The organism is Streptomyces sp. NPDC028907 (genome assembly GCF_055564995.1).
On sequence record NZ_JBVHVE010000006.1, the window covers coordinates 534,033 to 645,239 of the forward strand.

General features: G+C 70.4%; 111 protein-coding genes (2 of these 111 running past the window's edge). 46 read left to right on the top strand and 65 right to left on the bottom strand.

Annotated elements, in window-relative coordinates; all coding sequences use genetic code 11:
- On the bottom strand, positions 1-1,415 hold the 5' portion of the coding sequence (locus ACZ4UU_RS21515) for a serine/threonine-protein kinase (RefSeq protein WP_471904965.1). 307 nt of this gene lie to the left of the window's left edge; the window shows 1,415 of its 1,722 coding nt (coding positions 1-1,415); its start codon is at positions 1,413-1,415; its stop codon lies off the left edge, out of view.
- Positions 1,416-1,460: 45 nt separating this feature from the next.
- Positions 1,461-2,309: a menaquinone biosynthetic enzyme MqnA/MqnD family protein gene (locus tag ACZ4UU_RS21520; RefSeq protein WP_471904966.1), complete on the bottom strand. Its 849-nt coding sequence runs from the start codon at positions 2,307-2,309 to the stop codon at positions 1,461-1,463.
- A 347-nt stretch (positions 2,310-2,656) separates the two neighbouring features.
- Here ACZ4UU_RS21520 and ACZ4UU_RS21525 point away from each other — a divergent pair, with 347 nt between their 5' ends.
- Entirely contained in the window at positions 2,657-2,860 is a 204-nt protein-coding gene (locus ACZ4UU_RS21525; RefSeq protein WP_003992177.1) for a cold-shock protein, read from the top strand.
- 112 nt (positions 2,861-2,972) lie between these two features.
- Here ACZ4UU_RS21525 and ACZ4UU_RS21530 read toward each other — a convergent pair whose 3' ends face one another.
- Positions 2,973-3,545, bottom strand: a complete 573-nt coding sequence (locus ACZ4UU_RS21530) for a helix-turn-helix domain-containing protein (protein WP_062724209.1) — start codon at positions 3,543-3,545, stop codon at positions 2,973-2,975.
- Positions 3,546-3,613: 68 nt separating this feature from the next.
- Between ACZ4UU_RS21530 and ACZ4UU_RS21535 the strand changes: the two genes are divergently transcribed.
- Genes ACZ4UU_RS21535 through ACZ4UU_RS21550 form a run of 4 tightly spaced genes read left to right on the top strand, consistent with a single transcriptional unit; the run spans position 3,614 to position 5,591 of the window.
- Positions 3,614-4,312: an AzlC family ABC transporter permease gene (locus ACZ4UU_RS21535; protein WP_471904967.1), complete on the top strand. Its 699-nt coding sequence runs from the start codon at positions 3,614-3,616 to the stop codon at positions 4,310-4,312.
- Positions 4,309-4,623: an AzlD domain-containing protein gene (locus ACZ4UU_RS21540; protein WP_471904968.1), complete on the top strand. Its 315-nt coding sequence runs from the start codon at positions 4,309-4,311 to the stop codon at positions 4,621-4,623. Before ACZ4UU_RS21535 ends, ACZ4UU_RS21540 begins: the two co-directional genes overlap by 4 nt.
- 25 nt (positions 4,624-4,648) lie before the next feature.
- Positions 4,649-4,891 (top strand): glycine zipper domain-containing protein, encoded by a 243-nt coding sequence (locus ACZ4UU_RS21545; protein WP_471904969.1) that lies wholly within the window; start codon positions 4,649-4,651, stop codon positions 4,889-4,891.
- A gap of 28 nt (positions 4,892-4,919) precedes the next feature.
- Complete coding sequence (locus ACZ4UU_RS21550) at positions 4,920-5,591, top strand: class I SAM-dependent methyltransferase (protein ID WP_471904970.1); 672 nt, start codon at positions 4,920-4,922, stop codon at positions 5,589-5,591.
- Here the strand turns inward: ACZ4UU_RS21550 and kstD are convergent.
- Positions 5,588-7,357: a 3-oxosteroid 1-dehydrogenase gene (kstD, locus tag ACZ4UU_RS21555; protein WP_471904971.1), complete on the bottom strand. Its 1,770-nt coding sequence runs from the start codon at positions 7,355-7,357 to the stop codon at positions 5,588-5,590. The genes ACZ4UU_RS21550 and kstD overlap by 4 nt on opposite strands.
- On the bottom strand, positions 7,347-7,970 hold the full coding sequence (locus tag ACZ4UU_RS21560) for a DUF6817 domain-containing protein (RefSeq protein ID WP_471904972.1): 624 nt from the start codon (positions 7,968-7,970) through the stop codon (positions 7,347-7,349). The genes kstD and ACZ4UU_RS21560 overlap by 11 nt, the downstream gene beginning before the upstream one ends.
- Before the next feature lie 195 nt (positions 7,971-8,165).
- Here ACZ4UU_RS21560 and ACZ4UU_RS21565 point away from each other — a divergent pair, with 195 nt between their 5' ends.
- Complete coding sequence (locus tag ACZ4UU_RS21565; protein WP_471904973.1) at positions 8,166-9,125, top strand: LysR family transcriptional regulator; 960 nt, start codon at positions 8,166-8,168, stop codon at positions 9,123-9,125.
- On the opposite strand, the gene ACZ4UU_RS21570 is transcribed toward ACZ4UU_RS21565, so the two are convergent.
- Together ACZ4UU_RS21570 and ACZ4UU_RS21575 are read right to left on the bottom strand one after the other, a co-directional pair.
- A complete protein-coding gene (locus ACZ4UU_RS21570) occupies positions 9,122-10,219 on the bottom strand; it encodes a sugar ABC transporter substrate-binding protein (RefSeq protein WP_471905098.1) in 1,098 nt (365 codons plus the stop codon). The genes ACZ4UU_RS21565 and ACZ4UU_RS21570 overlap by 4 nt on opposite strands.
- Positions 10,220-10,339: 120 nt before the next feature.
- Positions 10,340-10,816, bottom strand: coding sequence for an ATP-binding protein (locus ACZ4UU_RS21575; RefSeq protein WP_471904974.1), 477 nt, complete (start codon positions 10,814-10,816; stop codon positions 10,340-10,342).
- 132 nt (positions 10,817-10,948) lie between these two features.
- Between ACZ4UU_RS21575 and ACZ4UU_RS21580 the strand changes: the two genes are divergently transcribed.
- From ACZ4UU_RS21580 to ACZ4UU_RS21595, 4 genes are all read left to right on the top strand, one after another.
- The gene (locus ACZ4UU_RS21580; RefSeq protein ID WP_471904975.1) at positions 10,949-11,812 is read left to right on the top strand and encodes a helix-turn-helix domain-containing protein; all 864 of its coding nucleotides are present in this window, start codon (positions 10,949-10,951) and stop codon (positions 11,810-11,812) included.
- Positions 11,809-12,063 carry a DUF397 domain-containing protein gene (locus ACZ4UU_RS21585; protein WP_471904976.1) on the top strand — a complete coding sequence of 85 codons (255 nt, stop codon included), beginning with the start codon at positions 11,809-11,811 and terminating at the stop codon, positions 12,061-12,063. Before ACZ4UU_RS21580 ends, ACZ4UU_RS21585 begins: the two co-directional genes overlap by 4 nt.
- Positions 12,064-12,154: 91 nt before the next feature.
- Complete coding sequence (locus ACZ4UU_RS21590; protein WP_471904977.1) at positions 12,155-12,772, top strand: RNA polymerase sigma factor; 618 nt, start codon at positions 12,155-12,157, stop codon at positions 12,770-12,772.
- On the top strand, positions 12,765-13,760 hold the full coding sequence (locus ACZ4UU_RS21595; protein WP_471904978.1) for a CU044_5270 family protein: 996 nt from the start codon (positions 12,765-12,767) through the stop codon (positions 13,758-13,760). The genes ACZ4UU_RS21590 and ACZ4UU_RS21595 overlap by 8 nt, the downstream gene beginning before the upstream one ends.
- Positions 13,761-13,813: 53 nt before the next feature.
- Here ACZ4UU_RS21595 and ACZ4UU_RS21600 read toward each other — a convergent pair whose 3' ends face one another.
- Positions 13,814-15,742, bottom strand: a complete 1,929-nt coding sequence (locus ACZ4UU_RS21600; RefSeq protein ID WP_471904979.1) for an AMP-dependent synthetase/ligase — start codon at positions 15,740-15,742, stop codon at positions 13,814-13,816.
- Between the two features lie 257 nt (positions 15,743-15,999).
- The gene (locus ACZ4UU_RS21605) at positions 16,000-17,286 is read right to left on the bottom strand and encodes an acetyl-CoA C-acetyltransferase (RefSeq protein WP_471904980.1); all 1,287 of its coding nucleotides are present in this window, start codon (positions 17,284-17,286) and stop codon (positions 16,000-16,002) included.
- Positions 17,287-17,371: 85 nt separating this feature from the next.
- Here ACZ4UU_RS21605 and ACZ4UU_RS21610 point away from each other — a divergent pair, with 85 nt between their 5' ends.
- Both ACZ4UU_RS21610 and ACZ4UU_RS21615 read left to right on the top strand, forming a co-directional pair.
- On the top strand, positions 17,372-18,670 hold the full coding sequence (locus tag ACZ4UU_RS21610) for a 3-oxoacyl-ACP reductase (protein WP_471904981.1): 1,299 nt from the start codon (positions 17,372-17,374) through the stop codon (positions 18,668-18,670).
- Positions 18,670-19,533 (top strand): MaoC family dehydratase, encoded by an 864-nt coding sequence (locus ACZ4UU_RS21615; RefSeq protein WP_471904982.1) that lies wholly within the window; start codon positions 18,670-18,672, stop codon positions 19,531-19,533. Before ACZ4UU_RS21610 ends, ACZ4UU_RS21615 begins: the two co-directional genes overlap by 1 nt.
- Here the strand turns inward: ACZ4UU_RS21615 and ACZ4UU_RS21620 are convergent.
- The 9 genes from ACZ4UU_RS21620 to ACZ4UU_RS21660 all read right to left on the bottom strand — a co-directional run bounded on the left by ACZ4UU_RS21620 (position 19,515) and on the right by ACZ4UU_RS21660 (position 27,635).
- On the bottom strand, positions 19,515-20,207 hold the full coding sequence (locus tag ACZ4UU_RS21620; protein WP_471904983.1) for a TetR/AcrR family transcriptional regulator: 693 nt from the start codon (positions 20,205-20,207) through the stop codon (positions 19,515-19,517). The two genes, ACZ4UU_RS21615 and ACZ4UU_RS21620, sit on opposite strands and share 19 nt — an antisense overlap.
- 70 nt (positions 20,208-20,277) lie before the next feature.
- Entirely contained in the window at positions 20,278-21,618 is a 1,341-nt protein-coding gene (locus ACZ4UU_RS21625; protein ID WP_471904984.1) for an SPFH domain-containing protein, read from the bottom strand.
- Complete coding sequence (locus ACZ4UU_RS21630; protein WP_471904985.1) at positions 21,615-23,258, bottom strand: SPFH domain-containing protein; 1,644 nt, start codon at positions 23,256-23,258, stop codon at positions 21,615-21,617. Before ACZ4UU_RS21630 ends, ACZ4UU_RS21625 begins: the two co-directional genes overlap by 4 nt.
- Before the next feature lie 188 nt (positions 23,259-23,446).
- On the bottom strand, positions 23,447-23,752 hold the full coding sequence (locus ACZ4UU_RS21635) for a DUF4229 domain-containing protein (protein WP_471904986.1): 306 nt from the start codon (positions 23,750-23,752) through the stop codon (positions 23,447-23,449).
- Positions 23,753-23,848: 96 nt separating this feature from the next.
- Positions 23,849-24,373 (bottom strand): GNAT family N-acetyltransferase, encoded by a 525-nt coding sequence (locus ACZ4UU_RS21640; protein ID WP_471904987.1) that lies wholly within the window; start codon positions 24,371-24,373, stop codon positions 23,849-23,851.
- Between the two features lie 16 nt (positions 24,374-24,389).
- Positions 24,390-25,052, bottom strand: a complete 663-nt coding sequence (locus ACZ4UU_RS21645) for a UdgX family uracil-DNA binding protein (RefSeq protein ID WP_471905099.1) — start codon at positions 25,050-25,052, stop codon at positions 24,390-24,392.
- Positions 25,053-25,176: 124 nt separating this feature from the next.
- The gene (gene mqnE / locus ACZ4UU_RS21650; RefSeq protein ID WP_471904988.1) at positions 25,177-26,340 is read right to left on the bottom strand and encodes an aminofutalosine synthase MqnE; all 1,164 of its coding nucleotides are present in this window, start codon (positions 26,338-26,340) and stop codon (positions 25,177-25,179) included.
- Positions 26,341-26,422: 82 nt separating this feature from the next.
- Entirely contained in the window at positions 26,423-26,878 is a 456-nt protein-coding gene (locus ACZ4UU_RS21655; RefSeq protein WP_062724142.1) for an Lrp/AsnC family transcriptional regulator, read from the bottom strand.
- 82 nt (positions 26,879-26,960) lie between these two features.
- On the bottom strand, positions 26,961-27,635 hold the full coding sequence (locus tag ACZ4UU_RS21660) for a UbiX family flavin prenyltransferase (RefSeq protein ID WP_471904989.1): 675 nt from the start codon (positions 27,633-27,635) through the stop codon (positions 26,961-26,963).
- Between the two features lie 92 nt (positions 27,636-27,727).
- Here ACZ4UU_RS21660 and ACZ4UU_RS21665 point away from each other — a divergent pair, with 92 nt between their 5' ends.
- Positions 27,728-28,360 (top strand): rhomboid family intramembrane serine protease, encoded by a 633-nt coding sequence (locus ACZ4UU_RS21665; protein WP_471904990.1) that lies wholly within the window; start codon positions 27,728-27,730, stop codon positions 28,358-28,360.
- 37 nt (positions 28,361-28,397) lie between these two features.
- Here ACZ4UU_RS21665 and mqnP read toward each other — a convergent pair whose 3' ends face one another.
- Positions 28,398-29,300, bottom strand: a complete 903-nt coding sequence (mqnP, locus tag ACZ4UU_RS21670) for a menaquinone biosynthesis prenyltransferase MqnP (protein WP_471904991.1) — start codon at positions 29,298-29,300, stop codon at positions 28,398-28,400.
- The gene (locus tag ACZ4UU_RS21675; protein ID WP_471904992.1) at positions 29,297-30,754 is read right to left on the bottom strand and encodes a menaquinone biosynthesis decarboxylase; all 1,458 of its coding nucleotides are present in this window, start codon (positions 30,752-30,754) and stop codon (positions 29,297-29,299) included. Before ACZ4UU_RS21675 ends, mqnP begins: the two co-directional genes overlap by 4 nt.
- An 88-nt stretch (positions 30,755-30,842) precedes the next feature.
- Between ACZ4UU_RS21675 and ACZ4UU_RS21680 the strand changes: the two genes are divergently transcribed.
- The 3 genes from ACZ4UU_RS21680 to ACZ4UU_RS21690 all read left to right on the top strand — a co-directional run bounded on the left by ACZ4UU_RS21680 (position 30,843) and on the right by ACZ4UU_RS21690 (position 32,857).
- Positions 30,843-31,187, top strand: coding sequence for a PLD nuclease N-terminal domain-containing protein (locus ACZ4UU_RS21680; protein WP_471904993.1), 345 nt, complete (start codon positions 30,843-30,845; stop codon positions 31,185-31,187).
- Positions 31,188-31,401: 214 nt separating this feature from the next.
- Positions 31,402-31,860 (top strand): nucleoside deaminase, encoded by a 459-nt coding sequence (locus ACZ4UU_RS21685; RefSeq protein ID WP_471904994.1) that lies wholly within the window; start codon positions 31,402-31,404, stop codon positions 31,858-31,860.
- Positions 31,853-32,857 (top strand): isopenicillin N synthase family dioxygenase, encoded by a 1,005-nt coding sequence (locus ACZ4UU_RS21690; protein ID WP_471904995.1) that lies wholly within the window; start codon positions 31,853-31,855, stop codon positions 32,855-32,857. Before ACZ4UU_RS21685 ends, ACZ4UU_RS21690 begins: the two co-directional genes overlap by 8 nt.
- Positions 32,858-32,918: 61 nt before the next feature.
- On the opposite strand, the gene ACZ4UU_RS21695 is transcribed toward ACZ4UU_RS21690, so the two are convergent.
- The 8 genes from ACZ4UU_RS21695 to hemL form a co-directional block, all read right to left on the bottom strand.
- A complete protein-coding gene (locus ACZ4UU_RS21695) occupies positions 32,919-33,323 on the bottom strand; it encodes an SRPBCC domain-containing protein (protein ID WP_471904996.1) in 405 nt (134 codons plus the stop codon).
- Between the two features lie 57 nt (positions 33,324-33,380).
- Positions 33,381-34,490 (bottom strand): c-type cytochrome biogenesis protein CcsB, encoded by a 1,110-nt coding sequence (gene ccsB, locus ACZ4UU_RS21700; protein ID WP_471904997.1) that lies wholly within the window; start codon positions 34,488-34,490, stop codon positions 33,381-33,383.
- Positions 34,487-36,229, bottom strand: coding sequence for a cytochrome c biogenesis protein ResB (gene resB, locus ACZ4UU_RS21705; RefSeq protein ID WP_471904998.1), 1,743 nt, complete (start codon positions 36,227-36,229; stop codon positions 34,487-34,489). Before resB ends, ccsB begins: the two co-directional genes overlap by 4 nt.
- Positions 36,230-36,232: 3 nt before the next feature.
- The gene (locus ACZ4UU_RS21710) at positions 36,233-36,985 is read right to left on the bottom strand and encodes a cytochrome c biogenesis CcdA family protein (protein WP_471905100.1); all 753 of its coding nucleotides are present in this window, start codon (positions 36,983-36,985) and stop codon (positions 36,233-36,235) included.
- 16 nt (positions 36,986-37,001) lie between these two features.
- Positions 37,002-37,604, bottom strand: a complete 603-nt coding sequence (locus ACZ4UU_RS21715) for a TlpA family protein disulfide reductase (RefSeq protein ID WP_471904999.1) — start codon at positions 37,602-37,604, stop codon at positions 37,002-37,004.
- Between the two features lie 66 nt (positions 37,605-37,670).
- Complete coding sequence (locus ACZ4UU_RS21720; protein WP_471905000.1) at positions 37,671-38,984, bottom strand: polysaccharide deacetylase family protein; 1,314 nt, start codon at positions 38,982-38,984, stop codon at positions 37,671-37,673.
- 218 nt (positions 38,985-39,202) lie between these two features.
- Positions 39,203-39,901, bottom strand: coding sequence for a histidine phosphatase family protein (locus ACZ4UU_RS21725; RefSeq protein WP_217205841.1), 699 nt, complete (start codon positions 39,899-39,901; stop codon positions 39,203-39,205).
- Positions 39,898-41,217: a glutamate-1-semialdehyde 2,1-aminomutase gene (gene hemL, locus ACZ4UU_RS21730; RefSeq protein WP_471905001.1), complete on the bottom strand. Its 1,320-nt coding sequence runs from the start codon at positions 41,215-41,217 to the stop codon at positions 39,898-39,900. Before hemL ends, ACZ4UU_RS21725 begins: the two co-directional genes overlap by 4 nt.
- 349 nt (positions 41,218-41,566) lie before the next feature.
- Here hemL and ACZ4UU_RS21735 point away from each other — a divergent pair, with 349 nt between their 5' ends.
- Positions 41,567-42,208, top strand: coding sequence for a hypothetical protein (locus ACZ4UU_RS21735; protein WP_078504104.1), 642 nt, complete (start codon positions 41,567-41,569; stop codon positions 42,206-42,208).
- 95 nt (positions 42,209-42,303) lie between these two features.
- Here ACZ4UU_RS21735 and tgmC read toward each other — a convergent pair whose 3' ends face one another.
- From tgmC to ACZ4UU_RS21760, 5 genes are all read right to left on the bottom strand, one after another.
- Positions 42,304-43,494, bottom strand: a complete 1,191-nt coding sequence (gene tgmC / locus ACZ4UU_RS21740; protein WP_471905002.1) for an ATP-grasp peptide maturase system methyltransferase — start codon at positions 43,492-43,494, stop codon at positions 42,304-42,306.
- Positions 43,484-44,446, bottom strand: a complete 963-nt coding sequence (gene tgmB, locus ACZ4UU_RS21745) for an ATP-grasp ribosomal peptide maturase (RefSeq protein WP_471905003.1) — start codon at positions 44,444-44,446, stop codon at positions 43,484-43,486. The genes tgmC and tgmB overlap by 11 nt, the downstream gene beginning before the upstream one ends.
- Positions 44,447-44,451: 5 nt before the next feature.
- Positions 44,452-44,754, bottom strand: a complete 303-nt coding sequence (tgmA, locus tag ACZ4UU_RS21750) for a putative ATP-grasp-modified RiPP (protein WP_471905004.1) — start codon at positions 44,752-44,754, stop codon at positions 44,452-44,454.
- A 121-nt stretch (positions 44,755-44,875) separates the two neighbouring features.
- Positions 44,876-45,238, bottom strand: a complete 363-nt coding sequence (locus ACZ4UU_RS21755) for a hypothetical protein (RefSeq protein WP_471905005.1) — start codon at positions 45,236-45,238, stop codon at positions 44,876-44,878.
- Positions 45,232-45,648, bottom strand: coding sequence for an ATP-binding protein (locus tag ACZ4UU_RS21760; RefSeq protein ID WP_471905101.1), 417 nt, complete (start codon positions 45,646-45,648; stop codon positions 45,232-45,234). The genes ACZ4UU_RS21755 and ACZ4UU_RS21760 overlap by 7 nt, the downstream gene beginning before the upstream one ends.
- 163 nt (positions 45,649-45,811) lie before the next feature.
- Between ACZ4UU_RS21760 and ACZ4UU_RS21765 the strand changes: the two genes are divergently transcribed.
- Entirely contained in the window at positions 45,812-47,158 is a 1,347-nt protein-coding gene (locus tag ACZ4UU_RS21765) for a helix-turn-helix domain-containing protein (RefSeq protein ID WP_471905006.1), read from the top strand.
- Entirely contained in the window at positions 47,143-47,673 is a 531-nt protein-coding gene (locus ACZ4UU_RS21770; RefSeq protein ID WP_471905007.1) for a GNAT family N-acetyltransferase, read from the top strand. Before ACZ4UU_RS21765 ends, ACZ4UU_RS21770 begins: the two co-directional genes overlap by 16 nt.
- A gap of 7 nt (positions 47,674-47,680) precedes the next feature.
- Here ACZ4UU_RS21770 and ACZ4UU_RS21775 read toward each other — a convergent pair whose 3' ends face one another.
- From ACZ4UU_RS21775 to ACZ4UU_RS21795, 5 genes are all read right to left on the bottom strand, one after another.
- The gene (locus ACZ4UU_RS21775) at positions 47,681-48,352 is read right to left on the bottom strand and encodes a YdcF family protein (protein WP_471905008.1); all 672 of its coding nucleotides are present in this window, start codon (positions 48,350-48,352) and stop codon (positions 47,681-47,683) included.
- Between the two features lie 291 nt (positions 48,353-48,643).
- Positions 48,644-50,905, bottom strand: coding sequence for a caspase, EACC1-associated type (locus tag ACZ4UU_RS21780; RefSeq protein WP_471905009.1), 2,262 nt, complete (start codon positions 50,903-50,905; stop codon positions 48,644-48,646).
- Positions 50,906-50,915: 10 nt separating this feature from the next.
- A complete protein-coding gene (locus ACZ4UU_RS21785) occupies positions 50,916-51,269 on the bottom strand; it encodes an effector-associated constant component EACC1 (protein ID WP_471905010.1) in 354 nt (117 codons plus the stop codon).
- Positions 51,270-51,870: 601 nt separating this feature from the next.
- Entirely contained in the window at positions 51,871-52,989 is a 1,119-nt protein-coding gene (locus ACZ4UU_RS21790) for a fatty acid desaturase family protein (protein WP_471905011.1), read from the bottom strand.
- 7 nt (positions 52,990-52,996) lie between these two features.
- A complete protein-coding gene (locus ACZ4UU_RS21795; protein ID WP_471905012.1) occupies positions 52,997-54,052 on the bottom strand; it encodes a ferredoxin reductase in 1,056 nt (351 codons plus the stop codon).
- A gap of 86 nt (positions 54,053-54,138) precedes the next feature.
- On the opposite strand from ACZ4UU_RS21795, the gene ACZ4UU_RS21800 reads away from it, so the two are divergent.
- Together ACZ4UU_RS21800 and ACZ4UU_RS21805 are read left to right on the top strand one after the other, a co-directional pair.
- Positions 54,139-55,278, top strand: coding sequence for a PucR family transcriptional regulator (locus ACZ4UU_RS21800; protein ID WP_471905013.1), 1,140 nt, complete (start codon positions 54,139-54,141; stop codon positions 55,276-55,278).
- 241 nt (positions 55,279-55,519) lie between these two features.
- Entirely contained in the window at positions 55,520-56,737 is a 1,218-nt protein-coding gene (locus tag ACZ4UU_RS21805; RefSeq protein WP_471905014.1) for a macrolide family glycosyltransferase, read from the top strand.
- A gap of 45 nt (positions 56,738-56,782) precedes the next feature.
- Here ACZ4UU_RS21805 and ACZ4UU_RS21810 read toward each other — a convergent pair whose 3' ends face one another.
- Entirely contained in the window at positions 56,783-57,454 is a 672-nt protein-coding gene (locus tag ACZ4UU_RS21810; RefSeq protein ID WP_471905015.1) for a DUF4097 family beta strand repeat-containing protein, read from the bottom strand.
- 238 nt (positions 57,455-57,692) lie between these two features.
- Between ACZ4UU_RS21810 and ACZ4UU_RS21815 the strand changes: the two genes are divergently transcribed.
- The gene (locus ACZ4UU_RS21815; RefSeq protein ID WP_471905016.1) at positions 57,693-58,433 is read left to right on the top strand and encodes a GbsR/MarR family transcriptional regulator; all 741 of its coding nucleotides are present in this window, start codon (positions 57,693-57,695) and stop codon (positions 58,431-58,433) included.
- Between the two features lie 22 nt (positions 58,434-58,455).
- On the opposite strand, the gene ACZ4UU_RS21820 is transcribed toward ACZ4UU_RS21815, so the two are convergent.
- The gene (locus tag ACZ4UU_RS21820) at positions 58,456-59,538 is read right to left on the bottom strand and encodes a LacI family DNA-binding transcriptional regulator (RefSeq protein ID WP_471905017.1); all 1,083 of its coding nucleotides are present in this window, start codon (positions 59,536-59,538) and stop codon (positions 58,456-58,458) included.
- Between the two features lie 284 nt (positions 59,539-59,822).
- Between ACZ4UU_RS21820 and ACZ4UU_RS21825 the strand changes: the two genes are divergently transcribed.
- The 5 genes from ACZ4UU_RS21825 to ACZ4UU_RS21845 all read left to right on the top strand — a co-directional run bounded on the left by ACZ4UU_RS21825 (position 59,823) and on the right by ACZ4UU_RS21845 (position 65,709).
- Positions 59,823-61,109: an ABC transporter substrate-binding protein gene (locus ACZ4UU_RS21825; RefSeq protein WP_471905018.1), complete on the top strand. Its 1,287-nt coding sequence runs from the start codon at positions 59,823-59,825 to the stop codon at positions 61,107-61,109.
- A gap of 11 nt (positions 61,110-61,120) precedes the next feature.
- A complete protein-coding gene (locus tag ACZ4UU_RS21830) occupies positions 61,121-62,161 on the top strand; it encodes a carbohydrate ABC transporter permease (RefSeq protein WP_471905019.1) in 1,041 nt (346 codons plus the stop codon).
- Positions 62,158-62,997, top strand: coding sequence for a carbohydrate ABC transporter permease (locus ACZ4UU_RS21835; protein ID WP_471905020.1), 840 nt, complete (start codon positions 62,158-62,160; stop codon positions 62,995-62,997). Before ACZ4UU_RS21830 ends, ACZ4UU_RS21835 begins: the two co-directional genes overlap by 4 nt.
- A 48-nt stretch (positions 62,998-63,045) precedes the next feature.
- Positions 63,046-64,689, top strand: a complete 1,644-nt coding sequence (locus ACZ4UU_RS21840) for a glycoside hydrolase family 13 protein (protein WP_471905021.1) — start codon at positions 63,046-63,048, stop codon at positions 64,687-64,689.
- Positions 64,690-64,890: 201 nt separating this feature from the next.
- Entirely contained in the window at positions 64,891-65,709 is an 819-nt protein-coding gene (locus ACZ4UU_RS21845) for a lipase family protein (protein ID WP_471905022.1), read from the top strand.
- Here ACZ4UU_RS21845 and ACZ4UU_RS21850 read toward each other — a convergent pair.
- A complete protein-coding gene (locus ACZ4UU_RS21850; protein ID WP_471905023.1) occupies positions 65,676-65,978 on the bottom strand; it encodes a hypothetical protein in 303 nt (100 codons plus the stop codon). The two genes, ACZ4UU_RS21845 and ACZ4UU_RS21850, sit on opposite strands and share 34 nt — an antisense overlap.
- A 30-nt stretch (positions 65,979-66,008) precedes the next feature.
- Here ACZ4UU_RS21850 and ACZ4UU_RS21855 point away from each other — a divergent pair, with 30 nt between their 5' ends.
- Complete coding sequence (locus ACZ4UU_RS21855) at positions 66,009-66,593, top strand: TetR/AcrR family transcriptional regulator (protein WP_471905024.1); 585 nt, start codon at positions 66,009-66,011, stop codon at positions 66,591-66,593.
- Positions 66,594-66,694: 101 nt separating this feature from the next.
- Here the strand turns inward: ACZ4UU_RS21855 and ACZ4UU_RS21860 are convergent, their stop codons facing one another.
- The 9 genes from ACZ4UU_RS21860 to ACZ4UU_RS21900 all read right to left on the bottom strand — a co-directional run bounded on the left by ACZ4UU_RS21860 (position 66,695) and on the right by ACZ4UU_RS21900 (position 76,445).
- A complete protein-coding gene (locus ACZ4UU_RS21860) occupies positions 66,695-67,321 on the bottom strand; it encodes an NAD(P)-dependent oxidoreductase (protein WP_471905025.1) in 627 nt (208 codons plus the stop codon).
- 114 nt (positions 67,322-67,435) lie between these two features.
- Positions 67,436-68,017, bottom strand: coding sequence for a TetR/AcrR family transcriptional regulator (locus ACZ4UU_RS21865; protein ID WP_471905026.1), 582 nt, complete (start codon positions 68,015-68,017; stop codon positions 67,436-67,438).
- A 312-nt stretch (positions 68,018-68,329) separates the two neighbouring features.
- Complete coding sequence (locus tag ACZ4UU_RS21870; RefSeq protein ID WP_471905027.1) at positions 68,330-70,270, bottom strand: serine/threonine-protein kinase; 1,941 nt, start codon at positions 70,268-70,270, stop codon at positions 68,330-68,332.
- 98 nt (positions 70,271-70,368) lie between these two features.
- Positions 70,369-71,634 (bottom strand): ArgE/DapE family deacylase, encoded by a 1,266-nt coding sequence (locus ACZ4UU_RS21875; protein ID WP_471905028.1) that lies wholly within the window; start codon positions 71,632-71,634, stop codon positions 70,369-70,371.
- Between the two features lie 143 nt (positions 71,635-71,777).
- The gene (locus tag ACZ4UU_RS21880) at positions 71,778-73,193 is read right to left on the bottom strand and encodes a sensor histidine kinase (RefSeq protein ID WP_471905029.1); all 1,416 of its coding nucleotides are present in this window, start codon (positions 73,191-73,193) and stop codon (positions 71,778-71,780) included.
- Positions 73,194-73,922, bottom strand: coding sequence for a response regulator transcription factor (locus ACZ4UU_RS21885; protein ID WP_471905030.1), 729 nt, complete (start codon positions 73,920-73,922; stop codon positions 73,194-73,196). It lies immediately after the preceding gene.
- Between the two features lie 141 nt (positions 73,923-74,063).
- Positions 74,064-74,663 carry an FMN reductase gene (locus tag ACZ4UU_RS21890; protein ID WP_471905031.1) on the bottom strand — a complete coding sequence of 200 codons (600 nt, stop codon included), beginning with the start codon at positions 74,661-74,663 and terminating at the stop codon, positions 74,064-74,066.
- Positions 74,660-75,748: an LLM class flavin-dependent oxidoreductase gene (locus ACZ4UU_RS21895; RefSeq protein WP_471905032.1), complete on the bottom strand. Its 1,089-nt coding sequence runs from the start codon at positions 75,746-75,748 to the stop codon at positions 74,660-74,662. The genes ACZ4UU_RS21890 and ACZ4UU_RS21895 overlap by 4 nt, the downstream gene beginning before the upstream one ends.
- Before the next feature lie 64 nt (positions 75,749-75,812).
- Positions 75,813-76,445 (bottom strand): TIGR03086 family metal-binding protein, encoded by a 633-nt coding sequence (locus ACZ4UU_RS21900; RefSeq protein WP_471905033.1) that lies wholly within the window; start codon positions 76,443-76,445, stop codon positions 75,813-75,815.
- A 62-nt stretch (positions 76,446-76,507) separates the two neighbouring features.
- On the opposite strand from ACZ4UU_RS21900, the gene ACZ4UU_RS21905 reads away from it, so the two are divergent.
- Positions 76,508-77,359: a DUF6597 domain-containing transcriptional factor gene (locus ACZ4UU_RS21905; protein ID WP_471905034.1), complete on the top strand. Its 852-nt coding sequence runs from the start codon at positions 76,508-76,510 to the stop codon at positions 77,357-77,359.
- Between the two features lie 10 nt (positions 77,360-77,369).
- On the opposite strand, the gene ACZ4UU_RS21910 is transcribed toward ACZ4UU_RS21905, so the two are convergent.
- Entirely contained in the window at positions 77,370-78,260 is an 891-nt protein-coding gene (locus tag ACZ4UU_RS21910; protein ID WP_471905035.1) for an NADP-dependent oxidoreductase, read from the bottom strand.
- Between the two features lie 123 nt (positions 78,261-78,383).
- Between ACZ4UU_RS21910 and ACZ4UU_RS21915 the strand changes: the two genes are divergently transcribed.
- A complete protein-coding gene (locus ACZ4UU_RS21915; RefSeq protein ID WP_471905036.1) occupies positions 78,384-78,791 on the top strand; it encodes a winged helix-turn-helix transcriptional regulator in 408 nt (135 codons plus the stop codon).
- A gap of 21 nt (positions 78,792-78,812) precedes the next feature.
- On the opposite strand, the gene ACZ4UU_RS21920 is transcribed toward ACZ4UU_RS21915, so the two are convergent.
- On the bottom strand, positions 78,813-79,301 hold the full coding sequence (locus ACZ4UU_RS21920) for a hypothetical protein (RefSeq protein WP_471905037.1): 489 nt from the start codon (positions 79,299-79,301) through the stop codon (positions 78,813-78,815).
- 121 nt (positions 79,302-79,422) lie between these two features.
- Here ACZ4UU_RS21920 and ACZ4UU_RS21925 point away from each other — a divergent pair, with 121 nt between their 5' ends.
- Positions 79,423-79,758: a YnfA family protein gene (locus tag ACZ4UU_RS21925; RefSeq protein WP_062151810.1), complete on the top strand. Its 336-nt coding sequence runs from the start codon at positions 79,423-79,425 to the stop codon at positions 79,756-79,758.
- A 19-nt stretch (positions 79,759-79,777) separates the two neighbouring features.
- Here ACZ4UU_RS21925 and ACZ4UU_RS21930 read toward each other — a convergent pair whose 3' ends face one another.
- Positions 79,778-80,206 (bottom strand): ester cyclase, encoded by a 429-nt coding sequence (locus tag ACZ4UU_RS21930; protein WP_471905038.1) that lies wholly within the window; start codon positions 80,204-80,206, stop codon positions 79,778-79,780.
- Between the two features lie 156 nt (positions 80,207-80,362).
- Between ACZ4UU_RS21930 and ACZ4UU_RS21935 the strand changes: the two genes are divergently transcribed.
- Together ACZ4UU_RS21935 and ACZ4UU_RS21940 are read left to right on the top strand one after the other, a co-directional pair.
- Complete coding sequence (locus tag ACZ4UU_RS21935; RefSeq protein WP_471905039.1) at positions 80,363-81,139, top strand: SDR family NAD(P)-dependent oxidoreductase; 777 nt, start codon at positions 80,363-80,365, stop codon at positions 81,137-81,139.
- The gene (locus tag ACZ4UU_RS21940; RefSeq protein WP_471905040.1) at positions 81,139-81,267 is read left to right on the top strand and encodes a hypothetical protein; all 129 of its coding nucleotides are present in this window, start codon (positions 81,139-81,141) and stop codon (positions 81,265-81,267) included. Before ACZ4UU_RS21935 ends, ACZ4UU_RS21940 begins: the two co-directional genes overlap by 1 nt.
- A 267-nt stretch (positions 81,268-81,534) precedes the next feature.
- On the opposite strand, the gene ACZ4UU_RS21945 is transcribed toward ACZ4UU_RS21940, so the two are convergent.
- On the bottom strand, positions 81,535-82,728 hold the full coding sequence (locus ACZ4UU_RS21945) for an RtcB family protein (RefSeq protein ID WP_471905041.1): 1,194 nt from the start codon (positions 82,726-82,728) through the stop codon (positions 81,535-81,537).
- A 214-nt stretch (positions 82,729-82,942) separates the two neighbouring features.
- On the opposite strand from ACZ4UU_RS21945, the gene ACZ4UU_RS21950 reads away from it, so the two are divergent.
- The 3 genes from ACZ4UU_RS21950 to ACZ4UU_RS21960 all read left to right on the top strand — a co-directional run bounded on the left by ACZ4UU_RS21950 (position 82,943) and on the right by ACZ4UU_RS21960 (position 86,287).
- Positions 82,943-83,803 (top strand): DUF3558 domain-containing protein, encoded by an 861-nt coding sequence (locus ACZ4UU_RS21950; protein ID WP_471905042.1) that lies wholly within the window; start codon positions 82,943-82,945, stop codon positions 83,801-83,803.
- Between the two features lie 122 nt (positions 83,804-83,925).
- On the top strand, positions 83,926-84,861 hold the full coding sequence (locus tag ACZ4UU_RS21955) for a DUF3558 family protein (RefSeq protein WP_471905043.1): 936 nt from the start codon (positions 83,926-83,928) through the stop codon (positions 84,859-84,861).
- 166 nt (positions 84,862-85,027) lie between these two features.
- Positions 85,028-86,287: a DUF2637 domain-containing protein gene (locus ACZ4UU_RS21960; protein WP_471905044.1), complete on the top strand. Its 1,260-nt coding sequence runs from the start codon at positions 85,028-85,030 to the stop codon at positions 86,285-86,287.
- A gap of 72 nt (positions 86,288-86,359) precedes the next feature.
- On the opposite strand, the gene lysS is transcribed toward ACZ4UU_RS21960, so the two are convergent.
- A complete protein-coding gene (gene lysS, locus ACZ4UU_RS21965; protein ID WP_471905045.1) occupies positions 86,360-88,102 on the bottom strand; it encodes a lysine--tRNA ligase in 1,743 nt (580 codons plus the stop codon).
- Between the two features lie 270 nt (positions 88,103-88,372).
- On the opposite strand from lysS, the gene ACZ4UU_RS21970 reads away from it, so the two are divergent.
- Together ACZ4UU_RS21970 and argS are read left to right on the top strand one after the other, a co-directional pair.
- Positions 88,373-89,452 (top strand): LPXTG cell wall anchor domain-containing protein, encoded by a 1,080-nt coding sequence (locus ACZ4UU_RS21970; protein WP_471905046.1) that lies wholly within the window; start codon positions 88,373-88,375, stop codon positions 89,450-89,452.
- A gap of 101 nt (positions 89,453-89,553) precedes the next feature.
- Positions 89,554-91,314: an arginine--tRNA ligase gene (argS, locus tag ACZ4UU_RS21975; protein ID WP_471905047.1), complete on the top strand. Its 1,761-nt coding sequence runs from the start codon at positions 89,554-89,556 to the stop codon at positions 91,312-91,314.
- A 78-nt stretch (positions 91,315-91,392) separates the two neighbouring features.
- Here argS and ACZ4UU_RS21980 read toward each other — a convergent pair whose 3' ends face one another.
- On the bottom strand, positions 91,393-91,857 hold the full coding sequence (locus tag ACZ4UU_RS21980) for a peptidoglycan-binding domain-containing protein (RefSeq protein WP_471905048.1): 465 nt from the start codon (positions 91,855-91,857) through the stop codon (positions 91,393-91,395).
- A gap of 313 nt (positions 91,858-92,170) precedes the next feature.
- Between ACZ4UU_RS21980 and ACZ4UU_RS21985 the strand changes: the two genes are divergently transcribed.
- The 3 genes from ACZ4UU_RS21985 to ACZ4UU_RS21995 are packed head-to-tail and all read left to right on the top strand — an operon-like array spanning position 92,171 to position 94,629.
- Positions 92,171-92,965 carry a peptidoglycan-binding protein gene (locus ACZ4UU_RS21985; protein WP_471905049.1) on the top strand — a complete coding sequence of 265 codons (795 nt, stop codon included), beginning with the start codon at positions 92,171-92,173 and terminating at the stop codon, positions 92,963-92,965.
- On the top strand, positions 92,962-93,807 hold the full coding sequence (locus ACZ4UU_RS21990; RefSeq protein ID WP_471905050.1) for a helix-turn-helix domain-containing protein: 846 nt from the start codon (positions 92,962-92,964) through the stop codon (positions 93,805-93,807). The genes ACZ4UU_RS21985 and ACZ4UU_RS21990 overlap by 4 nt, the downstream gene beginning before the upstream one ends.
- Before the next feature lie 36 nt (positions 93,808-93,843).
- Entirely contained in the window at positions 93,844-94,629 is a 786-nt protein-coding gene (locus tag ACZ4UU_RS21995) for a DUF4253 domain-containing protein (RefSeq protein WP_471905051.1), read from the top strand.
- A gap of 51 nt (positions 94,630-94,680) precedes the next feature.
- Here ACZ4UU_RS21995 and ACZ4UU_RS22000 read toward each other — a convergent pair whose 3' ends face one another.
- Complete coding sequence (locus ACZ4UU_RS22000; protein ID WP_471905052.1) at positions 94,681-95,898, bottom strand: aminotransferase-like domain-containing protein; 1,218 nt, start codon at positions 95,896-95,898, stop codon at positions 94,681-94,683.
- 442 nt (positions 95,899-96,340) lie between these two features.
- On the opposite strand from ACZ4UU_RS22000, the gene ACZ4UU_RS22005 reads away from it, so the two are divergent.
- Positions 96,341-96,577 (top strand): hypothetical protein, encoded by a 237-nt coding sequence (locus ACZ4UU_RS22005; RefSeq protein ID WP_471905053.1) that lies wholly within the window; start codon positions 96,341-96,343, stop codon positions 96,575-96,577.
- Between the two features lie 22 nt (positions 96,578-96,599).
- On the opposite strand, the gene hemB is transcribed toward ACZ4UU_RS22005, so the two are convergent.
- Positions 96,600-97,598: a porphobilinogen synthase gene (gene hemB, locus ACZ4UU_RS22010; RefSeq protein ID WP_471905054.1), complete on the bottom strand. Its 999-nt coding sequence runs from the start codon at positions 97,596-97,598 to the stop codon at positions 96,600-96,602.
- A gap of 241 nt (positions 97,599-97,839) precedes the next feature.
- Between hemB and ACZ4UU_RS22015 the strand changes: the two genes are divergently transcribed.
- Positions 97,840-99,255, top strand: coding sequence for an FAD-binding oxidoreductase (locus ACZ4UU_RS22015; protein WP_471905055.1), 1,416 nt, complete (start codon positions 97,840-97,842; stop codon positions 99,253-99,255).
- A 164-nt stretch (positions 99,256-99,419) separates the two neighbouring features.
- On the opposite strand, the gene ACZ4UU_RS22020 is transcribed toward ACZ4UU_RS22015, so the two are convergent.
- The 5 genes from ACZ4UU_RS22020 to ACZ4UU_RS22040 form a co-directional block, all read right to left on the bottom strand.
- The gene (locus ACZ4UU_RS22020; RefSeq protein WP_471905056.1) at positions 99,420-101,126 is read right to left on the bottom strand and encodes a bifunctional uroporphyrinogen-III C-methyltransferase/uroporphyrinogen-III synthase; all 1,707 of its coding nucleotides are present in this window, start codon (positions 101,124-101,126) and stop codon (positions 99,420-99,422) included.
- A complete protein-coding gene (gene hemC / locus ACZ4UU_RS22025) occupies positions 101,123-102,082 on the bottom strand; it encodes a hydroxymethylbilane synthase (RefSeq protein WP_471905057.1) in 960 nt (319 codons plus the stop codon). Before hemC ends, ACZ4UU_RS22020 begins: the two co-directional genes overlap by 4 nt.
- Positions 102,079-103,842 carry a glutamyl-tRNA reductase gene (locus ACZ4UU_RS22030; RefSeq protein ID WP_471905058.1) on the bottom strand — a complete coding sequence of 588 codons (1,764 nt, stop codon included), beginning with the start codon at positions 103,840-103,842 and terminating at the stop codon, positions 102,079-102,081. Before ACZ4UU_RS22030 ends, hemC begins: the two co-directional genes overlap by 4 nt.
- Positions 103,839-104,621, bottom strand: coding sequence for a redox-sensing transcriptional repressor Rex (locus ACZ4UU_RS22035; protein ID WP_471905059.1), 783 nt, complete (start codon positions 104,619-104,621; stop codon positions 103,839-103,841). Before ACZ4UU_RS22035 ends, ACZ4UU_RS22030 begins: the two co-directional genes overlap by 4 nt.
- A 299-nt stretch (positions 104,622-104,920) precedes the next feature.
- A complete protein-coding gene (locus ACZ4UU_RS22040; protein WP_471905060.1) occupies positions 104,921-105,211 on the bottom strand; it encodes a glutaredoxin family protein in 291 nt (96 codons plus the stop codon).
- Positions 105,212-105,342: 131 nt separating this feature from the next.
- Here ACZ4UU_RS22040 and ACZ4UU_RS22045 point away from each other — a divergent pair, with 131 nt between their 5' ends.
- The 3 genes from ACZ4UU_RS22045 to ACZ4UU_RS22055 all read left to right on the top strand — a co-directional run bounded on the left by ACZ4UU_RS22045 (position 105,343) and on the right by ACZ4UU_RS22055 (position 109,112).
- On the top strand, positions 105,343-106,266 hold the full coding sequence (locus ACZ4UU_RS22045; protein WP_471905061.1) for an HAD family hydrolase: 924 nt from the start codon (positions 105,343-105,345) through the stop codon (positions 106,264-106,266).
- Between the two features lie 573 nt (positions 106,267-106,839).
- The gene (locus ACZ4UU_RS22050; RefSeq protein ID WP_471905062.1) at positions 106,840-107,619 is read left to right on the top strand and encodes an ECF subfamily RNA polymerase sigma factor, BldN family; all 780 of its coding nucleotides are present in this window, start codon (positions 106,840-106,842) and stop codon (positions 107,617-107,619) included.
- A gap of 251 nt (positions 107,620-107,870) precedes the next feature.
- The gene (locus tag ACZ4UU_RS22055) at positions 107,871-109,112 is read left to right on the top strand and encodes a DUF5667 domain-containing protein (RefSeq protein ID WP_471905063.1); all 1,242 of its coding nucleotides are present in this window, start codon (positions 107,871-107,873) and stop codon (positions 109,110-109,112) included.
- Between the two features lie 100 nt (positions 109,113-109,212).
- Here ACZ4UU_RS22055 and ACZ4UU_RS22060 read toward each other — a convergent pair whose 3' ends face one another.
- A complete protein-coding gene (locus tag ACZ4UU_RS22060; RefSeq protein WP_471905064.1) occupies positions 109,213-110,265 on the bottom strand; it encodes a lysophospholipid acyltransferase family protein in 1,053 nt (350 codons plus the stop codon).
- A 14-nt stretch (positions 110,266-110,279) separates the two neighbouring features.
- Positions 110,280-111,207, bottom strand: the 3' portion of a protein-coding gene (locus tag ACZ4UU_RS22065; RefSeq protein ID WP_471905065.1) for an NAD-dependent epimerase/dehydratase family protein. It continues 134 nt past the right edge of the window; 928 of the gene's 1,062 nt are visible here — the last part of the coding sequence; the start codon falls outside the window, past its right edge; it ends in the stop codon at positions 110,280-110,282.

Below are 111,207 nucleotides of genomic sequence, written 5' to 3' on the forward strand. Positions count from 1 at the left end.
GCGTTGGCCTTGCCCTCCCAGGTTCCGACATAGCGATCGGGTACGTCGCTTTCGATCGGTGCGCCGGAGACGCCGTCGTCCGGCGCCGCGGGCGCGGGGGCATCGGAACCGGCGTTGGTGTCCTGGCCTCTGCCCGGAAGCAGCTCGAACACGAACACGGTCCCCACCGTCACCGCGGCCAACGCCCCCGCCACCGCGAGCGCCACGGTGCAGCTGAGCCGCCGCCCACGGCCGCCCTCCCCCGGCGTCGAGGCCGCCGCGACCGAGAGGGAGAGTTTCCCGGGCCGGTCGCCTGAGCCGGAGGCGGGGGCCGTGTCCTGCGGCACGGCATCGCGCGGTTCGGGCACGCCCACGGGCGGCACGGTCTCGGGCACAGGCACAGGCACAGGCACAGGCGCACTGCCCAGGGGCACCCCGCCCACGGGCACCCCGGGCATCACCGGCGGCGGCCCGAACTCCCCCACCGTCGCCGGCCGGCTGAACGCCACCGGCCCCGAGACGACCTCCGCCCCGGTGTCGGCGGCGTCCAGGTTCAGCAGCTGGACCGCACTGCGGCTGACCTGCTCGACCAGCCCGCCCGGCAGCCACCCGCCCGCCACCAGCCGGGCCGCCCCGTCCGGGGCCAGCCGTCGCGCCAGCTCGGTCGGGGCGGGCCGCGCCCCCGGCTCCTTGGCCAGACAGGCCGCCACCAGCTCGCGCACCTCGCCGTCCAGCGGACCGAGTTCGGGCTCCTCGTGCACGACCTTGTACAGCAGCGCCGCCGACGAGTCCCCGGGGAACGGCGGCTCCCCTGTCGCCGCGTACGCCAGCACCGCGCCCAGCGAGAAGACGTCGGCCGCTCCCGTGATGCCCTTGCCGAGGATCTGCTCGGGCGACATGTAGCCGGGGGAGCCGATGGAGACGCCGGTGGACGTCAGGGACGCGGTGCCGTCGGTGGCCCGGGCGATGCCGAAGTCGATCAGCAGGGGGCCGTCCAGGGTCAGCAGGACGTTCGACGGCTTCACGTCCCGGTGCACCAGCCCCAGTTCGTGCACGGCCGCCAGCGCCTCGGCCAGCCCGGCGCCCAGCGCCCGTACGGAGTGGGCGGGCAGCGCGCCGGAGTCCGCGACCGCGGCGGCCAGCGAGGGACCCGCCGCGTACCCCGTGGCCACCCACGGCACCGCCGCCTCCGGGTCCGCGTCCAGCACGGGCGCCGTCCAGGCGCCGCCCACCCGCCGCGCGGCGTCCACCTCCCGGCGGAAGCGGGCCCGGAACTCCTCGTCCAGCGCGAAGTGCGGGTGCACGATCTTGACGGCGACCGTACGGCCGCCCGCGCTGCGGCCCAGGTACACCCGGCCCATGCCGCCGGAGCCGAGCCGGCCGAGCAGCCGGTACGGTCCGACGACGGTGGGCTCGTCAACTCCGAGCGGCTGCATCGGCGTCCACCCTTCCCCCGTACGGCTCAATACGCCGGTAAAACTCTACGGCTGGAGCAGATCCACCTTCACGTCCGCCGGGAATCCCGTGGTCGGACCCACCCGGCGTGCGAACTCCGCGACCGCCTCCAGCTGCGGGCCGCCGAAGCGGAAGTCGAGGGTGGTGAAGTACCGCTCCAGGATCCGCTCGTCGAAGGCCTCCCAGCGGGCCGCCTGCTCGGCGACCTTGCCGACCTCCTCCAGGGAGAGGTTGCGGGAGTCGAGGAAGGCCTCGTGGACCTTGCGGGTGATGACCGGCTCGCGCTCCAGGTAGTCCCGGCGCGCCGCCCAGACCGCGAAGACGAACGGCAGCCCGGTCCACTCCTTCCAGAGCGCGCCGAGGTCGTGCACTTCGAGGCCGTAGCGGGGGCCGTCCAGGAGGTTGGCCCGCAGCGCGGCGTCTCCGATGAGTACGGCCGCCTCCGCCTCCTGCATCATCACGCTGAGGTCGGGCGGGCAGGTGTAGTAGTCGGGGCTCACGCCGTAGCGCTCGGCGAGCAGCAGCTGGGCCAGGCGGACCGAGGTGCGCGAGGTGGAGCCGAGAGCGACCCGGGCTCCGTCCAGCTGGTCCAGCGGGACCTGCGAGACGATCACGCAGGACATCACGGGGCCGTCGCAGCCGACCGCGATGTCGGGGAAGGCGACCAGGTCGTCGGCGTTGCGCAGGAACTCGACGAGGGTGATCGGCCCGATGTCGAGGTCGCCGCGCACGAGCTGCTCGCTGAGCTTCTCCGGGGTGTCCTTGGTCAGCTCGAAGTCGAGGAGCGTGCCCGTTCTCGCGAGCCCCCAGTACAGGGGCAGGCAGTTCAGGAACTGGATGTGGCCTACGCGCGGCCGGGTGCGAGAATTGTCCACATCGCGACAGTAGACCCCATGGGGTAGCGTGCAGCCCTCAGGGTCGTGACACCTCCGTCACAACCGCCCTTAACCCCCGGCTCGTCAAGTCGACACGGGATCTTTCCGTCAAGCCGACACTCGATCTTCAAACATCCGGGTGACGTGATCTTGACCTCTATTGCTTTCGGCTGCCCGCGTGCTAGGCTCGCCGCAAGTTGCAGTTTGGTTTCCCTTGCAGTACAGAGCCTGCGGAGCATGTGACCGCGGGCTCTCGTCGTTTTCAGACGTATGCAGTTGTGCGGCATCTTGTTTTCACACTTGCAGGGTTCTGGAGCAGGGCAACCCTTTGGGCCCAAGGAGGGCTTATGGCTACCGGAACCGTGAAGTGGTTCAACGCCGAAAAGGGCTTTGGCTTCATCGCCCAAGAAGGCGGCGGCCCCGACGTCTTCGTTCACTACTCCGCGATCAACGCGAGCGGTTTCCGTTCGCTGGAGGAGAACCAGCAGGTCTCCTTCGACGTGACGCAGGGCCCGAAGGGTCCTCAGGCGGAGAACGTCACCCCGGTCTGAGTCTTCGGTCTCGGAGCCTGGTGCTTTGATCCGGAACAGATAGCAGTACCCAAGGAGCCCCGTGCCGCAAGGCAACGGGGCTCCTGCCTTTCCCGCCCCTGCCTTTCCCACCTCACACGTGCTGCATGATCAGCACGAACGTCGTCCCGGGCAGCAGCGCCTCGTACGCGTGCGGCACATCCCCGCGATACGTCATGTAGTCCCCGGGCCCCAGCTCCACCGCCTCCCCCCGCGGCCCCGCCTTCAGCCGCCCCGTGCTGACGACCAGATGCTCCACGGATCCCGGAATGTGCGGCTCCGACTCCCGGGCCGCTCCCGGTTCGGCTCGCAGGTGGTAGATGTCCCGGCGGGCGCCGGGCGGGCTGGCCGAGAGCAGGGTGGCCACGTAGTCCGCCCGCTCGGAGGCGACGGTGGGCCCCTCGCCGGACCGGATCACCTGGACCGCGGGCGACGGCGGCTCCACCAGCGCGCTGAACGGCACCCCGAGCGCCACCCCGAGTGCCCACAGCGTCTCCACGCTGGGATTTCCGCCGCCCGCCTCCAGCTGGGAGAGCGTGGACTTGGCGATCCCGGCCCGTTTGGCCAGTTCGGAGAGGGACAGCCCGGCCCGGGTGCGCTCGCGCCGCAGGGACGCCGCGATCCAGTCGAGGGGCAGCCGGGAGGGCGGGGGCGCCGCGTCGGACATCGTGTTCGCTCCATCGGTACGATCGTTCGCCTTGACGAACAGGCCTGCTGCTGTCCATTGTAGAAAACATGCGTTCGCTACTCCGAACACCCCCGGGCACCCCACCCGACAGCTCCCTGGTCCGTGACAGCTCACTCGTCTGGCTGGCCAGCGGTGTGGTCGGTGTCTCCTTCGGCGCGATCTCGGTGGCCGGCGGGCTGCCCGTATGGGTGCCGGTGGTGATGTCGCTGGTCGTGTACGCGGGGTCCGCCCAGTTCAGCGCGGTCGGTGTACTGCTCGCCGGGGGCGGGCCGGTGGCCGCCGCGGCGACGGGGCTGCTGCTCAACACCCGCACGGTGGCCTTCAGCCTCGCCGTCGCGGACATCCTCGGCCGGGGCCGCCTCGCCCGCCTCTTCGGCGCGCACCTGGTGACCGACGAGACGGTGGCCTTCGCCCTCGCCCAGTCGGATCCGGCGCGGCGACGGGCGGCGTTCTGGATCTCCGGGCTCGGCCTGTTCACCGTCTGGAACCTCGGCGTCCTGGCCGGCGCGCTGGCCGGCGACGCGCTCGGCGACACCGGCAACTACGGACTGGACGCGGCCTTCCCCGCCGTCCTCGTCGCCCTGGTGCTGCCCGCCCTGCGCGCGAATCCGGCCGTACGGCGGTGCGCGCTGCTCGGCGCCGGGCTGGCGCTGGCGGTGACGCCCGCCGTCCCGGCCGGGGTGCCGGTGCTGGTGGCCCTGGCAGGGCTCGTCGGACACGGGCGCGGCGTGGGGCGTACGGCATGAGCGCGACGGTGGCCATGATCCTGGCGCTGGCGGTCGGGACGTATGCCTTCCGGCTGGTGGGGCCGGTGCTGCACGGCCGGGTGGCGCTGCCCTCGCGGGTGCAGGAGCTGCTGTCGGCGGGCGCGATCGTCCTGCTGGTGGCCCTGTTGGCCACGGGCGCGCTGACCGAGGGCGGGGGTTTCGCGGGGTGGGCGCGGCCGGCCGGGGTGCTGGCGGCCGGCGTACTGGCCTGGCGGCGGGCGCCGTTCCCGGTGGTGGTGCTGGGGGCGGCCGGGGTCACCGCGGTGCTGCGGGCGGTCGGGGTGGCGTGAGGAGGGGCCGTGGGAGAATTGCCGGGTGACCAGCGATGATGAGAACAACCACGGGGAGAGCGGCGGGAGCGCCGCGGGCAACAAGCTGGCGATGGGGATGTCCGTCGGACTCAGCCTCGGCGTGAGCATCGGCCTTGTCCTGGGGGTGACCGTCTTCGACAACCTGGCCCTAGGGCTGTCGCTGGGGATGTGCATGGGCATCGCCGTCGGCACCGGGGTCGGCGTTGGCCGGATGCGGGCCGGGGAGCAGGAAGACGCAGGCGAGTAGCCGCACCTCTTCGCTAAGGTCCCCGGCCATGGCCGACTCCGACTTTCTGACCACCACCCGCACCTTCTACGACGCCGTCGCCGAGGACTACGCGACGCTCTTCCAGGACGAGCTCGCGAACCGCCCGCTGGAGCGGGCGCTGCTGAGCGTGTTCGCCGAACTCGTCGAGGAGAGCGGAGCCGGCGGGGACGGGCTGGTGGCCGACCTGGGGTGCGGTCCGGGCCGCACGACCGGGCGCCTCGCCGCACTGGGGCTGAACGTGTTCGGGCTCGACCTGTCGGAGTCCATGCTCGCGATCGCCCGTCGCGAGAACCCCCAGCTCCGTTTCGAGCAGGGCTCGATGCTGGACCTGGACCTCGCGGACGGCGCGCTGGCCGGTGCCCTGTCCTTCTACTCCTCCATCCACACCCCCGTGGACCGGCTCCCGGCCCTCTTCGCCGAGTTCCACCGCGTGCTGGCGCCGGGCGCGCCCCTGTTCGTCGCCTTCCAGGCCGGCGACGAACACCGGCACTACGACCAGCCCTGGGGCCACCCGGTCGCGCTCACCTTCCAGCGTCGCCGGCCGGAGGACATGGCCGACCTGTTGACGGCGGCCGGCTTCGCCCTGGTCTCCCGCACGGTCCGCGAACCCGACCCCGCGCTCGACGAGACGTCCCCACAGGCCTTCCTGATCACCCGGAAGCCCGCCCGGACTGACTAGAGGCTCCCGGCGATGTCCCGCGCCGCGATGTACCCGAACGTCATCGCCGGGCCGATCGTCGAGCCCGCGCCCGCGTAGCTGTGCCCCATGACGGCTGCGCTCGCGTTTCCGGCGGCGTACAGGCCCCGGATCACCGAGCCGTCCTCGCGCAGCACGCGGGCGCGGGCGTCGGTGACGAGGCCGCCCTTGGTGCCGAGGTCGCCGGGGACGATGCGGAGGGCGTAGTAGGGCGGGAGCCAGAGGGGGGCCAGGCAGGAGTTCGGGAGGACGGACGGGTCCGTGTAGTAGTGGTCGTAGGCGCTGTCGCCCCGGTGGAAGTCGGGGTCCTTGCCGCGCCAGGCCTGGGAGTTGAAGCGGTCCACGGTGGTGCGCAGGGCCGTCGCCGGGACGCCGATGGAGGTGGCGAGCGCGTCCAGGGTCCAGGCCTTGTGCGCGGCACCGGAGTCGTACCAGCCGGCCGGGAAGGGCAGGGTCGGCAGGACGTCCTTGAAGAGGTAGCGGTTCCGGTAGTTCTGGTCGACGATCAGCCAGGACGGGATGGCGGGGTTCGTGTCGTGGACGTCGTACATGGTGTGGACGACGTCGCTGTAGGGGGCGGCCTCGTTGACGAACCGGGACCCGGCCGCGTTGACCAACAGGCCGCCTGGGAGGGTGCGTTCGGACAGGCAGAAGTACGGCCCGCCGGGCAGCGGGATCGCGGGGCCCCACCAGGCGTCGTCCATGAGGCCGAGGGCGGCGCCGAGCCGGTGGCCGGCCCGGATGCCGTCGCCGGTGTTCTCCTTCGCGCCGACCGTCCAGCCCGTGCCGATGGGCTGACGCTGGTAGCGCTCGCGCATCGCCGCGTTGTGCTCGAAGCCGCCCGAGCCGACGATCACGCCCCGCCGGGCGCGGACCAGGCCGGGCGCGCCGTCCCGGGCGACGACCGCCCCGCTCACGGCGCCGCCCTCGACGTACAGGTCGGTGAGCGCAGTGTCGAGCCACACCGGCACACCGGCCGAGCGCAGCCCCAGCCGTAGCCCGGCCGCCAGCGACTGCCCCATGGTCAGCGGCTTCTCCCCGCGCAGTGCCGCGGCCGTGCCCCGCGCCAGACATTCCGCCGCCACCGCGGCCCCCTTGGCGTTCACCGCGGCCAGGGCCAGCCACTTGTAGTCGGCGCTGAAGACGACCATGCCGGCGGGCAGGTCCATGTACGGCGGGTTCAGACGGGCCAGTTCGGCGCCGAGGAGGTTGCCGTCGAGCTGGTCGGGCTCTACGGAGCGACCGTTCGGGAGGCCGCCGGGCAGCTCGGGGTAGTAGTCGCTGTAGCCCTCCATCCAGCGGAAGCGGAGAGGGCTGTGGGCCATGACGAAGGAGAGCGTCGCCGGGCCGTGGGCGAGAAACGCGCGCTGCCGCTCCACCGGGACGTCCGGGCCGACGACCGCGGCGAGGTACTCGGCGGCCTTCGAGGGCGTGTCCGGCACCCCGGCCGCGAGGATCACCGGGTTGTTCGGGATCCAGATCCCGGCGCCGGAACGCGCGGCGGACCCGCCGAAGGTGGGCGCCTTCTCCAGCACCACACAGCTCAGGCCCTGCCGGGCGGCGGTGAGAGCGGCGGTCATGCCGGCGGCCCCCGAGCCGATCACGACGACGTCGTAGGTGCCGAGGAGGGGTAAGTCGGCGCCGCGGGCGGTCTGTTGGGTGGTGCCCACGACGCCGAGTGCCGCGGCGGTGCTCGCGGCTCCCGCGGCCAGTACGTGTCTTCGCGAGGGGTGCGCGTCAGTGGTCATGGGTGCCGCTCCCGCCTGGGGTGTCATCCGACTTTCCTGACGCCATGTCAGAAATGTGAATGTCGCGCGACCGTCCTGTGAAGTCAAGGGTCGGACACTCGCTCCAGGCCTCCCGGCTCAGCAGCGGCCGCCAGCGCTGGAACAGGGCGAGCAGGCCGGCGCCGTACCGCTCACGGAAGGCGGGGTCGTGGTCGGCGAGGTCGAGTTCGTTGGCGGCGGTGAGCTCGGCCAGGTCGCGGCGGAGACGGGTGTCCGGGGTGTGGGAGCGGCCCGTGAAGCGATCACGGAAGCCGGGCGCCTGTTCCACGAGGGTCGGATAGGTGGCCTCGCGGTCGCAGGCGGCGTAGAAGTACACGACCGACTCCGCCTCCGCCCCGATCGCCGCCGCCAGTTCACCGCGGCGGTCGAGAGGGAGCAGGGCCTTCGGGAAGCCGTCGGTGCCGTAGAACGCGTGGCAGAGTCCGGCGAGTCGCAGGGCGGGGCGGGCGTTCCAGCGGGCGAGGCGGGAGTGCACGCGGAGCAGGTGGGCGAGGAGGGTGCCGCCGGGGTGCGGGATGCTCGCGGCGCCGAGTTCCTCCAGCAGGGACTGTGCCTGAGCGGTGGGAGTCGACACGTGCCGTCCTTTCGGCGCCAGGCGCTCTGGGCGGTCGTCTTGGGTCGGCACCCGCTCCCTCCCCGCCTTGGTCCGGACACCGGCGAGGACGGGGAGCGGGTTGCCGCCCGGGCCCGTCGAGAATGGTCGTCCATCGGTCAAAGCCCAGTCAATCCTTGGGATTTGTCGCTGTACCCAAGCATTAACTTAAGGGTCATGACCCTCGACGACCTGCGTGTGTTCGTGGCCGTGTGCCGTGCCGGAAGCCTGAGTTCGGTGGCCCGGGAGCTGGGGTGCACCCAGTCGGCCGTGAGCCAGCATGTGAAGCGGCTGGAGCGGGAGACCGGCGTCGCGCTGCTGGAGCGGCAGCCCAGAGGGGTCGTGCCGACCCAGGCGGGGCGCGTGCTGGAGGCGGCCGCCGCCGAGGGGATATCCGGGCTGGATCTGGCGGTACGGCAGCTGCGGGACCTCGTCGACGGGGAGAGCGGGTACGTGCGGGTGGCGACCGGGGCCACGACCGTACGGCACTTCATGTCGGAGGCGGTCGTGGCGTACCGGCGGCGGCATCCCCAGGTCAACCTGGAGTTCCGCACGGTCAGCTCGGGCCGGGGAAGCTTCGACGCGCTGGCCGACGGCACGCTCGACCTGGCCTGGATCACCCTCGGCCCACCGGTCCGCGGCATCGAACAGCGGCCGGTGGTGGAGCTGCCCTGGGTGCTGGCGGTGCGGGCCGACGATCCGCTCGCGCGGCGGCCGTACGTCGATGTCGCCGCCGACCTGCGTGACGTACGGCTGATCCGGCTGCCGCCGAACTCCGCCTCGGCGGCTCATCTGGACGCCGCCTGCGCGGAGCTGGGCGTCCGTCTCGGGCACGACACGAGCGTCGCCGACTGGGACACGGCGCTGCTGCTGGCCGAGCTGGGGGTCGGCCGGGCGGTGCTGCCCGCGCTGCCGGGGCTGCCCGTCCCCGGCGACGACGGCGACCTGCGTCTGATCCCGCTGCCCGCCCTGCGCCCGCTGCCCGTGGGCTGGGCGGTCCGCCGCTGGGACGCGCTCAGCCCACCTGCCCGGGCGTTCGCGGACCTGGTGGAGAGCCGTCGCAGGGCGGCGGGCGGCTCGGGCGGCTCCCGGAAACCGGGCAGCTCAGGTCGGCATGCTCCGAACGACAGGCCCTAGTTCAGGCCGATCGCCGCGCAGTCGGCCGCGTACTCGGGGGTGCAGATGTCCTTGACGGTGTAGACGCCGTCCTGGATGACCGTCTCCTCGATGTTGCCCTTCGTGAGGGCGACCACCGGCACCAGCTGGGCGGGGATGCCCTCGTCGGTCGGGCTGTCGACCGAGTCCTGGGTCAGCGCGTCGAACTCGATGTCGCGGCCCTGGACCTTGTACACGGCCATCTTCGCGGCGTTGTTCGCCTCCAGCAGGAAGGACTTGTACACGGTCATGAACTGCTCACCCGCGACGATCCGCTGCACCGCTTCCAGGTTCGCGTCCTGCCCGGTCACCGGCGGTATCTTGCTCGCGCCCGCCTCCTTGAGCGCGTCGATGACGGCGCCCGCCATGCCGTCGTTGGCCGAGTAGACCGCGGCGATGTTGTTCAGCCCGACGGAGGCGATCGCCTTCTTCATGTTCGCCTCGGCCACCTCGGGCGACCACTTGTCGGTGTCGTACCGCTTGACGATGTTCACCTCGCCCTCGAGCTCGTCGAGCGCGCCCTTCTTGAACCGGGCCGTGTTCGGGTCGGCGGGGTCGCCGTTCATCATGACGACCTTGCTGGACGCGGCCTTCGGACCGAGCTCCTCGACCAGCGCGCGGCCCTGCACCTCGCCGACGAGCTCGTTGTCGTGGGAGACGTAGGCGTCGATCGGGCCCTCCGCGAGCCGGTCGTAGGCGATGACCGGAATGCCCGCGTCCTTGGCCTTCCGCACGTCCGATGCGATGGCCTTGGCGTCCAGCGCGTCGACCAGGATCACGTCCACCTGGTCCTCGATCATCTTCTGGAACTGCTGGCTCTGTCTGTCCGGGCTCGCTTCGGCGTTGGCGTACTGGACCTTGCCCTTGCCGTCGGTGAGGGCGCCGACCTCCTTCTTGATGAGCGGGTAGTCGAACTTCTCGAAGCGTGCCGTGTCCGTGTCGGGCAGCAGAAGGCCCACCGTGATGTCGTCGCCCTTCTTCGGCGCCGCGGAGCTGTCATCGCTCCCGACACCGTCGAGGACACCGCATGCCGTGAGCGACAGTGCTGAGACGGAGGCGGCGAGAGCTGTGCCCATGCGGCGCCAGACGGCGGGGGTGTGGGCGGTACGGACGTTCACTGGTGGTGCCTTCCGAGCGGAGGAGCGGCGTTTGCAACCCGGGGTTGGCGGTAGCCAACGCGGATACGTCATGTCACGTCAAGGTGTTGCCGTAACGAGACGGCAACCGTTTTCCACGGTCACGGTCAAGGCGTCCTTGAGAGCGACCTCCGCCCACACCGTCTTACCGACGTCCCGATCGGCAACTCCCCAGGTCAGAGCGAGGATAGCGACGAGAAGCAGGCCTCGTCCGCCCTCGGCGTCGGGGTCGGCGACGAAGCGGAGCCGGCGGTCACCGCGAGCGTCGCTGACCTCGATGCGCAGGGTTTGCTCCGTGAGAAGAATCAGCCGCAGCTCGAAGTCACGTCCCGGGACGCGGCCATGGGTGACGGCGTTCGCGGCGAGCTCGGCGACGAGTTGCTGCGCGGTGTGGTTCGCGTCGCTGTCGTACGGGTGGCCCCAGGCGGCGAGTTGATGGGCGGCGAGGCGTCTGGCGAGGCGGGCGCCTCGGGGGGTGGCGCTGAGGCGTTGGGTGAAGGTGGGGGTGGCTGTGGGGGTGGTGATTTCGGCGTTCACGTCACTGAGAGTGGCCGGTTGTATCTACGCTGACCAGGGGAGACTGCGCGACTCTGTGTAGCAGTACGGCTGCGAGGCGTGTGAAGTCGGGCGGTCGGCCGTGACCACAACGACGTGAGGACGGGGACACGGATGAAGGACGAGCGGGAGCGGAGGCCGGAGACCCCGGCGGAGGCCGACGGGACCATCGAGCTGTTCAGCACGATGGGCAAGATGTTGCGGCGGCTGCGCGAGCGGGCGGGGCTGACGCAGAAGGAGTTCGGCGTGATGGTCGGGTACGGGCCCGATCAGATCGGGGCGATGGAGCGGGGCGTGCGGGTGCCGCGGCCCGAGTTCCTGGAGAAGGCGGATGAAGTCCTCGATGCCGGTGGGCTGTTGACGGATGCGATCGAGGACGTCGAGCGGGCGATGTCGAAGCGGCGGACTCGGCATCCGGAGTGGTACCGGAGTTACGCGGCGTTGGAGGCGGAGGCGGTTGAGCTGCACTTCTACGCCAACCAAGGCGTCCCGGGGCTACTCCAGACCGCGGACTACGCGCACGCCGTCCTCGTCAAGCGGCGCCCGCTGCTGAGCGAAGAAGCCATCGAGAGGCGGGTTTCGGACCGGCTGTCCCGACAGCAGGTCCTCGATCGCCAGCCCCTGCCGGTCATCAGCTACGTGCTGGAGGAGGTCATCCTGGACCGGCCGATCGGCGGGAAGGCCGTCTTCGCCAAGCAGTTGGAGCGTCTGCTGCGGGTCGGGGACCTACGGAACGTCGAGCTGCAGGTCATGCCGACAGGGTGCGCGGAACACCCCAACATGGACGGCGCATTCACCTTGTTGACGCCTCAGAAGCATGCCCAGGTGGGCTATACGGAGGTACAGGGCTATCCGAGGCTTATCACTGACACCGAGGAGGTGCGGAAGCTCGCCGAGCGCTATGGGATCATGCGGGCGCTGGCCCTCAATCCCTTGGAGTCCCGCGCCTTGATCGAGAAGAAGCTGGGGGAACTGTGAACACCGACGGACTCGACTGGTTCAAGTCCAGCTACAGCGGCGGTGAGGGCGGCGACTGCCTCGAAGTCGCCTACACCTGGCGCAAGTCGACGTACAGCGGCGGTGAGGGCGGCGAATGCGTGGAGGTCGCCACCTGCCCCCACACCATCCACGTCCGCGACTCCAAGCACCCCACCGGCCCTCGGCTCGCCGTCTCCACCGCCAGCTGGTCGGCCTTCCTGTCTGGGGGGTTGGTCGCCGAGCGGGGCTAGGCCGCTGCGATGGAACTCGTCGGAGGCGACGGGCGAAGGAGAGATGAAAGCCCAAGCCTTCGAAGCGTTCCACAGCACGAGAGGAGCCCCGATGACCGTCGAGCCAGGCGTCCGCACGGGGGCGGAGAGCGATGCCTCGGTCATTGCACGGTCCCGGGATGAGCCCGAGGCGTTCGCCGTGCTCTTCGACCGGCACGCGGATGCGGTACACCGATATCTGGCCCGTAGGCTCGGCGGCGAGTCGGCCGACGACCTCATGGCGGAGACCTTCACCACTGCTTTCCGGCTGCGGCACCGGTACGACCCCTCGCGGGCCACGGGCGACGACGCCGGGCCCTGGCTGTTCGGCATAGCGACCAACCTGGTCGGCCGGCACCGGCGGGCCGAGGCCCGCCGGTTCAAGGCCCTGGCCCGCGTCCCGGCTCCCGCCGACCACGAGGAGCCGCTTGCCGACCGGGCCGCGGCCCGGGTAGGGGCACAGGCCGTACGCCGCGAGCTGGCGGCGGCACTGGCCGCACTGCCCGCGCGGCACCGGGACGTGCTGCTGCTGGTGGCGTGGGGCGGTCTCGGCTACGAGGAGGTGGCCCAGGCCCTCGGTGTCCCCATCGGCACGGTCAGATCACGGCTGCACCGGGCTCGCAGCAAACTGCGCGAAGCGTTGGGCGGATCCGATCCGACGACACTGCGAGAGGCATCCGGCCATGACTGACGAACTCGAACTCCTGCGGGACTGGAACGCGGACGCGGCCCCGCTCACCGAAGCGACCCGAGCACAGGCCCGCCACCGACTGCTCAACACGATTGCGCGTACGGATCGGCACCCGGCTGCCGCGCCCAGCCGCCGCTACGCGCTGCGCCTCGCGACGGCCGCGGTGGTCACCTTGGCGGTTACGGGCACGGCGGTAGTGATCACCGCGGACGGCGCCGACGAGGGCGGCCGCACCGACCGCGCGGGCACGAACGCCCCGCGGATGCGCAACGCCGCCGCCGTGACGGTGCTGAACGGGGCGGCGGCGTGGGCGACCAAGCACGAGAAGCCCGTGGCGCCGCGCGACGACCAGTTCATCTACTCGAAGCGGATCATCAAGGAAACGGAGACGAAGACCGGCGCGGTCAAGACCTATGTGGACGAGAACTGGGACTCGGTGGACGGCACCAAGCGATCTTTGACCATGGAGCTCGGCCGGGTGATCTGGGAGGAGCCCATGGGGGAGAAGGAGAACGTGTGGCCGCCTCGGGAGTGGAGCAAGCTGAAGAAGCTGCCCACCGACCCGGAGAGGCTCATCTCGGTCATCATCGGCGTCGGCACGTCCGGCAAGCCGATCGACGACTTCACCGCGTCGGACTGGTACTTCGCCTACTTCCTGCTCGGCGAGCTCCTGAAGTGGCCGGTGCTGCCCGAGGCACTGCGGCCTGCCGCGTACGAGGCTCTCGCACTGGTGCCCGGGGTCAAGGTGACCCCGGGGATGGAGGACTCCGCCGGGCGCGCCGGTGTGGGGATCTCCTACCCTGAGGAAGCCCACGACAAGGGCAATTACCTCATCTTCGACCCGGAGTCCCATGAATTCCTGGGCTTCCGCGCCGAGCGGACCTCGCGTTCCGGGAAGAAGACCTACATCCAGCTGTCGCACGTGGTGGACTGGACGATCGTCGACCGCTTGAGGCAGCGCCCCCAGGCTCGCGGACACTCGGGCTGACGGCCGGCCAGGGGCGGTCTCGCCGAGGCCGCCCCTCGGACCTCAGGGCGCGTCTACTTCTCGTACAGCCCCTCGACCACCGCCGCGAAGTCCCGCATGACCGCTTCCCTGCGCAGCTTCATGGACGGCGTCAGATGGCCGGCCGCCTCGGTGAAGTCCGCCGGGAGGATCGCGAAGCGGCGGATGGACTCGGGGCGGGAGACGAGTTTGTTGGCCTCGTCGATCGCGCGCTGGAGGATGGCCCTCAACTCGTCGTCATGCACGAGGAGTTCGGCGGGGACGGGGTGTTTGCCGTTCATCCGGCGCCAGTGGCCCACGCCGTCCATGTCCAGGGTGATCAGGGCGGAGACGTAGGGGCGGCGGTCGCCCAGGACCATGCACTGGGAGATCAGGGGATGCGAGCGCAGCCAGTTCTCCAGGGGCGCCGGGGCGACGCTCTTGCCGCCCGCGGTGATCAGGAGTTCCTTCTTGCGGCCGGTGATCGTGAGGTATCCCTCGTCGTCGAGGGCGCCGATGTCGCCCGTCGACAGCCAGCCGTCCGCCGCCGCCGGGACCACGCCGCCCGCCGACGGGTCCCAGTAGCCGCGCAGCACCTGGTCTCCGGCGATGAGGATCTCGCCGTCCGCGGCGATACGGACGCGGGTGCCGGGCAGGGGCCAGCCCACCGTGCCCAGGCGGGGCTTCAGGGGCGGGGTGACGGTCGCGGCGCCGGTCGTCTCGGTCAGGCCGTAGCCCTCGTAGATCTCGATGCCCGCGCCGGTGTAGAAGGCGGCGAGGCGGCGGCCGAGCGGTGAGCCGCCGCAGATCGCGTACCGCACCCGGCCGCCCATGGCGTTGCGGATACGGCGGTAGACCAGCGGGTCGTAGAAGGCGCGGGCGGTCCTGAGCGCCGCGTTGGGGCCGCCTCCCGTGCCGGCCGCTCGGGCCTCCAGCGCCTCGCCGTAGCGCTCGGCCACGGACGCCGCACGGTCGAACGACGACACCCGGCCGCCCGCCTCGGCCTTGGCACGGGCGGAGTTGAAGACCTTCTCCAGCATGTAGGGGATGGTGAGGAGGCAGGTGGGCCGGAACGCCGCGAGGTCCGGCAGCAGGTCCTCCGCCTTGAGGCTGGGCGCGTGGCCGAGGCGGACCCTGGCCCGGATGCAGGCCACCGCCACCATGCGGCCGAAGACGTGCGACATGGGGAGGAAGAGCAGCACCGAGGCCTCTTCGCTCGTCCTCGCCTTGAAGATCGGGTAGAGGAGCTCGATCGCGTTGTCGACCTCCGCGAAGAAATTACCGTGCGTCAGCGCGCAGCCCTTGGGCCGGCCGGTGGTGCCCGAGGTGTAGATGAGCGTCGCCAGCGTGTCCGGCACCAGCATGCCGCGCCGTATGCTCACCTCCCCGTCCGGCTGCTGCCTGCCGTGCTCCGCCAGCCGCTCCACATGGCCCTTCTCCATCACCCACATGTGGCGCAGGTCGGGCACGCGGTCCATTTCGGGGCCGAGGGCGGCCGCCTGGGCCGCGGTCTCCGTGACCAGGGCCACGGCGCCCGAGTCCTGGAGGATCCAGCGGGTCTGGAAGGCGGACGAGGTGGGGTAGACGGGGACCGTGACGAGACCGGCCGCCCAGGCGCCGAAGTCCAGCAGCGTCCACTCGTACGTCGTACGCGCCATGATCGCGATCCGGTCGCCCGGCGTCAGCCCCTCGGCGACCAGCCCCTTGGCCACCGCCTGCACCTGCTCGGCGAACTGCGCCGCCGTCACGTCCGACCACCGCCCGTCCGCGCCACGGCGGCTGAGAACCACCGCGTCCGGGGCCGCCGCCGCGTTGTCGAACGGCAGGTCCGCGAGCGACCCATGGGTCACCGGCGGCGCGAACGGCGGTACGTACGCCTCCCGTACGGCACCGTCCAGTCGCCGGGTCTCGGGTTGCACCAGGTGCGGTCCCGGAGCGTCGTCGAAGGCGGCCGACGGGGCGAACGAGGGAAGCGGGGTGGACACGGGCGGCTCCTGCGGCGGGCGTGCAGCGACGAAACTGCTTGCTGCATGACGTACGTGCCTCGCGCACCGTGGCGTTCACCTGCGGAGGCCTGCGGAAAGGGTTACCGCTGGTTAGGCAGGAGATCGTACGGCTCTCGCGTGTGGGGGTTGTGCGGGTTCGGCGGCGGTACGGGGCCGGGTATGTGCAACGTCGGGGGTTATGTGAGGCCCCCTCAGCTTCGCCTCACCTTCTCCTTACCTTCACTCGCTCACAGCCGTCACCCGCGCTCCACAACCGCGGTCACGCCCTGTCCGCCGGCCGCGCAGACGGAGATCAGCCCGCGTCCCGAGCCGCCCTTCTCCGCCAGCGACTTCGCCAGCGTCGCCACGATCCGCGCCCCGGTCGCGGCGAAGGGGTGGCCGGTGGCCAGGGAGGATCCGTTCACGTTCAGGCGGGCGCGGTCCACGGGGCCGAGCCCGCGCTTCTCCCATGCCGCAAGCGTGGCCAGCACCTGGGACGCGAAGGCCTCGTGGATCTCGACGAAGTCGAAGTCGGCGAGGCCGAGTTCGGTCCGCTCCAGCATGCGCGGCACCGCGTACGCGGGCGCCATCAGCAACCCGTCCTCGCCGCCCGCGACATCGCCCCGTACGAAGTCCACCGCGGCCGTCTCGTACGCGGTGAGGTACGCCAGCGGTTCCAGCCCCCGCCGCTCGGCCCACTCCTCGCTCGCCAGCAGCACGACCGCCGCCCCGTCCGTCAGCGGCGTCGAGTTGCCCGCCGTCATGGTGGGGCCGGGCCGGTCCAGCCCGAACACCGGCTTCAGCGCGGCCAGTTTCTCCGGCGTCGACCCGGGGCGCAGGTTCTGATCGCGCGCCAGCCCCCGGAAGGGGACGACCAGATCCTCGAAGAAGCCGCGTTCGTACGCCGCCGCCAGCCGCTGGTGACTGGTCGCCGCGAGCTCGTCCTGGGCCTCGCGGGCGATGCCCCAGGCGCGGGCGGTGACGGCCGCGTGCTCGCCCATCGAGAGCTTGGTGCGGGGCTCGGCGTTGCGCGGGATGTCGGGGACGAGGTGGGTGGGCCGTACGCGCGCGAGCGCCTTGATCCGCCCGCCCAGCGACTTGGCCCGCCGCGCCTGGAGCAGGATGCGGCGCAGCTCGTCGTTGACGCCGAGGGGCGCGTCGCTCGTCGTGTCCGCACCTCCCGCGACCACCGACTCCATCTGGCCGAGCGCGATCTTGTTGGCGGCGGCGATGACGGCCTGGAGACCGGTGCCGCAGGCCTGCTGGATGTCGTAAGCGGGAGTACGCGCGTCCAGCTTCGAGCCGAGTACCGTCTCGCGGGCGAGGTTGAAGTCACGGCTGTGCTTGAGGACGGCCCCGGCGACGAACTCGCCGACCGCGCCCGGATCGCCGAGCCCGTACCGCTCGACCAGGCCGTCGACCACGGCCGTGAGCATGTCCTGGTTGGAGGCGGTGGCATACGGCCCGTCGGAGCGGGCGAACGGGATCCGGGTGCCGCCGATGATCGCGACGCGCCGTACCGACGGTGGTTTCACGGGGCTCATCTCCACCCACTCCTCACGTCACCATGGGCTTACCTCGGGTAACCTTACTCCGGAGTCAGCACCGGAGCAGCACTGGGAGTGGTACATGGCCGACCGCTATCTGACCTTCACCGGCACAACGGCCGGCCGCTTCCTGACCCGCCGTCTGGGGTTGCCGCAGCCGGCCGAGCTGAAACGCTGGTCACCGCAGCGGCCCGCGTTGGAGGGCGACCGGTTGCTGCTCACGGCCGGGAAGTCGGACCTGGAGTGGAGGGACGCGGGCCTCGATCTGACGGCCTCCGCCGAGAAACCGGCCGCCGTGCTCCTGGACGCCACCGGGGTGCGGGACGTGGAGACCCTCGCCGAGGTGCACGCGGCGCTCCATCCCGTCGTACGGTCCGTCGCCGAGAGCGGTCGGATCGTCGTCCTCGGCGCGCCCCTGGACGCCTCCGACCACCACCAGGCGGCCGTCCAGCAGGCCCTGGAGGGCTTCACGCGCTCGCTCGGCAAGGAGATCGGGCGCGGCAGGACCGTGAACCTGGTACGGCTGACGGACGCCCGCGCCGCCGGGTCGACCCTGCGGTTCCTCCTGTCCCCCAGGTCGGCTTACGTCAGCGGCCAGGTGACCGAGGTCGGTGCCTACGGCGAGAGCGGGGCGCCTGCCGACCCGGACCGCCCTCTCACCGGCCGCACCGCCCTGGTCACCGGAGCCGCGCGCGGCATCGGTGAGGCGGTCGCCGAGACGCTGGCCAGGGACGGCGCCCGGGTCGTCGTACTCGATGTGCCGCAGGCCGAACAGGACGCCCGGCGCCTGGCCGAACGGCTCGGCGGCACCGCCCTCGCGCTCGACATCACCGCGCCCGACGCGGGCGAGCGCGTCGCGGCCGCGCTGCCGGACGGGCTGGACGTCCTGGTCCACAACGCCGGCATCACCCGGGACCGGCGCCTGGTCAACATGCCCGCCGAGCGCTGGAGCTCGGTGCTCGACGTCAATCTGGCGAGCGTGCTGCGTACGACGGACGCCCTGCTGGAGAGCGGGACGCTGCGGCGGGGCGGGCGGATCGTGGCGACGGCGTCGATCGCGGGGCTGGCCGGGAACGCCGGGCAGACCAACTACGGCGCGAGCAAGGCGGGCGTCGTCGGTCTGGTCCGCTCGCTCGCGCCGCGTGCGCTCGCCGAGCACGGGGTGACGGTCAACGCGGTCGCACCCGGCTTCATCGAGACCAGGATGACCGCCTCGATCCCCCTGTTCATCCGTGAGGCGGGCCGCCGCATGAACTCCCTCGCGCAGGGCGGACTGCCCGTGGACGTCGCCGAGACGACGGCATGGCTGGCGCACCCGGAGTCGGGTGCGGTCAACGGGCAGGTCGTCCGGGTGTGCGGCCAGAGCCTGCTGGGGGCGTGATGACGACCGCGACCGTCCTGACCGGGCCTCCTTCCCTGCCGGGGCTGCTCGCCCGGGGCGCTGTGCTCTCCCCCTTCAAACGCCCCCGCCCCGACGCGGAGTTCCCGCGGACCCGCCTCGTCCTGCCCGGCCTGGGCGTCGACCTGGCGCGGCTCGCGGCCTACGAGCGGGTCTGCGGCTTCGCGACCGGCGACGACGCACTGCCGATCACCTATCCCCATGTCCTCGGCTTCCCGCTGGCCATGCGGCTGATGAGCGACCGGGAGTTCCCGCTGCCGCTGCTCGGCCTCGTCCACACCCACATCAACATCACCCGGCACCAGCGGCTGACGGCGACGGGCGTGTACGAGCTGTCCGTGCACATCGACGCTCTGGTGCCGCACCGCAGGGGCACGGAGGCCGTCGTGGTCACCGCGGTGCGGGACGGGAAGGCCGTCGTATGGGAGTCGCGAAGCAGGTATCTCGCCCGGCACCGCACGGACGGACAGCGCGGCGAGCCGTCCGCGCCGGCCGAGGTACCCGAGCCGCCCAAGCCGCTTCCCTCGGTCGCCCAGTGGCGGCTCGCCGGGGACGTCGGCCGCCGCTACGGCGCCGCCTCCGGTGACCGCAACCCCATCCACCTGCACCCCCTCACCGCCCGGCTGTTCGGCTTCCCCCGGGCCATCGCACACGGCATGTGGACGGTGGCCCGCTGTCTCGCCGCGCACGGCACTCCGGAACGGGCGCTCGTGGAGGCCGACTTCAGGGCTCCGGTGCTGCTTCCGGGGACCGTGACCTACGCGGCTGAGGGCGGGCGGTTCGAGCTGCGGGGCGCCAAGGAGCGCATCCACGTGGCCGGGGAGGTCTACCCGCTCGCCTCGTGAGCGGCGACCGACGGTGCCTCCGCCGATGCCGCCCCGGCCGGAGGTGACCATGGCCGCCCGGCCATGAGGTTGCCGAGACCTGACCAGGAGAAGTTCATGAGGGTCGCCGCGGCCTCTCGCGCGGTCACCCCGGGCGTGGCGTTGGCCCAGTCCGCCAGGGACTCGGCGGCCCCGACCAGAGCCTCGGCCAGCCCCGCGACCTCGCTCTCGGGCAGGTCGGGATCGCGATGGGCCTCCCGCGCGGCCGCGAGGATCAGCTGCGTCACGAACGCGACGATCTCCGCCCGCATCACGGCGACCTCGGAGGCGAACGGCTCCCCATGGGTGCGGGCCTGGAGGTGCAGGACGGCCCAGCCGTCCGGGTTCCGCGCGGTGTGCGTGAAGAACGCGCCGAGCCCTTCCCAGAGTTGGCGGTCGGCCGGCACGTCACGCCGGACTCCGGCCCGGACGGCCTCGGTGAGCGCGGCCGCCTCCCGCCGGATGCAGGCCGTGAAGAGGTCTTCCTTCGAGTTCAGATACAGGTACACCAACGGCTTGGAGACGCCCGCGAGTTCGGCGATCTCGTCCATCGACGCGGCCATGTACCCCCGTCGGCCGAAGGTCCGCACTGCGGCGTCCAGCATCTGCTGCTCACGGACGGCGCGCGGCATCCGCTTGGTCTTCACGGCACCCATGCCGATTAGCGTACGGGCCGGGAGGGGTGATCCCACCCGGCCCGCCACACATCGCCTCCCACGCGAACGGCTACTCCTCGCCTCTCGCCTCGTCCGCGAACCGCGCCACCTGGTCGATCAGCGGCCGTCCGTCGCCCGACGGCAGCGCCGTCAGCCGGGGCAGCAGCTGTGCGGTGAGCAGGGTGGACAGGGCCGAGGTGTCCGCCCCGGAGCCGTCGGTCCGCACGACCACAGCTTGCGGTGCCTTCCCGGCGAGCTTCGCGCCCACTTCCAGGCGGCGCCGGGCCAGTTCGTACTGAAGGACCGCGCGGTTGTCCCGGTAGGCCTTGGCGAGGGCGCGCTGGGCGCGGGCCTCGTTCTCCGCGGCGATCAGACCGCTGCGGCCCCGCGTCTCGATCTCGAACCGCACCCGCTGGGCGTTGGTCTCCTGCTGCTCCAGAAGCTGGGCGACCTCTTCGCGGGCCCGGTTCAGCGCGGCCTTGACCTCGACGATCCGGGCGTCCCGCACCTTCTTGGCCCGCTCGATGTCCATGCCCAGCTGGTCGATGCGGCGCTTGCGGATGAGCCCCCACTCCTGGTCGTACGCCGTGCGCTCCTTCGCGACCCGCTCCCGGGTGGCCAGGTGCTGCTGGTACTGCGCCGGCAGCTGCACGTCCGGGATGTTGCAGCCGGTGATGCGCACGCCGTAGCCGGACAGCTGGCGGTTGAGCAGCTCCTGCATGTCGGCCACGTCCGAGCCGCGCAGGTCGTAGGCGCGCTCGGTGCGCATCTTGCGGGCACGCTGGCGGATCGCGTCCTGTACGGCGCTGGAGAGCACCAGGTCGAAGTTGCCCGCGCCGATCGTGCGGACGAACAGCACGGCGTCGGTGATGCGGAACTTCAGGAAGAACTCGATGGAGCGCAGCGGCACGTTCTCCTGCGTCGGGCAGGCCATCACCGGCGCGGAGTACGGGATCTCGGTGGCCACGTCGACGACGAAGTCGACCCGGGACCACGGGTGCCACAGGTAGTGGCGGCCGGCGTCCAGGGTGCGGACGACGGCGCCGTAGCGGGTCAGCACGCCGTTGGTGCCCTGCTCGATCTCGACGATCGAGGAACGCCACCACCACAGCACGCCGATCAGCAGCAGCAGCGCGCCGCCGGCGTAGGACAGGGTGGCGAGGGTGCCGTAGGCGAGGTCCCCGGCGACCGACTCGGACTCCGCCGCGCCCAGCGTCAGCATCAGGCCCATGAACAGGGCGTAGACGCCGAGCCACAGCGGCAGCATCCACCACAGGCGGCGCCGGTGGCGGGGGATGATCACCGGGATCAGGGTGTCGGCCTCGCCGCCGCGCAGCAGTCGCGCGATGTCGCTCCAGGGGGCGACCTTCTCGGAGATGACCGACCTGCGCTGGGAACGGGCGGTGCTCATCGGGTGGCCTCCTCGGCGGTGTCGGAGCCGGCGTCACGGGCGTCGTCGCCGGCCGGTGCGGGCTGGTCGGGCACCTGCGGCACCGTCGGCCGGTCGGCGGCCAGCAGTGCGCCGATCTCCGCCTCGCGCGCGGCGATCCGCTCGGACACCTCGGTCAGACGCGCCCGCACGGCGGCCATGTCCTCGTCGGTGAACAGTTCCGTCCCGCGCTCGCCGACCAACTCGCGGGCCAGCTCCAGGAAGTCGATCCCCGCGTCCGCCGTGCCGCCGATGCGCACCAGGCGCGGCAGATGGTCGGCGACCTGCTCCAGGGTGTCCAGCACCTGCTGCTGGTAGCGGTACTCCAGGATCTCCGGCGCCTCAGCGGCGGTCACCGCGCGGATGTCGAGGGCCTGGGCCTCCAGCAGGGCCGCGTTGGCCTTGGCCTCCGACTCGGCCTGGACGTACCGCTGCCGGGCGAGGGCCTCGGCGCGGTTGGTCTCGCGCTCCACGGCCGTGTCCATCTGCGCCTGGTACTGGGCGATGTCGGCCTGGATCGCGGAGAGTGTCTCCAGGCTGGAGGCGAGTTCCCGGGTGAGGTCACCCTCGTCCTGCTCCTTGCGGAGCTGGAGCGCGTACTCGTGGGTGTACGCCTCCTTGGCCACCCGCACCATCTCGGGCGCCGCCAGGTCCATGCGGTAGCGCTGGTCGGAGGGCTCGGCGTGGGTGATGTTGGCGTTGGTCAGCTCGACGGCCGGGCGGAACTGCTGGTTGAGCTGCTCCAGCAGACGTCCGGTGTCCTCGCCGACCATGTCGTAGATGCCGGCGGCCTCCTGCTCGTAGATGAGGCTGCGGATGGTCTCGCTCACCGCGTTGCTCAGCTTCTCCTCGAACCCGCGGACCGCGCCCAGCGTGTAGACGAACTCGGTCGGGTCGCTGATCCGGAACTGGATGAACAGATCGATCGATGCCTTCACGCCGCCCCTGGTCGGCGCCTCGCGCACCGGCGCGTTGAACGGGTACTCGATCGTGGTGTTGACGATGTACGACACCCGCTTCCACGGGCTCAGCAGCACGATCCGGCCCGGGCCGACGACCTTCTCCAGCTTGCCGAACCGCGTGATCATCGCCTGGCAGCCCTCCGGCACCATGACCATGCCCTGGCGCCACCACACGAAGGCGACGGCGAGCAACGAGATGAGCCAGTAGTGCACGCCGAACAGCGGGTTGGTCAGTACATCGGCACCGGACGCCCCCACGATTCCCGCGCCCACCACACCCAGCACGAGCAGCATCAGCACCGGCAGCATCGAGAAGATGGAGCGGCCCTTGGGGATCACCATCGGGCAGATGGCGTGCACCGTCTCGGCGCCCTCGCGCACCTGCTCGCTGCGGCCGAGCGCCTCCCCGGCCTCGTCCAGCGGCACCGTCTTCTGCCGCATGACGGTGGCGGTGGAGCCACCCTGCTCCCGGGCGGCCGGGAAGTCGGCCGGGTCGATGCCCTGGCCCTGCACGTCGTATTCCTCGCCGCCGTCCGCCCGTGTCCCGCGTCCGCCGATCTGCCGCTGCAGTTCCTCCTGCGCGGCCGTCCGCGGATTGGTACCGGATGCGACGGCCTCGGCGACGCGTCGTGCGCCCTGTTTGGCGCGCGCTCGTGCCACGGTTCCCCCTTGTTGTTCCGATGCCCCGTTGGATGCGGGTCCTACTGGTGATACACCGGTCGGCCCGATGTGGTTCCAGTCATCCCACATCATGATCCGGACAAAGATAAGGGGGGTGTCCCACACAGTTACCGATCGGTATCACTGCCGGAACCCGGAAGCGCGCCCCGCCCAGGGACGCGGAGGAACTAGGAAGAGGCCTGGCCCTGCGCCCGGGTCGCCTCGTCGACCGCGTCGTCCTCCTGGCTGCGGTTGGCCTCCAGGTTGGCCTTCACGCGGTCGACCTTCTGCACGATCTGGACGGACGCGCGGTCACGTTCCTTGCGCAGGACGACGAAGCTGATCGGGGCCGAGATCAACAGGGCGAGCAGGACGACCCACATGCCGTTGGAGTCGCCGAGGCCGCGCGGCGCGACGCCGGAGTAGACGAGGCCCCAGACGACCACGAGGCAGCCCGCGAAGATCCCGAGGCGCATCAGTGTGTAGCGGAGCATCTCAATCCACTCTTCCGATTCCAAAAAGGGCCACTGCCCAGTGAAGCACGCGCGACCCCCGATCTTGCAGGGGGGTCGGCGGGCGGCAGCAGGGGGTCAGCCGAGGGGCAGCAGCATGATCACGTCGTCCCGGTCGTCGCCCGGCTCGACCCTGATGGCGCCCGGGATCCGGCCGACTTCCTTGTAGCCGCAGGAGCCGTAGAACCGCTCCAGGCCGAGGCCGCCCCGGCAGGTGAGCCGTACCGCCTCGATGCCGTCGAAGGTGCGGGCCGCCTGCTCGGCGGCCGTCAGCAGGTCGCGGCCGTAGCCCTTGCCCTGGTGCCGGGGGTGCACCATCACCGTGTACAGCCAGGCCCAGTGGGTCATCAGGCGGTGGGTGTTGAAGGTGAAGAAGGCCGTCGCGGCCACCTCGCCCGCCTCGTCGTGCCCGACCAGCAGCCGGGTGCGGCCGTCGGCCATCGCCGTGAGGTGCTGCAGCAGCGACGGCCGGACCGCCTCCCGTGCCACGGGAGGCACGAAGCCGACGGCTCCGCCCGCGTTGGAGACGTCCGTCCACAGGTCGAGGACGCCGTCACGCAGGGCGGGAGTGACGGCAGGGTCGAGTGTGAAAGTAAGGGACACCGCGCCATCGTAACCATTACGACAGGGCCCGTGCCGCCACTTTCAGATCGGAGACCAGACCCTCGTACGCCGCCTTGCGGTCCGCGTCGTCCTGCGCCCGCAGCACCGACGACGGATGCACCGTGGCCACCAGTTTCTCAGGCCGCCCGTGGACTTCACGCTCCAGCAATGCCCCACGCGCCTCCCCGACCCGGAACGACGACCCCAGCAGCGCCTTGCCGGCGGTGGCGCCCAGGATCACGATGAGCTCCGGCTCGACGACGGCCAGTTCGGCGGCCAGCCAGGGCCCGCACGCCGTCATCTCGCGCAGGGTGGGCGCCTTGTGGATGCGGCGCTTGCGGGGTTCGGCCCGCGTGAACTTGAAGTGCTTCACGGCGTTGGTCACATAGGCCTCGCCGGGATCGATGCCGGCCTCCGCGAGGGCCCGGTCGAGCAGCTTGCCGGCAGGGCCCACGAAGGGCTTGCCCTGCCGGTCCTCCTGGTCGCCGGGCTGCTCGCCGACGAGCATCACGCGTGCGTGCGTCGTCCCGGCCCCGAACACCGTCTGCGTGGCGTCCCGGTGCAGCGGACAGCCCCGGCATTCGGCGGCAGCGCGGCGCAGGGCGGGAAGGCCGCGGGCCCCCTCCGGGACGAACGGTTCCGCGGTGTAGGCGTCCTCGGGCGCTCGGGTGGTCACCATGGCGTCCGAGTACCCGCCGTAGGGCTTCGGACCCATGCCGTCTGCGGGTGCGTGGGGGGACTGGTCGCGCCCACGCGGCGGAGCCGCGAATCGATACGGCCCCGCGCCCCCCGGGTCGGCGGACTCACACGCGCATGGGCTGCGGGGCCTCCCTGCGCGCCGGGTCCGGCCCCTCGTACTCCCGGATGATCTCGTACCGCGTGTTCCGCTCCACCGGCCGGAAGCCCGCGTCCCGGATCAGGTCCAGCAGATCCTCACGGGTCAGCTTGTTCGGCGTGCCGTAGTTGTCGGCGTCGTGCGTGATCTTGTACTCGACGACCGAGCCGTCCATGTCGTCGGCGCCGTGCTGGAGGGCCAGCTGGGCGGTCTGGACGCCGTGCATCACCCAGAAGACCTTGACGTGCGGGACGTTGTCGAAGAGCAGACGGGAGACGGCGAAGGTCTTCAGGGCCTCCGCGCCGGTCGCCATCTGGGTGCGCGCCTGGAGGCGGTTGCGTACCTTGCCGTCCTTCATGTCGACGAAGTCGTGCTGGTAGCGCAGCGGGATGAAGACCTGGAAGCCGCCCGTCTCGTCCTGGAGTTCGCGCAGGCGCAGGACGTGGTCGACGCGGTGCCGCGGCTCCTCGATGTGGCCGTACAGCATGGTGCACGGGGTCTTCAGACCCTTCTCGTGCGCCAGGCGGTGGATGCGGGACCAGTCCTCCCAGTGGGTGCGGTGGTCCACGATGTGCTGACGGACCTCCCAGTCGAAGATCTCGGCGCCACCGCCGGTCAGCGACTCCAGACCGGCGTCGATCAGCTCGTCGAGGATCTCGGACGCCGACAGGCCGCTGATCGTCTCGAAGTGGTGGATCTCCGTCGCCGTGAAGGCCTTCAGCGAGACGCCCGGGAGGGCGGCCTTGAGCTCGCGCAGCGAGCGCGGGTAGTAGCGCCAAGGGAGGTTCGGGTGCAGGCCGTTGACGATGTGGAGCTCGGTGAGGTTCTCCGCCTCCATCGCCTTGGCGAGCTTGACGGCCTCCTCGATGCGCATCGTGTACGCGTCCTTCTCCCCCGGCTTGCGCTGGAAGGAGCAGTACGCGCAGGAGGCCGTGCAGACGTTCGTCATGTTGAGGTGCCGGTTGACGTTGAAGTGGACGACGTCACCGTTCTTGCGCGTACGCACCTCGTGCGCGAGCCCGCCGAGCCACGCCAGGTCGTCCGACTCGTACAGCGCGATGCCGTCCTCACGGGACAGCCGCTCACCGGAGCGGACCTTCTCCTCCAGCTCGCGCTTGAGCCCGACGTCCATGCGTGCACCTCTCCTAGACAGACTTCGTAAACCGTACTCCCCCACCCTCCGGGCGGGGTGACCCCCGAACGGCGCTCCGCGCCTATGCCTCTTCAGGCAGTTGCCCGACCCGGTTCTCCCACTTCGTGGAGAGCACGATCGTCGTACGGGTCCGGGAGACGCCGACAGTGCCGCTGAGCCGTCGGATGATCTTCTCCAGGCCGTCCACGTCGGCAGCGCGCACCTTGAGCATGTACGAGTCGTCGCCCGCGATGAACCAGCAGTCCTCGATCTCGCCCAGGTCCCGCAGCCGGTTCGCGACGTCCTCGTGGTCGGTGGCGTCGGAGAGCGAGATGCCGATCAGCGCGGTGACGCCGAGGCCGAGCGAGGCGGCGTCGACGGTGGCGCGGTAGCCGGTGATGACTCCGGCCGCCTCCAGCCGGTTGATGCGGTCGGTGACGCTGGGTCCCGACAGGCCGACGAGGCGTCCCAGCTCCGCGTAGGAGGCCCGGCCGTTCTCCCTCAGGGCCTGGATGAGCTGCCTGTCCACCGCGTCCATGCGATTCGAAGCCTTCCGCTGAAGAGTTCCAGAAGTGATGAGAGTCAAGTGACGAGAGGTACTGCGACCTGCCCGTCGTGCCTTATGTGCCGTTCCCCAGCTCGCCCTGCCACCGCCGGTACAGCCCGTGCTCGACGCCCGCCGCGTCCAGCACGCGTCCGGCGACGAAGTCCACGAGGTCCTGGATGTGGGTCGCGCCCGCGTAGAAGCCCGGGGACGCCGGTACGACGCTGGCGCCGGCGTCGTCCAGTGCGACGAGATGCCGGAGGGTCTGGCCGTTCAGCGGGGTTTCCCGTACGGCCACGACCAGCTTGCGGCGTTCCTTGAGGGTGACGCTCGCCGCGCGCTGCAGAAGATCCTTGGACAGCCCGAGCGCGACGCCCGCGACACAGGCCGTCGAGGCGGGCACGATCAGCATGCCTTTGACGGGATACGACCCGGACGACGGCCCGGCCGCGAGGTCACCCGCGCTCCAGTGCCGTACGCCGGCGATGTCGACCTCGAAGGTCCCGGGCTTGCCGTCGGCTCCGCGGGACAGCCATTCCCGCAGGTCGGCCTGCCAGTGGGCGTCCCGGAACGGGATCCCCGTCTCGTCGAGCAGCGTGAGCCGTGACGCCCGGCTGACGACCAGGTCGACGCTCTCCCCGGCGGCGAGGAGCGCGCGCAGCACCGCGGCGGCGTATGGGGTGCCGGAAGCGCCGGACACCCCTACGATCCAAGGCGTACGCGGCGTCTCTCCTGGCTTGACTGGGTTCACGACACCGAGCCTATCCGGCGTCGCCGGGTGGGAACCGACCAAGGGTGGCCGGGCGTTCCCTGGAAGGGACGAGTCGGGGCGGTGGGATCGCGATGGCAGGTACGCCGGTGCCGCGGGGTGCGGAGAGCGAGTGGTCGCGGAGTGACCGTGCGAAGGCCGCGGCCAAGCTGATGCTGGGCTGGGTCGCGCTGCTGTGGCTGCTGGAAGTGGCCGACGTGGTCGGCGGACACGCCCTCGACGGCTTCGGCATCGTCCCGCGCACCCCGTCCGAGCTGGTGGACGTCGTCCCGGCGTCCTTCATCCACTTCGGCTTCGCCCATGTCGCCGCGAACAGCGTGCCGCTGCTGGTCCTCGGGTTCCTCGCGGCCCTCGGGGGCATACGCCGGTTCGCCGCGGTCTGCGCCCTGATCATCGTCGCCGACGGCCTCGGGGTGTGGCTGATATCGCCGTCCGGCACCAACACCGCGGGCGCCTCCGGCCTGATCTTCGGCCTCTTCGGCTTCCTCCTGGTCACCGGATTCGTGGAACGCCGCCTGCTCGGCGTCCTGGTCGGCGTCCTCGTCGCCGCCATCTGGGGCGGCTCGATCCTGGCAGGCCTCGCCCCGACCCAGTCCGGCATCAGCTGGCAGGGGCATCTGGTGGGGCTGGCAGCGGGCGTCGCGGCGGCGTTCGTACTGCGCCGCCGGGCGGCCGGGCCGGCGCTCAGGGCCGGGGGCACGCCTTAGGCCGGGGGCCGCGCTTCAGGGTCGACGGGCGGTGTGGTCAGACCGTCAGACCCCGAACCAGGAGATCCAGCAACGCACACACGAACAGGGCGATCCCGATGAACCCGTTGACGCTGAAGAACGCCCGGTTCACGCGGGACAGGTCATGCGGCCGCACGATCGAGTGCTCGTACCCGAAGGCGGCGGCCACGATCAGCAGGCCCAGCCAGAAGAACGCGCCCGCGTCCGTGGCGAGGGCGTACCAGACGAACAGGGCCGTCGTGATCGCGTGGCAGACCCGGGCGCCCCAGATCGCGGCCGGGATGCCGAAGCGGGCCGGGACCGACATGACGCCGATCTCGCGGTCGGTTTCGATGTCCTGGCAGGCGTAGATCAGGTCGAAGCCACCGATCCAGATGCCCACCGCGAGGCCGAGGATCACCGCGTCCCAGGACCAGGTGCCGGTGATGGCCAGCCAGCCGCCGACCGGGCCCATGGCCTGGGCGAGGCCGAGGATGGCCTGGGGGAAGTTCGTGAACCGTTTGCCGTAGGGGTAGACCACCATCGGGATCACCGCGATGGGGGCGAGGGCGAGGCAGAGGGGGTTCAGCAGGGCCGCCGAGCCCAGGAAGATCACCAGGGCGATCAGGGCGCCCGTCCAGGCGTGCCGGACCGACATCGCGCCGGTCACCAGCTCGCGGTGGGCGGTGCGCGGGTTGCGCGCGTCGATCTCGCGGTCGATGATCCGGTTGACCGCCATGGCGAAGGTCCGCAGACCGACCATGCAGACGGTGACCAGCAGCAGCCGGCCCCAGTGGATGTTCCTGTCCCACTGGAACATGGCCGTCAGCGCGGCGATGTACGCGAAGGGCAGCGCGAACACCGAGTGTTCGATCATCACCAGGCGCAGGAAGGCCTTCGTGCGTCCTGGCTGCGGGATCGCGGCGGAGGCGCTGCTCACAGTCCGTACTCCTTCCAGCGGCGGTCGACCTTCGCCGCCGTCTCCGGGTCGGACTCCACCATGTCGGGCCAGCCGCCGTCACGGGTGTAGCCCTCCTCGGGCCACTTCTTCGTGGCGTCGATGCCCGCCTTGCCACCCCAGAACTGCTGGTAGGAGGCGTGGTCGAGGTGGTCCACCGGGCCCTCGACCACGGTCAGGTCGCGGGCGTAGTCCGTGTTGCCGAGCGCCCGCCAGGCGACCTCGTGCAGATCGTGGACGTCGCAGTCGGAGTCCACGACCACGATCAGCTTGGTCAGGGACATCATGTGCGCGCCCCAGATCGCGTGCATCGTCTTCTGGGCGTGCTTGGGGTACTTCTTGTCGATCGAGACGATCGCGCAGTTGTGGAAGCCGCCGGCCTCGGGCAGGTGGTAGTCCACGATGTCCGGGACGATGATCTTGAGGAGGGGGAGGAAGAAGCGTTCCGTCGCACGGCCCAGCGGTCCGTCCTCCGTCGGGGGCCGGCCCACGACGATGGACTGGAGCAGCGGGCGACGGCGCATCGTCACACAGTCGATCTTCAGCGCCGGGAACGGCTCCTGCGGGGTGTAGAAGCCGGTGTGGTCGCCGAACGGCCCCTCCGGCAGCATCTCCCCCGGCTCCAGCCACCCCTCCAGCACGACCTCCGCCTGCGCCGGGACCTGCAGCGGGACGGTCTTGCAGTCGACCATCTCGATCCGCTTGCCGGCGACGAAGCCCGCGAACAGGTACTCGTCGATGTCCCCGGGCAGCGGGGCGGTCGAGGCGTACGTCACGGCGGGCGGACACCCGAAGGCGATGGCGACCGGCAGCCGCTCCCCCCTGCGCGCCGCCACCTGGTAGTGGTTGCGGCTGTCCTTGTGGATCTGCCAGTGCATGCCGATGGTGCGCTTGTCGTGGCGCTGGAGGCGGTACAGGCCCAGATTCCGTACGCCGGACTCCGGGTCCTTGGTGTGGGTGAGCCCCAGGTTGAAGAAGGAGCCGCCGTCCTTGGGCCAGGTGAACAGGGCCGGCAGCCGGTCCAGATCCACCTCGTCCCCGTGCAGCACGACCTCCTGCACCGGGGCGTCCGACGACTTCACCTTCTTCGGCGGTACGTGAGTCATCGCGCCGAGCTTGCCGAAGGCCTCGCGGACGCCGACGAACCCGTGCGGCAGCTCGGGCTTGAGCAGCCCGCCGATCTTGTCGGAGATGTCGCCGTACGACTTCAGGCCGAGGGCCTTGAGCAGGCGCCGGTCGGTGCCGAAGACGTTCATCGCGAGGGGCATCGAGGAGCCCTTCACGTTCTCGAAGAGCAGCGCGGGACCGCCGGACTTCTGGACCCGGTCGACGATCTCCCCGACCTCCAGATACGGATCGACCTCAGCCTTGACGCGCTTGAGGTCACCTTCGCGCTCCAGTGCCCTGAGCAGGGAACGAAGATCGTCGTAAGCCATGGGGTCAAGTATCCCCGAGCGGCTACCCTGGCCCTGAACCCGGGGGCCGTGCCCCCGGCCCCGACGACCGTTTCGCTGGAGAGGGCCCATGCTCCGGGTGCTGATGTTCCTCGTGCCACTGGCGCTGAGCGTGTACGCGTTCATCGACTGCATCAGCACGAAGGAGGACGACATCCGCCACTTGCCCAAGCCGCTCTGGGCGATCCTCGTCCTGCTGTTCCCGCTGGTCGGCTCGATCTCCTGGCTCATTGCGGGCAAGAAGCGCAGCCCGGCCGCCGAGGGCTGGTCCGGCGTACGGGACCGCCGGCGCGAGCGCCGGCAGTGGGTGGCGCCCGACGACAACCCCGAGTTCCTGAAGTCCCTGGACGAGGACGACGACGACAAGAGGGACGACAAGAGGAAGGACGACGGGCCGAAGCGCGACGAGCCCTGACGGGCCGTCCCGGCGGGGCGGTGTCCGCCGGCGCGTCGGGGGCCTCCGCCGAGATAGCGGCGGCGGTCCAGGAACCGCTGCGGCTCAGGGGTCCTCGGGCTGCTCGGCGGTCAGTAGAGCCCGGTAAGACTCCGTCGCTGAAGCACTTCTGGCGTGCGGTGTGGGTACATTCCGCACGTTGGCCTCGTGTTCCGAGCGCGGGAGAGTCGTGAGTATGGAGCTCCTGGATCAGGCGACGGCCCGGACCTGGCTGGCCACCGCCGTCACGGAGGCCCGTGCCGGGCTCGCCGAGGGCGGTGTCCCGATCGGCGCCGCGCTGTGCGGGGCCGACGGGACGCTGCTGGGACGCGGCCGCAATCGGCGCGTCCAGGACGGTGACCCGTCACTGCACGCGGAGACGGCGGCCTTCCGGGCGGCGGGGCGGCGGCGGTCGTATCGCGGCACGACCATGGTGACCACGCTCTCGCCCTGCTGGTACTGCTCGGGACTGGTCCGGCAGTTCGGCATCTCCCGGGTGGTGATCGGCGAGGCGGTCACCTTCACCGGCGGGCACGACTGGCTGGCCGAGCACGGCGTGGAGATCGTGCTCCTCGACGATGCCGACTGCGTCGGGCTGATGCGCGACTTCATCAAGGACCACCCCGACCTGTGGAACGAGGACATCGGTGAGTGACCGGCCCAGCACCCGTCAGACCCCCAGCACCGCTCAGGCCCCCCGCATCCCCACGATCGACCTGCGCCCCTGGCTCGACGGCACCCCCGAGGCCCGCCGGGCCATCGCCCGCACCGTCGACGAGGCCCTCCAGACCGCCGGATTCCTCCTGGTCACCGGGCACCGCGTGGACCCGGCCCTGCGCGCCCGCATCCGCACGGCGGCCCGCGCCTTCTTCACGCTCCCCGTCGAGGTCAAGCAGGCGTACGAGGCGAAGGTCGGCGGCCGCGGCTGGCTCGGCCCCGGCGCGGAGGCCAACGGGTACGCCGAGGGCACCGAGACCCCGCCCGATCTGAAGGAGTCGCTCACCTTCGCCACGCACGAGCCATTCGACGACCCGGTGATCAACGCCGAGTGGTCCGCACCGAACGTCTGGCCTGCGGAGACTCCCGAACTGCGGTCGCTGTGCGAGGAGTACCTGGCGCGGATGGGCGAGCTGGAGAACCAGCTGCTCTCCCTGCTCGGCGAGGCTCTCGGCCTCGAACCCGACTTCTTCTCACGGCACATGGACCATCCGACATACGGCTTCAACATCAACTGGTATCCGGGGACAGGGGTGATCGGCGCCCCGGAGCCCGGCCAGTTCCGCATCGGGCCGCACACCGACTTCGGCACCGTGACGATCCTCGACCGACAGGCGGGCAAGGGCGGCCTGCAGGTCCACACGGACGACGGCGGCTGGGAGGACGCGCCCTTCGACCCGGAGGCGTTCACCATCAACATCGGGGACCTGATGGCCCGGTGGACCGGTGACCGCTGGCGGTCGGGACGGCACCGGGTGCTGCCCCCGCCCGCGGACGCGCCGGCCGAGGAGCTGATGTCCCTCGTCTACTTCGGCGAGTGCACGCCCGGCACGCTCGTGGAGTCCGTGCCGGCTCCGGTGGGGCGGGTGGCGTACGAGCCGGTCGACTCGCATGTGTATCTGCGGGAGAAGCTGGACTCGATCACCGTCGGCTGACCGACGACGGCCACCGTCGCCCGAGCATGGTCGGCCGGCCGCCGCGCACCGGCTCCGATGTTCACGGGTGCTCTTCGAGTACGTCGATCAGCCGCTCGAAGCGCGCCCGCCACCGGGGCTCCGACTCCTCCCCGCTCTGGAACTCATGGGTGAAGCGCAGCACGCTGCCCTCGTCCCCGTCCCGCTCCAGATGGAACCTGATCCGGCCGCCGGGCCCCACCGTGTACTCGGCGACCCGCTCCACGTCCCACGCGGTGATCGACCCCGCCCCGATGTCACGCAGTGTGACCGCGCCGCCGAGTCGGGGTTCCAGGACATCGGCTGCCGTGAACCAGGACGCGAGTCCCTCCGGGGTGGTCAGCGTGGGCCAGACGGTCTCCATGGCCTGGGGAAGCCGCACCAGGAAGTGCAGGATGTGCGTGTTTCCATGGGTCTGGCTGATGCCCTGTTCCACCGAACCGGTCATGACACCAGCCTGACCCCGCCGGGCGCGAAACGCACCCCGCTCCGGGCGCCCCCGGACCTACACCCCGGCGTAGGAGTGCTTGCCGGAGACGAAGATGTTGACGCCGTAGTAGTTGAAGAGCCAGCAGCCGAAGGCGATCAGCGCCAGGTAGGCGGCCTTGCGGCCCTTCCAGCCGGCCGTGGCGCGGGCGTGCAGGTAGCAGGCGTAGGCGACCCAGGTGATGAAGGACCAGGTCTCCTTGGGGTCCCAGCCCCAGTAGCGGCCCCACGCGTCGCCCGCCCAGATGGCGCCCGCGATGATCGTGAACGTCCACAGCGGGAAGACGGCGGCGTTGACGCGGTAGGAGAACTTGTCCAGGGACGCCGAGGCGGGCAGCCGGTCGAGGACGGAGTTCGCGAAACGGCCCGGGGTGCCGCCGTTCGCCAGCTTGTTCTCGTAGGAGTCCTTGAAGAGGTAGAGCAGCGTGGAGACGGCGCCGACGTAGAACACGGCGCCGCAGAAGATCGCGGTCGAGACGTGGATGTACAGCCAGTACGAGTGAAGAGCGGGAACCAACTGGTCGCTCGCGGTGTACAAGACAGTGACGGCGAGGCCGAGATCGAGGAGGACCGTGGTGATCAGGAACAGCCCGAGCCAGCGCACGTTCTTCTTCAGCGCGAGCAGGGAGAGGTACACACCGACGGCGACCGTGGAGAAGGTGATGTTGAACTCGTACATGTTGCCCCACGGCGCCCGCTCCACCGACAGAGCCCGCGTGAGCACACCACCGAACTCGACCAGGAAGGCCAGGACGGTGAGGGAGATGGCGATACGCCCGTAGAGGTCGCCCTGCGCGTCCCCGCCGTGCGCCCCGGGCCCGTCCGGCACGTCCCGCTGACCGGCCGCGGCCCGCACGACGACCTTCGGCCGCTCCAGTACGGCGGTGGAGCCGCCCTTCTTCACGGTGACGGCGGGCGCCTCGGCCTTGCCTGCCTTCTCGGCCTTCGCCGGGGTCAGCGCGGCGGCCGTGCGGCCGACCTTGCTGCGGCTGCCGAGGAGCCATTCGGCGATGTACGCGAAGAAGGCCAGGGTGTAGACGGCCATCGACGAGTAGATCAGCGTGTTGCTGATGTTCGCGAGGTTTTCGTTGGTGGCGGCGGCCAACTCGGTCGCGGCGGCGAGAGTCACTTGCTGTCAGCCCCTTCGGCGGGTGCGACTTGGGGGTCGGGGGAAGCTGCGGAATCTGCGGGGTCGTCGTCTGGGTCGGGGGCGCCCGGAGCCTGTTCGTACAGGATCCCGGCGAGGTCGCCGAGCTCCTCCGGCACCTTGGCGGACTCGCTGCGGCCGAGGCCGGCCATCTCGACGACCGTGACGCCGTCACCGCCGGTGGTGGCCCGCACCCACACACGGCGGCGCTGGATGAAGAGGGAGGCGGCCAGACCGAAGATCGCGGCGAGGGAACCGGCGAGGGCCCAGCCGCTGCCGGGCTGGCGGGCGACCTGGAAGCCGGCCCACTCCTTGATCTCCTTCTCGAAGGTGATCGAGCCGGCGCCGTTCGGGAGCTTCATGGTCTCGCCGGGCTTCAGGTTCTCCCTGAGCTGCGCGCCCTTGGAGTCCTTGAACCCCTTCAGGTTCTTCTTGTTCAGCTGGTACACACTCTGCGGGATGCCCGAGTTGACACCGAGTTCGCCGTGGTAGGCCTCCAGGTTCAGCACCGGGTTGAGCAGCGCCGGGAACTGCGAGACCACCGCGGTGCCCGAGCCGCCGTACGACGGCAGGAAGAAGGCCTGGAAGCCGAGCTGGTCCCAGTTGCCCTTGGCGTCGCGGTAGCCGTCCATGACCTTGATGGCGCCGGTGGAGGTGACGTTGCCGTCGAGCGGAAGGAGGGGGACCGCGTCCTTGTACACGATCTTGCCCCTGCCGTCCCGGACCGTGATGACGGGAGCGTAGCCGTGGCTGACGAGGTAGACCTTCGAGCCGCCGATCTCCAGTGGCTCGTTGACCTCGATGGTGGTGTTCTTCTCCTTGTCGGAGGAGCCCACGCTGTAGGTGATGTCCGCCTTGTACACGCGCGGGGTGCCCCGGTTGGGGCCGGAGGGCTCGTAGCTGCCGACGAAGTTCTTCAGGTTGAAGCTGAACGGGTCCAGGTCGTCCTGGGTGAACAGGCTGCCGGACTTGAAGTCGTCGTACTGGGTGAGGGTGTTGGAGAACCCGTCGCCCTCGACGACCAGCTTGTTGCCCTCGGACTTGAACAGCTGGCCCCAGGCGAAGGCGATCAGCATCACGATCAGCGCGATGTGGAAGGCGAGGTTGCCGACCTCGCGCAGATAGCCCTTCTCCGCGGCGACGGCGTCACCGGCGACGTGGGCGCGGAAGCGGCGCTTCTTCAGCAGGGCGAGCGCGGCCTCACGGACCTGCTCGGGCTCGGCGTCGGTGCGCCACGTGGTGTAGGCGGGCAGCCGGGTCAGCCGCTTGGGGGCGCCCGGCGGCCGGCCGCGCAGCTGGCCGACGAACTGCCAGGTGCGCGGGACGATGCAGCCGATGAGGGAGACGAACAGCAGGATGTAGATCGCGGAGAACCACACCGAGCTGTAGACGTGGAAGAGGCCGAGCTTGTCGTAGACCGGCGCGAGCGTCTCGTGCGCCTTGCGGAACTCGGCGACCTTCGTCTCGTCGATCCCGGTCTGCGGGATGAGCGAGCCGGGGATCGCGCCGAGGGACAGCAGCAGGAGCAGCAGCAGCGCGACCCGCATGGAGGTCAGCTGCCGCCAGAACCAGCGGGCCCAGCCGATGACGCCGAGGGACGGCAGGTTGGGGGCGTCCTCCGCGGGGGCGGTGGAGAGCTGGGAGCCCGCGGCGCCCAGGTCCTCGTCCACGGCGGCCGCGGCCGCCGTGGTGTCCGGCGTGCCGGTCTTCGTCTCGCTCATCGATCAGATCCCCACAGTGAAGCCGGTGGACCAGACCTGCATCTCCTGCACGATGCGGTCCCATGCGCCGGTCAGCAGCAGCACACCGGTCGCGATCATCATGGTGCCGCCGATGCGCATCACCCAGACGTAGTGGCGCTTGACCCAGGCGAAGGCGCCGAGGGCCTTGCGGAAGGCTACGGCAGCGAGCACGAAGGGCAGGCCGAGGCCCAGGCAGTAGGCGACGGTCAGTATGGCGCCGCGGCCGGCGCTGCCCTCGTTGGCCGCGAGGATCGTCACGGAGGAGAGAGTGGGGCCGAGACAGGGCGTCCAGCCGATGCCGAAGAGGGCGCCCAGCAGAGGGGCGCCGGCGAGGCCGGTGGCCGGCTTGGTGTGGAAGCGGAACTCCCGCTGGGTGAGCCAGGGCATCAGACCCATGAAGAACAGTCCCATGAGGATCATGAGGACGCCGAGGACCTTCGTCAGGACGTCCTTGTTCTCCTGGAGGTTCTGCCCCCAGTAGCCGAACAGCGCTCCGCCGGAGACGAACACGGCGGTGAAGCCGAGCACGAACAGGGTGGCGCCGACGGCCATCCGCCCGCGCCGGGCCTCCGCCAGATCGGTGCCGCTCACCCCGGTGACGTAGGACAGGTAACCGGGCACCAGCGGCAGGACGCACGGGGAGAAGAAGGAGACGAGACCGGCGAGCAGGGCGATCGGCAGCGCGATCAGCAGGGCGCCGCTCATCACCGTCTGGTTCGGCCCCTCGGCGAGCATGGTGACTGCGCTCACGTCACTTCTCCGCGAGGACGGGCTTGAGCATGCTGCGCAGCGTTTCCTCGCTGAGCGGCGTCAGCGCACGCGCGGCGAGCCTGCCCTTGCGGTCGATGACGAGCGTGGAGGGGATCGCCTGCGGGTTGAGCGTCCCCTTCTTGAAGCGGAGCATCTGCTTGCCCGTGGGGTCGTACAGGCTCGGGTAGGTGATCCCGAACTCCTTCTCGAAGGCCTTGGCGACCGTGGTGTTGGTGTCCCGGGTGTTGATGCCGACGAACTCGACGCCCTGGCCCTTGACGTCGTCGTAGACGGTCTGGAAGTTCTTCGCCTCGGCGCGGCAGGGCGGGCACCACGATCCCCATACGTTGATGACGAGGACCTTGCCCTTGGTGTCGGCGGTGGAGAGCTGCTTGCCGTCGATCGTCTCGCCGGAGAGGACCGGCGCCACCGCGCGCTTGTCCTGGGCGACCGTGTCGATGCCGTTGTCGCCGGAGACGAAGCCGGTGTCGCCGCCACCGCCCGACGGGCCGCCGGAGCTGCACGCGGACAGGGTCAGCGCGGCCACGGCGGCGGCGGTGGTGAGCAGGGCGGTACGGCTACGGGCGCGGCTGGCGGCACTCATGTGAAAAGTTTCGCATGCCCGTTCCGGGGATCTTTGGCACCCCCCTCCCGGACGTAGACCCGCATTTCAGGCGGCGTTCTGCGTACCCGCGGAAGCGCCCTGACCGCCCTGGCTGCCCTGGCTGCCCTGGCTGCCCTTCAGGAGGGTCTTCCAGCCACCGACGGGCTGCTGCCCGACCTCCAGAGTGCGCAACTTGTCGAGAATGTCCGGCTTCTGTACGTCCATCCAGTCCACGAACTGCCGGAAGGAGACGAGCCGGATGTCGGCACCCTTCTCCTTCTCCCGCGCGATGTGCTTCAGGGCCTCCTCGACGGCGTCCATGTATATGCCGCCGTTCCACTGCTCGAAGTGGTTGCCCACGAAGAAGGGCGCGCGGTTTGTCTCGTATGCCCGCTTGAATCCCTGGATGTAAGCCTGCGCCGACTGCTGACGCCAGCCGGGGTAGTTGTGGCTGGGTGCGTTCGTCGAGTTGATCGACTGGTTGGCGAGCATGTTGTAGTCCATGGAGAGGACCTCGAACGAACGGCCGGGGAAAGGTATCTGCTGCAACGGCAGATCCCACAGCCCCTGCTTCTTCCGCGGCCACACCTGACGGCCGCCGGGCGAGGAGGCGTCGTAACGCCAGCCCAGCTCACGGGCGGTGGGCAACAGGTTGTCCTGGCCGAGGAGACAGGGCGTACGGCCGCCGACGAGCTCCTTGTCGTAGTCGAAGGGCAGCGAGGGCAGGTCGGTCCACCCGGAGTTGGTCCGCCACTCCTTGACGAAGGCCTTGGCCTGATCGATCTCGCTGCGCCACTGCTGCGGGGTCCAGTTGCCGACGGTGCCGTTGCCGGCGCAGAAGTGGCCGTTGAAGTGGGTGCCTATCTCGTGGCCGTCGAGCCAGGCCTGACGGACGTTCTTCAGGGTCGCCTTGATGTGCTCGTCGGTGAGGTAGCCGATGTCGGAGGCGCCGCGCGGGTTGTTCGGCGGTTCGTAGAGCCGCTTCTTCGACTCGGGGAGCAGATACAGCCCCGAGAGGAAGAAGGTCATGTGCGCCTCGTGCTCCTTGGCGAGTTCGAGGAAGCGCGGGAAGAGGCCGTTGCCGACCTCGCCGGCGCCGTCCCAGGAGAAGACGACGAACTGCGGCGGCTCCTGACCCGGCTCCAGCGGCTCGGGCTTGCCCGGCTGGTTCGGCTGCTTGCCGGTGTAGGAGGTGGAGCCGTCGCCTATGGGGCGGGCGCGGTGGGTCTGGGCGCCGGGCTGGTTGCCCGTACCGCCGTTGGAACCTTCGGCGTGGTCCGCCCCGTCTGACGACGTGAGCGTGCCGCATCCCGCGAGTCCGAGGGCGGCGGCCGCTCCGGCACCGAGTCCGATAACTCCCCTTCGGCTGAAGTTGCGCATTGCTGCCCCGTCCGTCGTGCTTGGTGGTGGTCACCCAGTGAGAGGGCACGACGAACAGGTAGGTTCCTGCGCTATCGCGGAGGAACCGAAACAAATGTCACAACCGTGTATTGAGCACCCCGAAGGGGCGCCCCGCCGTATCGCTGTGCGGCTCCGCCGCATGGGCGCGGCCGGCCCCCGCGGCGCACAGACGCGTGATGGCGCTCCCAGCGGAGCGTCTACGCGCCGAAGGCCTTGTCCTTCCCCTTCACCGGCTTGGCGCCGGCGCGCAGATGGGCGGGAACGAGGTCGATGGCCGGCTCGCTGTAGCCGACGGACACGATCCGGTCACCCTGGTACGTGAAGCTCGTCAGGGACGCCAGCGTGCACTGCCGCTTGCGCGGGTCGTGCCACAGCCGCCGCTTCTCGACATAGCTCCGCACGATCCAGATCGGCAGCTGATGGCTGACCAGCACCGCCTCGTGCCCGCGCGCCGCGTCCTTGGCGGAGTCCAGCGCGCCCATCATCCGCACGACCTGGTCGACGTACGGCTCACCCCAGGACGGTTTGAAGGGGTTGACCAGGTGCTTCCAGTTCTCCGGCTTCTTCAGCGCCCCGTCCCCGACGCCGAAGGTCTTGCCCTGGAAGACGTTGTCGGCCTCGATGAGCCGCGCGTCGGTGGCGAGGTCGAGACCGTGCGCCTTGGCGATCGGCGTCGCGGTCTCCTGCGCCCGCTCCAGCGGGGAGGCGCAGACGTACGTCACATCGCGGGAGGCGAGATGCTCGGCGACCCGGTCGGCCATCTGCCGCCCGAGCTCGGAGAGGTGGTACCCGGACAGCCGCCCGTAGAGGATCCCGTCCGGGTTGGCGACCTCGCCGTGCCGCATGACGTGTACGACGGTGACGTCGCCGTTCTCGGTCGTGGAGTTGTCGCTCATGCCGCCGTGGCCTCCGCCGCTGCTCGGGCCGCCGCCGGGAGGGCGTCGGCGATCCGCTGGACGGCCCGCTCGTCGTGGGCCGTGGACACGAACCAGGACTCGAAGGACGAGGGCGGCAGGTAGACGCCCTGCGCCAGCATCGAGTGGAAGAAGGCGGTGAAGCGGAAGGACTCCTGGCGCTTGGCGTCCTCGTAGTTGCGCACTTCCCGGTCCGTGAAGAAGACGGAGAACATGTTGGAGGCGTTCTGCAGCCGGTGCGCGACGCCTTCCTTGGCCAGGGCCTCGGTGACGAGGGACTGGATCTGCGCGGATACGGCGTTGACCGTGTCGTACGCGGCCTCGTCGAGGAGCCGCAGCTGGGCGAGGCCGGCGGCGGTGGCGACCGGGTTCCCGGAAAGGGTGCCGGCCTGGTACACGGGGCCGGCCGGGGCGAGGTGGGCCATCACGTCGGCGCGCCCGCCGAAGGCGGCGGCCGGGAAGCCACCCCCCATGACCTTGCCGAAGGTCATCAGGTCGGGCTTGACCCCGTCGACGCCGTACCACCCGGCGCGGCTGGTCCGGAACCCGGTCATGACCTCGTCGGAAATGAACAGGGCGCCGTTCTTCCGGCAGGCGTCCTTCAGTCCCTCGTTGAAGCCGGGCAGCGGCGGGACGACGCCCATGTTGCCCGGCGAGGCCTCGGTGATCACGCAGGCGATCTCGCCGGGGTAGCGGTGGAAGGCCTCGTGGACGGACTCCAGGTCGTTGTAGGGCAGCACGATGGTGTCGCCGGCCTGGGCACCGGTGACACCGGGGGTGTCGGGCAGGGCGAAGGTGGCGACGCCGGACCCGGCCGCCGCGAGCAGCGAGTCGACGTGCCCGTGATAACACCCGGCGAACTTGATCACCTTGGTCCGCTGGGTGAACCCGCGGGCGAGCCGGATGGCCGACATGGTGGCCTCGGTGCCGCTGGAGACGAGCCGCACCTGCTCCAGCGGCTCGATCCGGTCGACCATCTCCTCGGCGAGCGCGACCTCGCCCTCACCGGGCGTACCGAAGGAGGTACCGCGGGAGACGGCGTCCTGGACGGCGGCGATCACGTCCGGGTGGGAGTGCCCGAGGATCATGGGGCCCCAGGAGCAGACGAGGTCGACGTACTCACGTCCGTCGGCGTCGGTCAGATACGGACCGGTACCGGACACCATGAACCGGGGCGTGCCGCCCACGGCACGGAAGGCGCGCACCGGGGAGTTCACGCCGCCGGGTGTGACGACGGCCGCACGGTCGAACAGGGCCTGCGAGGCCGGTGCTTCGTATGGATAGGGCGATTCGCTCATGGCCTGCGACTTCTCCGACGTTCTCGGGCTCCGATGGGCAGTGACCTCCTCAGGGTAGGCCAGCGGGGGGCCGCGGCAGCGGGACGGCCGCCCGCCCGGCGAACGGCCTCCCCGGGACCCCGTCCGGTCTCCCCGGCTGTCCACTTCCCGGCGGCCCTCCCCCGCGATCTGCGAGACTGGGCGTGATACACACAGCTCATGCGGGGCGTGATGGTCGGGGACTGAAAAGATCCTGCGGACAGGTGTTTCAACCCACGTTTCGGCGGGCGGCCGTGGGGGAGGTCACTGACACGATGATCGGGTTGCGCGGCGGGCGCCACGCGTCCTAGAAAAGCAGTCGGGTGGAGATATGCATCGCGGTGGCGGACTGGGCGAGGGGACTGATGACCTGGGTCCTCGACGGGCCCGGCGGGGAAGGCACCGGCGCGACGCGGAGGATTCGAACGAAGCACGTCAGGGACACGTAGTACCGGATATGCCGGGTGTACCGAACGAATCAGAGCGGGCCGACCGTCACAGTGATCGGCTGAGGGCGAGCAGGAATGGTGGTCGGGTGGGGGTGACGTACAAGTACTTCGGCGCGCCGGACGGTGCGACCGCGGCCCGCGTCCCGATCTCGATGCGCCCCGAAGAACTCGGCGGCGACGAACTCGGCATGAACGGCATGTTCACCAAGATCAAGCCGGAGACGATGGCCGCGATGGTCCTCACGGGCATCGAAGGCGTCCCCCTGCACAAGGTCCCGCCCCTGGAGCTGGTCGTCCTCCACCCCGACTACGCGGTGGTCAAGCTGCCGATGACGGTGGTCGACCCGCTGCGGGGCATAGGAGAGGAAGCGGTGGGCGCGGCCGCGTTCATCTGGTCCACGGTGCCGGACCGGGGTGGGCCGCGGGATGCGTTCAATGTGTACCAGTTGCTGCACGAGTGGCAGGACTTCAGCCATCGGTTGCATGAGGCGGGGCATCAGCCGTACTGCCTGGTGTGGCCCTGAGGTAGGGCTTTCGCCGGTAGCAGGCGGTTGAGCCGGTATCGGGCGGGGTTTTCGAGCCCCGCCCTTGTCGTGCGTACGGGCTGACTCTGGTGGTCTCAGGCAGGTAGCGGCCACCGCGGGCCGTTCGGGTTTCCGAGCCAGACGATCTGCTCGTCGTGGGAGACGGTCACGCCGAACGCGGCAGTACTCGGTGAGCCGTACTCCTTCCACGTGCCCACCGCCGATTCGATCGAGTCCCAGAGGCGGTGCGGGCCGCCTTGGCGGACCCGCCAGCCGCTGCTGTCCGTGGGAGTGAGGACAGCGAAGGAACTGGTGTGGCTGTCCAGTACGAACGTGCTGACGGTGCCGCCGTCGACGGGCATGGAGAAGAAGCGGACGTCCGGCCCTGCGAGCTGCGCCATGAAGGCCGGCCCTGAAGCGCTGAGCACCTCTGGCCCGTACGTCGCCTTCCGCGCCGTCCCGTCGTCGGGCCCCGGCACCACGCCGAGGCTCTCCGGTGCCTCCTGCTGGCGGGCAATCATGAAGCTCGGGTCGTCCTCGCTGAACCAGCCGCTCGCGCTGTCACCGGTGACGACGAGCTTGACCAGGCCGAGGGAGCGCATCCAGCCGCGCAGGGTGGTGAGGATGACGCCGCCCGAGGGGACCTGCTCCAGCCAAGCAGGCGGGATGCTGCGGAAGCCGCACGTGGCGATCAGCCGGTCGTACGGGGCTCCGTCGGGGTGGCCGGCGCGGCCGTCCCCCACCAGCAGGTGGGGGGTATGACCGGATTCGGTGAGGGCGTGGTCGGCTCGTCGGGCCACGCCTTCGTCCGTCTCGATCGAGGTCACGCTCTCGCTACCGAGCCGGTGGCACATCAGTGCTGTCGAGTAACCGGTTCCGGTGCCGATCTCCAGCACATTCATGCCGTCCTGCACATCCAGGTCTTCGAGCATCCGCACGACGAGGCTCGGCAACGTCGACGACGAGGTCGGGGCCGCGTTGCTGATTGGCTTCGGGTCGGCCCAGTCGATGTCCCGACCGTCGAACTGAGTCATCCATGTCTCGTCGGTGTAGACGAGCCGGAGCCACTCGTCCTTGCCGACCGTCTCCGGTGTGACCGGCTCCCAGGTGGTGACGCCCGGGGCATGGCCCTCCCGGTAGAAGCGCGGGATGAACCTGTGCCGGGGCACGGCCTCCACGGCGGCCCGCCACTCAGGTGAGCGCAGCCGGCCGTCCTTCTCCAGTTGCCGGGCGAGTCGGCGCCGGAGATCGACCGCAGCCGTCTCGATATCCGTCTCACTGGCCACAGAGTCCTCCTTCCAGAAGATCGGCGAGTGCCGCAGTCATCGGCAGACCGGTCGGCGGCTCCATCCATGCCCACTGCCCGGAAGGATTGCACTCGATGAAGATCCACTCGCCGCGGTCGGTCAGAGCGAAGTCGAACGCCCCGAAGACGAGCCCGAAGTGCTCCAGATAGGCACGCATCGACCGCTCCGCCGCGAGTGGCGCGGCAAGCGGCGTGTATGTGTGAGTGCCGTAGTCCGTACGCCAGTCGAGGAGACCGGAGTCGATCCGCACGGCGAAGATCTGCTCGCCGATCAGCGTCACCCGGATATCGGCAACCTTGTCCACCCGCTTCTGGAAGAGGTGCATGGTGCCGGACACGGAGGCGTCGATCTCATCGGCGATCACCTCGGTCACGGGAACGGTCTGGGCCTTGCCGTCGACCAGATAGAGCGGAACCGAGATCGGCTTGAAGATGACCGGACCGTGCGCCCTGATGAAGGCCCGTGCGTCGTCGGGAACGTTGGTGATCAACGTCGGCGGAAGCGTGAAGCCTGCCGCCGCCGCTACCGCGAGCCCGGCTGGCTTGTACTCGGCGTCGCCGATGCGATTGGGGTGGTTGACGTAGAGACAGCCAGGCAGAGAGGTCAGGATGCCGCCGAGCCCGTAGCGCGCCTGGGCGATGGCGAACCGCTCGTCCTGCTTGTCGAGGTGGGGGAAGGCAAACCCGGAGGGGCGGCGGTAGTACACGGAACGCACCGCGCCCAGGTCGGCACGTCGGCTCGGGGTCTGCACGCTTCCCCGCCACCTATCGGTGCCACCGATGGTGGCCGAACACGACAAAGTGGCGGGGAAGTCACCGGAGTCGAACCGCACGACCGGGACACCCCGGTCGTGCAGCTCGGCGATCACGAAGTCCGCAGTCGGGTCGTCGAGGTTGGTGACGACCAGGACCGGACGATCGTCGTTCGTCACCAGAGTCACTGGTCGGTGTCGTTCCCCGTGTCACTGTCCGGGGAGTCGCTGTTGCGGTCGCCCTGGCCCGTGGTGCCGGTCGCGGGATTCGTACCGGAGGACGTGCCGTGGCCCGGGGACATGGTGGGCACCCCGGAAGTGTCGAAGTACCGGGCGGTCTGCGTCTCCGGATCCAGCGCCACCGTCGCGTAGACGGGGCCGTCGACCGGCGGGTACGGGGCGATGCGACGCAGACCCCACGGGGCCGCCGTCAGATGCCCCTGCGGCAGCGGGCTGCCCGTGGGGAATCGATCCATGTGGTTGAACACGGTCTTCCTTCCTGTCAGGAGTTCTGTCCTTCGCCTGACCTGCTCACCCGCACGGCATCGAGGAACACGATCCTGCTTGTGCGGGAGTCTCAGGGGCACCGGGAAGAAGAGGCGCCGGGGCCTACGTCGAAACCGGACCGGGATTCCGCAGCCCGTCCAGGACCCGTTGAAGGAGGCTGATGTCCGGTGCGCGGGCCTCGACGGCCAGTCGGCCGTCGCCGTACCAGCAGCCGAGTTGCCGCCGCCACGCGATCTCGGCACGCTGCATCTCCGCGCGGATCTCGCCGAGAGCTATTCCCGACTCGACTCGCAGGCGCACAAGGTCGGCAGGAGTAATTCGGACCGACTCTGGGACAGCAACCGCGCCGACCTCGTCAGCCGGATGCGTCGGGCCGAACGCAAGCTGCACGCACGCGTCCGGGAACGGGTCGCCGACCAGTTCCTCCGAGGGCAGGAGTCGTAAGGAGATACGCGAGATCAGCATGCGGCCGGCACCCACAGGTCTGCCCAGACGAGCTTGCCCCAACGGTGCAGGTCGTAGCCCCACCGCCAGCTCAGCGCCTCGACCAGGATCAGACCACGGCCGCCCTCGGAGTCACCTTCAGGACAGCCCGGTTCCGGGGTGTCTCGGCACTTGTCGGCAACGCCGATCCGAATCACTTCGGTCGTCTCACGCCGAATCACCACACGGACCACCCGACAGGGCGTGTGGCTGACGGCATTGCTGATCAGCTCCGAAACGATCAGAGTGCCCGCCTCGACCAACTCGCCTATGCCCCAGGTGTCCAGAGCCGCGGAGACAAGCAGACGTGCGCGGCGCGCGGATTCCGGCTCGCACGGCATCGTCTCGGTGTAGCCAGGAATGCCGGTCGCTGTTGGTTTGGCGGCGGTCATGGTCAAGGGGTCATCCCTCCGAGGCTGGGACGCCCGCCCCGCGAACGAGTGCGCCGGGGCGGGCTTTCCTCCATGCCGTCGAGGGACAGGAAGGGGGGACCTCGTCCGCTCAACGGCTGATACCGAGTCAACGACCCGTGGCCGCAGAGGAACAGGAAGGGTCGTGCTTCTGCCGGTCGCCCCGAACCGGAAGACTTTGCGCTCCCGTGACCTGAGGCCTGGCCCGGCCGGTGACCGCACGTCTACGGTCAGTGGCATGGGAACGAACGCCGTCCTCAAGGCCCGGATGGAGGAACTCGGGCTCACCCAGGAGGAATTAGCTGGTCGGATGAACGCTGCCTTGGCCGAGATCACCGGCAGACCCGGCGACGTCTCCGCCCGCACGATCCGCAACCTGCTGAACGGAACTTCCCGCCGCCCTATCGGACGCACGTGCGCGGCGCTGGAGCGGGTGTTCGGCTGCACGGTCACTGACTTAGGCTTTGAGGCACCACGCATCATGCAGCACCCGCAGGAGGACCCCGTGCGGCGCCGCTCCTTCATCGCCTCAGCCACCGGGACCGCAGCCGCCGCGGTTCCCTTGATATCGCAACGCCGTGCGGTCGGCATGTCGGATGTGGCCCGAGTCGCCGCCGGCCTGAACACCCTCGTCGAAGCCGACGACCGTCAGGGCGGGCACGCGGAACTGGAAAAGGCCGCCGTCCAGGGCCGCGACGGCGTGCTGGAGCTCCAGCAGCGCAACGCCGGTGAACGCGTCCGCCGAGCCCTGTACGCACTGGCCGCGGAGTACACCGCCATGGCGGCCTGGTCCTGCATCGACGTCCGCAACCTTGACCAGGGCCAGAGATACCTGAACGAAGCCGCGACATACGCCGGCCTCTCACAGGACGGACCTACGCACATGCGCGTGTGGGTCAGCATCTCCGCATTGGCCTATCAGCGCGGGAACTGGCCCGAAGCGCTCGCGGCGGCGCAGGCCGCGCAGGCATCACAGGCAGCTCGCAGAGATCCGTTCTTTGATTCGCTGAGCAGGGTTCGCATGGCCCTCGCATACGCACCCCTCAACGACAGCCGCAGCGCCCTGCACGCCCTCGGATCCGCACAGGACAGCCTGGCCAAGGCAGTGGAACAGGAGCGCCCCAGATGGACGGCCTTCTACGGCCCGGGGGAACTCAACCACCTCGGCGCCATCGTCCAGAACCGCAGTGACCGCTACGCGCACGGCGAAGCCATGGCACACCGCGCCCTGAGCAGGATCCCGCCCGCGTTCCGCCGTAACAGGGCGATGGTGACGATCCAACTCGCCCTCGCCCAACTCCATCAAGGAGACATCGATCAGGCCACGGCCACGGCGACCGAGGTCTTCACAATCATGGACGGCACCCCCCTGCCCGGACGGATGCGGACGCGAATCGGCGATTTCCACCGGGATCTATTCCGCCTGCCCCCCTCCGCCGCCCCGGCACAGGAATGGGCGGACCGCATGCGAGACGAATGGAGCCGAGCGTGATCGACCTGCGCCACTTCAAGCACGGCAGCCTCCCCGAGGGCTTCCGGCAGATGCTCATCGATGTGCACGACGACGCCTATGCCGACGCGATGGGCGACCCGTTCAACCAGCGCTTCGGGTGGTTCGTCGACCACTGGTCGGGCGCGGAGGGCTTCACGTGCGTCGTGGCCTACGACGGGGACGAGCCGACGGGCTTCGCTTACGGCGCTCCAGCCGTCCCTGGCCGCGAGTGGTGGCTCTCCACCGGCTATGAACCGGCGGACGGCCGCATCTCCACCTACGCGGTTTCCGAGCTCATGGTGCGCCCCGGGTGGCGCAAGCAAGGCATTTCCGAGCAACTGCACGAGGCACTGCTGAGCGCACGTCCGGAAGACCTCGCCGTGCTCCTGGTCGACGTCACGCACCCCAAGGTGCGGGCTCTGTACGAGTCATGGGGCTACGCGAAGGTCGGCGAACGGCGACCCTTCGCCGACTCACCGCTGTTCGCGGTCATGGTCAAGGATCTCCGGGACTGAGTCGCCGTCAGCCAGTGACAAGACGGCTGTCGAACCCCGCCCGCACAAGTCGCTCGTAAGCGCCATACACATCCGCCGGCACTTCCTGCTCGACGGCGAAGCCGAGCTTCGCATACTCGATCACCCGTTGCAGATCGCCCACCAGCATGTCCACGACGAGCTTCTCGTCGCCGATGGACTTGATGTAGTCGTCCAACTCCAGCGGCTCGGAGGCACACACGACCTCCACCTCGGGCCACAGCTTGCGGCAGGTCGCGTACGAACGGCGCTCCATGTACGGCTTGGAGATCAGCAGCAGAGACTCGACCCCGATGCCGGCCTTGGCCAACAACTCGCGGGAGAAGGTGATGTTCTGGCCAGTGTTGGCTGCCTTCGACTCGACCAGGACCGCCTCGTCCGGCACGCCCAGGCTCAGCGCGTGCTCGCGGTAGTGGACGGCCTCGCCGCGCGGGAAGCGTGCCCGGGTAGTGGGGCTGTTGCCCCCGCTGAACACCACGACCGGGAAGAGACCAGCGCGGTAAAGGTCTGCGGCCGTGGTGGCCACCCCGAGGTCGTGGCTGCCCAGGCCGATCGCCGTCGAGCAGGGCCGCTGCTCGTGTCCCATCTGGTGGTAGTTCCAGATCAACATCGCGTCGCGGAACTGCTCGTCCGTCGTCTGACGCTGCTGATGCTGCGGCATCCGCGCCTCCCTGCGATATCCGTCCACGACATTCCATCAGTGCTTTATCGGATGCCGCGACCATCAGCCCTCGTACCGGTCTGAAGCACTTGGCTTCCAGGACTGCCTCGATACATCACGCCGCCCCGGACATCCGACCTAGACGATTCAGCAAGATACGTAAATGCCGCGTACCAGTACGACCTTCACTCATACGCTTAAGCCAACCGCAACTACCTTGCCGTTCTCGGCCTCGCTGCCACTCTGTGCTGCTACAAGTGACTGGGCAGCCTAACCACATAGGACACCGTCTTAGACTGCAGCCTCTCGGGCAGCCTGTATCGCATCGTCTGCCGCCATGCCGCAGTGGGCCCACGCAATGCCGAAGCTGGCACCAACCTTCAGGGCACGCTCCTGGGCCACGTACGGCTGGAGGACTTCATTGCGCAGTCGTACGGCGAGGTCCTGGGCAACAGCGCGGTCGAGTCCGTCGGCGAGGACCACGAACTCGTCGCCTCCGAACCGGGCGACTGTGTCACCGTCGCGCACTCCTTGGGACAGCCGTCGGGCGACCTCAATGAGGACCGCGTCGCCCGTCTTATGCCCGAACCGATCATTGACCGACTTGAAACCGTTGAGGCTGCAGAAGAGGATCGCGAGCCCCTTGGTGCAGTAGTCCTGGTCGCCCTCGGGAGCTACAGCGTGCACGTGGTAGTCATAGCCGTCGGAGTCGCGATACGCCGCCAGCTCCATGGACTGAATCACGCCGGGGTAGGCCACGTTCTCGCAGAGACGGGCCGAGAGGCGGGAGAGCAACTCGGCGGAGTTCGGCAAGCCTGTCAGAAAGTCGTGCGAGGCGCGGTGCGCGAGTTCGAACTCACGGCGCTTGCGCTCCTCGATGTCCTCGACGTGGGTGAGTAGAAATCGGGGACCGTCGGCGGCATCGGCGACGACGCTGTTACGCAGGCTGACCCACACGTAGGTGCCGTCACGGCGGCCCAAGCGCAGTTCAGCACGTCCGCCCTCGGCGGACGTTCTCAACAGAGTGCCGATGTCCTCGGGGTGGACGAGATCGGAGAAGGAATAGCGACGCATCGCGGAGGCGGGCCGGCCCAGGAGACGGCACAGGGCGTCGTTGGCACGCAGGATCCGCCCATGCTGCTCCCCACCCATCTCAGCGATGACCATGCCAGCGGGGGCGTACTCGAACGCCCGCCGAAAGCTCTCCTCACTGGCTCGCAAGGCCTGCTGGTCGCGTTCGAGGCGGACCAGCGCACGCTGCATGTTGGCGCGCAGACGCGCACTACTGATCGCGATCGCGGCCTGGAACGCGTAGGACTGCAAGGCTGCACGCTGCGCCGGGCCAGGGCGGCGGCCCGTGCGTGGCTTGTCTACGGAGATGACGCCGAGCAGTTCTTGTTGGGTGCCATCAGGTACGTACATTGGTGCGAATAGGCGGTCTGCGGGATGCCACCCGTCCTCGGACCGGGGTGCGGGTCCGTCCATGTACCACTGTGGTATGTCGTCTCCTTCAAGGGTTTGTCCCTCGGTGTGGGGGATGAAGCGAAGGTTTCCCCACGCCTCGCCCATCGACAGGCGGCGATCCCAGGAGGCGCGGACGCCGACACGTCCGGTGATGCGAGCCTCAGCCTCTGCATTGCCGGAGAAGGACGCAACAACCAAATCCCCGTCTGGGCGTACAAGGTTCACACACGCCAACTCGAAGCCCAATCCGGCCACGACACCGTCCGAGACGGCTTGCAGCGTGTCGGCCAGACTGCGGGCGACATGGATGTCTTCAATGGCGGTCTGGAGGTCGTATCGGACGTCGTGGGCCTGGTCCGGCACGTAGGCGGGGTTTCTGACGAAGGCTGTGCGACCAACCTGATTGCGGCCCAGGCATTGCGGATCGGGTCGTGCTTGACGCCGCAGGATCGACTGGACCCCTTGGAAGACTGTGTCGAGGTCGAGGAACTCCGGGGCATCTGCCACACCGTCGGCCAACACCCGTACCAAGGCGCCGGTGAATGCCGTGAATGTCTCCTCGGGTGGCGCCAAGGCGATTGCGCGCTCGTCGGCGGCCGCCAGTACATACGTACCTTCCGCCTCAGCTAGCGCCGCAATGCTTGAAGCAGGCGACTGCACTCCCATCGCACGCGCACTGAAACAGCAGTCAAGGATGACAATGCAACGTGCTGCACCGCTGTCAGCCAGCCGCATGCGCACCCAGTCGTAAGGAAACGCGGTCGAATGGACCGAGCCCTTGTCGCTGTCGGGCATCGCCAGGTGAAGACGCCCTTGGCGGTCGAGTAGCCCATGCCCCGCGTAGTAGAGCAGCAAGGTGTCCGTTGCAGCCTCGGCGGCACGGAGGATCGCTTCGTCTACTTCACGTGTCGAAGTGGGATTGAGTAACTGGGCACAGTGTGATGAGCCCAATTGCCACACATCACCAGCAAACAGTTCGAGCAGCGTCGACACATTCCGACGAACCGCTGGCAAAGGCTCAAGACTGTTGAACTTGTCTACACCGATGAACAGTGCCCTAGATTTTTCCGGGTCAGGAAGCCTGCTCACGCCACAGCGCCTACTGCTGCTCACCGAGCAACTGCTCTATCAGGCGCTGTGCCTCTTCGCGGGATGTGCCTGTGATCGTCACCTTGCTGCCGTCGGCGCGCTCGACGGTGATGGTCGGTTCCTGGGGACGGGTGGCCCGCCACGAAGCGATCGACACCCCGAGCGACGCCGCGCTGATTCCACTGCCCAGCACCAGCGACACCAGATCCAGCACCGCGCCTTGCTGTCCTGGGACCGGCGCGGATGACGACGCCATCTCCACATGTGCCTCGCGTCGAACCGTGCGGTCCAAGAGCAGCCACTCATACAAGGACCGGACGTCGTCCTCGGCCGAGTCGCCAGCGATCCGCAACGCCAACTGCACTTCCCACCCCCGCTACGCGCTGTCCTGCCGACCGCCAGCATAGAAGGTCGAACATGGTCGCATCATCGGTCGTTCACCCGGGCCGCCGTCGACCTGTACAAGGTGCGATTCGTCCGCCGCACCACATAGGAAACCGTCTAAAGCCACAAGGGCACATCCAGGGCACATGAGCCCGGGAAACGGCGTTGACCCGTGAGAACTACGGGGAAGAGTTACCCCAGGTCAACGCACATTCCCCTCCAAAACCCCAGGTCAGCACCCCGCCCCTCCCAGTTGCTGCACGAGTGGCAGGACTTCAGCCATCGGTTGCATGAGGCGGGGCATCAGCCGTACTGCCTTGTGTGGCCCTGATCTGGGGTTTCGGTAGTTTGGGCAGGGTTTCCGACCCCGCCCTCGCCATGTGCTGAGACGCTGCGGTTGTGGGCCCCGCGGGGTGACGTCGACCGGCGGGAACTCCTTCATGTGCGCCGCGTCACAGTCCATGCCTTCCGCCAGCCCGCCCGGCGCCGTCTGATGTCGCGGTCGCCCATCCTCCGCAACGGATCTCACCGAACCGGCGGTGCCGCCGCTACGGCCGACAGCTCTGAACCAAACCCGGGAATCAGGCCGCGACGAGCTCCTGCTCATGGGCCGGCGTTTTGACCTTGGGCTTCTTGTTCGGCAGCGAGAGCCGGAAGACCTTGCGCCACGCGGAGAACACCTGCTTGGGCAGCGGCCCGGTGACGTAGTCCAGCTCGTACTTCTCGAACAACGCGCGCACCTTCACCGCGACCTCGGCGTACCGGTTGCTCGGCAGGTCCGGGAACAGGTGGTGCTCGATCTGGTGCGACAGGTTGCCGGTCATGAAGTGCATGGCCTTGCTGCCGCTGATGTTCGCCGAGCCCATCATCTGGCGCAGGTACCACTGGCCGCGCGTCTCGCCCTTGATCGACCGGCGCTCGAAGACCTGTACGCCCTCGGGGAAGTGCCCGCACATGATGACCGAGTGGGACCAGAGGTTGCGGACCAGGTTCGCGGTGAACGTGGCGGCGAGCGTGGGGAGGAACGACGGGCCCGACAGCAGCGGGTGGATCACGTAGTCCTTGAGCACCTGCCTCCGGATCTTGCGGCCCACGGCCTTGGCCCGCGCGCGGAACTCCGGGTTCTTGCGGCGGCGCTTGTGCAGGTTCTTGCCGAGCTCCAGGTCGTACGCGGCGATGCCGTACTCGAAGAAGCAGGCGTTGATGAAGTTCCACAGCGGCTGGCCGAGGTGGAAGGGGTGCCACTTCTGGTCCTCGTCGACGCGCATGATGCCGTAGCCGAGGTCGTTGTCCTTGCCGATCACGTTGGTGTACGTGTGGTGCAGCTCGTTGTGCGAGTGCTTCCACTGGTCGGCCGGCGAGACGTGATCCCACTCCCAGGTGGTGGAGTGGATCTTCGGGTCCCGCATCCAGTCCCACTGGCCGTGCAGGATGTTGTGGCCGATCTCCATGTTGTCCATGATCTTCGCCACGGACAGCCCGGCGGTGCCGATCAGCCACGCGGGCGGGAAGATCGAGAACAGCAGCACGCCCCTGCTGACCAGCTCGAGCTTGCGCTGCGCCGAGATGACCTTGCGGATGTAGGCGGCGTCCTTCTCGCCGCGGTCGGCGATCACCTCGTCGCGGATCGCGTCCAGCTCACGGCCGAGCTCCTCGATCTGCTCCGCGGTCAGGTGGGCGGTGGGGTCGATGGCGGTCAACGTGTTCCTACCGTTCGATGTCGCAGGGGCCCGCCGCGGCGGACACGCAGGTCTGGATGAGGACGCCCGGTTCGGCCTCAGTGATCTCGCCGGTGCGCAGGTCACGGACGGCGCCCGCCTTGAGCGGCGTGACGCAGCCGAAGCAGATGCCCATGCGGCACCCGGAGGGCATGAGCACGCCGGCCTCCTCGCCGACGTCCAGCAACGGCGTGGCGCCGTCCGCGTCGACGGTCTTGCCGGTTGCACTGAAGGTGACCTCGCCGCCGTCACCGGCTACGACGATGCCGGGGCGGAAGCGTTCGGTGTGCAGGCGCTCCGGTACGCCGTGTTCGCTCCAGTGCTTTTCGGCGGCGTCGAGCAGGCCCGCGGGCCCGCAGGCCCAGGTCTCGCGCTCGGCCCAGTCGGGCACGAGTTCGTCGAGACGGGCGATGTCGAGCATGCCGTCGGTGTCGGTGTGCACCTCGGTGAGCCGCAGCTTCTTGTCCGCGACCAGGTCGTGCAGTTCGTCGCGGAAGATCACGTCCTGCGGCTGTGGCGCGCAGTGGACCATGACGACGTCGTCGAACGCGGTGTCGCGCAGCATGCCCATCACGGGCGTGATGCCGCTGCCGGCCGTCAGGTAGAGCACCTTGGCGGGCTTGGCCTGCGGCAGCACGAAGTCACCGGTCGCCTGGTCGAGCTGGATCAGCGTGCCCGGTTTCGCCCTGCGGACCAGGTGGTTGCTGACCTTGCCGTCCGGGATCGCCTTCACGGTGATCGTGACGCGACCGTCCCGGCGGTCTGTCGGTGAGGTGAGCGAGTAGGCGCGCCACAGGCGCACCCCGTCGACGTCGACACCGATCCGCACGTACTGACCGGCCGTATGGCCGCGCCAGCCGCGTCCCGGCCTGATCACGATGGTCGCGGCGTCACCCGTCTCGGGGTGCACGGCCTCGATGCGCCCACGCAGGTCGGCGCCCGCACGCAACGGGCTGACCAGGTCGAGGTAGTCAGACGGCAGCAGCGGTGTCGTGACCATCTCCAGCAGTTTCCACGCCCTACTGCGGAGGGCTGCACTCGTCATGACTCCAGCTTGCTGCGCCTCAGGGCGTAAAGTCCTGACCGCAGGATGTGAATCTGCTCGGCCGAATTGTTCGCGGGGAACAAAACATGAGCCATGCCCGCCAGAGGGCCAGCGAACTGGCCCTGGATGAGACGACGGTCACCGCACTGCGGGCCGCGCTGAGGACCACCGCCGACGAGGTCGTCCAGGCGATCATCGACGAGGTCCCTCCCTACGCAGGCGCCCTTTCGGGCCGCATGGGCGGCACCATCCGCCGAGCCGTGCGCACCGCCCTGGGGCACTACCTGGACCTCGCGAGCGGGAACGCCACGGGCGGCGACGCCGGTGACGCGGCCTACGAGCTGGGCCGCGGCGAGGTCCGGGACGGCCGTTCGATGGACGCCCTGCTCAGCGCCTACCGCGTCGGCGCCCGCGTGGCCTGGCGATGCCTGGCAGCGGGTGCCGTACCGGCGGGTCTGCCCGCCGCCGAGGTCGCCAAGTTCGCCGAGCTGACCTTCGCCTACATCGACGAGCTCTCCGCCGCGAGCGCCGCGGGCCACGCCGACGAACTGGCCGCCCAGGGCCGGGCCCACGAGCGCCACCTGGAGCAGTTGGCGCGCGACCTCCTCGCCGACGCGAGCCCCGACGTACTGCTCGTCTCCGCTCAACGGGCCGGATGGCAGCCTCCGGTCACGCTGACCGCGGTCCTGCTGCCCGCCGCCCAGGCCCGGCCCGCCTACCGCGCGCTCGACTCGAGCACCCTCGTCCTCGACGATCTGCCGGACGCCTTCGGCGTGCTGCTCGTCCCTGATGCCGACCGATCACATCTGTTGCGGCAGCTGACCGACCGTACCGCCGTGGTCGGCCCGGCCCGGCCATGGACTCGTGCGTCCGCCTCGTACGCACGAGCCGTCCGCGCGCGCTCCCTCTCCTCCGATATCCGCGACACCGAGGACCACCTGCCCGAGCTGGTGCTGAGCGCCGACGCGGACGCGTTCGCAGACCTGCGTGCCCGAGCCCTCGCACCGTTGCGGACCTTGCCTGTCGCCACCGCGCGGCGGCTGGAGGAGACGCTGCGGGCGTGGCTGCTGCACCAGGGCAGGCGGGATGAGGTGGCGGCGGCGTTGTTCGTCCATCCCCAGACCGTCCGGTACCGGATGTCGCAGCTGCGGGAGCTGTTTCCGGATCTCGCATCGCCGCACCGGGTCCTTGAACTGACGCTGGCGGTCGGCCTTCGGGCCGGCTGACACGTTCTTCGACCGTCCAGGACCGCGCAGGCGAGCGGTCCAGGAATCGTGCCTCGTCCTCGGTGCCGCCACGCTGTTACTACCTTGAGGCAGGAGTTGGCGGGGTCTTCAGGCCCCGCCTGTGTCATGTGGTGGAGCGGGCGTCGGGAGGCATGTGGGCGGTTCCGTGCGGGAACCGCGTTGCCCCGTCGGGCTTCTCGGCGTTTCCCTGGCGTAGTCCTCTATCCAAGGAAGTCCGGTCATGCCCCGTCCCGCACATATCGCCATGGTCGGTACGTCTGCGGTCAGCCATGTGCTGCCCAGCCTGGAGATCGTCCGTGAGCTGGTGGCCCGCGGCCATCGGGTGACGTACGCCGTCTCCGGTCGCGTCGCCGAGCTGATCTCCCCCACCGGCGCCGAGTTGGTCGGCATCGCGTCGACCCTTCCGGTCGCCGACGGTGACTGGCCGCAGGATCCCATCGGCGCCGCCTCTCTCTTCCTCGAAGAGGCGATGGCCGTGCTGCCGCAGTTGCACGCCGCGTACGACGACGCTCCCGCCGACCTCTATCTCTATGACGTCGGCGCGTACGCGGGCCGGGCGCTGGCCGAGGCGCAGGGCCGTGGTCTCGTCCAGCTGTCCGCCGCGCAGGTGGGCTGGGAGGGTGCCCGGGAGCAGCTCGGCGCGTCGTTCGCGGGGCTGCCCGGGGGTCCCGCGTACCGGGCGCGGTTCGAGGCCTGGCTGAGCCGGTGCGGTGCGGTGACCACGGACGTGGAGGAGTTCATCGGGCGTCCGCGTCGGGTGCTCGCCATGATCCCGCGCGCCCTGCAGCCGTATGCGGACCGTGTCGACCCCGAGGCTGCGACGTTCGTCGGCCCGTGCTTCGGCGCCGGCCAGGAGCGGGACGGGTGGAAGCGGCCGGCCGGTGCGGAGAAGGTGCTGCTGGTGTCGCTGACCGGCTCGGCGTGCCACGGGCCTCAGGAGATCTACCACCAGTGCCTGGCGGCGTTCGCGGATCTCCCCGGGTGGCATGTGGTGTTGCAGACCGGCGGCAGTGGCGGTGGCGGCGGTCCCCTCAGTCCGGGGAACCGGATTCCCGCCAACTTCGAAGTACGGCCGTGGGAGCCGCCGTTGACGATCCTGGAGCATGCGGACGTGTGGGTCACGCACACCGGCATGGGCAGCAGCGGCGAGGGCCTGTACGCCGGGGTGCCGATGATCGCGGTACCGCACGGGGCCGATCAGCAACTGCACGCCGGCCGGCTCGTCGAGCTGGGCGTCGCCCGCCGCATCGATGCCGCGGACGTCACGGCGGCGACGCTGCGGACCGCGCTGATGGAGCTCATCGGCGATCCGCGGGTCGCCGCCCGCTCGGCCTGGCTGTGGTCCGAGGCGCGCGCCGAGGGCGGCACCCGCCGGGCCGCGGATCTGGTGGAGGAGCAGCTGATGGAGGAGCAGTTGGTGGGGGACGGAGTGGGCTGAACAGCTCGGGCCGCACGTCACCGTCACCCCACCCCCCTTCGGTTCCTACAGGCTGCGCGCGGTGATGTCGCCGTACGCGGTGGTCGCGTTGATGGTGAGGCCTGCGGCGGCGCCGTCCGCGTTCTTGAGGGTGTTGTGGATCCGCCCGTAGCCGGTGCCGGCGTCGAGGGCGGCGGAGACTCCGCGGGCGGCGCCGACCGAGATCCCGCCGTGCTCGGTGCGCAGGGTGAGGGTGCCGTGCTGGGCCTCGGTGATGCGCAGCTCGCCCTTCTGGGTGCTGATCTGTGCGGGACCGGCCAGGCGGCCGACCGTGACGTCGCCGGCCAGCAGGGTCAGCCGGGCGCTCGCGGCCTCGTCGAGCTTGACCGAGCCGTGGGCACCGTCGAAGACGACGTCACCGAGCCGTCCTACGCCCCGGAACTCACCGCTGGCCGTCTTCGCCTCGACGTGGGAGCCGGCCGGGAACTGGACGGTGACCTCTACGGCTCCGGAGGGGCCGAAGTACTGGTTCTTCGCCTCGGGTGCCTCGATCCGCAGGACGCCGTCGCCGTAGGTGACCTGGATCTGCTCGGCCGCCTTCACGTCCCGGCTCTTGGTGGCGTCCGCGGGCAGGATCTCGACCGTGGTCTCGGCCCGGTCGGCGGCGATGAACCGGACGTGGCCCGAGGGGATGTCCAGGACAGCGGAGACGGGGGCGGGGGTGTCGAACTTCTGCATGATGCTCTCCTGTACTCGCCTTCGATGTTTCTGACATTCGAAACGCTACGTTGCGTTCGATGATCCGGCAATCACATCGTTGCGCTGAATCGGCATCTCCGCAGTTCACTGCCGCTAAATCATTGCAACGACTCTGAATGCAATGCAACGATCCCTCGACTCGTCGTTGCAATGAATGCTGATGAACGCTATGCTGGCGACATCAGAGGCCGAGAGAGACCCCCGAAGGGAGCCCCTGATGCCGGGAGGCAGGCTCACCCAGCAGGAACGGCAGCGGATCGCGCTGGGTCTGGCCGACGGCCTCGCCTACGCGGAGATCGCCAGACGTCTCGAACGCCCCACCTCGACCGTCACGCGGGAGGTGATGCGCAACGGCGGTCCCACCGCCTACCGCGCCGACCTCGCCCACCGGGCCACCGAACGCCGCGCCCACCGGCGCCGGCAGGCCGCGCCCCGGGGCGGCGAGGCGCCCGCGCAGGCCTACGGGCGGGACGCCGAGGCCGTGCGGGAGTACGAGGAGACGTTCACGACCGTCCTGATACAGACGGGCACGCCCAAGATGATGGCCCGGGTGCTGACCTGCCTCTACACCAGCGACGCGGGCAGTCTCACCGCCGCCGAGCTCGTCCGGCGCCTCCAGGTCAGCCCGGCGTCCATCTCCAAGGCCATCGCGTTCCTCGAAGGCCAGGGCCTGGTCCGCCGGGAGCGCGACGAACGCCGGCGCGAGCGCTACGTCGCCGACAACGACGTCTGGTACCAGTCCATGATCGCCAGCGCCCGCGGCACCACCCAGCTCGCCGAGACCGCACGCGAGGGCGTGCACGTCCTCGGCCGTGACACCCCGGCCGCGATCCGTCTGGAGAACATCGCCCGCTTCCTCGACTTCGTCTCCGAGAGCATCGCCCGCGCCGCGGACCAGGCCCGCGACATCCTCCACACCCAGCCCGGGACGACGTCGGACGACAGCAGCACCACCTGAGCGAAGCAGGCTTACGCCCGTGTCACCCCCGGTCCGCCCGCCCGCCCGCCTCCTTCTCGTCCGGAGCGCGGGGCGCCGGGGCCGTAGTGGCCCGGGGGATCACATGCGTCGGCAGGACCACGTGTCGTTCGCGTTCCGCATGGGCGTCTTCCACCTGGGAGTCCTCGATGAGCCGCAGGGCCAGTTCGCCGGCCTCACGGCCGATGTCCGAGGGTGACTGGGCCACCGTGGACAGGTCGAACCAGTCGGCGAGCGGCTGGTCGTCGAAGCCGAGGACGGAGATGCGCTCCGGAACGGCGATCTGCGTCCGGCGCAGGGTCCGGACGACCGCGACCGCGACCTCGTCCTGTTCCGCGAAGATCGCGGTGGGCGGCTCGCGCAGGCTGAGCAGCCGGCCGAGCGCCTCGGCGGTGCCGCGCTTGTCGCCGACCGTCGTCGCGGCGACCAGGTCCTCGTCGAGGGGGACGCCCGCCTCGGTGAGCGCCTGCCGGTAGCCGAGCAGCCGTTCGTTGGAGCTGAACGAGAAGCCGCTGGCGCCCTCGGTCTCCAGGAAGGCGATCCGGCGGTGGCCGAGGTTGAGCAGGTGCCTGGTGCCGTGCAGGGCGCCGGCCACGTCGTCGACGTAGACGCTCGGCCGGCCCTCGACATGCTGGCTGACGTAGATGACGGGCATGCCGAGGCTGTCCAGGCGCGCGGTCTCGGCGTCAGTGAGGTCGAAGGAGAACACCAGCAGCGCGTCGGCGTTGCGCCGGGCCGGCAGGCGTTCGAAGAACGAGGTGCGCTCGGTCATGTCGGGGATGACATAGACGCTGAGTTCCATGCCCGCCGACCGCAGCAGCGGGGCCAGGCTGGACAGTGCGGCCCCCATGAACCAGGCGTCGAGTGTGGGCACGAGCACCGCCACGTTGCCGGTCCGGCCCGTGACAAGGCTTGCAGCCTGCCGGGACACGGCGAAGTTCAGCTCGCGCGCGGCCTCCTCGACGCGGGCGCGTACCTCCGGCGACACGGTGGAAAGCCCGCGCAGGGTACGGGAGACGGTGGATGTGGAGACCCCGGCCCGGTCGGCTACGTCAGCCATCGTGGGGTGCCGCTGAGCTGGTGGCATGAGCGGACGGTAGCACAGGCGGCACCGCGTTCACCGGCCTTTGCGACAGCGCTTTCATTGCAGTCTGCGCACCATTACCGCGAAGTAGCGCATTGACTTCCGGATAGCCCGCCCCTAGCTTGCAAGCGTTGTCCTGACGGCTTCGAATTGTCGTCGAATCACCCCGACCCCTGCCAGGTACAGGGCTTTGACCTGCTGCTTCCACCCGAGCAGGTCGTGACAACGCAGTCTCATGAGGTTTCCGCACGCCAGGAGAGACAGTGACGACCCAGACCTCGACATCCTTGACATCCTCCGGAGCCAGAGCCGCCGTACTCGCCGCCTCCGGCCTCCTCCTCGCCGCCTGTGCCTCCCCCGGCGGCGGTGACTCCGGGCAGGCCGGGGCCGCGGGGTCGTTCGAGGGGCGCGGCCCCATCACGTACGTCGCCGGCAAGGACACCTCCGGCACCGTCCAGCCGACGATCGACCGTTGGAACAAGCTGCACCCGAAGGAGAAGGTCACCTTCATCCAGCTGCCGACGGACCCGGACGCGCAGCGCCAGCAGATGATCCAGAACGCGGAGACGAAGTCCGACGCCTACACGGTGCTTTCGCTCGACGTCGTGTGGACGTCGGAGTTCGCCGCCCACCAGTGGATCGACCGGCTGCCCGAGGAGCGGTTCCCGTTGGGCGAGATGCTCGACCCGGTGGTCGAGACGGCCAGGTACCGGGGCGGCCTGTACGCCGTCCCGGCCAGCTCCGACGGCGGGATGCTGTACTACCGGACCGACCTGCTGAAGAAGGCCGGGATCGACCAACCGCCCACCACCTGGGCGGAGATGAAGGCCGACTGCGCGAAGGTGCGGAAGCTGCCCGAGGCCAAGGGCATGTCCTGCTACGCCGGGCAGTTCCAGAAGTACGAGGGCCTGACGGTGAACTTCGCCGAGGCCGTGAACTCGGCCGGCGGCACCGTCACCGACGCGAACGGCACGCCGCACGTCGACACTCCGGAGGCCAGGAAGGGCCTGGACTTCCTCGTCGGCTCCGTCAAGGACGGGACGATCCCCAAGGAGGGCATCACCTACCTGGAGGAGGACGGCCGCCAGGCGTTCCAGGCCGGCAAGCTCGTCTTCCTGCGCAACTGGCCCTACGTGTACGCGCTGGCCGCGAGGAGCGGGATCGAGGGGAAGTACGCCGCCGCCCCGCTGCCCGGGCTGAACGGGCCCGGCGCCTCCAGCCTGGGCGGACACAACATGGCCCTGTCGTCCTCCGCCGAGAACAAGGCCACGGCCCTGGACTTCATCAAGTTCTTCACCAGCGAGGAGAACGCGGCCACCTTCCTCAAGGACGCCTCCCTCGCCCCGCCGTACGCCTCCCTCTACGACGACAAGGAACTGACCGAGCAGTACCCGTACCTGCCCGTCCTGAAGGAGTCCATCCTGCGCGCCGTGCCTCGCCCGCGCGTCGTGCGCTACGGCGACGTGACCTCGGCGGTCCAGCAGCACGTGTACGCCGCCCTGACCGGGGAGAAGAGCGGCGCGCAGGCGTTGAAGGACCTTCAGGCGGCCCTGCGGAAGTCCGTCGCGCAGTGAGGAGCGGGAGCATGGCCAAGACCGAGATCCCGACCGGAAGCCCGAGCCCGCCTCGGCAGGACGCCGTCACCGGGCCGCCCTCCGGACCCGTGAAGCCCTGGCGGCGCAGCCCCGCAAACCCCGCCCGCGCCACCGCCGGCTCGGGCCGGATGGCCGCCCTGCTCGTGTCCCCGACCCTGCTGGTGCTGTCGATCGTCGTCGTGTACCCGACGCTCATGGCGCTGAAGGAGTCGCTGTACGGGCCGAAGGGGCTGGACCCGGCGACCGGGTTCATCAGCGACACCGAGCCGTTCGTGGCGCTGAAGAACTACGCCGACATCTTCGGGGAGGCAGGGGAGCGGTTCTGGAACGCCTTCTGGAACACCACCTTCTTCACCGTCGTCACGGTCGGCCTGGAGACGGTGATCGGGGTGGCCATGGCCCTGATCATGCACAAGGCGTTCCGGGGCCGCGGCCTCGTGCGGGCCGGGATCCTGATCCCCTGGGCCGTGCCGACGGCGATCTCCGGCCTGCTGTGGCGCTGGATCTTCAACAGCGACGGTGTCGCCAACACCCTGATCGGCCATCAGGTGCTGTGGACCACCGAGGGGTTCCACGCCAAGGTCGCGGTGATCATCGCCGAGGTGTGGAAGACGGCCCCGTTCATCGGCCTGCTCGTCCTGGCCGGTCTCCAGGTGATCCCGAAGGAGGTCTACGAGGCCGCCCGCCTCGACGGCGCCCGCGCACCGAGGCAGTTCTGGCACATCACGCTGCCGCTGGTGAAGCCCGCGCTGCTGGTGGCGGTGCTGTTCCGGTGCATGGACGCGCTGCGGATGTTCGACCTGCCGTACATCCTCGTCGGCGCGCAGAAGCACTCGGTGGAAACCCTGTCCATGCTCGCGCAGAACGAGGCGTCCAACGTCCGCTTCGGTCCGGCGTCCGCGTACGCCGTGCTCCTCTTCCTCTACGTCTTCCTCATCGCCCTGGCCTTCGTACGGCTGCTCGGAACGGATCTCGTCGGAGGGGGCGCCGTCGGCCGACGCAGGCGCCGCGGTGGGGAGGTGACGGCATGACCACGACCGTCACCGCCAGATGGCGCTCCGGACTGCTGTACGCCGGAGTAGTCACCGTCGTGGCCTACTGCCTGGCCCCGTTCTACTGGATGCTGGTCTCCAGCCTGCGCCGCACCTCGGACATCTTCGACACCTCGCTCGTCCCGTCGCCGGTGTCCTTCGAGAACTACCGGGCGGTGTTCGACCCCGCGCAGGGCTTCGGTCGCGCGCTGCTGAACAGCCTGGTCGTCGCCGGGGTCACCACCGTCCTGGCGCTGCTCCTGGCCACGTTCACCGCCTACGCGATGGCCCGGCTCGACTTCCGCTTCAAGCGGCTGATCCTGACCCTCGTCATCGCGACCTCGATGTTCCCGGTCGTGTCGATCGTGGTGCCGCTGCTGAAGCTGTTCACGGACGTCGGCTGGATCAACACCTACCAGGCGATGATCGTGCCCAGCATGTCCTTCGCGCTGCCGCTGGCGGTGTGGAACCTGACCACGTTCTTCCGGCAGATGCCGGACGAGCTGGAGCACGCAGCCATGGTCGACGGCTGCACCCGGGGGCAGGCGTTCCGCAGGGTCATCGTCCCGCTGGCCGCACCGGGCATCTTCACGACGGCGATCATCACGTTCATCGCCGCCTGGAACGAGTTCCTCATCGCCCTGTCGATGACCAACAAGCCGGACATGCAGACCGCGCCGGTCGCCATCTCCAAGTTCACCGGTGCCACCACCTACGAGACGCCGTTCGGCAGCCAGATGGCCGCGGGCGTCCTCGTCACGGTCCCGCTGGTGGTCATGGTGCTGCTCTTCCAGCGCCGCATCGTCGCCGGACTCACGGCGGGCGCGGCGAAGTAACACGACTTCCCCTACGACTCCCCCCGACGACCAAGGAGCTACTGAGCCTTGTCCCCCACCACCGCGCCCTGGTGGCGCAGCGCCGTCATCTACCAGGTCTACATCCGCAGCTTCGCCGACGGGAACGGCGACGGCATCGGTGACATCGCGGGCATCCGCTCCCGGCTGCCGTATCTGAAGTCGCTGGGCGTGGACGCCGTCTGGATCAACCCCTGGTACAAGTCCCCGATGGCCGACCACGGTTACGACGTGGCCGACTTCCGGGAGATCGACCCGTTGTTCGGCACGGTCGCCGAGGCCGAGCGGCTCATCGAGGAGGCGCACGCGCACGGGATCCGCGTCATCCCGGACATCGTGCCCAACCACACCTCCGACCGGCACGCCTGGTTCCAGGCCGCGCTGACGGCCGGTCCCGGCAGTCCGGAGCGCGAGCGCTACGTCTTCCGGGACGGCCGGGGCGCGGACGGCTCCGTGCCGCCCAACGACTGGGTCTCCTGCTTCGGCGGCCCCGCCTGGTCCCGGCTGCCCGACGGTCAGTGGTATCTGCACCTCTTCGCACCCGAGCAGCCGGACCTGAACTGGCGGCACCCCGAGGTGCGGGCCGAGTTCGAGTCGATCCTGCGGTTCTGGTTCAGCCGGGGTGTGGACGGCTTCCGTATCGACGTCGCCCACGGTCTGATCAAGCACCCGGAACTGCCCGACCTCCCGCCCCGCCGCGACCCGGACACCGCGCGGCCCTGGCAGCACGTCGACCATCCGCACTGGGACCGCGACGAGGTCCACGACATCTACCGCGCCTGGCGCAGGGTGGCCGACGAGTTCCCCGGCGACCGGTCCTTCGTCGCCGAGGCCTGGGCGGACACCCCGGAGCGGCTGGCCGCGTACGTCCGGTCGGACGGCCTGCACACGGCGTTCAACTTCGACTTCCTGATGTCGAGTTGGCACCCGAAGGACCTGCGCGAGGTCATCGACGGCTCCCTGGAGATGCTCGGCGCGGTGGGTGCCCCCGCCACCTGGGTGCTCTCCAACCACGACGTCGTACGCCATCCCAGCCGCTACGGCCGCACGGCCACCAAGCGCTGGCTGGCCAACACGACGTACGAACCCGAGGGCCCCCTCGACCTGGAACTGGGCACCCGGCGCGCCCGCGCCGCCGCCCTGCTGATGCTCTCCCTGCCGGGCGGCGCCTACATCTACCAGGGCGAGGAACTCGGCCTGCCCGAGGTCGAGGACCTCCCCGAGGCCGTGCTCCAGGACCCGGTCTGGGAACGCTCCGGGCACACCGACCGCGGCCGCGACGGCTGCCGGGTCCCGATCCCCTGGTCCGGCACCAGCACCCCGTACGGCTTCAGCCCCGACGGTGCCGACGCCGCGCCCTGGCTGCCGCAGCCGGCCGACTGGGCTCCGCGCACCGTGGCCGCCCAGACCGGCGACGAGAGCTCGATGCTGGAGCTCTACCGGACGGCGCTGCGCCTGCGCCGCGAGCACCCCGCACTCGGTGACGGCGGCCTGACCTGGCTGGACGCCCCGGAAGGCGTCCTCGCGCTCGGCCGCGACCCGGGCTTCGTCTGCGTGGTCAACCTCTCGGCGGAGCCGTACCCGCTGCCCGAGCACACGTCGGTCCTGCTCGCGAGCGGTCCCGTCGAGGGCGGCAGGCTGGCGCCGGACCAGGCGGTGTGGCTGACGGTGTGACGGACCCCCGCTCGGCGTCGGGGCGGGGCTCCCGGCTCCCGCCCCGATCAGGGAGGCGGCCGAGCTTCCGGAAGCAGGGGCTGGATCCTTCGAGTGAAGATCGGCTGTCGGGCCGCGTCCGTCCACGGAGCCCCGGATAGGTAGAAGGCGATCCCGCGCCGCTCGGCGCCACCCCGCCGCGACCTCTCAGGAGGCACCACCGTGCCCGTCCCCCCGCTCGACCACCGTGCGACCGGCTACAGCCTCGCCCACGCCTACTGGCTCGCCCGCGCCTCCGACCTGGCCTACAAGGACGAGGCCACCATCGAGCGGCTGTTGCGGGAGTGGGGCTTCGACCGGGTCCGGCACCACCGGAGCACGTTCACGCCGCCGTTCCCGTTGCAGGACACGCAGGCGTACACGGCCGCCAACGAGCACATGATCATCACCGCGTTCCGCGGCACCGAGCCCGTCAACATCCGTGACTGGCTCACCGACGCCACGACACCGCCCTGTCCCGGTCCGGCGGGCACCGGCCACGTCCACTACGGCTTCGCCGAGGCCCTCGACTCCGTGTTCCCCAAGGTCAAGGACACGCTCGCCGAGTTCCACGACAACGGCCAGACCCTCTGGTTCACCGGCCACAGCCTGGGCGGCGCCCTGGCCATGCTCGCCGGCTGCCGCCTCTACCTGGAGGACCCCGAACTCCTCGCGGACGGCGTCTACACCTACGGCCAGCCCCGCACCTGCGACCGGTTGCTGGCGGCGTCCTGCAACAAGGCGTTCAAGGACCGCCTGTACCGCTTCGTCAACAACAACGACATCGTCCCGCAGCTGCCGCCCGAGCCCGTCTTCCACCACGTGGACGTTTTGCGCCACATCGACTCCGGCGGAAGGGTCCGGGAGTCCATGTCCCTCCTGGGCGGCCTGGCCGACCGCGGACGTGGCCTGACCGCGGACGTCTTCGCCCCGGCCGGCGACGGCATCCGCGACCACTTCATGGCCAGCTACCTGACCGCGCTGGAACGCAACCTCGTCTGAGAGGCGGGCACCTGCCCCGGGAACAGGGCGCGGACGCGGCGCGCGTCCGGGACGACGAAGACGCCGTCGGCCGTGACGAGGTGCGTGTCCGGGTCGGCCTCGGTGGCGATCGACCCGGTCACCTGGACCTTGCGGGCGTCCGGACCGGGGACGTCGGTGACGCGGGCGAGGATCCGCAGCGGTGTCTCCAACGGGACCGGTCCGTGGTAGCTCATCAGGAGCGAGACGGTCAGCCCGGCCATTCCGGCCGCCGCGCAGGCCCGGCCCATGAGCTCGTCCAGCCAGAAGGGACCGCGTGCGTGAGCAAGCCCAGCCCGACGACCCGGGAGCGGATCGTGGCCGGTGCGGCCGACATGATCAGCCGGCGCGGCCTGAACGCGACGAGCATCCGCGAGACGGCCAAGCACGCACGGGCGCCGCTCGGCTCGACGTACCACTACTTCCCTGACGGCAAGCAGCAGTTGGCGACCGAGGCCGTCCGCCACACGGGCGCCTGGGTCGCCGGGAGTCTGCGCAAGGAACTGGAGGCGGGGCCGGTCGCCGGGCTGCGCGCGTTCCTCGGCCTGTGGCGCGGGATCGTCGTCGGCACCGACTTCCGGGCGGGCTGTCCGGTGCTCGCCGTCTCCATCGAGGAGCCCCCGGCCGACGAGCCGCCCGCCGCCCTGCTGGCCGCCGCCGAGGTGTTCGAGGAGTGGGAGGGCCTGCTGGCCGCCTCCCTGCGCGAGCACGGCGCCGAGCCCGGGCAGGCCGCGCAGGTCGCGACGCTCATCGTGGCGGCCGTCGAGGGGACGGTGGCGCTGTGCCGCGCGAAGCGCAGCGTCGAGCCCCTGGACCGGACCGCCGAGCAGTTGCGGACGCTCATCCTCACGACGATCAAGGACTGAACAGGCGGTCAGGGACTGAACAGGCAGTCAGGGGCCGAACAGGCGGTCAAGGACTGAACAAGCGGTCAAGGGCAGGACAAAGGCCTGATCGTCGGGGGCCGTCAGTCGGTGATCACCGGGCTGCGGCGGATCCACTCGTCGCCGTGCACCGCCCGGAGCATGAAGGCGGCGACGTCCGCCCTGCTGATCGAGGGGTTGCCCTTCATCGGCAGCCTGTCGTCCGCGAGGAACGCACCCTTGGCCGGGCCGTGCGTCAGCTTGGTCGGGAGGACGACGGTCCAGTCCAGCCCGCTGGAGCGGATGCTGTCGTCCGCCAGGGCCTTGTCGGCGTAGAGCGAGCGCAGCAGCGTGCTGTAGATCAGCTTCTGCGGCGCGCTCGACCAGTCGAAGGTGTGACCGACGCCGAACGACGACAGCCAGACCAGACGGGCTACGCCGGCCTCCGCCGCCGCCTCCGTCACGGCCGCCGCGGCGCGGGTGAACAGGCCGTCCGCGCGTACCGAGTTGCCCCTGCCGAGGGCGGAGACGATCGCGTCGTGCCCGGCGAGAGCGGCGGCGACGTCACGGCGCGACGTGGCGTCGCCCGCGACCGGCGTGACCTTGTCGGCCAGGTCGCCCAGGCCTGCCGGGTTGCGCACGAGGGCAGTGACGGAATCGCCGGAGCGCACGGCCAGGTCGACGAGATGGCGACCGGTGGGCCCGGTGGCACCGAGGACGAGCAGCTTCATGGCGGGTACCTCTTCCGAAGCGCGAGCAACTTAAGCGGACAGCTGTCCGCTACGCTGAGAAACGTAACGGACAGCTGTCCGCTTAGCAAGGGGCCGGTACCGCCGACGGCGCCCTCAGGCCCGTCCGGGGGCTCCCGCCCGCAATCCGTCCATGACGATGTCCAGCAGCCGGGTCGCCTGATCGCGCCAGTCCTTCTCGGGGTCGATCTGCCAGATGCCGGCGATGGCGAGGATGAAGTCGTCGGCGGTCACGCCGGGCCGGATGGTGCCCGCCTCGTGGTTGGCGTCGAGCAGGAGGTCGATCGCGGCGACCACCAGGGAGTAGCCCGGCCGCTCCGGGCCACCCGTCGCAGTCGTGGCCTGCCGCAGGGCGTCGGCCAGGCCCGACTTGGCCAGCGCGAAGTGGGCGAGGCCGTCCATCCACTCGCGCAGGGCCTGATCGGGCTCCCGTGACTTCACCAACTCGGCCGCACTGTCGGTGAGTTGCCGCACCTCGTGGCGGTGCACCTCCAGGACGAGCGCCTCGCGGTTGGGGAAGTTCCGGTAGAACGTGCCCTGCCCGACCCCCGCCTTCTTGGCGATCACACTCAGCGGGGCGTCCGGCGAGCGCGACAGCTCCGCCAGGGCGACCTGAAGAATGCGCTCACGATTGCGCTGCGCGTCCGACCGCTGCGGCGTACCGCTCCTCGACTCCACCGGCCTCCCGCCTTCCGTCCCCGGTACCGGACTACTGTCCGCTTGGCTCCACCTTAACGACGGCGCCGGGTCGTCCAGCGGTCAGCGGGGCACCCGGCGGTCGAGCCGATGAGCCGATGAGCCGCTGGCGGCTCGGAGCGTCAGGACGCGCCGCCCGGCACCGGGCCCGCGAACCCCGGACGGGACGCGTCGTCGATGCCGACCTCGTAGCGGATCCGCGGGCTCACCTCGTTCCCGTCGACGTGCGCGCCGGTCGAGCCGAGGGCCGGGCCGATGGCGTGGTCGGGGGCCGTTGGGTGCGGTGGCCTGCGATCATGTGTCCTCCGGCAGGCGCTTCGCGATGCTCTTCAGCGCGGTGGCCGACAGTTCCTCGGCCAGGGCGCACGCCTTCCCGGTCGGCTGCTCGCCCCGCACGGTCAGCCGGAACAGCTCGACGGTCGGGTCTCCGACGGAGTTGGTGTACGTGCGGTGCGGTGCGTGGACCACGCAGCTGCGGTCGCCCTCCTCCTCCGGCGCGACGTAGCTTCTCGTCCCGGCGATCGACGTCGGCCGGCCGTTGTCCTCCAGCTGGTTGTCGCGGGTGAACGTCAGCTGGACGAAGGCCTTGTCGCCGTCCGGGCTCGACCAGTCGCAGGCCCAGTCGGCGAAGCCGTGGTCCGACGGGCGACTCCGCAGGTCCGGCATCCGGGCGAGCGCGGTGCCGTCGAGCAGCTCGCAGGCGTCGAGTCGGGCGAGGGAGGTGGCGGGCCAGGACGGTGAGCGCCGGGGCACCGGGCCCCGGTCCAGCACCGTGACCGCGTGGTCGGTGGCGGCGTCGGCGAGGGCACAGGGGTCGGGCGCGCCGGCGTCCCTTCTCGACCCGATGACCACGATGCCCCGGCGATCGGCGGTCGCGATGTAGCGCTCGCAGTCGTCGCCGTCGCGCGTCATGCTCGCGACCTCGACGTTGCCGGCCCGCCGGACGGCCACGCTGCCGCCGAACTCCCTGGCCTCGCTGGAGAAGTTGATCTCGACGCCCGCGAGTTCGTCGCCCCCGTCGCTCAGCACCAGCACGTCACAGCGGTCCAACTCGCCGTAGTCCGGGTCGAGTTCGGTGTCGCCGAAGCGGCCGAGCGCGGTGGCGTCGAGGAGTTCGCAGGGGTCGGCCGTGCGGACGTCGCCGAGGGAGCCGGCGTGCAGCGTGGCCGTGGGCTTCGCGTCGGGCTCCGGGCCCTTGTCGTCACCGGCCGACGTCAGGGCGACGGCCCCGGCCGTGACCAGGGCGGCTGCCGCGGTGAGCGCCGCCGCCCCGACCGCCAGGGGGCGCCGCCGACGCCGCACGGCACGCGGGAGCCGCAGGGTGAGTGAGGCAAGCGGCAGGGTGTGGCCGCGGGTGTCCTGGTCGCGCAGCTTGCCCTGGATCTCGGGGGGCGGCGGCGCGGCCCGCGTCAGCAGGCGGTGTGCCTCGGCGGCGTCGGGGCGGCGCCGGGCGTCCAGCTCCAGCAGCGCGGTCAGCGGGGCGGCGAGCCGGCCGGCCCGCTCGGCGGGTTCGAGGTGGCCCTGGATGGCGCGGGCGACGTAGGCCATCGGGTGGTCGACCCGGCCGTACGGCGAGTGTCCCTCGACCGACGCGAACAGGCTGGCGCCGAGGGAGAACACGTCGGCCTTCTCGTCGGCGGGCCGGCCCTTGGCCAGCTCGGGCGCGAGGTACTTGGGCTTGCCGCGGACCACGCCGCTCGTCGTGTGCGTCTGGGTGACGTCGCTCCACAGGGCCCGGGCGATGCCGAAGTCCGTGAGCCGGGCGACGCCGTCCTCGGTGACCAGGATGTTCTCCGGCGTGACATCGCCGTGCACGACGCCCAGGGCGTGGGACTTCGCGAGGGCGGCCGCGATCTGGCAGCCGACGGACCCGGCGTCCTCCGGCGGGAGGGTGCCGCCGTTGTCGTCGGCGAGCTGGGCGAGGCTGCGGGAGGGGACGTACTCCATGACGATCCAGCAGGTGGCCTCGCCGCCGGTGCCGTCGTCCGGCTCCGCCACGAAGTCGAACACCGGCACGATGTTCGGGTGGTGCAGCCGGGCGGCGTACTGCGCCTCCTTCCGGAGTCTCCCGGCGGCCGGCCCGTCGTCCGGGCGCGCGCACTTGACCGCGACGATCCGCTTCAGCGTCTCGTCCCAGGCCTGCCACACGACGCCCATCCCGCCTCTGCCGATGGGTTCCCTGAGGAGGTAGCGGCCGGCGACCTCGTGCCCGGCCCGTAGCGTCAATACGGTCACGGAGTGTACGGAACGGTGGCCCAACAGTGACCGTTTTCACGGGACTTCATACGGACGGACACAGGGCCCTCATCCGCGCCCGGCGCCCTCCCGCGGCCTCATTTCGTGCCGACCGTCCGCAGCACGGTGACCGCCAGCGTCCGTGCCGCCTCCACCACTTCGGCGAGGGCCACCCGCTCCCGCTCGCTGTGCGCCACCCGGATGTCCCCCGGCCCGAACTGCAACGTCGGGATCCCCTCCGCCGCGTACAGCCGCAGATCGCTCCCGTACGGCGCCCCGCACTCCCGCAGCCCCGCCGCGCCCCCGGCGTCGGCATGGGCGCCCCGGATCACCTCCGGCAACGGATGCCCCTGCGGCAGCCGCCCGCTGGCGAACCGCCCGCCCGGCCAGGTCACGCTCGCCGGATGCGCCCGCAGCCAGGGGTCACCGTCGCACGCCTCGGCGACGCACCGCTCGAAGGCTGCCCGCGCCTCGGCCGGGTCCTCACCGAGCCGCACCCCCAACCGCCCCTCCGCGACCAGCACATCGGGCACGCTGCTCGCCCAGTCCCCGGCCCGCACGGTCCCCACGGACAGGGCGTACGGGATCGGGTGCTCGGCCATCAGGGGATGGACGTCCCGGTTCCGCTCGGCCTCCAGCCGGGCCAGCGCCCGGTGCAGCGGCAGATACGCGTCGATCGCGCTCACGCCCTGGTCGCGTGCGCTGCCGTGCGCCGCCTTGCCGGGCACGGTGATCCGGAAGGTCAGCGCGCCGGCGTTGGCGGTGACGAGGGCGCCCGCCGTCGGCTCGGCGATGACGCAGACGTCTCCGCGGTGCCCGCGCCGCAGCGTGCCGAAGGCGCCGAGGCCGCCGTCCTCCTCCCCCACGACGAAGTGCACACCGACCCGCCCGCGCAGCCGCACCCCGGCGGCCCGGATCGCCCCGAGCGCTGCGAGGTGGGCCACCAGCCCGGCCTTCATGTCGCAGGCGCCCCGACCGTGCACGACATCACCGGTCACGCGGGGCACGAACGGATCGCCGGCCCACGCGTCGGGATCCCCGGGCGGTACGACGTCGACATGGCCCTGCAGAACGAAGGTGGGCCCGTCGCCGCCGTCCTCCGTCACCCCGACAAGACCCCACGCCTCCTCGCGCTCGGCCTCCGCGCCGGGGAAGTCGGGCTCGGCGCGCAGCGCGTCCAGGTCCATGGACCACAGATCGACGTCCAGCCCGAGCCGCTCCAGCCGCCCCGCCAAAAGATGCTGAAGCTCCGACTCGGCGGCACTCCCGGTCACACTCGGCACCGAGATCAACTCCAGCAACGTCCGCCCGATCCCGGCCTCGTCGATCTCCGCCAGGACGGCACCCTCCACGTCACTCAACACGCCGACGTCCCTCCCCTCGCCCGAGCCGCCGCGCGGCACCTGAACAGAGTCGCCCATACCCAGGGAGAACCGAGGACGAAGCCGCTCGGCCGGAACGGTTCAGGCCCAGGAGATGCTGTGCGGGGCTTCCACGGCACACCCCCCTAGCCCTCGACCGTGAACCCGATCGCCGTCCCGCCGCCCTCCCGTCGGAAGGCGAACGGCGCCCCGCCGTGCGACAGCGCCACCTCCCGCACGATGGACAGCCCCAGCCCCGACCCGGGCAGCGACCGGGCGTCGGCGGCGCGGTAGAAGCGGTCGAAGACGCGGATGAGGTCGTCCTCGGCGATGCCCGGCCCCCGGTCGAGGACCTCGACGCGCACGGTTCCGGGACGGGCCGGGCCGGCGACGTTGATCTCGATGGGGGCGATGCCGTCGCGGTCGAACTTCGCGGCGTTCTCGACGAGGTTGGTCACCGCGCGCTGGAGCATGGCGGGCCGGCCCTGCGTCGTGGTGTCGCCGCTCGCGCGGACCACGATCCGCCGTCCGGTGCGCCGTCGCGCGAGGCCCGCGACGTCCTCGGCGATCTCGGCGAGGTCCACCCGCTGGGCCGGCTCGGTGTCGGACTGCCCGGCCGCCAGGTCGACCAACTCGTTGACGAGGTCGGTGAGTTCACGGGCCTCCTGACCGAGGTCGGCGACCAGCTCCTCGCGGGTCGCGGGCGGCAGTTCGTCGATGCGGCGCAGGAGGGAGATGTTCGTCCGCAGGGAGGTGAGCGGCGTACGCAGTTCGTGGCCGGCGTCCTGCACCAGCCGCCGCTGGTCCTCCTCCGACTGGGCGAGCCGGCCCAGCATGCGGTCGAAGGCGCGGCCGAGGCGGCCGACCTCGTCGTATCCGGTGACCGGTACCTGGATGCCGAGGCGGCGGGTGCGGGCGACGTCCTCGGCGGCGGAGGTGAGGACGACCAGGCGGCGGGTGATGCGCCGGGCCAGCCACCAGCCGAAGAGCCCGGCGAGGGTGACGACCGCCGCCATCAGCAGCAGTGTCCGCTGTTGGAGGGCCCGCAGCAGGTCCTCGGTGTCACTGAACTCCTGGGCCACCTGCACCGCGCCCCGTCCGCCGCCGAGCGCGACGGTCGCGATGCGGTAGACGTCGCTGTCGACGCCGACGTCCTTGTGCTGGACCATCCGCCCGGCCGTCCCGTCGGCCGCGATCCGCCGGTCGGCGGAGGTGACCGGCAGCCCCGGCCGGCCCGGGTCGACGACGGCGCCGTCCGGGCCCAGCACCTGGACGTCGGTACGGGCGGGCCGTACGAGATCGTGGCCCGGCGCGGAGGAGGAGAAGTCCTGCGGGGTCATCGGCCGCTGCCGTACCTCGCCCCGCAGGTCCTGCACGACCTCCTCGAACACGGACTCCTGGTCCACCCGCACCAGCCGGGCGGCGGCGGTGTAGGACAGCAGCCCGACCAGCACCGTGACCACGGCGGTCACGGTCGCGAAGGACACGGCGAAGGTGGTGCCGAGCCCCGATCTGCGGCGCCCCGTCAGCAGCCGCCCGAGCCGACGCCGGGCCGCGCCCACTCAGTCCTCCCGCAGCACGTAACCCACCCCGCGCACCGTGTGGATCAGCTGCGGGGCACCGGGCTCGTCGAGCTTGCGGCGCAGGTAGCCGACGTAGACGGCGAGGTTCTTGGAGCCGGGGCCGAAGTCGTAGCCCCAGATGCGGTCGTAGATGGTGGCGTGGTCGAGGACGATGCCGGCGTTGCGGACCAGCAGCTCCAGCAGCTCGAACTCGGTCCGCGTCAGCTCCAGCTCCCGCCCGCCCCGCCACACCCGGCGCGCCTGCGGGTCCATCCGCAGCCCGGCCGCCTCGACCAGCCGGCCGGACGGCTCGGGGGCGGCGGTCGGCTTCGGTACGTCGACGGAGGCGGGGCCGTTCGACTCGCTGGTGCGGCGCAGCAGGGCGCGCAGCCGGGCGAAGACCTCCTCGACGTCGAAGGGCTTCACCACGTAGTCGTCGGCGCCCGCGTCCAGGCCGGCGATGCGGTCCTGGGTCTCCACGAGCGCCGTGAGCATCAGGATCGGGGTGCGGTCGCCCTCGGCGCGCAGCACCCGGCAGACCTGGAGACCGTCGATGCCGGGCATCATCACGTCCAGCACGAGCACGTCCGGCGGCGTGCGATGGGCCTGCGCCAGCGCCTCGACCCCGTCGGCGACCGCGGTGACCTGGTAGCCCTCCAGGGTCAGCGCGCGCTCCAGGGCGTGGCGGATGGCGCGGTCGTCTTCGGCGAGGAGAACAGTCTGGGGCACGGGTTCAGTCTGCCAAGGCCTCCGGCGGTTCGGCCGTGTGAGGGAGCTTACGATCACCCTTCTTACTGGGATCTCACCCTCACACGGCCGCCCCTGGGGGCTCCGCCCCCAGACGCCCTTTCGGCCTGAACGGCCTCGTCCTCAAGCGCCGGACGGGCTGGAGATGGCCGCCAGCTGCTCGGCGAAGGGCACTACCGTCAGGTCGTCCGCGGCGGCCGCCCTGGCTCCCGACAACCCCTGCATCAACCCGGCCAGCTCCCCCGCCGCCCGCTCGATCCGCCCGTCAAGGCCCGGCGCGCCCCAGTCCTCCGAGGCGGCGTACACGCCGGTCGGTACGACCACGGCCCGCAGGTGGGCGAAGAGCGGACGCAGGGCGTGCTCCAGGACCAGGGAGTGCCGGGCCGTGCCGCCGGTCGCGGCGATCAGCACCGGCAGGCCGGCCAGCGCGTCCTTCTCGATCACGTCGAAGAACGACTTGAACAGCCCGCTGTAGGAGGCGGAGAAGACGGGTGTGACGACGATCAGCCCGTCCGCCGAGGTGACGGCGTCGATGGCGGCGGCCAGCCTGCGCCCCGGGAACCCGTTGGTGAAGTTGTGCGCGATCTCCACGGCGAGGTCGCGCAGCTCGACGACCTCCGCCTCCACCGCGGCTTCCCGGCCGACAGCGGCCGCGAGCCGGTCGCCCAGCAGCCGGGTGGAGGACGGGACGCTCAGCCCCGCGGACACGACGACGAGCTTCATGCGACGACCTCCTTCTGGGCGTCGGCGAGCAGGGACTGGTGGGTCGGCGCGTCCGGAACCACCGCCGGGCGGCGCGCCGCGAACTCCTTGCGCAGCACGGGTACGACCTCCTCGCCGAGCAGGTCGAGCTGCTCCAGGACGGTGTTCAGCGGCAGTCCGGCGTGGTCCATCAGGAACAGCTGGCGCTGGTAGTCACCGGCGTACTCGCGGAAGGCCAGCGTCTTCTCGATGACCTGCTGCGGGGAGCCGACGGTCAGCGGGGTCTGCTCGGTGAACTCCTCCAGCGAGGGCCCGTGCCCGTACACCGGGGCGACGTCGAAGTACGGCCGGAACTCCCGCACGGCGTCCTGGGAGTTCCTCCGCATGAACACCTGCCCGCCCAGCCCGACGATCGCCTGCTCGGGCGTGCCGTGCCCGTAGTGGGCGTACCGGGTCCGGTACAGCTCGACCATCCGCTTGGTGTGGTCGGCCGGCCAGAAGATGTTGTTGTGGAAGAACCCGTCGCCGTAGTAGGCCGCCTGCTCGGCGATCTCCGGCGAGCGGATCGACCCGTGCCAGACGAACGGCGGTACGCCGTCCAGCGGGCGGGGCGTGGACGTGAACCCTTGCAGGGGCGTGCGGAACTTCCCCTCCCAGTTCACCACGTCCTCGCGCCAGAGCCGGTGCAGCAGGGCGTAGTTCTCGACGGCGAGATTGATGCCCTCCCGGATGTCCTGCCCGAACCACGGGTAGACCGGGCCGGTGTTGCCGCGCCCCATCATCAGGTCGACCCGGCCGTCGGCCAGGTGCTGGAGCATCGCGAAGTCCTCGGCGATCTTCACCGGGTCGTTCGTGGTGATCAGCGTGGTGGAGGTGGAGAGGATCAGCTTCTTCGTCCGGGCCGCGATGTAGCCGAGCATCGTCGTCGGCGAGGACGGCACGAACGGCGGGTTGTGGTGCTCTCCGGTCGCGAAGACGTCGAGGCCGACCTCCTCGGCCTTCAGCGCGATGGCGACCATGGCCTTGATTCGCTCGCGCTCGGTCGGCGTACGGCCGGTCGTCGGATCCGGCGTGACATCGCCGACGCTGAAGATCCCGAACTGCATGGTCGCTCACCCTCCAGGTTGTTGACCGTTCAACTATAACCCGTGAACGGTGAGCGCCCCATGACTATTCCGCCCCTGCTCGCCCCTTCCAGTGCGGGTCCCGCCCGGTCCGCGCCAACAGCCGCTCGAACCCCGACGCGCCCTCCGCCACCGGCACCGGGTCCGCGAACACGCCCATCTTCCGGGCCGTGGGCGCCAGCTCGTCGACCGCGCGGGCCAGCTGCTCCACGACGGCCGTCGCCGCCTCCTCCAACTGGTGCTCCCGGCCCGTGGCCCGCGCCAGATCCCACACGTGCACGGTCAGATCGAGCAGCGCCATCGAACCGACGAGCCGCGCGGGCATGTTCATGGCGCCGGTGACGCCCTCCTCCGCGCCGGGCGCTGACCAGGCCGCCACGAGCTTGTCGATCTCGTCCAAGAGCCGCTCGCGCCAGTCCGCCCCCGCGCCGACGCAATCGGGCGTCCCGGTGAAGTCGGACGCCTCCTTCGCGGCCAGCCTCTGGAACTGCACGACCACCTGGAACAGGTGGTTGACCAGGTCCTTCACGTCGTACTCGGCACACGGTGTGGGAGCGGCGAGCGCTTCGTCGGGCAGGGCCCGCACCACCGGCACGGCCCTCTCCCGCGCCACGCCCAGCAGCTCACCGATGCCGTACTCGCACTCGCTCTCGTTCGCCTTCGCGCTCTTGGTGTCCATACCCCGACCGTAGGGACGCCGAGGCCTGCCCCTCTTGAAGAAACGCGACGTACGATCCGGCCATGGAGGCACCCCGTCAGGACACCCGCGGGATCGTCGACCCGTCGGGGCTGCTGAACCGCGTGCGGTTCCGTCGGCACGAACCCGCCGAGCCGCTGCGCCGGTACGTCGAGTGGTACTGGCTGATCGACTGGGACCTGCCCGCCCCCTACGCCTCCCACATCGTCCCGCACCCGGCCGTCAACCTCTCCTTCCAGTGGGACGAGACCGAAGGCGAGCCGTACGCCGAGGTCAACGGCGTCGCGCTCGGCCTCTACACCCGGAAGCTGACCGGACGCGGGCGGGTCTGCGGAGCGAAGTTCCGGCCCGGCGGATTCAGGCCGTACGCCCCCGAGGCGCCGGTCTCCCGGTGGACGGGGCGCGCCCTGCCCGCCGAGGAGGTGTTCCCCGCGGCCACGGCCGACACCGCCCGCGCGATCGTCTCCCTCACCGACGACCACACCCGCGTGGCCGCCCTTGACGCCTTCCTCCTCGCCCTCCCCCACACCCCGGACCCGCAGGCCGACCTCGCCACCGCCCTCGTCCGACACATCCGCACCGACCGCACGGTCCGCCGCGTCGGCGACTTCGCCCAGGCGCGGGGCCTGTCGGTGCGGGCGCTGCAACGGCTCTTCTCGACCTACGTCGGCGTCAGCCCCAAGTGGTGCATCCTCCGCTACCGCATCCACGAGGCCCTGGAACACGCCGGCACCCGCACGGACGTCGACTGGGCCATCCTCGCCGCCGAGCTCGGCTACGCCGACCAGGCCCATCTGGTACGGGACTTCACGGCGACGGTGGGAGTGCCGCCGACGGCGTACGCGGCGGAGGCAGCGGCCGGGGGTTCCGCGGGCCAAGGCCAGGGCCAGGCCTAGCCGGCCGGCCCTAGGGCACCAGCACCAGCCGGCCCCGCACCCCGCCCTCGTCCAGCCGCGCATGCGCCTTCGCGGCCTCGTCCAGCGGGAACGTCTCGGCCACCCGGGTCGTCAGCACCCCGTCGTCCACCAGCCGCACCAGCTCCGCGAGCCGTGCCCCGTCGGCGCTCACCTCGACCGCCCCGGTCCACACGCCCCGCACGGACGCGGGCTGGGCCTGCGGAATGACACCGACGTACCGGCCCCCGTCCCGCACCCACGCGAGCGCGGGCTCGCCGAGGACGGCGGCGTCCAGCACGCGGTCGAAGCTCCGCTCGGCGACGGCACCGCTCGTGAAGGACCCGGCCCCCAGGGACCGTACGAACTTCTCGTCCCCCTCCCGCGCCAGCCCGGTCACCGCGATCCCCCGGAGCGCGGCGAGCTGAACGGCGTACGCCCCGACCGCCCCGGCCGCCCCCGTCACCAGCAGCGACTGCTCCGGCGTCACCTCCAGCAGATCCAGGGCCTGTGCGGCGGTCAGCGCGTTCAGCGGCAGCGTCGCCGCGTGCACGGCGTCCACCGTGGTCGGCGCCTTCGCGACGGCGTCCGTCGGGACGACCACGTACTCGGCGTGCGTGCCGAGCGGCTTGACCAGGCCGTAGTCCAGGGCGACCACCTGGTCCCCGACGCTCCAGGCACCGGCCACCCCCACCGCGTCCACGGTCCCGGCCACGTCCCAGCCCAGCCCGATCCGCTTGCCCGCACCCCCGAAGACCCCGGCCCGCACCTCCGCGTCCACGGGGTTCAGCGCGGCCGCCGCGACCTTGATCCGCACCTGACGGGCCCCGGGCTCCGGGGTCCCGGCCTCCACGACCGCCACGTTCTCCGGCCCACCGAACGAATCCACCACAACAGCACGCACGGCCATCTCCTTGGTTGTCAGTCTCCGGGACGTTCTCCCGTTCACTTCCGACAACCCTAGGAAGAGTTACTATCCAGGAGTAAGTAGTTACCTGGGAGTGCGTACCTACCCCGGAGGTGAGCCATGGCGACCATGACGGCCGCGCAGCGCCGCGAGCAGGCCCGTATCGAGTACGACGCGTTCCTCAAGAGCTGCCCCACCAACCAGCTCCTGGACCGCATCAGCGACAAGTGGGTCAGCCTCGTCGTCTCCGCCCTCGCCCCCGGCCCCATGCGCTACAGCGACCTCGGCCGCAAGATCGCCGGCGTCAGCCCCAAGATGCTGACCCAGACCCTGCGCTCCCTGGAACGCGACGGCCTGCTCACCCGCACCGTCACCCCGTCCGTCCCGGTCCGCGTCGACTACGCGCTCACCCCGCTCGGCCAGAACCTCGCCCTGCTGCTGACCGCCGTGAAGGACTGGGCGGAGACCCACTTCGACGAGGTCCACGAGGCCCGCGAGCGCTACGACACCGAGGGCCCCGACAGCTGACGGAGAGCGGGGGTCAGGGTGTCAGAAGTGGTACTCGTCCCCCGTGTCCAACAGCAGCACCCGCTGCCCACCGCTGCGCCGCGTGCCGTCCACCGGCCCACCGCTCCACACGGTGTCGAACTCCACCAGCACCTCCGAGGGCGCGTCCCGCAGCCGTACCCGCAGAGCGACCGGCTCCCCCACCCCGCCCGCGTCCAGCGCCCCGACCCCGCACCACACGACCCGCTCCCCCGCCCGCGCACACCCCTCCGGCAGCTCCTGCCGCTCGGCCAGCGGCTCCGACCAGCGCAGCCGGACCATCGCGGCCGCGTCGGGCACGGCGCCCGGCCCGTACCGGCGCGGCGTGAACCGCACGTCGACCCGGTCGCCGGTCAGGACAGCGGAACCGTGATAGGTCAGATCCGCCCCGGGACCACCGCGACGGCCGGCCGCCCCCGCCGCCGGAGCCACCCCGCCCACCACCGCCACCACGGCGGCCCCGCACACCGCAGCAACCCGCATCCGCCGCATCACGCCACTCCTCACTCCACCACCGTGATCGTCCAGGGATGTATCCCACGCGGAGCGAGCCGCAGGCGCCGTCCAACAGGTGACGCGGGGACCCGGACGAGGGCATGCGAAGCTGACGGCCATGCTCATCCTCCGCTCGGCCGCCCTGTTCGCCGTCGCCGCCCTCTTCGAGATCGGCGGCGCCTGGCTGGTCTGGCAGGGCGTACGCGAACACCGCGGCTGGCTCTGGATCGGCGCGGGCGTCATGGCCCTCGGCGCCTACGGGTTCGTCGCCACGCTCCAGCCCGACGCCGAGTTCGGCCGCATCCTCGCCGCGTACGGCGGTGTCTTCGTCGCCGGTTCGCTGGCCTGGGGCATGGTCGCGGACGGCTACCGCCCGGACCGCTGGGACGTCACGGGCGCACTGATCTGCCTCGCGGGCATGGCGGTGATCATGTACGCGCCGCGAGGAGACTGAAGGGCACCGCCGGGACGGCTCAGGTCGGCGGCAGCAGCCCCAACTGCCCCAGGAACTCCATCTCGTCGAAGTAGAGCCGGTAGTCGACGATGTGCCCGCTGTCGTCCACGGTGGCGAAGTCCACCCCGCGGATGCTGATCTCCTTCTGCGTCGGCGCCAGCGTCTCCCCGGTGGGCAACTGGATCGGCCCCGTGTTGCGGCCCCGGAAGATCCCCTCGTCGATGGCCGTGTCGCCGACCTCGTAGGAGTGCACCGACTCGTACGAACCGTCCGGAATCGCTTCCGTCATCTGACGCCAGTACCCGACGATGTGCTCCCGCCCGTGCAGCTCACCGCCGTCGGGGGTGACGGCGACCGCGTCCTGGGCGTAGAGCTCGGCGATGGCCTTGGGGTCCGCCGTGGTGATCGCCGCGGTGAGCCTGTCCATGACCTCACGCGCCTGTCCCATGATCCACCTCCCGTGGTGGAGGACCACCCACCTCATTCTCCCACCGCCGCCCCGGACCGGCCGCCCGCCTATCCTGGCCGGACAGTCTCCGGACAGTCTCCGGACAGTCTCTCGACTGGCTCGACGCTCTGGACCCGACCCGCACGAGGAGCAGCCATGCCCACCGCCGCACCGTCCGCCGCCTCCCGCATCGCCGTCGTCACCGGTGCGAGCAGCGGAATCGGCGCCGCCACGGCACGGCGGCTCGCCGCGGCCGGCTACCGGGTCGTCCTCACCGCCCGCCGCAAGGACCGCATCGAGGAGCTGGCGGAGGAGATCAACGCGGCCGGCCACTCGGCGGCGGCCTACCAGCTGGACGTCACGGACCGCGCCGCGGTCGACGAGTTCGCCACGGCCTTCAAGACGATCGGGGTCCTCGTCAACAACGCGGGCGGCGCCCTGGGCGCCGACCCCGTCGCCACCGGCGACCCGGCCGACTGGCGCACGATGTACGAGACGAACGTCATCGGCACCCTGAACCTCACCCAGGCCCTGCTGCCCAAGCTGGAGGCGAGCGGCGACGGCACGGTGGTAGTGGTCTCCTCCACGGCCGGCCACGGCACCTACGAGGGCGGCGCCGGCTACGTCGCCGCCAAGCACGGCGCCCACGTCCTCGCCGAGACCCTCCGCCTGGAGATCGTCGGCCGCCCGGTCCGCGTCATCGAGATCGCGCCCGGCATGGTGAAGACCGACGAGTTCGCCCTGACCCGCTTCGCCGGCGACACGGACAAGGCACAGAAGGTCTACGAGGGCGTCGCCGAGCCCCTCACGGCCGACGACGTCGCCGACACCATCACCTGGACGGTCACCCGCCCCAGCCACGTCAACATCGACCTCCTGGTCGTCCGCCCCCGCGCCCAGGCGTCCAACACGAAGGTCCACAGGGAGCTGTAGTGACGGACAAGGACCGCAAGGACCCGCACAACGAACGCCAGATGTGGTGGTGGCTCGGCTACTTCCTCTTCGGCATCCACATCGTGGCGTTCGTGATGATCTACGCGGTGACGCACGCGCCGAAGTAACCCACAGGGGTGAACCCCATCGATCACCCGAACGGCCGCTGAACTGACGATCCAGGCTCGCGCCACAACCCAACAGCCCCGACAGCGAGGGCGGTTGACCGTCGAGATCAGCGCGCGGGACATCGATCTCCTGCACAAGTTCCAGAAGCTGACGCCGTACAACATCGCGACTACCTGCGCTTGGGCGGATCCAGGCGGCGAGTCGACATGAGGGTTGCACCCGACCAACTGCATGAGGGCCCCGGTTCCACCCGGGGCCCTCGCGCATCAACCCTTCACACAGATGAACTGCTTCAGCTTCGCCACGACCTCAACGAGATCGCGCTGCTGCGCCATCACCTGATCAATGTTCTTGTACGCGGCGGGAATCTCGTCCAGGATTCCCGTGTCCTTCCGGCACTCCACACCGCGCGTCTGGTCCTCCAGGTCACGCACCGTGAAGCGCCGCTTCGCCGCATTCCGACTCATGCGCCGCCCCGCCCCATGAGAAGCAGAGTTGAAGGCCTTATCGTTGCCAAGCCCCTTCACGATGTACGAGCTGGTCCCCATCGAGCCGGGGATGATTCCGTACTCACCCGAGCCCGCACGAATCGCACCCTTGCGGGTGACCAGCAGATCCATGCCCTCGTACCGCTCCTCGGCCACGTAATTGTGGTGACAGGAGATCTCCGGCTCGAAGGTGACCTTCGCTTTCTTGAACTCCTTGCGGATCACGTCCTTCAGGAGCGCCATCATGATCGCGCGGTTGTACTTGGCGTACTCCTGCACCCAGTACAGGTCGTTCCGGTAGGCGGCCATCTGTGGAGTGTCCGAGATGAACACCGCCAAGTCACGGTCAACCAGCCCTTGGTTGTGCGGAAGCTTCTGGGCGACGCCGATGTGGTACTCGGCCAGCTCCTTGCCGATGTTGCGGGACCCAGAGTGCAGCATCAGCCAAACCGCCCCCTCCGAGTCCGTACAAGCTTCAACCATATGGTTGCCGGATCCAAGCGTTCCCATCTGCTTATGGGCCCGCTCCTCCCGGAACTTCACCGCATCAGCAACCCCATCGAACCGCCCCCAGAAGTCGTCCCACCCCGCTGTACCGAACCCATGCAGCCGCCCCGGATCCACCGGAGCGTCATGCATCCCCCGCCCCACCGGAATCGCCTGCTCGATCTTCGACCGCAGCCGCGACAGGTCCCCCGGCAGATCATTCGCGGTGAGGGACGTCTTGACGGCCGACATCCCGCACCCGATGTCCACCCCGACCGCGGCGGGACACACAGCCCCCCGCATCGCGATGACGGACCCGACCGTCGCGCCCTTGCCGTAGTGGACGTCCGGCATGACCGCCAGGCCCTTGATCCACGGCAGGGTCGCGACGTTGCGCAGCTGCTGCAGGGCGCCTTCCTCGACCGTCGCCGGATCGGTCCACATACGGATCGGAACCTTGGCGCCCGGTATCTCCACGTACGACATATCGTCCTCTATCCCCCGGAAATCACATACAAGTCTGAAATCGCAAAACCGGCGCCAGGGTCGACGAAAAGGGACAACGGACCGGCGTCCACGGCAGTGCGTGCGATAGACATTGTCTCCAGGGGTCGCCCCCGCCCGGCAAGCGAATAACCAGCGGGGACACCGAAGACCGGCAACGTGCCGAGCACCCGGCACCGTCGAGAGGAGCCTGACCGTGCAGCGGAAGGCGTACGTATCCGGCGTCGCCGCGCTCCTCGTGGCGCTGCTGGCCGGCTGCACCGGCAGTTCCGACGACGGCGGTACGACCGACGACTCCAACCCGGGCGACGCCGGTACGGCGACGGCGGCTGCCGAGCCCGGCCGGTACGCCACGCTGCCCGAGCCGTGCGGCGCGGTCGGCCGGGAGATGCTCGACCTGCTGCTGCCCGGCATCAAGCAGGTGACGGACGAGGACCAGCGGGAGAAGGCGTACGAGGGCACGCCGACGATCACCTATGACACCGACCGCAAGGCCGGCTGCCGTTGGAAGGCGGAGTCGACCGAGGCCACGGACCGGCTGTCCGTCGACTTCTCGCGTGTGGTGTCGTACGACACGACGGTGAGCGACGACAGCGAGGCGGAGCAGCTGTTCGCGACCCGGCAGGAGAAGGCCGACCTCCCGGAGCCGACGAGCTCCGAGAGCGACGGCGAGGAGACTCCCTCGGCCGACCCGAGCGGCTCGCCCTCCTCCTCGGCCTCGCCCTCGACGTCGGCATCCCCTTCCTCCCCTTCGTCGTCCTCGTCCTCTTCTTCCAACTCCTCCTCCACTCCCTCCGACGGGGTGACCCGGGCCGAGCTCCAGCCCCGCGTCCTGGACGACCTCGGTGACGAGGCGTTCCTCGACGACGAGCTGAGCAGCTCCGGTTCGACGGCCCAGCAGCGCACGGTGACTGTGGCGTTCCGCACGTCCAACGTGATCGTGACGATCCAGTACGAGGAGCAGCCGGCGACCGTCGGCGTGGTCCCGGACAGTGAGGAATTGCAGGACAGGGCGCAGAAACTGGCTGCACAACTGGCCGACGCGCTGGCGGAGTAGCGCCCCTCGGTCACCCCCGTACGCCCGAGTGCGACGTAACCGAAACGAGACCACACACCTTCTTCACCGCGTACCGTGGCCCCTCGGACCCGATCCGACCGCAGGAACCACGAGTGTCAGTCATGAGTGAAGGAACCATGCAGCGAGCAGCAGAGCGTAGGCCGAGTGCACCTCCCACGCCTTTCAGGCAGTGGGGGAGTGACGGGCGTGACCAGGGCGAGCAGCGCATGAGGGGCGGTCTGCGCCGTGTCCTTGTCGGTGCGGCCGTCGTCCCGGTGATGCTGGTCGCCGCGGGCTGTTCCTCGGACTCCGGTTCGGACGACGGGGCCGGCGACAGCGCGAAGTCCTCGTCGGCGTCCGCGTCGGCGTCCGCGAGTCCCTCGCCGACGGTGCAGGCGGCCGTGTACGAGTCGCTTCCCCAGCCGTGCAAGGTGCTGTCGAAGAAGACGCTGGAGGACCTGGTCCCGGAGGCGAAGTCCGGCAAGGCGGGCACCGCGGACGAGGCGGGCACGCGCGGCTCCTGCTCCTGGAGCAGCCTGGACAACAACGGTGTGAAGGGCTCGCAGTTCCGCTGGCTCAACGCCTCCCTGCTGCGCTTCGACTCGAACGTCTCGCGCGGCTCGGGCGATAAGCAGGCTCGGGAGTACTTCGAGACGCAGGTCCAGGACGCCCGTTCGGTGGACGGGGCGAAGAACGCGAAGTCGGAGCCGGTCGCCGGGGTGGGCGACGAGGCGACCGCGGTGCGCTACGACCTGAAGAAGAAGGAGGGCTCCTTCAAGCAGGTGACGGTCGTGGCCAGGGTCGAGAACGTCGTGGTCACGGTCGACTACAACGGCGCCGGTCTCGCCGGGGACAAGACTCCGAGCGCGGACACCCTGAACAAGCTGGCGCAGAAGGCGGCCAAGGAGGCGGTGGCCTCGGTGGCGAAGGCGAACGGCGGCGGTACCGCGGGCACGCCGAGCAGCGCCCCTTCGAAGTCGGCGTCGAAGTCTCCCTCCGGGAGCCCCTCGAAGTCGGCGTCCGCCTCCCCTTCCAAGTCAGCGCCGAAGAAGAGCTGACCGTCACACCTGCCCCACCCCCGCGTCACAACGCGCAGCTCAGCCACGCATGTTGCACGAGCCCGGCTCCCCTCGGGGACCGGGCTCGTGCCGTACGTGAATCCGAACGACGCACAGATGTGCCACCCTGTTGCGCGCAACAACACGCACTGGGAGGGGAGTACGAGTGGCCGGGCCACCGCAGTTGACTCGGACGCACCGCATTCTCATCGGTGTGGTCGTGTTCGGCGCCGTCATCATCGCCGGCATCGGCTTCGCCGGTTCTTACGCGGCCGTCCGCGAGCTGGCCATCCAGAAGGGGTTCGGGAACTTCAGTTATGTCTTCCCGATCGGCATCGACGCGGGTATCTGCGTCCTGCTCGCCCTTGACCTTCTCCTGACGTGGATCCGCATACCGTTCCCGCTGCTGCGGCAGACGGCGTGGCTGCTGACGGCGGCGACGATCGCCTTCAACGGCGCGGCGGCCTGGCCGGACCCGCTGGGCGTCGGCATGCACGCCGTGATCCCGATCCTGTTCGTGGTGTCCGTGGAGGCGGCCCGGCACGCGATCGGGCGCATAGCGGACATCACGGCCGACAAGCACATGGAGGGCGTCCGCCTCACCCGCTGGCTGCTCTCGCCGGTGCCGACGTTCCTGCTGTGGCGCCGTATGAAGCTGTGGGAGCTGCGCTCCTACGAGCAGGTCATCAAGCTGGAGCAGGAGCGGCTGGTCTACCAGGCCCGGCTGCGCTCGCGCTTCGGCCGGGCGTGGCGGCGCAAGGCACCGGTGGAGTCGCTGATGCCGCTGCGGCTGGCCCGGTACGGGGTGCCGCTGGCGGAGACGGCCCCGGCTGGTCTGGCGGCGGCGGGCATCGAGCCGGCGCTGTTGCCTCCGGCGCCGAAGCAGGTGCTGGACGTGGCTCCGGCGCCCGTGCCCCAGCAGGCGACGCCTGCGGGCGAGCAGCGCCCGGAGCTGGTCGCCACGCCCGACCAGGAGCAGCCGGAGTACGTTCAGGACTGGTTCAACACTCCGCGCAACGTGGAGTACCAGGGCGGCTACGACCCCGAGTACAACACTCAGGAACAGTACGACCAGTGGTACCAGGAGCAGCTCCAGGCGGAGCAGTACCAGGAGCAGTTCCAGGAGGAGCCGCCCGTCCAGGAGCCTTCCCCGGAGGACACCGGCACCTTCCCGATCCCCGTGAGCCCCAACCGCACCCGCCAGCTCGGCGAGGGCGGCGGCGCCCCGGAGCCGACCGAGGAGGACTACTACCTGGTCTTCCGTGAGTCGATAAAGAGCGGGAACGGGGCCCCCACCCACCGCGGCCTCATCGCCGACGTCGAGGCGACGTACGGCGTCACGCTCGACGAGTCCGAGGCGAAGCGCATGGTGAACCGGTTCTCCAACCGCTACAACGCGGAACTGACGGACGAGCACATCGCCTGACCGGCGCACGTGAAAGGGGCCCTCGATCCGGGGGCCCCTTTCGTGTCACCGCTTACTCACCGAGCAGGCGGTCTACTCACCGAGCAGGCGCCGGACCCGTTCCTGCCCCACCGCCAGCAGCAGTGTGGGCAGACGCGGCCCCGTGTCCCGCCCGACCAGCAGGTGGTACAGCAGGGCGAAGAACGACCTCTGCGCCGTCTTGATCTCCGGCGGCAGCTCCTTGGGCGTGGCGTCCGCGGAGAACCCGGCCTGCACCTTGGGCACGCCGTACACGAGGTGGGTCAGCCCGTCCAGCGACCAGTGCGACTCCAGCCCGTCGAGCAGGAGCCGCAGCGACTGCTGGGACGCCTCGTCGAGGGACTTCAGCAACTCGGCGTCGGGCTCGTCCCGCACGATGGTCCGCTGGTCGGCGGGGACCTGCGTGTTGATCCACGCCTCGGCCTTGTCGTACCGGGGACGGGCCTCGTCCAGCGCGCCCAGCGGGTTCTCCGGGTCCAGCTCGGAGAGGATCCGCAGGGCCTGGTCCTGGTGTCCGGCGGTGATGTCGGCGACGGAGGCGAGCGTCCGGTACGGCAGCGGCCGCGCCGTACGCCGCAGCTCACCGGCCGCTGTGCGCACCGCGCGCGAGTGCGCGGCGACGTCGGCGGGCAGTGCCGATCCGTCGGCGACCTTCGCGTCGAGCTTGTCCCACTCGTCGTAGAGCCGCTGGATCTCCTGGTCGAAGGCGATCTTGAAGGACTGGTTGGGCCTGCGGCGGGCGTAGAGCCAGCGCAGCAGCTGCGGCTCCATGATCTTCAGCGCGTCGGCGGGCGTGGGCACCCCACCGCGCGACGAAGACATCTTCGCCATGCCGCTGATCCCCACGAAGGCGTACATGGGCCCGATGGGCTGCTTGCCGCCGAAGATCCCGACGATCTGCCCGCCGACCTGGAAGGAGGACCCCGGAGACGAGTGGTCGACGCCACTGGGCTCGAACACGACGCCCTCGTAGGCCCACCGCATGGGCCAGTCGACCTTCCAGACCAGCTTGCCGCGGTTGAACTCGTTCAGCCGGACGGTCTCGGAGAAGCCGCACTCGTTGCAGGTGTACGACAGCTCGGTGGTGTCGTCGACGTACGAGGTGACGGTGGTGAGGTCCTTCTCGCAGTTGCCGCAGTAGGGCTTGTACGGGAAGTACCCGGCGGACCCGGAGCTCCCGTCGTCCTCGGCGGCCGCCCCCGACCCCTCGGCGGCCTCCAGCTCGGCCTCGTCGACCGGCTTCTGCGACTTCTTGGCACCGGCCTTGGGCTTGGTCCGGTACTGCGCGAGAACGGCGTCGATGTCACCGCGGTGCTTCATGGCGTGCAGGACCTGCTCACGGTAGACACCCGAGGTGTACTGCGCGGTCTGGCTGATCCCGTCGAACTCCACACCCAGCTCGGCGAGCGCCTCGACCATCGCCGCCTTGAAGTGCTCGGCCCAGTTCGGGTACGTCGAGCCCTGCGGCGCCGGTACGGAGGTCAGCGGCTTGCCGATGTGCTCGGCCCACGAGTCGTCGACCCCGGCGATCCCGGCCGGCACCTTCCGATACCGGTCGTAGTCGTCCCAGGAGATCAGGTGCCGCACCTGATACCCCCGCCGCCGGATCTCGTCGGCGACGAGGTGCGGCGTCATGACCTCCCGGAGATTGCCCAGGTGGATGGGCCCGGACGGCGACAGTCCGGACGCGACGACGACCGGTTTGCCCGGGGCCCGACGCTCCGACTCCTCGATGACCTCATCCGCGAAACGGGAGACCCAGTCGGTGGTCTCGGTGCTCTGAGCCACGATCGGCACGTCCTTCTTTCTCCATCGGCGGCCAGTACGGTCGCACGGCCGGCTGCCCCATTCTTCCAGGCCGCGCCCCAACCGGGAAAACGAGTTCACCAGGTTCTCGCGCAGGGCTGTCTTCGGCTCTCCCCGACCGGCGGTTCTCGCGGTTCCCGCGATACCGGTCGGCCGCTTACAACCATCCCCGCTGCCGACCGGTCCAACTGCCCGTGGGAACGGCCGCTCCACTGCCGTCCCCCTCCGATTCCGCCCGCCTCCACGTCCGGGAGACCGTAGATGCACAGTTTTTGGGGACGCATCGTCGCCGCTGCGGGAGCAGCCGTGCTCGCCCTGCTGCCCTTGCCGGCACAGGGGGCTCAGGCCGCGCCCGCAGGGGGGACGGCCGACGTGGAGACGCAGATGCACATCTACGGCAGCCAGACCATCCCGGGCGCGACGGTCTCCGTGCAGTTGGGCGTCACCGTGCACTCGGGGCAGGTGGCACACGCCGCGATCAAGGTGACCCTCCCCATCGGCGTCACCTACGAGTCGGCCAGTGGCTACATGAAGTGCGAGCCGCCCGTCCGCGGCGGCCGCACCGTCGTCTGTGTACCGGACCGCCCGATGTACACGGCGGGCAAGATGGTGGTCCGGGTCCGCGAGGACGTGGTGCCGGGCACGGTGCTGACGTTCACCACGACTCCCGTCATCGACACCGGCACGGTGGACACCCGGCCCGAAAACGACTCGAAGACGGCCAGGGTCACGGTCGTGAAACCCATCGACATGGCCTCCGCATGGGAGCCGTCCTCCCTCTCGGTGACCCCGGGCAGGCCGGTGACCGTGAAATTCGTCGTGACCAACCACGGCCCCGGCATACTCCACGGGTTCGGGGTGGACTTCTCCACCGATGATTCCGATATGGCACTGCTCCCGCGGACAGTCCCACCGTCTGGAGTGACATGCATCCCGGATCCGGGGATAGTGATCTGCGAGGGCTATGGCGAGCTGGCCCCGGGAGAGAGCTACACGCACACCCAGACCTGGGTCTTCGACGAGCAGCACGCCGGCCGGACCATTCATGCCAAGGCCGAGCTCGGAGGTGTCGGGCGGACCGATCCGTACGATGCGAACAACACGGCCACCCTGACCTTCCACGTGGCCGGTACCGCTCCGTCGACGCCGACCACGCCCTCCGCATCGACCGACCCCTCGCCGCCGGCGCCCGGCAACACGTCCCAGAAGCCGGGTGCCGGGGAGCAGCTCGCCGAGACCGGCACCGGGCCGCTCGCCACCGCGGCCGCGGGAGCCCTCCTCTGCGCCGCCCTCGGCGCGCTGCTCCTGAGGAGGCGGACTCGGGTACCCCGCTCCCGCTGACCTGCCCCCGGCCCGCTTCCGACACCGCAAAAACCGCTTTACCCCCCATGGGATACTGACCGTGTCCATCCATCCCCACGAGGAGAACGGCACCCATTCCTATGGCCCCGGTCACGCCCCTCAGCGCTCGCGTCAACCAGCACCTCGCCGACGCCCTCGCCTCCGCACTCCCGGAGGCCGACGGAGTCGACCCGTTGCTGCGACGTAGCGACCGGGCCGACTTCCAGGCCAACGGGATCCTGGCCCTCGCCAAGAAGGCCAAGTCGAACCCGAGGGAGCTGGCGACCCAGGTCGTCGGCGACATCGTCACCGGTGACGTCATCAAGGACGTCGAGGTCTCCGGCCCCGGCTTCCTCAACATCACCGTCGCCGACAAGGCGATCACCGAGAACCTCGCCGCCCGGCACGCGGACAGCGAGCGCCTCGGCGTGCCGCTGAAGGACGACGCGGGCATCACGGTCGTCGACTACGCCCAGCCGAACGTCGCCAAGGAGATGCACGTCGGCCACCTCCGCTCCGCGGTGATCGGCGACGCCCTGCGCGGCATGCTCGACTTCACCGGCGAGAAGACGATCGGCCGGCACCACATCGGCGACTGGGGCACCCAGTTCGGCATGCTCATCCAGTACCTGTTCGAGCACCCCGGCGAGCTGGCCCCGCCCGAGGACGTCGACGGCGAGCAGGCCATGTCGAACCTGAACCGGGTGTACAAGGCCTCGCGCGCGGTCTTCGACGCGGACGACGAGTTCAAGGAGCGGGCCCGTAAGCGGGTCGTCGCCCTCCAGTCCGGCGACAAGGAGACCCTGGAGCTGTGGCAGCAGTTCGTGGACGAGTCGAAGGTCTACTTCTACTCGGTCTTCGAGAAGCTGGACATGGAGGTCCGTGACGAGGAGATCGTCGGCGAGTCCGCCTACAACGAGGGCATGCCCGAGACCGCCCGCCTCCTTGAGGAGATGGGCGTCGCGGTCCGCTCCGAGGGCGCGCTCGTCGTCTTCTTCGACGACATCCGCGGCAAGGACGACCAGCCGGTCCCGCTGATCGTGCAGAAGGCCGACGGCGGCTTCGGCTACGCGGCCTCCGACCTGACGGCGATCCGCAACCGTGTCGTCGACCTGCACGCGACGACGCTGCTGTACGTCGTGGACGTACGCCAGTCGCTGCACTTCAAGATGGTCTTCGAGACGGCCCGCCGGGCCGGCTGGCTGGGCGACGACGTCACCGCGCACAACATGGGCTACGGCACGGTGCTGGGCGCGGACGGCAAGCCGTTCAAGACGCGTGAGGGCGAGACCGTACGCCTTGAGGACCTGCTGGACGAGGCGGTGCAGCGGGCCGCCGAGGTCGTACGGGAGAAGGCGCAGGACCTCACCGAGGACGAGATCCAGGAGCGGGCGGCACAGGTGGGCATCGGCGCGGTGAAGTACGCCGACCTGTCCACGTCCCCCAACCGGGACTACAAGTTCGACCTGGACCAGATGGTCTCGCTGAACGGCGACACGTCCGTGTACCTCCAGTACGCGTACGCCCGTATCCAGTCGATCCTGCGCAAGGCGGGCGAGAGCAGCCCGGCCGCGCACCCGGAGCTCGAACTGCACGCGGCGGAGCGGGCGCTCGGACTGCACCTGGACGCGTTCGGCGACACGGTCTTCGAGGCGGCCGCGGAGTACGCCCCGCACAAGCTGGCGGCGTACCTGTACCAGCTGGCGTCCCTGTTCACGTCGTTCTACGACAAGTGCCCGGTGATCAAGCCGGAGCCGCCGAAGGACGTAGCGGAGAACCGTCTGCTCCTGTGCGACGTGACAGCCCGCACGCTCCACCAGGGCATGGCCCTGCTGGGCATCCGGACGCCCGAGCGGCTCTGAGCGACAGGAAGTGGCCGCGGCCCGTCCTCTCCCCCGTGGGAGGACGGGCCGCGGCGTGTGTGCGGTCGGCAGGTCGGCTCAGCAGCCGGTGCCGTTGAACTTCCAGAACGCGGACCTGGTCTCCGGTCCGGCGATCCCGTCCACGTCGAGGTGGTAGCCGAAGATGTCGCCGAAGGTGTTCAGGTACCTCTGCAGCGCCCTGATCGTGTTCGGGCCGACAGCTCCGTCGACGTCACCGGCGTTGTGTCCCCTCGCGTTGAGCAGACGCTGCGCCGCCTTCCAGCTGTTGGTGCCCAGCTGCCCGTCGATCGTGCCGGGGTTGTAACCACGGTCGCGCAGCCAGCACTGCCAGTTCTTGGCCCGGGCTGTGTTCAGGCCGAGGTTGTTCACGGCGAGGACGGAGACGTCCTGGGCGCTCACCGCGGGCTTGGCGGCCGGCTGGGACGCCGCGAAGCCGGTACCCGCGGCCGCCACCGTGCCGGCGGCGAGCCCGAGGACGGCGGTGAGGCTGACGACTGTCCTCGTCAACGCGTTCGAACGCATGCTTCTCCCTTGGGTCGTGGGACGGCACCTGACGTGCCGCCGGCTGACAGGACGAGAGTGCGGGGCGGGCGGCGCGGGCCACCACCGTTGCCGCCCAAGTGACGCCATCACGGGATGTCTCGGCCCCTGACCTGCAAAGACACCGTCCTCAGAGACGTCACGGCGAGACGGCGGGGACGGGTGTTGGCCGATTCCATACCCGTGCGGGAACCGCTTCCGCTGTGGGCCGTGGATGCTGATGCAGAATGCGACCGGGGCCGGCCCGCTGACCGACGGGCCGTGCGCCCGGACCGTGAACGCGTGTGGGGGGAACATGTCGCGTTGGGCAGCGCTGCCCGTGGAACTGGATCCGCGTGTGCGGCAGTTGGTGGTGCGCTTACGCCGGCTGAAGGACCACAGCGGGCTGAGCCTGCGCCAGCTCGCGGCGCGGACCGGGTACAGCGAGAAGTCGTGGGAACGCTATCTGGGCGGCCGCTCGTTCCCGCCCGCCGAGGCCGTCGTGGCGCTGGCGCGGGCGGTGGGCGAGGATCCGACACGCCTGATGGCGTTGCACGAGGTCGCCGCGGAGGCGTGGGGCAACAGACGCACGGAGCCGCCCCCCGGGACCACCGAGTCCATCGGCTCCCCAGCCGCCGAGACCACCGAGCCACGCTCGCCCGGCCGTTCGCTGCGGATAGCGCTCGCGGCGGGGGCCGTGGCACTGGTCCTGGCGGTCGCCACGGCGGTTCTCCTCGTCGTACGACTGGGTGACGACGCGGCGGAACGGCCCGCGGCTTCCCTCGCCGCGACCGCCACCTCCGCATCCACGCCGCCGCCCGCGTCGGCCGCGCGACCGGAACCCCCGTACGCCTGCCGCGTCGAGCGGATCGACGGCCGCTGGGGCGCGGGCCTCAGCCGCACCGAGCGCGCGATCCTGGCGAACGGCCATGCGGGGCCGGAGGTGGCCGAGGCGCAGTGTCTGCTGCGCCGGGCCGGTATCTCGCCGGGCGGCATCGACGGGATCTTCGGTCCGATGACGGAGCGCGCGGTCAAGCGGATGCAGCAGCGGGCCGGACTCGTCGTGGACGGCATCGTCGGGCCACATACCTGGAAGGCTCTACGACGATGACGACGCCGTCCCCGGAACGGGCCCGTCTGGCCGCCGCGTTGCGGGAGTTGAAGGGGCGGACCGACCTGAGCCTGGCCGGCCTCGCGGCGAAGACCGCGTTCAGCAAGTCGTCCTGGGACCGCTACCTCAACGCCCGGACGGTCCCTCCGCGCGACGCCGTCCAGGAGCTGTGCCGCCTCGCCGGTGAGCCGGAGGCGCGCTGTCTGGCGCTGTGGGAGATCGCGGAGTCGGCGGGCAGTGGACGGGCGACGGAGGAGGCATCCGCGCCTGCGGAAGGGGTGCCGGCGCCCCCGGACGGGGGCACCGTCGACGACGGCTCCGTTCGGCGCAGCGCGACCCTCGTGGCGGTGCTCGCGTCGGTGTGCGCCGTGGCCGTCGGGGGCGTCGCCGCGGTGGCCCTGCTGCTGCCGCACCGGGACGGCGAACCGCGCGCGTCGCTGTCGCCGCCCCCGACCGCGGCGGGGCCGCGCTGCCGTGGAGAGGTGTGCGAGGGCAAGAGCGCCATGCAGATGAAGTGCGCGGGCCGCCCGCAGACCCTCGCCACGCACCGGACCGCCTCCGGCGCCTGGATGGAACTGCGCTACAGCCAGGAGTGCGGGACGAGTTGGGCCCGAATGTGGGCGACACACATAGGCGACCGGCTTGAGATGTCGGCCGGTGACAAGGGCGGCGGCTCCGATGACGGTGGCGTCCGCAGCGCGGAGATCGAGAACGGCGTCGACGCCGACAACTACGTCTACACCCCCATGACCGCGGCCCGCCCCGGAACCGTCGTCCGGGCCTGCTTCCACCCGGCCGCGGGCGGCGGCACGGAGTGCTTCGACAGCCGAGTGGGGAGGTGAGAGACGTTGTCAGTGGCTGCCCCTACAGTCGCTGACATGGCGACACTTCCGAACCCTCTGCCCAGGCTCGCGTCCCTGGGACTGCACCTGCCGCCCGGCGGCCTGGTGGACGCGACTGACGACGGACCGTGGCACGAGCCGCTGCTGTGGCTGTCGGACGACCGGTCGACTCCGGGTGACTGGACCGCGCTGCGGCACACGGCACCGGCCGTCGGCCTGCTCCCGGTCCTCCTGGACGTCGGCGCCGGTCACGGCGGCCCGCAGCTGTGGGAGTTGATGCCCCGCGAGATGTCGTACGCCGGGGATCACGACGCCGAGGATGTGCTGGAGGAGTTCTGGGAGGAGTACGCGGAGGAGGGCGAGGCCTGGCCCGGCCTGGCGACCCCCGAGGCCGCCGAGGTCGCCGACACCGCCCAGGACCCCGAATCCGTCGCCTCCGACATCGTGGACTCCCTCCTCGACGGCCGTGGCCCCCTCAAGGACCCCCGCATCGCCCTCGTACCGGCCCGCCGCAGCGCCGACATCCCCGCGGCGATCGGCTGGATGGGCCCGGCCAACCACGAGAACGACACCGGCCGTCTGTCCGCGGTGCTCCGCTCCTGGGAGGACCGGTTCGGCATACGCACGGTGGCCCTGGGCTTCGACACCCTGCTGGTGTCCGTCGCCGCCCCGCCCACCACCCTCGCCGACGCGGAGGCCCTGGCCGCCGAGCACTTCGCCTTCTGCCCGGACAACATCTGGCAAGGCACCGACAGCACCCCGCGCGCCTACGCCGAGAACCAGCTCCTCAACCAGCCGGCCTGGCACTTCTGGTGGGACTGACCGACGGCGCGGCGGACCCTCGCACTCCGGGGCCGGTCCGGTGGATCAGGCTCAGGTCCTGGGCTGACGCAGCCCCTCCCCCAGCCTCCTGAGCCCCTCCTTGATCTCCTCCGGCGTCTGCGTCACGAAGCACAGCCGCATCGTCGACCGGTCGGGCTCACCGGCGTAGAAGGGCGCCCCGGGCACATAGGCGACATCGTGCCGCACCACCTCGGGCAGCAGGGCCGTCGTGTCGTACGACTCCGGCAGCCGGACCCAGAGGAACATCCCGCCCTCGGGCCGGTCCCAGGTGGAGCCGTCGGGGAGGGCGCCGGCCAGGCCCGCCAGCATGGCGTCGCGGCGCTCGCGGTAGACGTCCCTGACACGGGCCACATGGGCGTCGAGGCCGGTCAGACAGCGGGCGGCGGCGAGCTGGTTGACGGTCGGGGTGTGCAGGTCCGCGGCCTGTTTGGCGACCGCGCAGGCCCGCCGCAGGGCAGCGGGCGCGCGCAGCCAGCCCAGCCGCATGCCCGGCGCCATCACCTTGGAGAAGGAGCCGAGCAGCACCGCGCGGTCCTCCGCCCCGGGGTACGAGGCGATCCACGGCACCCGCTCGCCCTCGTACCGGAGTTCGCCGTACGGGTCGTCCTCGACGATCCACACCCCGCGCCGGGCGGCGACCTCGGCGACGGCCGCCCGGCGCTCGGCGGGCAGGGTTCTGCCGGTCGGGTTCTGGAAGGTGGGCACGGTGTAGAAGAGCTTGGGCCGCTCCCGCTCCACCAGTTCCTCCAGCGCCCGCGGATCCGCCCCGTCCGCATCTCCGGGCACGGCCACGACTCGCGCTCCCGCGAGCCCGAACACCTGAAGTGCCGCCAGATAGCAGGGGTCTTCGACGAGGACCGTGTCTCCGGGCTCCAGCAGCGCGGTGGCCAGCAGCGACAGGCCCTGCTGGGAGCCGGTGGTGATGAGGAGGTCGTCGGCGTCGGTCGCCAGTCCGCGCGCCGACATGCGTGCGGCGAGCCCGGCACGCAGGCTCGGCTCGCCCTCCGTCGTGGAGTACTGCAACGCCTGCGCCGGCGTCTGCGCGAGCACGTCGCGGAAGGCGGCAGCGATGCTCTCCCGGTCGAACAGCTCCGGCGCCGGCAGCCCGCCCGCGAAGTTGATGACCTCGGGCCGCGCGGTGACGGCGAGAATGTCCCGCACGGGCGAGCCCCCCACGGCACCGGTCCGCGCCGCGAGCGACGGCACGGCGGCTGGGACTGGGCGGGGCGCGGGCTCGATGACGGTCATGGCACGGCTCCTTCGACTCGGCGACGGGGGGTGACGGCTCGTGCCGGGCAGCTTAGAGAACTACGTGTCACCTACAAGCGACTTTCCGGAATGCGGACAGAGAGGGCCCGGCCCTGGACAAGGGGCGGGACAGAGGCGGGACAGAGGCGGGACGTGGGCTGGGGCGATGCCGGGACAGGAACCAGAATCCGGCCCCGCCCACGCCGTAGTCCGCGGACGGCGCCCGGATCCGGCCCCGCCCTCCCCGTACACCGCGGACGGCACCCGGATCCACCGCCCCGAACGTCCCACACCCACCCACCGGGACACCACATCCCCGCAGGTCAGCCACCATCCCGCCGCTCGGGCGTCCCGAATTCGCGGCTCATGGTGGCGGCCGGGACGGATGATCACGCAGGCTGGGCCCCGACACCGACCCCCACGCTTTGGAGAGGGCCGCACCATGTCCGCGTCCGCACACCCCCCTCGCCCCCGCGCCCGGCTGCTGGGGCGTGCCGCCCTGGCCGCCACGCTGGTGGCGATCACCGCGCTGACGCTCACCGCGTGCGAGGACGGCCAGGGCCTGCGCGACGAGGGCCCGTCGACCCCGACGAGCCCCACGGCCACGACACCCACAGCCCCCACGAAACCACCGACACCACCAACAACACCGACACCGCCGAAGTCCGGCGGCCGGTGACAGGAGCCGGGCGGTATGCCCGTCAGCCGCGCCCCAGCTTCTGCGCCGCCTCCGTCGCCCAGTAGGTGAGGATGTTGCGCGCACCGGCCCGCTTGATGCCGGTCAGCGTCTCCAGGATCGCCCGGTCCCGGTCGATCCAGCCCTTCTCGGCGGCGGCCTCCACCATCGAGTACTCACCGGAGATCTGGTAGGCGGCGACCGGCACGTCCACCGTGTCGGCGACCCGCGCCAGGATGTCGAGGTAGGGCCCCGCCGGCTTGACCATCACCATGTCGGCGCCCTCCTCCAGGTCGAGGGCGAGTTCGCGCAGGGACTCCCGCACATTCGCGGGATCCTGCTGGTACGTCTTCCGGTCCCCCTGCAACGAGGAGCCGACGGCCTCCCGGAAGGGCCCGTAGAAGGCGGAGGCGTACTTGGCGGTGTAGGCCAGGACAGCGACATCCTCCCGCCCGATCTGATCAAGAGCATCCCGGACGACCCCGATCTGCCCGTCCATCATCCCGCTGGGCCCGACGACATGGGCCCCGGCGTCGGCCTGGACCTGCGCCATCTCGGCGTACCGCTCAAGGGTGGCGTCGTTGTCGACGCGCCCCTCGGCGTCCAGCACTCCGCAGTGCCCGTGATCGGTGGTCTCGTCCAGGCACAGGTCGGACATGACGAGCAGCTCGTCCCCCACCTCGGCCCGCACATCCCGGATGGCGACCTGGAGAATCCCCTCCGGATCCGTACCAGGCGTCCCGAGGGCGTCCTTCTTCTCTTCCTCCGGCACCCCGAAGAGCATGATCCCGGAGATCCCGGCCGCCACCGCCTCCGCGGCGGCCTTCTTCAAACTGTCCCGCGTGTGCTGAACGACCCCCGGCATGGCCGCGATCGGCACCGGCTCGCTGACACCTTCGCGCACGAAGGCCGGGAGGATGAAGTCGGCGGGGTGCAGCCTGGTCTCGGCGACCATGCGCCGCATGGCGGGGCTGGTCCGCAGACGCCGCGGCCGCGTACCGGGAAAGGATCCGTACGTCGTCATGCCACCTACGCTACGCCCGCCCCGACAGCACCTTTGCCGACGTGCCGTCGGCACGGAATCACGGCCCTGCCGGCCCGCAAGCGCCCCCGTCGGCCCGCATGCGCCGCCCACCCCCGAGGTCCATCCTGAAGAAGAGCCCCCGCCCTCGAACCCAAGGACCCGACGGCACAAGCACCTCCCCCTCTCTCCCCGCCTGCCGCCGCCGTCCCTCCGTAAACACGCGCACATCACGGAGGACGCGATGACCGCCACCACCACCCACCACAACACCCCCGACCTCTTCGCCCTCTCCGAGATCCACGGCCCGGTCCTGCGCCCCGGCGACGACGGCTACGCCGACGAGGTCACCGGCTTCAACCTGGCCGCGCTGCACACCCCGGACGTGGTGGTGGGCGCGACGGGCGCCGACGACATCGTGACGGCGCTGCGCTGGGCGTCGGCCACGGCCACCCCCGTCGCCGTGCAGTCGACGGGCCACGGCGCCAACTTCCCCATCGACCACGGCCTGCTGATCAGCACGGCCCGCATGACGGACGTACGCGTCGACCCCGACCGGCGCCTGGCGACGATCCCGGCCGGCGCGAAGTGGCGGCACGTCCTGGAGGCGACGGCCCCGCACGGCCTCGCCGCACTCTGCGGCACGTCCACCGACGCGGGCGCGGTCGGCTACACCCTGGGCGGCGGACTCCCGGTCCTGGGCCGGGCCTACGGCTACGCGGCGGACCTGGTCCGCTACTTCCAGGTCGCCACCCCCGACGGCACGCTCCGCGAGAGCGACCCCGACCACGAACCGGAACTGTTCTGGGCGCTGCGCGGCGGCAAGGGCAACGTAGGCGTGGTGACCTCCATGGTCTGCGAGCTCCTGCCCATCCCCACCCTCCTCGGTGGCGGCATCTACTGCCCCGGCGAACACACCGAGGCCCTGCTCCGCACCTGGGCCGACTGGACCCACACCCTCCCCGACGACATGTGCAGCACCTTCAGCCTCCTGCGCCTGCCCCCGATCCCGGAGATCCCCGAGCCTCTACGAGGCGGCTTCTGGGCCCGCGTAGCCATCGCCTGGCCCGGCGACCCCGCCGAAGGCGAAGACCTCCTGGCCCCCGTCCGCACGGCGGCCCCGGTCACGGTCGACACGGTGGAAGTCATGCCGTACGCGGCTCTCGACCGCATCCACATGGAGCCACAGGACCCGCTCCCCGCCCGCGAGTCCTGCGCCCTGCTCCGCGACCTCACTCCCGAGGCCGTCGACACGTTCCTGTCCCAGGCCGGCCCGGACGCCCCCGACTGTCCACTGCTGGTGGTCGAGATCCGCCACCTCGGCGGCGCCCTCTCCCGCCCCGCCCGCCAACCGGACGCGATCTGCTCCCGGGACGCGAACTACCTCCTGGAAGCGGTGGGCGTCCTGGCCGCCCCACCAGCAGCGGAGGCCATAGAACAAGCCACCCGCTCCCTGTACGCAGCAATGTCCCCGTACGGCACGGGCCACACCATGGTCAACATCCACGGCACCCCCGGCAACGAACCCGACCGAGCCCGCGCCTGGACCCCGGACGTCTACGACCGCCTACGCAAGGACAAGTCGACCTACGACCCGAACAACCTGCTCCGCTTCGGCCACACGATCGCTCCGGGCACCCCCAGCCCGTCCGGCGCTTGAGGACGAGCCGCACTTCCAGCCCGTCCGGCGTTTGAGGACGAGGCCCGCAGGGCCGACAGCGGGGTCTGGGGGCGCAGCCCCCAGCGGGGTCGAAGGGACAGCGCCCCTTCAAGGGATGGGACGGGTAGGGGCGGCGGGGGCGAAACCACCCCCGCCGCTCACACCTACGTAGTGGACCGCCGCCGCCGAGCCCCCGGCCGCCGCTCACTGGGCCGAGTAACCGCATCCCCAGCCTCCAGGGCGGCAGCCCTCCGCCGCATCCCGAACTCCGCCAACGCCTCGGCCAACTTGTGCACAGACGGCTCCGGAGCCATCACATCCACCCGAAGCCCATGCTCCTCAGCGGTCTTCGCCGTAGCAGGCCCAATACACGCGATCACCGTCACGTTGTGCGGCTTACCGGCGATCCCCACCAGATTCCGCACAGTCGACGACGACGTGAAGAGAACGGCATCAAAGCCACCCCCCTTGATCGCCTCCCGCGTCTCCGCCGGCGGCGGCGAGGCCCGCACGGTCCGATAGGCCGTGACGTCATCGACCTCCCAGCCCAGCTCGATGAGCCCGGCCACCAAGGTCTCGGTCGCGATATCCGCCCGCGGCAGGAACACCCGGTCGATCGGATCAAAAACAGGGTCGTACGGCGGCCAGTCCTCAAGCAGCCCGGCAGCCGACTGCTCCCCACTGGGCACCAGATCCGGCTTCACACCAAAGGCGATCAGCGCCTTCGCGGTCTGCTCCCCCACCGCCGCGACCTTGATCCCGGCGAACGCACGGGCATCGAGTCCGTACTCCTCGAACTTCTCCCGCACGGCCTTGACGGCGTTCACCGAAGTGAAAGCGATCCACTCATAACGGCCCGTCACCAGCCCCTTGACCGCCCGCTCCATCTGCTGAGGCGTCCGCGGCGGCTCGACGGCGATCGTCGGCACCTCGTGCGGCACGGCCCCGTACGACCGCAACTGGTCGGAGAGCGAAGCGGCCTGCTCCTTCGTCCGCGGCACGAGCACCCGCCACCCGAAGAGCGGCTTGGACTCGAACCACGACAGCTGATCACGCTGGGCCGCGGCGGAACGCTCACCGACCACGGCTATCACCGGCCGCCCGCCTTCCGGCGAGGGCAGCACCTTGGCCTGCTTCAACGTCTGCGCGATGGTCCCGAGCGTCGCGGTCCAGGTCCGCTGCCGAGTCGTCGTACCGGCGACGGTGACCGTCATCGGCGTATCGGGCTTACGTCCGGCGGACACCAGCTCACCGGCGGCCGCGCCGACGGAGTCCAGCGTCGTCGACACGACAACCGTGCCGTCCGACGCCCCGACCTCGGTCCAGCACCGGTCGGACGCCGTGCGCGCGTCCACGAACCGCACGTCCGCGCCCTGCGCGTCCCGCAACGGCACACCGGCGTACGCCGGCACACCCACGGCCGCGGCGACACCGGGCACGACCTCGAACGGCACGCCCGCCGCGGCACACGCCAGCATCTCCTCGGCGGCGTACGTGTCGAGCCCGGGATCCCCGGACACCGCACGCACGACCCGCCTGCCGCCCCGCGCGGCCTCCATGACAAGATGTGCGGCATCCCGCACCGCGGGTAGCGCAGCGGTCGTTGACGCGCCGTCAACAACCGCTAGTTGAGGCGCGCCTGTGCCCGGAGCGGCGTCCGAATCGGGACCCGTGTCCGTGTGCACTTCGGCGACACCGTGCCTGGCGTGCACGCGTACCACGTCGAGCACCTCGTGCTCGGCGACGAGTACGTCCGCGTTCGCCAGCGCCTCCACGGCGCGCAGAGTCAACAGCCCCGGATCCCCGGGTCCGGCACCGAGGAAGGTGACGTGCCCGTGTTCAAGGCCGGCGGGAAGGGTGGTGGGGCTCAATGTGCTCGCTCCCCCATCAGACCGGCCGCGCCCTGGGCAAGCATCTCGGTGGCGAGTTCGCGACCGAGCGCCAGCGCTTGGTCGTGCGTCTCGGGCACGGGACCGGTGGTGGACAGCTGCACCATCCGCGTGCCGTCGGTCGTACCGACGACGCCGCGCAGGCGCATTTCCTTGACAATCTGCCCGTCGGCCAGCAGGTCGGCCAGCGCGCCCACAGGGGCGGAGCAGCCGGCCTCCAGGGCGGCGAGCAGTGATCGCTCGGCGGTCACGGCGACCCGCGTGAACGGGTCGTCGAGCTCGCCGAGCGCGGCGACGAGGTCCGCGTTACCCGCGGTGCACTCGATCGCCAGGGCCCCCTGGCCGGGGGCGGGCAAAACTGTGTCGACCGACAGGAAGTCGGTCACTTCGTCGATCCGGCCGATGCGCCGCAGCCCGGCCGCGGCAAGCACCACCGCATCCAGCTCACCGTCGCGCACGTACCGGATCCGGGTGTCGACGTTCCCCCGGATCGCGACCGTCTCGATGTCCAGCCCGTGGCTGCGCGCGTACGCGTTCAGCTGCGCCATCCGGCGCGGCGAACCCGTGCCGATGCGCGCCCCGCGCGGCAGGTCGGTGAGCTTCAGGGCGTCCCGCGCGACGATCACATCGCGCGGGTCCTCCCGCTCGGGCACGGCCGCGAGGGTCAGTTCCTCGGGCTGCGAGGTCGGCAGATCCTTCAGGGAGTGCACCGCGAAGTCGACCTCGCCCCTCAGGAGCGCGTCACGCAGGGCGGTGACGAACACGCCGGTGCCGCCGATCTGCGCGAGGGCCTCGCGTGAGACGTCGCCGTACGTGGTGATCTCGACGAGTTCGACGGGCCGTCCGGTCACCTGGCTCACGGCGTCCGCGACCTGCCCGGACTGGGCCATGGCGAGTCTGCTGCGCCGGGTGCCGAGCCGTAGTGGCTGCTGAGTCATCGTGGGCCTCGGTTCTTCTCGGTGCTGTCCTCGGCCCGGGTGACGGAGGCCACCGTCTCCTGGTCGAGGTCGAACAGGGTCCTCAGGGCATCCGCGTACCCCGCGCCGCCCGGCTCTGCCGCGAGCTGCTTGACCCGTACGGTCGGGGCGTGCAGCAGCTTGTCGACGACGCGCCGCACGGTCTGCGTGATCTCGCCGCGGTGCTTGTCGTCGAGGCCCGGCAGCCGGCCCTCCAGACGGGCGATCTCGCTGGCCACGACATCGGCGGCCATCGTGCGCAGAGCGACGACGGTGGGCGTGATGTGCGCGGCCCGCTGCGCCGCCCCGAAGGCCGCGACCTCGTCGGAGACGATACGGCGGACCTGGTCGACGTCGGCCGCCATCGGAGCGTCGGCGGAGGCTTCCGCCAGCGACTCGATGTCCACCAGCCGCACCCCGGCGAGCCGGTGCACGGCCGCGTCGATGTCGCGCGGCATGGCGAGGTCGAGAAGCGAGAGAACCGGCGTGGGGCGGACCGCCTCGGCGACCGGCTCGGGCCTGCGCCGCTCGGGGATCCGGCCGACGGTGGCCACGGTCGCGGCGAGCGCGGTGATCAGCTCGGCGTCGGCCTCGGGGCTGCGCCGGGCGGCCTCACGGCGGTCGACGGCACTGCCCGCGGCCCAGCTCGCGTGCTGCTCCAGGGTGGCCGCGTCCATCCCGGCGACGGCGGCCTCCCCCATGACAGAGAAACCTCCCTGCACGGAGCCGAGATCCAGCGGGCAGTCCTCGTCGGCGCCGACGCTGGTGGGCGGCAGCGGGGTCTGCCGTACGTCGGTGGCGTCGGCGGCGCTCCTGCCGGCCGGCGCCTTGGCAGCCGTACGACCGCCGGCTTCCTCGAAGGTGACCGGCTGACCGGTACGGCCCTCCACGCCCGCGGCGATCTCCTCGGCCGTGAGGACGATCCCGGTCGCGCCGGTGCAGGAGACGACCACATCGGCACGTGTCAGCTCGCCCGGCACCGCATCCATCGGTACCGCGCGGGCCAGCACGTCCGTGCCGTCGGCAGCGCTGAGGCCCTGTCCATATTGCTCTCCGAGGAGGGCTGCGAGCCGCTCGGCGCGGTCGTAGGTCCGGTTGGCGACCACGATCTCGGTGACCCCGACCCGCGCGAGCGTGGCGGCGGCCAGCGAGGACATCGAGCCGGCGCCGATGACCAGCGCCCGCTTGCCGCGGGCCCAGTCCTCCACGGCCGTACCGGCGGACAACTGCTCCAGGCCGAAGGTGACCAGGGACTGCCCGGCGCGGTCGATGCCGGTCTCGGAGTGGGCGCGCTTGCCGACCCGCAGGGCCTGCTGGAACAGGTCGTTCAGCAGCCGCCCGGCGCTGTGCAGTTCCTGCGCCTTGGCGAGGGAGTCCTTGATCTGCCCGAGGATCTGGCCCTCGCCGACGACCATGGAGTCGAGCCCGCAGGCCACCGAGAACAGATGGTGGACGGCCCGGTCCTCGTAGTGGACGTACAGATACGGCGTGAGCTCGTCGAGCCCCACCCCGCTGTGCTGGGCGAGCAGCGTGGACAACTCGGCGACGCCGGCGTGGAACTTGTCCACGTCCGCGTACAGCTCGATGCGGTTGCAGGTGGCGAGCACCGCGGCCTCGGTGGCGGGCTCGGCGGCGACCGTGTCCTGCAGCAGCTTGATCTGGGTGTCCGCGCCGAGCGCCGCGCGCTCCAGGACGCTGACCGGGGCGCTGCGGTGGCTCAGCCCCACGACGAGGAGACTCATGCCGGCATCACGGCGGGTACGTCCCCGTCGGGCCCCTGGTTGTCGGCGGACGCGGCGGCCTCGGCGGGCTCCTCGCGGGTGACGGCGGCCGGTCCGGCGCCGTCGGTGTGGGCCTCCTCGCCGGCCTTGCGCTGCTCGTGGAAGGCGAGGATCTGCAGCTCGATCGACAGATCCACCTTGCGTACGTCGACGCCGTCCGGGACGGTCAGGACGGTCGGCGCGAAGTTCAGGATGGAGGTGACGCCGGCGGCCACGAGCCGGTCGCAGACGGCCTGGGCGGCACCGGCGGGGGTGGCGATGACACCGATCGACACGCCGTTGTCCTGGATGATCTTCTCCAGGTCGTCGGAGTGCTGCACGGGAATCCCGGCGACGGGCTTTCCGGCCATCGCGGGGTCGGCGTCGATGAGCGCGGCGACCCGGAAGCCACGAGAGGCGAACCCGCCGTAGTTGGCGAGCGCGGCGCCGAGGTTACCGATACCGACGATCACAACCGGCCAGTCCTGGGTGAGCCCCAGCTCACGGGAGATCTGGTAGACGAGATACTCGACGTCGTAGCCGACACCCCTCGTGCCGTACGACCCCAGGTACGAGAAGTCCTTGCGCAGCTTCGCGGAGTTGACCCCCGCCGCGGCCGCGAGCTCCTCGGAGGAGACCGTGGGTACCGAGCGCTCCGACAGCGCGGTCAGGGCTCGGAGGTACAGCGGAAGCCGGGCGACGGTGGCCTCGGGAATCCCTCGGCTACGGGTCGCCGGTCGGTGAGTTCGGCCAGTTGCCACGGTGCTCCTGCGGGTAGAGCGGGACTGCCGGCGGTCAGTCGTGCCCAGACCGCCCCGTCGAATGCAGGCTATGTCTTTGTGAACGCGTGCACAAAGATGGTGTCCGATTTGCCCGCCCAACGTGACCGGGCTCACGCACGCCCGGCGCACTGGTCTGGAACCGGCGCACACGCACCACCGTTCCTCATCTCCTGGGGGCAAAACCGCACACTCTCCTCAACGATCCCCGCCCCCGAGACCAAGTCGCCGTCGATCCTAAGCCGTTTTCGGCAAAGTTGGACTACCCGGTCAGTGCTCGGTCACCGCTCGGTCAGTGCTTTGCGGAGGCGATCTTCGTTCACACGCCAGAAGGTGTGCTGGGCTCCGTCGACGAGGACGACGGGGATCTGTTCCCAGTACTGGTCGTGGAGTTGGGGATCCTGGTTGATGTCCTTCACCTCCCAGGGAACCCCCAGCTCGCCACAGACCTTCTCGACGGCGATCTGTGCGTCATCACACAAATGACAGTCGGGCTTCCCGATCAGGGTGACGAGCCGGTCCTGCGGGGACTTGGCTGCGGCGCGACGAAAAAGAGGGCTCATGTCAGCCATTCTCCCGCGCCGCCACGCGGAGACCGGGCCGCTGCTCCACCACGCTGTTTAACTGCGCGGTCGCGGAGAGTTCACAACCTTCAAACCTCTCGACTCCGGAAGCACCGAACAAACTGGCTATGCTCACGGTCATGGCCGCTCTTGGATGGCTCACTCCCCGTAGGCGTTCCGCCACGGCGCGGAGCGTGTTGGCTGGCGAGGCTTCGGCGGAGGCAGCGCGGAAATCGTCGCAGGAAGCGACGGAGGTCTCCGAGACCGTCGAACCGGAGTTCCCGGTGCTCGGCGACGAGAAGGCCGCCGCCTTCTTCGACCTGGACAACACCGTGATGCAAGGCGCCGCCCTCTTCCACTTCGGGCGGGGCCTGTACAAGCGCAAGTTCTTCGAGACCCGCGACCTCGCCAAGTTCGCCTGGCAGCAGGCGTGGTTCCGGCTGGCCGGGGTCGAGGACCCCGAGCACATGCAGGAGGCCCGCGACTCGGCCCTGTCGATCGTGCAGGGCCACCGCGTCGCCGAGCTCCAGTCGATCGGCGAGGAGATCTACGACGAGTACATGGCCGAGCGCATCTGGCCCGGCACGCGCGCTCTCGCCCAGGCACACCTGGACGCGGGCCAGAAGGTCTGGCTGGTGACCGCGGCTCCGGTGGAGATCGCCACGGTGATCGCCCGCCGCCTCGGCCTCACGGGCGCGCTGGGCACGGTCGCCGAATCCGTCGACGGCGTCTACACGGGCAAGCTGGTCGGCGAACCCCTGCACGGCCCGGCGAAGGCGGAGGCGGTCCGCGCCCTGGCCGCCGCGGAGGGCCTGGACCTCTCCCGCTGCGCGGCCTACAGCGACTCGCACAACGACATCCCGATGCTCTCCCTCGTCGGCCACCCCTACGCCATCAACCCCGACAGCAAGCTCCGCAAGCACGCCCGCAAACTCGACTGGCGCCTACGCGACTACCGCACCGGCCGCAAGGCAGCGAAGGTCGGCATCCCGGCGGCGGCAGGAGTCGGAGCGGTGGCCGGCGGCACAGCAGCGGCAATCGCCCTGCACAGGCGCCGCCGGTAGCCACCCACGGTTACAGAAAGTCACGCCACTGCACCCCAGGCCCTTCGGCGTGCGCCGCCCTTCCAGCTCCTCCGGCGTGCGCCGCCTTTCCAGCCCCTTCGGCGTGTGCCGGCTTTCCAGCCCCTCCGGCGTTTGAGGAGCGGGGGTCCAGGGGGCAGAGCCCCCTGGCGGGGTCGAAGGGGCGGAGCCCCTTCAGGGATGGGACGGGTAGGGGCGGCGGGGGCGAGAAAACCCACCCCGGGCGCCAAGTTGACCACGCCCGGTCACGCAACCCAATCCGCATCCCATACCCCCGCAACCCCCTGTCCAGTCCCCTTGGCTGCACACGACCACAACACGCCCCGGAGACAGCCCGAACACGGACGAATTCGATCAACAAGCGATCACTCTCCGGCACTTGATCGGCCGCCAAACGGTTACAGAAGAGACGCAATCGATGATTTGAGCAACTGGGCGTAGCAGGGCCTGCACGAAGCGTTATTCTCCTCAGACGCAATCCGGTACCCCTCCGTCGCTACGACGGGTGAACGGTCCCGTACTGCACGTGATGGAAGCTCTGCCTCTGGGAGTCCCGTGTACCCACACGTCGGGGTTGACGCCTCGGGCCTGGCTACGCTGCGCGCAACGGTCAAAGACCTGTTGCGCGGCTTCGTCCCCACCGCGTACGCCGTCCCCGCCCTCGCCGTAACCACCGCGCCCGTAGGCCCGTGCTACGCGCTTGCCGACGGCAGCGCCGCCGTCGGCAGACGGGGACGCTCGGCCTCGGCCGGTACGGCAACCGCTCGTCGACCTGCCGCGGACAGCGACAGCGCTCGAATGATGGATCTCGTGGAACGCGCACAGGCCGGCGAGGCCGACGCGTTCGGAAGGCTCTACGACCAGTACAGCGACACCGTCTACCGCTACATCTATTACCGGGTCGGAGGAAAGGCCACCGCCGAGGACCTCACGAGCGAGACCTTTCTGCGGGCGCTCCGGCGCATCGGCACCTTCACCTGGCAGGGCCGCGACTTCGGCGCCTGGCTCGTCACCATCGCCCGCAACCTCGTCGCCGACCACTTCAAGTCCAGCCGCTTCCGGCTGGAGGTGACCACCGGCGAGATGCTCGACGCCAACGAGGTCGAGCGCTCCCCCGAGGACTCCGTCCTCGAGTCCCTCTCCAACGCCGCACTCCTCGACGCCGTACGGCGACTCAACCCCCAGCAACAGGAGTGCGTCACCCTCCGCTTCCTCCAGGGCCTCTCCGTCGCCGAGACCGCCCGCGTCATGGGCAAGAACGAGGGCGCCATCAAGACCCTCCAGTACCGAGCCGTCCGCACCCTCGCCCGGCTCCTCCCGGACGACGCACGCTGAGCGCGTCCCCCACACCGAACCAGCACACTCAGCAACCTTCAACTCACCCTCGGTGAAAGTCTGTTGACTTCGCGGTCCGTTCATCCTCCGTCCGTAACCCAAGTGCCAAGCCGCTCGTTGTGCGGGATGCAGGCTCCCTGTGGTCACTCCCTGGCCGACTTCGATCACTCGATCGTGTGGATTCGGTCAGGGCGTGCAACCCTCAGGACCCCCTGGGGAGTCGACCGTCATGACGAGAGGAGGTGCCGCCAGTGATCGCGAACGTATCGGCGCACCGGCGGGCGAACGCCTTCGCCCAGGCCCTGGAGGAGCTGTCCGACCGGGGCTCGGCGGCCGAGCAGGCCGAGCAGCCCGATGGATCGGCACCGGCACCGGCTGCTGCGGAACAGACCGAGCAGGGGCGCCTGTTGGCCCTCACCACGGGTCTCGGCGAGTTGCCCAAGCCCGTACTCGACCCCGAGGTCAAGGTCGTCCAGCGGGCCCAGCTCGTGGCCGCGATGGAGGCCATGCTCCAGGAGGGCGCTGCGGGAGGCGAGGCGGGACCCGCCCTGCCCGAGCAGCGTTCGGAGCGGGCGAGAGGCGCGCATCGGGCATCGCCACTGGGCAAGCTGCGACCGCGTTCACGGCTGGCCAAGGGCCTCACCGCGGGCGGACTCAGCGTCGGCGTCGCCGCGAGCGCCTTCGGCGGAGTCGCCGCGGCGAGTTCCGACGCCCTGCCCGGAGACTCTCTCTACGGCCTCAAGCGCGGCATAGAGGATTTCAAGCTCAACGTCCTGGCCGACGGCGACGACGAGCGCGGGCGAACGTATCTCGACCAGGCCTCCACCCGGCTGAACGAGGCCCGGCGGCTGATGGAGCGGGGCCGCGGCGGGCAACTCGACCACGAGTCGCTCGGCGAGATCCGCCGCGCCCTGTCCGGGATGCGGCACGACGCCTCGGAGGGGCACCGTCTGCTCCGCGAGGCCTACCAGCGCCACCCGGACTCCCTGGGGCCCATCCAGGCCCTCTCCGCCTTCTCACGCTCGCACCGCGAGGCGTGGGGCCACCTCCGTGAGCGGCTTCCCGTCCAGCTCGGGGACGTCAGCGAGCAGGTGTCCTCGGTCTTCGACGCCATAGACGACGAGGTCGCGCCGCTGCAGTCGCTCCTCCCGCCGACCCCGGCACAGGGCGGCGACGGCAAGGGCCGGGGCGGTTCCGGCTCCTCATCGACCGGCACGTCCGGCTCCGACCGGTCGGCCCACCCCAGCGCCGGCGGCTCCTCCGACGGCAATCGGTCCGGCGGTCCCAGCAAGTCCGCCGAGAGCTCGGCCGGCGAGAGCGAAGGTTTGCTCGGCGGGAACACCGGCGGCCTCCTCGACCCCCCGAAGGACACCGACAGCACCGGCACCTCCCCGTCCACATCCACACCGAGCAGCGAGCCCGCCGTCACCCTCCCGCCCCTGCTCCCCGGTCTCCTGCCGGGCCTGGGCATCGAGGGCGAGGACGCGAACTAGCGACCACAGAGCCAGTCACACGGCGATGGGGCGCCCCTCTCAGGGGCGCCCCATCGCCGTGTGAACGTTTCTCCGACCCGTTCGTCCTCCGACCCGTTCGTCAGAAGAACACCGACCGCCGCTGCACCAACAGCTTGTACAACGTGTGCTGAATCTGCTCCCTGACCTGATCCGTCAGGTTGAACATCAGCATCGGGTCCTCGGCCGCCTCCGGCGGATAGCCATCCGTAGGAATCGGCTCGCCGAACTGGATCGTCCACTTGGTCGGCAACGGGATCGAGCCGAGCGGGCCGAGCCACGGGAAGGTCGGCGTCAGCGGGAAGTACGGGAAGCCCAGCAGCCGGGCCAATGTCTTCGCGTTGCCGATCATCGGGTAGATCTCCTCCGCGCCGACGATCGAGCACGGGATGATCGGCGTGCCCTTGCGCAGGGCCGTGGAGACGAAGCCACCGCGGCCGAAGCGCTGGAGCTTGTAGCGCTCGCTGAAGGGCTTGCCGATGCCCTTGAAGCCCTCTGGCATCACGCCGACCAACTCGCCCTGGCCCAGCAGCCGCTCGGCATCCTCGGCGCAGGCGAGGGTGTGGCCGAGCTTGCGGGCGAGTTCGTTGACCACGGGCAGCATGAAGACCAGGTCGGCGGCGAGCAGCCGCAGATGCCGGCCCGCCGGGTGGTGGTCGTGCACGGCCACCTGCATCATAAGGCCGTCCAGCGGCAGCGTGCCGGAGTGGTTGGCGACGATCAGGGCGCCGCCCTCGGCCGGGATGTTCTCGACACCCTTCACCTCGACCCGGAAGTAGTTCTCGTACACCGGGCGCAGCAGGGACATCAGGACCTGGTCGGTGAGTTCCTCGTCGTACCCGAAGTCGTCGACCTCGTAGTCCCCGGTGAGGCGGCGGCGCAGGAAGGCCAGGCCGCTCGCGATCCGCCGCTCCAGGCCGCCGTTGTCCTGGGGCTGCTGGGGCGGCTGTTCCTCACGTGTCACAGGAACATCATCCTGCGAGAAGGCTCGTCCGGGGAGGGGCTGGACCTCGCGTACCAGCGCGGATTCACCGCTCTTACGCCGGTTCCCCGCACTGCGGCGCCGCTGCGGCCGCTGCACGGCGCTCCCGCGGGACCGGTCGTCGTCGAACGGAATGACCTTGGCGTCCGCCATCGTTGATGCGCTCCTCAGTTGGCGCTCTGCGTCGGAAGGTGGCCGCCGCCCAGCGCGGGCAGCGCGGCGATCCGGTCGACGGCCCCCGCAAGGGCCTCCGGCGGCAGGAGTCCGGGACCGCGGCTCTTGGCGAAGTCCGCGAACGTCTCCGCCGTCGTGTACTTGGGCTTGAATCCGAGCGTCTCTCGCATCTGGTCCGTCGCCACCACCCGGCCGTGGGTGAGCAGCCGGATCTGCTCGGGCGAAAAGTCCGACATGCCCAGCGTACGCACCAGGGAGCCGGCCCAGGTGACGGCGGGCAGCAGGAGCGGCACGGTGGGGCGGCCCAGCCGCCGGGAACATTGCGAGAGCAGGAGGACACCGTCACCGGCGATATTGAAGGTGCCGCTGTTCAGCGTGCCCCGCTCCGGCTCGTGCGAGCCGATGCGCAGCACCTCGATCACGTCGTCCTCGTGCACGAACTGCAGCCGCGGGTCGTAGCCGAACACGGTCGGCAGCACCGGCAGCGAGAAGTACGAGGCGAGCGGCGTGTCCGCGGTCGGACCGAGGATGTTGGCGAACCGCAGCACGCACACGGCGACATCCGGCCGCCGCCGCGCGAACCCGCGCACATAGCCCTCGACCTCGACCGCGTCCTTGGCGAAGCCGCCGCTGGGCAGCGACTTGGGCGGCGTGGTCTCGGTGAAGACGGCCGGATCACGGGGCGCGGACCCGTACACGTTCGTACTGGACTTCACGACCAGTCGCTTGACGTTGGGGGACTTCTGGCAGGCGCCGAGCAGCTGCATCGTCCCGATGACGTTGGTTTCCTTGACCGTGGTCCGGCTGCCACTGCCGAGCGCTGTTCCGGTCACGTCCATGTGCACGACGGTGTCGGCGCCGCTCTCGGCCAGCACCCGCGCGATGGTGGGCTGCCGGATGTCGGCCTGGATGAAGTCGGCA

Bases quoted from the DNA above. Each gene is read 5' to 3' on its own strand.
- ACZ4UU_RS21525 (WP_003992177.1), top strand. From the start codon at position 2,657: ATGGCTACCGGAACCGTGAAGTGGTTCAACGCCGAAAAGGGCTTTGGC.
- ACZ4UU_RS21530 (WP_062724209.1), bottom strand. From the start codon at position 3,545: ATGTCCGACGCGGCGCCCCCGCCCTCCCGGCTGCCCCTCGACTGGATC.
- ACZ4UU_RS21535 (WP_471904967.1), top strand. From the start codon at position 3,614: ATGCGTTCGCTACTCCGAACACCCCCGGGCACCCCACCCGACAGCTCC.
- ACZ4UU_RS21540 (WP_471904968.1), top strand. From the start codon at position 4,309: ATGAGCGCGACGGTGGCCATGATCCTGGCGCTGGCGGTCGGGACGTAT.
- ACZ4UU_RS21550 (WP_471904970.1), top strand. From the start codon at position 4,920: ATGGCCGACTCCGACTTTCTGACCACCACCCGCACCTTCTACGACGCC.
- kstD (WP_471904971.1), bottom strand. From the start codon at position 7,357: ATGACCACTGACGCGCACCCCTCGCGAAGACACGTACTGGCCGCGGGA.
- ACZ4UU_RS21565 (WP_471904973.1), top strand. From the start codon at position 8,166: ATGACCCTCGACGACCTGCGTGTGTTCGTGGCCGTGTGCCGTGCCGGA.
- ACZ4UU_RS21570 (WP_471905098.1), bottom strand. From the start codon at position 10,219: ATGGGCACAGCTCTCGCCGCCTCCGTCTCAGCACTGTCGCTCACGGCA.
- ACZ4UU_RS21580 (WP_471904975.1), top strand. From the start codon at position 10,949: ATGAAGGACGAGCGGGAGCGGAGGCCGGAGACCCCGGCGGAGGCCGAC.
- ACZ4UU_RS21590 (WP_471904977.1), top strand. From the start codon at position 12,155: ATGACCGTCGAGCCAGGCGTCCGCACGGGGGCGGAGAGCGATGCCTCG.
- ACZ4UU_RS21595 (WP_471904978.1), top strand. From the start codon at position 12,765: ATGACTGACGAACTCGAACTCCTGCGGGACTGGAACGCGGACGCGGCC.
- ACZ4UU_RS21605 (WP_471904980.1), bottom strand. From the start codon at position 17,286: ATGAGCCCCGTGAAACCACCGTCGGTACGGCGCGTCGCGATCATCGGC.
- ACZ4UU_RS21610 (WP_471904981.1), top strand. From the start codon at position 17,372: ATGGCCGACCGCTATCTGACCTTCACCGGCACAACGGCCGGCCGCTTC.
- ACZ4UU_RS21615 (WP_471904982.1), top strand. From the start codon at position 18,670: ATGACGACCGCGACCGTCCTGACCGGGCCTCCTTCCCTGCCGGGGCTG.
- ACZ4UU_RS21620 (WP_471904983.1), bottom strand. From the start codon at position 20,207: ATGGGTGCCGTGAAGACCAAGCGGATGCCGCGCGCCGTCCGTGAGCAG.
- ACZ4UU_RS21625 (WP_471904984.1), bottom strand. From the start codon at position 21,618: ATGAGCACCGCCCGTTCCCAGCGCAGGTCGGTCATCTCCGAGAAGGTC.
- ACZ4UU_RS21635 (WP_471904986.1), bottom strand. From the start codon at position 23,752: ATGCTCCGCTACACACTGATGCGCCTCGGGATCTTCGCGGGCTGCCTC.
- ACZ4UU_RS21645 (WP_471905099.1), bottom strand. From the start codon at position 25,052: ATGGTGACCACCCGAGCGCCCGAGGACGCCTACACCGCGGAACCGTTC.
- mqnE (WP_471904988.1), bottom strand. From the start codon at position 26,340: ATGGACGTCGGGCTCAAGCGCGAGCTGGAGGAGAAGGTCCGCTCCGGT.
- ACZ4UU_RS21655 (WP_062724142.1), bottom strand. From the start codon at position 26,878: ATGGACGCGGTGGACAGGCAGCTCATCCAGGCCCTGAGGGAGAACGGC.
- ACZ4UU_RS21665 (WP_471904990.1), top strand. From the start codon at position 27,728: ATGGCAGGTACGCCGGTGCCGCGGGGTGCGGAGAGCGAGTGGTCGCGG.
- ACZ4UU_RS21675 (WP_471904992.1), bottom strand. From the start codon at position 30,754: ATGGCTTACGACGATCTTCGTTCCCTGCTCAGGGCACTGGAGCGCGAA.
- ACZ4UU_RS21680 (WP_471904993.1), top strand. From the start codon at position 30,843: ATGCTCCGGGTGCTGATGTTCCTCGTGCCACTGGCGCTGAGCGTGTAC.
- ACZ4UU_RS21685 (WP_471904994.1), top strand. From the start codon at position 31,402: ATGGAGCTCCTGGATCAGGCGACGGCCCGGACCTGGCTGGCCACCGCC.
- ACZ4UU_RS21695 (WP_471904996.1), bottom strand. From the start codon at position 33,323: ATGACCGGTTCGGTGGAACAGGGCATCAGCCAGACCCATGGAAACACG.
- resB (WP_471904998.1), bottom strand. From the start codon at position 36,229: ATGAGCGAGACGAAGACCGGCACGCCGGACACCACGGCGGCCGCGGCC.
- ACZ4UU_RS21710 (WP_471905100.1), bottom strand. From the start codon at position 36,985: ATGCTCGCCGAGGGGCCGAACCAGACGGTGATGAGCGGCGCCCTGCTG.
- ACZ4UU_RS21715 (WP_471904999.1), bottom strand. From the start codon at position 37,604: ATGAGTGCCGCCAGCCGCGCCCGTAGCCGTACCGCCCTGCTCACCACC.
- ACZ4UU_RS21720 (WP_471905000.1), bottom strand. From the start codon at position 38,984: ATGCGCAACTTCAGCCGAAGGGGAGTTATCGGACTCGGTGCCGGAGCG.
- ACZ4UU_RS21725 (WP_217205841.1), bottom strand. From the start codon at position 39,901: ATGAGCGACAACTCCACGACCGAGAACGGCGACGTCACCGTCGTACAC.
- hemL (WP_471905001.1), bottom strand. From the start codon at position 41,217: ATGAGCGAATCGCCCTATCCATACGAAGCACCGGCCTCGCAGGCCCTG.
- ACZ4UU_RS21735 (WP_078504104.1), top strand. From the start codon at position 41,567: ATGCATCGCGGTGGCGGACTGGGCGAGGGGACTGATGACCTGGGTCCT.
- ACZ4UU_RS21755 (WP_471905005.1), bottom strand. From the start codon at position 45,238: ATGCTGATCTCGCGTATCTCCTTACGACTCCTGCCCTCGGAGGAACTG.
- ACZ4UU_RS21760 (WP_471905101.1), bottom strand. From the start codon at position 45,648: ATGACCGCCGCCAAACCAACAGCGACCGGCATTCCTGGCTACACCGAG.
- ACZ4UU_RS21770 (WP_471905007.1), top strand. From the start codon at position 47,143: ATGGAGCCGAGCGTGATCGACCTGCGCCACTTCAAGCACGGCAGCCTC.
- ACZ4UU_RS21775 (WP_471905008.1), bottom strand. From the start codon at position 48,352: ATGCCGCAGCATCAGCAGCGTCAGACGACGGACGAGCAGTTCCGCGAC.
- ACZ4UU_RS21795 (WP_471905012.1), bottom strand. From the start codon at position 54,052: ATGACGAGTGCAGCCCTCCGCAGTAGGGCGTGGAAACTGCTGGAGATG.
- ACZ4UU_RS21800 (WP_471905013.1), top strand. From the start codon at position 54,139: ATGAGCCATGCCCGCCAGAGGGCCAGCGAACTGGCCCTGGATGAGACG.
- ACZ4UU_RS21805 (WP_471905014.1), top strand. From the start codon at position 55,520: ATGCCCCGTCCCGCACATATCGCCATGGTCGGTACGTCTGCGGTCAGC.
- ACZ4UU_RS21810 (WP_471905015.1), bottom strand. From the start codon at position 57,454: ATGCAGAAGTTCGACACCCCCGCCCCCGTCTCCGCTGTCCTGGACATC.
- ACZ4UU_RS21815 (WP_471905016.1), top strand. From the start codon at position 57,693: ATGCCGGGAGGCAGGCTCACCCAGCAGGAACGGCAGCGGATCGCGCTG.
- ACZ4UU_RS21820 (WP_471905017.1), bottom strand. From the start codon at position 59,538: ATGCCACCAGCTCAGCGGCACCCCACGATGGCTGACGTAGCCGACCGG.
- ACZ4UU_RS21830 (WP_471905019.1), top strand. From the start codon at position 61,121: ATGGCCAAGACCGAGATCCCGACCGGAAGCCCGAGCCCGCCTCGGCAG.
- ACZ4UU_RS21835 (WP_471905020.1), top strand. From the start codon at position 62,158: ATGACCACGACCGTCACCGCCAGATGGCGCTCCGGACTGCTGTACGCC.
- ACZ4UU_RS21850 (WP_471905023.1), bottom strand. From the start codon at position 65,978: ATGGGCCGGGCCTGCGCGGCGGCCGGAATGGCCGGGCTGACCGTCTCG.
- ACZ4UU_RS21860 (WP_471905025.1), bottom strand. From the start codon at position 67,321: ATGAAGCTGCTCGTCCTCGGTGCCACCGGGCCCACCGGTCGCCATCTC.
- ACZ4UU_RS21890 (WP_471905031.1), bottom strand. From the start codon at position 74,663: ATGAAGCTCGTCGTCGTGTCCGCGGGGCTGAGCGTCCCGTCCTCCACC.
- ACZ4UU_RS21895 (WP_471905032.1), bottom strand. From the start codon at position 75,748: ATGCAGTTCGGGATCTTCAGCGTCGGCGATGTCACGCCGGATCCGACG.
- ACZ4UU_RS21900 (WP_471905033.1), bottom strand. From the start codon at position 76,445: ATGGACACCAAGAGCGCGAAGGCGAACGAGAGCGAGTGCGAGTACGGC.
- ACZ4UU_RS21905 (WP_471905034.1), top strand. From the start codon at position 76,508: ATGGAGGCACCCCGTCAGGACACCCGCGGGATCGTCGACCCGTCGGGG.
- ACZ4UU_RS21915 (WP_471905036.1), top strand. From the start codon at position 78,384: ATGGCGACCATGACGGCCGCGCAGCGCCGCGAGCAGGCCCGTATCGAG.
- ACZ4UU_RS21920 (WP_471905037.1), bottom strand. From the start codon at position 79,301: ATGCGGCGGATGCGGGTTGCTGCGGTGTGCGGGGCCGCCGTGGTGGCG.
- ACZ4UU_RS21925 (WP_062151810.1), top strand. From the start codon at position 79,423: ATGCTCATCCTCCGCTCGGCCGCCCTGTTCGCCGTCGCCGCCCTCTTC.
- ACZ4UU_RS21930 (WP_471905038.1), bottom strand. From the start codon at position 80,206: ATGGGACAGGCGCGTGAGGTCATGGACAGGCTCACCGCGGCGATCACC.
- ACZ4UU_RS21935 (WP_471905039.1), top strand. From the start codon at position 80,363: ATGCCCACCGCCGCACCGTCCGCCGCCTCCCGCATCGCCGTCGTCACC.
- ACZ4UU_RS21945 (WP_471905041.1), bottom strand. From the start codon at position 82,728: ATGTCGTACGTGGAGATACCGGGCGCCAAGGTTCCGATCCGTATGTGG.
- ACZ4UU_RS21955 (WP_471905043.1), top strand. From the start codon at position 83,926: ATGAGTGAAGGAACCATGCAGCGAGCAGCAGAGCGTAGGCCGAGTGCA.
- ACZ4UU_RS21970 (WP_471905046.1), top strand. From the start codon at position 88,373: ATGCACAGTTTTTGGGGACGCATCGTCGCCGCTGCGGGAGCAGCCGTG.
- argS (WP_471905047.1), top strand. From the start codon at position 89,554: ATGGCCCCGGTCACGCCCCTCAGCGCTCGCGTCAACCAGCACCTCGCC.
- ACZ4UU_RS21980 (WP_471905048.1), bottom strand. From the start codon at position 91,857: ATGCGTTCGAACGCGTTGACGAGGACAGTCGTCAGCCTCACCGCCGTC.
- ACZ4UU_RS21985 (WP_471905049.1), top strand. From the start codon at position 92,171: ATGTCGCGTTGGGCAGCGCTGCCCGTGGAACTGGATCCGCGTGTGCGG.
- ACZ4UU_RS21990 (WP_471905050.1), top strand. From the start codon at position 92,962: ATGACGACGCCGTCCCCGGAACGGGCCCGTCTGGCCGCCGCGTTGCGG.
- ACZ4UU_RS21995 (WP_471905051.1), top strand. From the start codon at position 93,844: ATGGCGACACTTCCGAACCCTCTGCCCAGGCTCGCGTCCCTGGGACTG.
- ACZ4UU_RS22000 (WP_471905052.1), bottom strand. From the start codon at position 95,898: ATGACCGTCATCGAGCCCGCGCCCCGCCCAGTCCCAGCCGCCGTGCCG.
- ACZ4UU_RS22005 (WP_471905053.1), top strand. From the start codon at position 96,341: ATGTCCGCGTCCGCACACCCCCCTCGCCCCCGCGCCCGGCTGCTGGGG.
- hemB (WP_471905054.1), bottom strand. From the start codon at position 97,598: ATGACGACGTACGGATCCTTTCCCGGTACGCGGCCGCGGCGTCTGCGG.
- ACZ4UU_RS22015 (WP_471905055.1), top strand. From the start codon at position 97,840: ATGACCGCCACCACCACCCACCACAACACCCCCGACCTCTTCGCCCTC.
- hemC (WP_471905057.1), bottom strand. From the start codon at position 102,082: ATGACTCAGCAGCCACTACGGCTCGGCACCCGGCGCAGCAGACTCGCC.
- ACZ4UU_RS22030 (WP_471905058.1), bottom strand. From the start codon at position 103,842: ATGAGTCTCCTCGTCGTGGGGCTGAGCCACCGCAGCGCCCCGGTCAGC.
- ACZ4UU_RS22040 (WP_471905060.1), bottom strand. From the start codon at position 105,211: ATGGCTGACATGAGCCCTCTTTTTCGTCGCGCCGCAGCCAAGTCCCCG.
- ACZ4UU_RS22045 (WP_471905061.1), top strand. From the start codon at position 105,343: ATGGCCGCTCTTGGATGGCTCACTCCCCGTAGGCGTTCCGCCACGGCG.
- ACZ4UU_RS22060 (WP_471905064.1), bottom strand. From the start codon at position 110,265: ATGGCGGACGCCAAGGTCATTCCGTTCGACGACGACCGGTCCCGCGGG.